Genomic DNA, 115343 nt, shown 5'->3' on the forward strand with positions numbered 1-115343 from the left:
GCGGACCCGGTATACCATCCAGGCAGTCATGTTCCCGCTGATCTGCATTCAGTTTGTCCGGACCCTGTTGTTTCCCAATCCGGTGGATGTATTTCTCCTGTTTGCCTTATTCTTGTTTTATCTGGGCTTCTTATTTAAGGTTTATTAACAAAAGAGCCACCTGGCCGTTGATGGCCGGATGGCTCTTTGCTTTGTGCCGGGAGGTCAGCCTCAGACCGGAATAAGGAGAGTTTTGCCTTCGGCAATCTCCGCATCCTGAAGCCGGTTATACAGCTGGATTTCCTTGGGGTTCAGCCCGTAACGGGTGGCGATGTCCTCCAGAGTCTCCTCCTTCTGGACAATGCACACCTTCAATTGACGGACCCGGCGTTCTTCCTCCTGACTCCGGGAGAACAGCCTTTTCCACTCCAGCGCATCCGTACGCGGTGTTGGAGACACTTCCTCCTCCACCTGGGGCACAGCCCGGTAGTCATGCGGACTGGTATGTATCAGCGACTGCAGATGATACGATGTGTCGGTGGAGGGAGCTTTGCTGGTGAAGGCGATCTTCACCTCTTTTTTGTCCTCCTGGGGAGCGGCTTCAGCAGGCTCCTCCATGGCAGGCAGCTGCGTGGGGACCTCGTTATATGGAACGTTCTCCACTGCGCCTGGCATCCATTCGGGAGTCTCCACATTTTCGGACGGGTCAAAATAAACCTCTACCTCTTCGTTATCCTCTACGGCAGCTTCTGCCGCCGGCTCCGCCACAGGCTCTTCCGCACGGTGCTCCTCTACCTTCCGCTGCTGGAAGGGGGTCCATGCATAAGCCGGCATCTGCACAATTTCCTCCTCCGCATACACCAAGGCCGGCTCTGCAGCGGCAGGCGGGGCAAGCTCAGGCAGCTCGGGAGCGCTGTGCCGGGGGACCTCGTGGACGAAGATGGTCTCTTCCTCCTCATCCCATGCCGAATCGGGAAGAGACAGCATTTCAATGCCCTGGAGGGTAAGCACCCCTGTCACATTCAGACTGCGCGGTGATAAGATGTCCACATCGAAGTTATCGATGTTCACGGATACCTGGCTGACATCCTGGATCCGGTTCAGCGGCAGCGTAATTTCCACAGGGATGAGATGCTCCAGCGTCCGCCGCGCCTCCCCCTCTGTTCCTTCATAGAGTCCCGTCAGATACAAATGCCCCTTAAGGAGGGCTTGCTCCTCCTCCGTATACACCTGTATATGGGGTACCAGCTCCACCTCGTCCAATTCTTTGACTGCTGCGGTGTCCTCGGATAGATGCACACGTTCATAGATATCAAATCTGAGTCCGGATTGCTGCTCTGCCACAGTTATATCCTCCCTTCTTGAATACCAGGAATGCTTGTTCAAAACAAGCCCTCTCTTCAATATATGGGAGGATTCCGCCCGCCATGCCATCTTTTTCGCGTCAGGGAGCAGTCCCTGCCAGCAGCTTGCTCCACAGCAACGCCATATCCTCGGGCATAGCCACCTCTAACAGCATGGGCTCCCCTGACCACGGATGGGCAAATTCCAGCTTGTAGCCGTGAAGCGCCTGCCTCGAGAAAAGCTTCACCGAACCCCCGTACATTGCGTCCCCTACCAAAGGGGCTCCGGCAAACTGCAGATGCACCCGGATCTGGTGGGTCCTTCCCGTTTCCAGCTCCAGCTCCACCAATACAGCCTCCTTGGCCTGCTCCACGGTACGGTACCGGGTGCGGGCAGGCGCGCCGCTAGTGGACACCCGCCTCCGTTGGGAATGATGACGGTCCTTGCCGATGGGCTGGTCAATGATCCCCGCAGGCGGCGTGAGCCGTCCTTGGGCGATCGCCTGGTAGGTCCGGCGGATAGCCTTCTCACGCATGGCGTGATCCAGCACCTGCTGGGCAAAGTCATTCTTGGCGTACAGCACCAGACCCGTGGTATCGTTGTCCAGCCGGTGGATATGCCGGAGCTTGCAAAATTGCCCGGTGGTTTCATAATAATAGGCCACGGCATGGTCCAGGGTCCCTCCTTGCCCCGGCTGGGACGGATGCACAGGCATTCCCGCAGGCTTCATAGCCACCAGGCAAAAATCGTCCTCATGGACAATTTGCACATCCGTATATTCACCCTCGAGCTGCGCCGTTTCCCTTGGAAACAGCCGGAGCCGGAGCTTGCCCGCCTGCCGCTCCATCCCACCGTCCCGCTCCAGCTTCTGCAGGAATGCAGCAGGAATACCGGAGGCGGCCGAAAGGTTTGCCAGCTGCTCTTCATGGGAGAGCTCCATACGGCCTGATGGCAGCTCCAGCCATTCCCCTTTGCGCCGATAATCTGTCATTTCGTTCACCTTCTATATGGGACATGCCCATATTTTACGCCAACAGAATTCTGGCGTCCATGTCTTATCGGGGCGCAGGTTCCATGATATAATCCACCTAGGAGTAAAGTCTGATAGACTTATGAGACTTACTGCCTACCAGCTAAAGGAGCGAAAAGTGATGCCGAAACGATCGAAATCCGTGGCGCTGGCCCTCGGGATTATCATGTTCATGATGCCTGCCGGTCCCTGGACCCAAACCGCCCTGGCCGAAGCTTCCCCCAGTGTTGTAGTGGACGGCTCCATATCGACATGGGGCAAGGAAACCATCATGCGCGACGGAATCTATTATTTGCCCATGCGGAGCTTTTTTGAACAGCAGGATTATAGAGTATCTTGGAATTCCTCCGCGGGCCGAATTATTGTGGAAAAACAGGGTCTTCACCGGCTGGAGCTGACAGCGGGAGATCCGTACATCGTTCTGGACGGCCAAAGCTTCCGGATCGATCCGCCTCCCGTATTGATCGACGGCAGCGTATACATAGCAATGGAAGGCTACAGCATCCCGGAGCTAATGGGCTACGGGATTGAAACCAACCGCTACCGGGGCAAGCTCTACCTTTCCACCTCCCTGTGGGATCAGATCAGGACCGCCTTAAACACCGGAAGCTACAGGCTGGAGGGGGTATATGGCGGCGTTTCCGGCGCAAACCGGGATGCCAAGCTCTATCTGGGAGACGAGCTGGTTTATGAAGGCCAGTGGTCCGGTGGCGGAATGAACGGTGCGGGCATTCTTTACCGTAACGGGAAGGTCATCTACAAGGGCGGCTTATCGAACAATTTGCCTGACGGCCCCGGTACCTTTTATGACATCGGAAACGAACGGTATGAAGGGCTGTTTAAGCACGGGCGGCCCAATGGCAAAGGAAAGCTGTATACAGGCGATACGCTTTTTTATGAAGGGGATTGGAAAGAAGGCCGGATGTCCGGCAACGGCAAGCTGTACGGCGCGGAAGGGAAAGCCCTCTTCGAAGGAACCTTTGACGGCGGGCTCCGTTACGGCTACGGGGTGTTGTTTGATAAGGACGGCAAGAAGGTGTATGAAGGCAACTGGGTCAAGGACCAGCGCTACGGCTACGGCAAATCCTTCAGTCAGGATGGAAAGGTGCTGTATGCGGGCAATTGGCTGGAGGACCACGAAAACGGGAAAGGTCAACTCCGCCGCTTCGGCAAGATTAAGCTGTACCAGCTTGACGGCGTAACCGCTATTTCTGAGGAGGAGGTGGAGGTCGCTTATGTATCCGATGTGGAATACCGGAACGGCATTCTGTTTAAGCAAACGGAATCCGATCTGGTGTACCGCGGCGAATTTAATGAGGCGGGTGAGCTCCACGGCGAAGGGGAAGCAGGACGGATAGTGGGAACTGTTTCGTCCAGTGCCGGAGTGTTGAATAAATGGGAGCCGCTGTACAAAGGGCAATTCAAGAACGGACAGATGACGGGCACCGGAGCCTTGTACACCGGCAATGGGACGAAGGAATACGACGGGCAGTTAAGCGGCGGTGTCCGGGACGGCAACGGCCTTTCGTTTATGGCTAACGGACAAATGCAATATTACGGTCCGTGGGTGAACGGCATCAGGAGCGGCAAGGGCTGGGTTTATGGCTATGGCACGCCTGACTCTTCCGTAGCCAACACCAGCTTTACCCTGACGGAAGCGGAATTCAGCCAGGGCTCGCAGATTTCCTCCGGCAATGTATATCAGGTCTATACGGATGTGAAAAACGGCGTAGGCAAAAGCAAAGGCACCCAATATTGGCTTTATGACGCGGACAAAAAGGAAGACCTGACCGTTTTTAGCTCGTACGGAAACAAGGGACGGCTGGTCTATGAAGGGGATATGCAAAACGGGCTGCGCCATGGCTATGGGGAGGAAAAGCTCACCAACGGCACGTATAAAGGAAATTTCGCCTATAACAAATGGCATGGCAGCGGTGTGCTGGAGACGGTAAACGACTATGTTCACGTCAAATATGAAGGGATCTTCGAGAACGGGCGCAAAACCGGCAGCGGAAAGCTCTACGTTAATAAGATTCTTGTGTACGAAGGCCAATTCCTGAATGATGACCGTTCCGGATACGGCATCAGCTATTACGACAACGGCAAAAAGGAATACGAGGGCAGCTTCGCCTACAACAACCGGCATGGCATCGGCACACTCTATGATTACCTGGGCAATGTAATTTATAAGGGAGAATTCCGCGACGGCCTGACCTTAACCCAATATAAGGAACGGTATCAGTGACAAAGCCATGAAAAACGTAAGTTTCCTGGAGTCCGGAGGAATCCCAGGAAGCGGCATCCTATTATCATCCCGTTCGATTTATGCTAAAATGATAGAGTTATGTTAACTTACTAGAACGGGAGAGACATCCTTTGAACAAACCACAAAAAGCCTTAAGCCGTGCCATGGCCCAAATGCGGAGCTGGAGCTGGCTGAAGCGGACTTATGCTGCTATATTTGCAATTGGCTTTATGATATCGAGCTTTTTGTTTTTGACACCTACGGGGGAGGCATCCCGGGAATGGATGGCGCAGACGGTTATCACTACCCAGCACCGATCCTGGGCCTGGATGTTCGTCGGCGGGGAGAAGCGGGACCGTATGGTGGCCCAGCTTCACCTGGACCGTGAGCTTATGGGCACCGAACGCCAGAATTTCGGCATGATTAATGTCGGGAACGGCCACAAAACGGTGAAGCGGTCGGCTGAAGAGCTGATCAAGGTGGAGGATATTTCCGCCCCTCTGTGGAAAGGCAAAAAAATGTACGTGTATGACCCCCGCGCTATCCGCGTGGTGGTGCCGTCCAAAAGCGGCGAAGGCGAACGTATCTCCTCCATGGTGGAGCGGACCGGCGCTTATGCAGGCATTAACGGCGGCGGCTTTGTGGATCCCGACGGTCTGGGCAACGGTTTTGCCCCCATCGGCTTTATTATTTCGGGCGGGGAGATTCTGTATACGGACCAGGACGGCAGCATTGCCCAGCACGTAGTAGGCTTCACCAAAGAAGGTGTACTTGTTGTCGGCAAATATACCATTGACCAGCTCCTGGAGATGGGAATTTCCGAGGCGGTTATGTTTTACCCGCGGGTCATTGCCAACGGCAAGGGCCTGATAACCTCCGGTGACGGCGGCTGGGGCCGCGGCCCGCGGACGGCCATCGGCCAGAAGGAGGACGGCACCGTGGTGATTATGGTCATCGACGGCCGCCAGACCCACAGTGTGGGTGCCACCTTGAAGGAACTCCAGGATTTGATGCTGGAGGAGGGTGTGGTGAATGCCGGGTTCCTGGATGGCGGCGCCTCCTCGGAGCTGGTTACCCATACGGACGGGCTGATTACCAAACCCTCCAGCCGTTACGGAGAACGCCGTCTTCCTTCGGCCTTGCTGGTATTCGGCAATCCAGATGAATATGTGCCCAACAACCCGTGGGACGGGGTAACGAATATTGATCCGGGCGGCGCTTATGACCACCCGGACTTCCTGAAGGAGCAGGCGGAGAACAAGAACAAGCCCAAACCCTCCGTCTCCCCTTCCGCTTCAACCTCGGCAACGCCGAAGCCTGATAAAAGCACGGAGCCCAGCTCCTCGGCATCCGGTAAACCGGCTTCGCCGAATACCTCCGGCTCGCCCGGAGCCGGCAGCCCTTCCGGCGGCACACCCGCAGGCGGCGGAAGCGGCACTCCTACTGCTCCGGCTAATTCTGCCGGAGCAGGCACGGGCGGCACCGCAAGCCCCGGCGCCAGTGCAGGCGCGGGAGCAGGCGGTACCACCGCCACGCCCGGAACGGGCGCCAGTGCGACGCCGAAGCCGTCCTCTTCGGCGGGAGCCGGGGCAGGGGCGTCGGTGCAGCCTTCTGTGAAGGCGAACTCCACCGCGTCCCCCGGTGATGTGAAGCTGCCCGGCGCTTCCGCTGGGCAGCAAAGCGATGCCGCCGGCGTCGCGAAGCCTACGGCGCCGACAGCCACCACAGGCGGCGCCGGCACGGGCGCAGCCGGCAGCGGCGGTTCCCCGGCGGCAGCAGCCAATGCCGGGAACGGCGGTTAACAGCAACACCCCCATTCTCCTGCAGCAGCAGAGGATGGGGGTGTTTGTTGTTATGTGTGTGCGGCCTCTTGCATCTTCAAACTTTGTGTCCTATAGGGACGCGCGTGTAGGAACGTTACTCCCAACCTCTTCCGAAATGCAAATGTGCATCTATTTGGTAAACAAACCTTCAATTTTACGGTCTATCCTGCAAAAGTGCAGTTATTTCCGTCAGATGGGAGCAAGCTGCCCCACGCGGCGGAAAATAGATGCATTTTTGCATTTGGGGTGCTTGGAGAGGTGCAATTCCAGCAGAATAGATGCACTTTTGCAGGATAAGGTTGGTGGAAGTTCGAAAAGCATTTGTGGGCGCTAAACAACAATTTTAGCGAATTGCATGTTCAACCTTTACTTTAGGGCGTGTCTGAAAACTTGTTGAAGGCATCTTTCATCGCCTTTTCGTCCCTTACTGCGTTATTTCACGTCCCGTCCGTTAGACGCGGGAACGCCACGCCTACTATCCCCTTTGTAATCAGCTCTCCACTCGTTCCCTCTCCCCTTCCTCCCACACCCGTATGGTATAATGTCATCACGTGCTTATATGCTGTCTGCCGGGAGGCCAACAATATCATGAACAATATAGGGGAGTTTGAGTTCCAGACGTACCCTCCACATGCCTTAATGGATTTGAAGTTTTATTATTGCGGAACGGAAAACTGTGTGCCCGGCCACTCGGTGGGACCGATGCTTAGGGACTACTATAAGATTCACTATATCCACAGCGGAACGGGGATTTACTCCACAGGCGGCCAGACTTATAAGCTGGAGGCCGGACAAGGGTTTCTGGTGTTTCCGGAGGAGCTCTCCTACTATTGCGCGGACAAGGAGGAGCCCTGGACGTATTCCTGGGTAGCGTTCAACGGCCTGCAGGTGGAGCAGATTCTGAAGCAGTCCGCGCTGTCTGTAACTTGTCCCGTGTTCGATATAGCCCATCATGACGAGTATATCCGCAGCTGCTTCATCGAGATGTTCAAAGCCGACGAACCCGGCTTTAACCGGGAGCTGCGCCTTCAGGGAGCCCTCTATTCCTTTCTGGCCGCTATTCTGAGCCCGGACCGGAGCAGCCGCAGCCGGGAGGATATGCAGGCCCACTATATCAGCCGCGTCATCTCCCTCATCCAGCAAAACTACGCCACCCACGTGCATATTGAGACCATCGCCCAAACCCTGGGCCTAAACCGCAAGTACCTGTCCAAGATGTTCAAGCAGGAGATGGGCATTACGCCTCAGCAGTACCTCATCCAGTTCCGGATGAACCGGGCCTGCGAGCTGCTGCAGAATCCGATCCTCACCGTCGGGGAGGTTGCCTCCAGTGTCGGGTACGCGGATCAGCTGCTTTTCTCCAAGATCTTCAAACGCACAATGGCGGTATCCCCAAGGGAATACCGCCAGAGCAGATTGGCGGAGCTAAGCCCCGCCGCTTATTAGCACGAAAATGAGGGTATTAGCTGCTCCCCTCTGAGTTTTCAGACACACCCTAACCCAACGCGCGTTCCAGCGCTTTTCCTTGAGCTTCAATGGTCTCCTCAATATCCTCGTCCGTATGGGCGGTGGAGACGAACATCCCCTCAAACTGCGAAGGCGCCAGGCTCACGCCCAAATCCAGCATAGCCGCAAAATACCGCCGGAACAGCTCCAGATCGGAGGTTCGTGCTGTTTCGAAGTTGACCACCGGCTCACGGGTAAAAAACGGACAAACCATGGAGCCGACCCGGTTGATGGTCACGGGCGCTCCCAGACGGGCCGCATTCTCCGTAAAGCCTGCCTCCAGCCGGGCTGCCTTCCGGTCCAGCTCGGCATATACCTCTGGCGTCAATAAAGACAGGGTGGTATAGCCTGCCGTCATGGCCAGCGGATTGCCCGACAGTGTGCCTGCCTGGTAGATAGGGCCGGAGGGAGCCATCCGCTCCACAATCTCCCGTTTGCCGCCATAAGCGCCAACAGGTAGCCCTCCGCCGATGACCTTGCCCATACAGGTGATATCCGGAGTGACGCCATAGAGCCCTTGTGCGCTATGGTAGCCCACCCGGAAGCCCGTCATCACCTCATCGAAAATCAGCAGACTGCCGTTTGTTTCCGTCAGCTCCCGGAGCCCTTCCAAGAAACCGGGCGCCGGTGGAACCACACCCATATTCCCGGCAATCGGCTCCACAATAACAGCGGCAATCTCCGACCCAAACTGTGCGAAGGCAAGCTTGGCCGCTTCCAGATCGTTATACGGCACGGCAATGGTATTGGCCGCTACACTCTTGGGCACACCCGGACTGTCCGGCAGACCCAGCGTGGCGACGCCGGAACCGGCCTTAATGAGGAGCGAGTCCCCGTGGCCGTGGTAGCTGCCCTCAAACTTCAGAATCTTGTCCCGTCCCGTGTAGCCCCGGGCCAGCCGCAGGGCGCTCATGGTAGCCTCCGTACCGCTGTTTACCATCCGCACGATGTCCACAGAAGGCATACGCTCCGCTACCAGCTCGGCCATCCGTACCTCCAGCTCCGTCGGCGCGCCGAAGCTGGTGCCTCTTTCCGCGGCAGCCTTGATGGCTTCGATGACCTGGGGATGGGCATGTCCAAGAATCAGCGGTCCCCAGGAGCAGATATAGTCGATGAAGCTGTTGCCGTCAATATCATAAATCCGGGAGCCAGCCGCCCGATCCACAAACACGGGGGTCAGCCCAACCGATTTGTAGGCCCGAACGGGGCTGTTTACGCCCCCTGGGATCACCTGACGCGCCTTTTCGAAGGCTGCTTTGGATTTCTCGTCAATTCTTGCCCGCTGCATAATCAACCTCTCCCTTTGCCGCCGCTGTTCCGGCTTCCCCCCGGCGGATTACCTCGTCCTCCCAGGCATCCATTTCCGGAGTGAAATAGGAAACGCGGGTTTTCTTGTACTCCTTGGTAGAATACAGCGTAATCCGCTGGGTAATGCCTGTCTCATCCTCAATCGCCTGCAGAATGGACTCGCATTCGTCCACGGACCGCCCGTGCACCATCGTAAATATATTGTATGGCCAATCCTCGTACACCGGCCGCAGGTAACAGTGGCTGACCGCCTTGAACTCGGCCATCCGGTACCCGACCTCGTCGGTCCGTTCCGGCGGCACCATCCACACGCCCATCCCGTTAGCCGTATAACCCGCCTTCCGGTGGTTCAGCACAGCAGAGTAGCGGCGCATTTGTTTTTTGTCCACAAAAGCCTTGGCGCCCTCCAGAAGCTCCTGCACCGTCACTCCCGCATTGACAGCCCACTGGTCAAAGGGGCGGGGCACAACAGGCAGATCCTTCTGCAGCTCCCGGATCATCCGGATATCCCGCTCCGTGACCACACGGGAGGCCTGACTGCGGTCCTCCTCGCGGTATTGGGGGGCGGCTTTGGTTTTGGTCAGGTCCTGCTTGCCGGACATGTCCAGGTTGACACCGATTTTGAAAAGCTTCAGAGTCGGCAGCATCCGGATGGCCTCCACCCCGGCCTGCTCACCCAGGATGCGTACGGTTTCCTCCAGCCCCAGTCTGGAATTGGGGGGTACGGCAAGGGTGAACCACAAATTAAAGCTGTGGTTACGCTTGTAATTGTGCGTAACCCCGGGATGACGGTTAATGATGGCAGCCGCTTCATCCAGACGCTCCGGAGCGATGCGCGCCGCCACCAGGCTGGAGGAATAACCTAAGGTCCGTGTATCGAAGATAGCGGAAATCTGCCGGATGGTGCCTTCCTTAAGCGCCCCGATGCGGGTCATGACTTCCTCTTCCGTCAAACCCGCCCGTTCCCCGATGGCCTGGAAGGGACGCTCCACCAAATCGATGCCTTCCTGCAAAATATTCAAAATCGCAGCATCCAACTCGTCAATATTGCGTGGTGACATGTCCACCCCTCCTATCTGGAAATAACTGCTCGGTGCTAATTTCTTGGCAGCTCCATAAGCCACCTTGCCACATCCTTGGCGAAATAGGTCAGGATCACATCGGCTCCGGCCCGTTTCATACCGGTCAGCATCTCCAGCACCACCGACTTTTCGTCGATCCAGCCCTGTGCGGAGGCAGCCTTCACCATGGAATATTCACCGCTGACATTATAGGCTACTACCGGCAGATCAAAGCTTTCCTTCAACAGCCGGATCACATCCATATACGCCAGCGCCGGCTTCACCATCAGGAAATCTGCGCCCTCCACCACGTCGGACTCCGCTTCCCGCAAGGCTTCCCGGACATTGGCCGGGTCCATCTGATAGGTCCGCCGGTCTCCGAATTGGGGGGCGGAATGGGCGGCCTCCCGGAAGGGGCCGTAGAAGGCTGAGGCATACTTGACGGCGTAGGACATCACCGGCACATGCCGGAAGCCCGCTTCATCAAGGCCTGTCCGGATCGCATGGACGAAGCCGTCCATCATATTGGACGGAGCAATGATGTCCGCTCCCGCCTGGGCCTGGGAAACAGCCGTTGCCACCAGAAACTCCAGGCTGGCGTCATTATCCACCTCCGCCTGGCCCAGCACCTCATTATGATGAACCACGCCGCAATGCCCGTGGCTGGTAAACTGGCACAGGCACGTATCCGCAATCACCAGAAGCTGCGGGTGGCGCTGCTTAATATAACGGGTGGCTTCCTGCACAATCCCGTGTTCATGGTAGGCTCCTGAGCCGCATTCATCCTTGTGCTCCGGCACCCCGAACAGCAGAATGCCCTGAATGCCCAGCTCCACAATCTCATCCAGCTCACTAGTCAGCATATCCAACGACAGATGATATACACCTGGCATGGAAGGGATTTCCTCGCGGATGCCGGTTCCCGGAACAGCGAACAGCGGATAAATCAGATCATGTACCGAAAGCGCATGCTCGCGCACAAGATTGCGGATAGCCGTATTGCCGCGCAGCCGGCGGTGGCGGATCAAGGGAAAGCTCATCATGCAAGACTCCTTTTTTATATGAAATGAGGTCTACAGTCGGGAGAGAGTGTCCACCAACGAATCGATGGTTGCTTCGGCAGCCATCGCATCCACACGCAGGCCAAACTTGCGGACGGTATCCGCCGTCAGCGGGCCGATGCATACGATAGCGGATTTGGCGAGTAAGGCGGCAGGTTCAGCAACACCCGCTTTACGCAGAATAGTGAAGAGATTATCCACCGTGGAGGAGCTGGTGAAGGTAATCACATGGATGTCCCCGCTGCGGAGCTGCTCCAGCACCTCATCGGACCGGTCATCCTCCAACACGGTTTCATACACATCCACCTCTGTCACGCCTAACCCCAATTCCTTCAGCTTCACAGGCAAATAATCCCGGGCAATATCCGATCGTGGCAAAAGTGCCTTTTGGCCCGGAGCCAGCTGGGGCAGGATAGCGTCCAAAAGCCCCTCCCCCTGGAATTTAGCCGGAAGGCGTTCCGCCATAATTCCCCGTTCCGCCAGCAATTCCGCGGTTTTGGGACCCACTGCCGCCACCTTGGCTGTATGCATAGTGCGAATGTCCACACCCAGCTGCTGCAGCCGCCGGAAAAAGTAGCTGACCCCATTGGGGCTGGTGAACAGCACCCAATCGTAATCCCCCAGCCGGCCTAGCGCCTCATCCAGCGCGGCCCGGACCTCCGGGGCCTCCGGCTCCTGCAGGCGGATCACCGGAAATTCCACCGCCTCGCCGCCCAGCTCGTCGATTTGCTCTGCCAACGCGCTGGATTGGCTGCGGGCCCGGGTGACCAGTACCCGTTTGCCGAACAGAGGCTTTTTCTCATACCAGCTCAAGGTTTCCCGGAGCTTTACTACCTCGCCGACAATAATGATGGCAGGGGACTGAAAATCTGCTTCCCTGGCCTGCTCCACAATGGTAGCGAGGGTGCCGGTCAGAGTCTGCTGCTCCGGCCGGGTTCCCCATCGGATCAGCGCCACCGGAGTTTCCGCGGCACGTCCGTTTGTAACAAGTGACTCGCATATGTAAGGAAGATTGGCAATGCCCATCAGGAAAATGCTGGTGCCGGTGGCGGTGGCAAGCTTCTTCCAATCATGGCTGCTTTCCGTCTTCACCGGATCCTCATGCCCGGTTATAATCGCCAGTGACGAGGTATAGTCCCGGTGTGTGACGGGGATACCCGCATAAGCCGGGACCGCGATAGCCGAGGTAATGCCGGGCACAATCTCGAAGGGCACTCTCTCCGCGGCCAGCAGCTCCGCTTCCTCCCCCACCCGGCCGAAAATACTGGGGTCTCCCCCTTTAAGCCGGGCTACGGTTTTGCCGCTCAGGGCCAAATCCGCAAGCAGGCGGTTAATCTCCTCCTGGCGCAGGGTATGACGGTCCGGGAGCTTGCCCACGTAGATCTTCTCGGCCCCCGGCTTCATATAACGCAAAAGACGGGGGTTGGCAAGCCGGTCATATACCACTGTGTCCGCCTTGGCGATACATTCCGCACCGCGGACGGTAATCAGCTTGGGATCTCCAGGTCCGGCCCCGATAAGGTACACGGTACCCTTGCGGTTCAAAGGCTGTTGTTCCTTATTCATGCGCTTCACTCCTCACCTTCGCCAGGATCCGGTCGGCTCCCCGGCTGATCAATGTCCCGGCTAACCGGCTGCCCATTGCTTCGGGATCATGTCCCGTAAGGGTATCCCTCAGCAGAACGCTGCCATCCGGTTCCCCCACCATGCCGGTAAGGGAAAGCTGGCCATCGGGAAGAAAGACAGCATAAGCCCCAATAGGCACCTGGCAGCCTCCCTGCAGTGTATCCAAAAAGCTGCGTTCCGCCGCCACCGCCCGGCGGGTCTCCTCATGGGTAACCGCAGCCAGCAGCTCCAGGATAATGGCATCCGCGCTGCGGCATTCAATGGCCAATGCGCCTTGGCCGACGGCAGGCAGACACAGCTCCGGCTCCAGATATTCCGTGACCCGGTTTTGCCAGCCCATCCGGTGCAGACCCGCTGCAGCCAGAATGACCGCATCCATCTCTCCGGTATCCAGCCTGCGCAGCCGGGAATCGATGTTGCCGCGAAGCACCTCCATAACCAGATCGGGCCGGGCCGCCTTCAGCTGGCATGCCCGCCGCAGGCTGGAGGTTCCTACACGCGCCCCATTGGGCAAGGCTTCGAAGCCACCGCCGCTCCGGGTGATGAGGCAGTCCCTGGGGTCCTCACGAGGGGGCACCCCACCGATGACCAACCCTTCGGGGAGCTCTGCCGGCATGTCCTTCATGCTATGTATAGCCAGATCAATCTCTTCCTCCAGAAGAGCATGTTCGATTTCCTTGACAAACAGGCCTTTACCGCCAACCTTGGACAAGGAAACATCCAAAATCCGGTCACCCTTGGTCACAATTTTCTTCAGCTCAAACTCGGCCTCCACCCCGGTCCTGCGAGCCGCTTCCCGCAGCAGCTCCACCACCTGTCCGCTTTGGGTCAGCGCCAAGGCGCTCTGCCGGGTACCGATTACAATTTTGCGCATGCTTCTCCTCCGTGGGGAGAAACCGGTCCGGACGGAGGACAACCATCCATCTGGCTCATCACGCGGCTTCTCCATTCTTCAAATTCACCGTTTTTGATTTTCTCCAGCACATTCTCCTGCAGAACCGAACGGTACAGCTCCTGCCTCGCCCGGGTATCCTGCACCAGCTCCTGGGTACGCAGGCGGAATTCGCTTAAGAAATCGAGGTAAATCTCATACTCCTCACCGAAGCAGGCCTCAATCTGCCGTCTTACGGAAGCGGCAACGGACGGACTGGCGCCCAGAGTGGAGACGGCAATGACCAGCTTCCCCCTGCGTACAACAGAGGGGACAATAAAGTCCCCCAGCTCCGGCCGTTCCACCATATTGACGGCGCGGTTATGGCGGCGCGCCAGCTCCAGCACCGCGTCGTTGACGCCCGCATCATCAGTGGCGGCAACAACCAGGTACATCCCTTCCTGGTCCCCGGGCACATACGCCCGTTCCACCGCTTCCAGCACACCCTCTTCCGCCCATTGTCTAATGGCTCCGGTTATTCTGGGGCTGACTACCCTTACCCTCGCCCTCGCCTCCATAAGCGAGGCAATCCGCCGCTCCGCAACCGGGCCCCCTCCTACAACCAGGCAGGGCTTGTCCTCCAGCCGCAGCAGCACGGGGAAATATCCTTCCATGCCGGCTCACATCCACATCCCATGATGAAAATCCTATCAGGAAAAGCCCCATAATGGCAAAAGAAACGGGTCCGCCTCACGAACCCGCCATTGCTTCCGTCCCGTTGCGTGCCAGCAGGGCCGGCAACCCACCCAGCTCCTGGCCGCTCTTGCCCGCCATCCGCCCGGCAATCGTGCCGGAGGGGGCCTCGTTCTCCTCTTGCTCCGCCAAAATCCCTTCCAGGGCGAACAGCTCCGTAAACATCCCCAGCGCCTCTTCCCCGTAACGGCCTCCGGCCATATCCTTCACCCGGAGAATCGGATCGCGCATCATCTGGTTGACAATGCTCTTGGCCAGCTTGCGGATCACCTTCTGCTCCCGTTCATCGAGACCGGGCAGCTTCTTCATCATACTTTCCATTGTCTCTTCGTAGATCCGGTTGGACTTCTCCTGGAGCGCCTGGATTACGGGAGTGACCTTCAGGGTCTTCATCCACTGCTGGAAGTGCGCAGCCTCCCGCTCAATCTCTGCCGTCAGCTTGTCCGCTTCCCGGCGCCGCCCGTCCAGATTGGACTCCACCAATGATTCCAAATCATCGATATCAAAGAGGTGCACACCCGGCAGCTCCCCGATAGCCGGGTCCAGGTTGCGGGGAACGGCAATGTCCACCATAAACAGCGGGCGGTTGGCTTCACGGCTTTGCAGTGTCTGGCGGACCTGCTCCTGGTCCAGAACGAACTCCTGGGAGCCGGAGGAGCTGATGACAATGTCCGCCTCCGGCAGCAGCTCTAGCAGCTGCCCATAAGGATGGGCGGTTCCCTGGAAGCGGGAAGCCAGCTGCATGGCATTCTGAAGTGTACGGTTTACCACCATCAAACCGTTGACGCCCGCCCCCTGGAGATGCTTGGCCGTCAGCTCACTCATTTTACCGGCGCCGATGATCAGCGCATTCTTATGCTCCAGCCCGTGCAGGATCCGCTTGCCCAGTTCCACCGCAGCATAGCTGACCGAAACCGGATTTTCACCGATAGAGGTTTCTGCATGGGCCCGTTTAGCGAAGGTCACCGCCTGTTTAAATAAGGTATTGAAGAGTGTTCCTGTGGCCCCTTCCCGTTGGGACATAAGGAACGCGTCCTTTACCTGGCCAAGAATCTGCGTTTCCCCAATGATCATGGAATCCAATCCGGACGCTACCCGGAACAGATGCTCCACAGCCAGATTATCTTCATATACGTACAGATAGGGCTCGAATTCGCTCCGCGGAACCTGGAACCACTGCTCCAGGAAGCTCCGGAGGAAAAGCCCCGATTTATATTTGCGGTCTACAGCCGCGTACACTTCAGTACGGTTACAGGTGCCCACGATGACACATTCCAGCACACTTTTGGTACCCTTAAGAACCTCCAGCGCATCGGGAAGCCGGTCAGGCGCAAAGGTGAATTTCTCCCGGATTTCAACAGGAGCTGTTCTATGATTAAGTCCCACCGTCACAATGTGCACATGTACACCCGCCTTCTCTTTGTCTGTAGATCTTCCTCTATATGTTATTGCAAGATTAACGCTTTGTTCAAATTATATCATACTTATTAGAATGATTCTTAAATAACTGTGTCCAAATCTTGAACAGGCTTACAGCCAGCGTTTACCATTTAGCTTGCCTTTCCAAGTTTGGAATCATCCGTCCAATGTTTATTTTAATTTCTTTTTTACCGTTTCTGCAAGCTCTGCATTCATTTTCTTCAACTCGCTGCCCGCGGCATCCGAAACACTGGAACTGCCGTCCATCAGCCTTCCGTATGCCGCCACCAGCTTGCCGCAAAGCGGGGCGGCTTGCTTCAATAGCTCAGCCTCCTCCTTCGCAAGGGGCCTCGCGCCTCCTATCTGCACTCTCGTAATCCATTGCATCAAAGTTTCCAGTCCCTCCAGCTTCGCCGGTACGCTGCCATGAACGGCCGTGCTTAACCGTTCATGGGCATAAGCCGCCGAGAACAGCGCCCGCCTCCACTCCTCCAGCTCCGCTGTGCCCGACGGGGCGCTTTTTTGAGCGATAGCGCTGCCCATCATTTCCATCTGGAACAATGCGACCTGATACAGTAAAACCACCGCCTCCTCCTTCTCCCGTTTGGCTGACCGCCAATCGGCCAGCTGCCACAGGGGCATAGCTGCAAACAGCACAAACAGCATAACGGCAAGCCAGAAGCCGGACCACCTTCTTCTCATCCCACTCTCTCCTTCCCATTCCCGATAGCCTGTATCTATTCTATGGCCCAAAAATGGGAAAAAGAGCAGGAAGCTCGAGGCTTCTTGCTCTTTAGACATTGCTCTATTTCCTCAAGGTGCTTTAGGCGCTTTAGGCGCTTCTTCCACTTGCTCCGCCGGCAGACCCGCCTTCTCGCGGATGATCTCCCAGAGCTCCTCCCGGCCTTTGCCGGTTTCCGAGGAGAACACCACGAAGGAATCCCGCGGATCAAAACCAAGCTTGTCCTTGATGATTTTGGCATGTTTGGGCCAATGGCCCTTGGAAATCTTGTCCGCTTTGGTGCCGACTACACAAACGGTCAAGCCGATATGCTTGGACCATTCGTACATGGCAATATCATCTGCGGTAGGGGGATGGCGCAAGTCAATGAGGTGGACCAGGAGCTTCAGTTCATCCCGCCCTGTTAGATAACCTTCAATAAACTTGCCCCATTCCTCACGTCTGGTTTTGGACACCTTGGCATAGCCGTAACCCGGAAGATCCACAAAGTATAACAGATCATTAATGCGGTAATAGTTCAGGGTTTGGGTTTTGCCGGGCTGGGAGCTTGTCCGGGCCAGGTTCTTCCGGTTGATCAACCGGTTGATCAGGGAGCTTTTGCCGACATTGGAGCGCCCTGCCAGAGCAACCTCCGGCAGAGCGTCAAGAGGATATTGCGCGGGGCTAACCGCGCTGATAATAAATTCCGCGTTCATAATCTTCAAAGGATTCAACCTCTCCAACTTGCTTTTATCCGGCGCTTCCCCAAAAAAGCCCCGGATTGAATTCCAGTTCTTACATCACGTTTGGGGAATAAGTTGTACAAGAGCATGCTTCAAAACTTCATCCATATGCCCCACGGGAATAAAGGTCATGGCTTCCCGGATGCTCTCGGGTATTTCCTCCAGATCCTTCTCATTGTCCTTGGGCATCAGGACGGTCCGGATTCCGGCCCGGTGGGCGGCAAGGGACTTCTCCTTCAGCCCGCCGATGGGCAGCACCCGGCCGCGGAGGGTGATCTCCCCGGTCATGGCCACATGGCGGGAAACCGGCACATCCGTTAAAGCAGAGATCAATGCGGTTGCCATGGTGATGCCTGCGGAAGGTCCGTCCTTCGGAATAGCCCCTTCCGGAATGTGGATATGAACATCATTTTTCTCGTGAAAATCGGCCGGGATGTTCAATTCAGTCACTCGGGACCGGGTATAGCTGAAGGCCGCCTGTGCCGACTCCTTCATCACATCGCCCAGCTTGCCGGTCAGCGTCAGCTTGCCTGTGCCGGGCATCACCGTCACTTCAATAACCAGCGTATCCCCGCCAACCTCTGTCCAGGCCAAGCCAGTGACGGCTCCCACCTGGTCCTTCTCTTCGGCCATACCGTAGCGGAATTTGGCCGGACCCAGGTATTCCTTCAGAAGCTCCCCGGTCATAATCACTTTCTTCTCCGGGTCCTTCACAATCTCCTTGGCGGCTTTCCGGCAGAGGCTTGCCACCTGCTGCTCCAGATTCCGCACTCCGGCCTCCCGGGTGTATTCCCGGACCACCTGCAGGAGCGTATCCTCGCCTGCTTGCAGCTGCTCCTCCTCCAGGCCATGCTCCCGCTTTTGCTTGGGCAGGAGATACCGTTCAGCGATTTTCAGCTTCTCAATTTCTGTGTAGCCCGGAATGTACAGCATTTCCATCCGGTCCAAGAGGGGCCGGGGAATATTATGCGCGGCATTGGCCGTGGTAATGAACATCACCTTGGACAGGTCAAAGGGCAGCTCTATAAAATGATCGCTGAAGGTGTTGTTCTGCTCCGGGTCCAGCACCTCCAACAAAGCGGACGCAGGATCACCGCGGAAGTCCATGGCCATCTTGTCGATTTCGTCCAGGAGCACCACCGGATTCATCGTGCCGGCGGTTTTCATGCCTTGGATGATCCGTCCCGGCATGGCTCCCACATAGGTTCTGCGGTGGCCGCGGATTTCGGCCTCATCCCGGACGCCGCCCAGGGAAAGCCGGATAAACTGCCGTCCCAGGGACCGGGCGATGGAGCGGGCAATGGATGTTTTACCGACACCCGGGGGCCCTACCAGACAAAGGATAGGCCCCTTGAGGCGCTTCACCAGCTTCTGCACCGCCAGATACTCCAGTACCCGTTCCTTGGGTTTCTCCAGACCGTAATGATCCTCGTTCAGAATCTCTTCCGCACGGTTAATATCCAGATCATCCTCGGTCAGCTTGCCCCAGGGAAGGCCCAAGAGCCAATCGATGTAGTTGCGGATAACACCGCCCTCCGCTGAGGAGGCAGGCATTTTCTCCAGGCGGTCGATCTCCTTCTCCACCTTCTCCTGGACCTTCTCCGGCAGCTCCTTGCCCTCCAGCTGGCTGCGCAGCTCCTCCACCTCGCCGGCCCGGCCTTCCTTCTCGCCCAGCTCCTTCTGGATGGCCTTCATCTGCTCCCGGAGATAGTATTCCTTCTGGGTTTTCTCCATCTGCTTCTTGACCCGCTGGTTGATCTTCCGCTCCAGCTCCAGAACCTCACGCTCATTGTTCAGGAAATCCAGCAGCTTCTCCAGGCGCTGACGCACATCCAGCGTTTCCAGGATATCCTGCTTATCCTTGATTTTAAGAGAAAGATGACTGCAGATCACATCCGCCAGCCTGCCCGGCTCATCAATGTCAGATACAGCCGCCAGCGTCTCCGGCGTAACCTTCTTGGACAGATTGATGTAATGCTCAAACTGGCCCAACACGGAGCGCATCAGCGCATCGATTTCAGGGTCCTCCACCGGCTTCTCATGCCATTCCCGGACGGCCACCTCATAGAATTCGTCGTTGTTGACAAACTCCATAATCTCGGCGCGGTTAACCCCCTCCACCAGCACCCGGATGGTGCCGTTGGGCAGCTTCAGCATCTGGCGCACGCGGGAAACGGTGCCCACGCGGTATATATCTTCTTTCGTCGGTTCCTCGATATTCATTTCGGACTGGGAGCACAGAAGAATCAGACTGTCCTCCACCATGGCCTTTTCCAGTGCTTTGACGGATTTCTCCCGGCCCACGTCCAGATGCAGCACCATGCTGGGATAAACAAGCAGCCCGCGCAAAGGCAAAAGGGGAATCTTGCGATACTTCCCTTTATTGGCATTCGGCACCATTGCATGACACCTCCATTTGGTCAAAACAACAAACTCGTGACCCCATTGTATCAAATGTTATTTTAAAACACCAATTCCGCGGCACTCCCCTACTCCCTCCTCTTATCATACCCAAAAGAAGACATTCCCCCAATAATGTCCGGCACACAAGATCTCCGCAAAAAAACCGGACCCGCCGCAAAGGTTCTGCGACAGCAATCCGGTTCCGGGTTTGGTAGACATCCATATGTTGCGTTATTCCTTCGGTCCTGCATGAAAAAAGGGTGGCGGAGCCGCGGTGAGTATATCCGCTGTAAGCACCGACGGGGCCGGGGCAGGCTCCTGGAATCGGATCCCCAGGGATTCCTGCAGCACCTCCTGGATGGTGTCCACCGGCACCACCTTCAGCACTTGAAGGCTGGCGAAGGTATCCTGGTAGTTTTCCTTCGGCACCAGAACCTTCACGGCACCGGCCTGGAAGGCGGCCTCTACCTTCGCCACAACGCCCCCCACCGGCTTGACGCGTCCATGGATGCTGACCTCTCCGGTCATGGCCAAACGGTTGTCCACCGGAATCTGGGTCAGCGCCGACGTAATGGCAGTCGCCATGGAAACCCCCGCCGACGGACCGTCAATGGGTATACCGCCGGGGAAGTTAATATGAAGATCGAAATCGTGGGGACGGAAGCCCAGGCTGCGCAGCAGGGTCAGCACATTTTCCACGGAGCCCCTGGCCATACTCTTGCGCCGCAGGGTTCTGGAGCCGCCGCCGATATCCTCCTCATCCACAACACCGGTGATGGTGAAGGTGCCTTTGCCCGCAGGAGCAGGAATAGCCGTCACTTCAATTTCCAGCAGAGTGCCGAGATTGGGGCCGTATACCGCCAAACCGTTAACAAACCCCACCTTGGGCTCTGCCGGCACCTTACGCTCCGGCCGGGGCGGAATCTGGCTGCTGTTCACCACCCACTCCACATCTGCCGGTGTCACCTCGCTGCGGTTATCCGTCATGGCCAGCCCTGCTGCCAATTGAATCACGTTTACCGCTTCACGGCCGTTGGTAGCGTACTTCTTAATAACCTCCACCGCCTGCGGATTCTCCGCATAGCCGATTTTCTTCAACGCGCCGGAAGCAATCTGGCCAATCTCATCCGGCAGGAGCGGGCGGAAGAAGATTTCCATACAGCGGGAGCGGATGGCAGGCGGAATCTCCTGGGGCGTTCTTGTGGTGGCTCCCACCAGCCGGAAGTCCGCGGGAAGGCCATTTTGGAAAATATCATGGATATATCCCGGAATGCCGTTGTCCTCCGAATTATAATAGGCGGACTCCAGGAATACCTTCCGGTCCTCCAGCACTTTAAGCAGCTTATTCATTTGGGTGGGGTGAAGCTCCCCGATTTCATCGATGAACAGAATGCCCCCGTGGGCTTTCGTGACGGCTCCCGGCTTGGGCTGTGGAATACCCGCAACACCCATAGCCCCCGCTCCCTGATAGATGGGATCATGGACGGAGCCGATCAGCGGGTCGGCAATCCCCCGTTCGTCAAAACGGGCGGTGGTGGCGTCAATCTCCGTAAACTTGGCATCATTGCGGAAGGGAGAGGACTGGTTTTTCTTGGCCTCCTCCAGTACCACACGGGCAGCGGCGGTTTTGCCCACACCCGGGGGTCCGTAGATGATCACATGCTGGGGATTCGGGCCGCACAACGCCGCCTTCAGCGCCTTCAAGCCCTCCTTTTGCCCCACAATATCGGATAAGGACGACGGTCTTGTCTTTTCCGAAAGAGGCTTGGTCAGGGAAATGGAGCGCAGCTTCCTGAGCTTATCCAGCTCCTTCTTGGATTCCTTGTCCACCGCCGACCGGTTGCTTTGCTGGCTGCGCAGCAGATTCCAGAAATACAGCCCGATTACCACGGCAAAAAACAGTTGAACAAACATCAATACCAAGCTTAATGTCATTTCCATCCCTCCGATGACTATTGCATATACATGGTAGTATTCCCCTCATTTCCCCCCTTAACCGCATCCTGCGAAGGAATTCCTCCAAAAAATGTATGAAGCCTGTCCGGATGCGGGAGACTATGCGGGGATAGCGCTAAAGGACCGGAAACCATCAGGTGCCCCGGAGATTTCTTGCTAGGAGGAAACCATATGCGCGTTTTTTGGGCGGGAGCTGTGGCAGCAGGGCTTCTGGCAGGCCCGGGCTCAGCCCCGGGGCTTCAACCGGAAGCTGCATCTCCCTCCGCACGCATTGTAATCGATGTTGGACATGGGGGAGTAGACGGCGGAACCACCTACGGCACCATTCTGGAAAAGGACATTAACCTGGCCGTAGGCTTGAAGCTGCTTTCCGTGCTGCAAAGCCGCCACGTGCCAACCAGTATCAACCGCACCAAGGATTACGCCTTAAGCGATGATAATCCGGGCAAAAACGGCGGCCGCCACCGCCGTGATCTGGCCCAGCGGGTGGAGGTCGCTAATAAGCTGAACCCGGCTTTTATGCTGAGCCTGCACGTAAATTGGACCTCCAACCCATCACGCAGCGGCCCTCTGGTGATTTACCGCAAAAATCAGCAAGCCGGCAAACGTTTAGCCCTGCGGCTGCAGCAGGAGCTGAACCGGCTTTACGGCACCGAGACGGAGCCCGTGGCAAGCAAAAGCTATTACGTGCTGACCCATAGCCGGGTCCCTTCCGTTATTGTGGAGATGGGCTTCCTATCCAACAAAAAGGACAGGCAGCTTCTCTTGTCTCCCCAGTTCCAGCAGAAGCTGGCCGATTCCATTGCCAAAGCCTCTATGGATGCATTGAAGGAGGACTTTCCCAGCTCCGCCGGAAGCAAAAAGAACCGCGCCGCTAAATAAACGGCCGGTTCTTCTTTTTTGGGGCGGATGTGCGCCTTAGGGCTGTGTCAGCTTCACCAAATCACGGACCAGGACAAACTCGGCTTTACCGTCCAGCTGCGGAATGATCTTCCTCAGGGCAAAGGCGGTTTTTTTGCCGGGAGGGCCTACATGGCCAATGGCAATTAGACTCTCATGCTTGTCCAGCTTCTTCTTGAACAGCTCCGCCTGCTTCATAATATGCTCCATTGTATATTGGTCATCGAAGAACAGCCCGTTTGCCGCCGTCGGCACTCCCAGCTCGGCCGCCAGCTCTCCAATGACACTTTTGCCGGTGGTACGGCTGTCCAGAAAATACAGCTGCCGTTCCTTGCAGACCTGCAGGATGATACGCATGATCCGCTTATCTGCCGTCACCTTGGAGCCCATATGGTTGTTCATCCCCACTGCATGGGGCACCTCATCCACCGCCGCCTCCACCCGCTTCCGGATTTCCTCGTCGGATAAGTCTGTGGTTATGGCTCCGGGTCCCAGCCAGCTTTTTTTTCCCTTCACCGGCTCCATGGGCATGTGGATGATAACATCCTTACCCCGGCTGTGAGCCAGCTCCGCATCCTCCTTGCTTGTTGGCAAAAAGGGCATCACCGCCACCGTAAACGGAATCGGCAGGTCCAGCATTTCTTGAGTCCCCTGCATTTGGTTGCCGAAGTCGTCAATGACAATCGCCGCTTTTTTGGCAACGGGTGGGGCTTCCGTTCCTTCTCCGCCTGCTTGCGCCGCCGTTAAGCCGGTTTGCGCCCCCACTGTTGTCCATCCTATCCAAAGGGCAAGTGCCGCGGCCATTATTTTAACCCATCGAGCTTTCCACATCCTTGCCATCCTTCCCTTCTGCTTTGATGGTTCGTAGTTGTTATGTGCCGGGAGGGAGGGGGTTATACACTCTGACGTCAAAAACCCCCAGCGCCCGCAGGCCTGGGGGTTCTATATTGGGGAATGTCAGAGTGTTACACGGTGGTCGGCTGCCCGGACTGCCCGGCAGCATGCTGCTTGCGGCCCGGAATTTCACCGGTGCGTTCATATTCTTCTACAATAAGGTCAATTTCCTTTTTCAGTTCGTTCACCAGCTCCGCCTCCGGCACTTTCCGGATCATCTCGCCGTAACGGAACAGCAGTCCTTCACCACGGGCACCGGCAATGCCGATATCGGCCTCCTTCGCTTCCCCGGGACCATTCACCGCACAACCTAACACAGATACCTTAATGGGTACCTTCAGCTTGGAGAGGTATTCCTCCACCTCATTGGCTACCTTGAACAGATCAATATCCAGACGGCCGCAGGTAGGGCAGGAAATCAGCGTAGGCGCGTCGGCAATCAGACCGAACACCTTCAGCAGCTCCCGGGCCACCTTGATTTCCTCCACGGGGTCTGCACTCAAGGAAATCCTCACCGTATTGCCGATGCCCATAGAGAGCAAGGCGCCGATGCCAGCAGAGCTTTTGATGGTGCCGGAGTAAAGGGTACCCGACTCCGTAATACCCAGATGCAGCGGATAAGAGAAGGCGGCAGCGGCCTTCCGGTAGGCTTCGATTGCCATAGGCACATCCGAAGCCTTCAGGGATACGATAATATCCCGGAAATCCAGCTCCTCCAGAATGCCAATATGATAAAGGGCGCTTTCCACCATGGCATCCGCTGTAGGATAGCCGTACTTATCCAGCAAATGGCGCTCCAAGGAGCCGGCGTTTACCCCAATGCGGATGGGGATGCCCTTCTCCTTGCAGGCCTTGACGACAGCCTCCACCTTTTCGCGTTTGCCGATATTGCCGGGATTGATGCGGATCTTGTCCACCCCGTTTTCAATAGCTAACAACGCCAGACGGTAATCGAAGTGGATATCGGCTACAAGCGGAATATGTATCCGTTGTTTGATGGCGGCGATGGCTTCCGCAGCCTCCTTATTATTAACCGTTACCCGTACAATCTGGCAGCCGGCTTCCTCCAGCCGGAGAATCTCGGCTACGGTTGCCTCCACATCTGCCGTTTTGGTTGTGCACATGCTCTGCACCACGACTTCATTGCTGCCGCCGATGGTGAGATTGCCTACGCGAACCGGAACCGTTTGGGTGCGATGAAACATGGGGAATCCTCCTCTGAAATAACATGGTCCTACCTAGAGCAGCTTTATCTATCATAACACGGTTCACCTTAAAAAAGCTTCCGCCGCCCGGGTGCAGTTGCACCTGCCCGGGAGACGGAAGCTTTTACAAAACCGCGTATCCCTTACGCGCTTTCTTCCTTCTTCTTGGAGGACTTCTTGTCGTTGTTGTCCTTGTCCTTGGTTACCAGCTCCGGCACAATCTTCTGCTGGACCACTTCCTTGGTTACGGTGCAGCTAGCTACATCCGTACGGGAAGGAACCTCGAACATAACATCCAGCATTATGCCTTCGATGATGGAGCGCAGGCCGCGGGCGCCGGTGTTGCGTTTAATGGCTTCCTTGGCAATGGCATCCAGGGCGTCGGCTTCGAAGTTCAGCGCGACACTATCCATCTCCAGCATCTTCTGGTACTGCTTCACCAATGCATTCTTCGGCTCGGTCAGAATCCGGACCAGAGCAGCTTCATCCAGCGGCTCCAGGGTGGAGATAACCGGCAGACGGCCAACAAACTCGGGGATCAACCCGAACTTCAGGAGATCCTCGGGAAGAACCATGGACAGGTATTCACCCGGCTTCAGGTCTACCTTGTGTCCGTCGGTTCCGAAGCCGATCACCTTTTTGCCGATCCGGCGTTTGATGATGGATTCCAGTCCGTCAAAGGCACCGCCTACAATAAACAGAATGTTGGTGGTGTCAATTTGAATAAATTCCTGGTGCGGGTGCTTCCGTCCGCCTTGGGGAGGAACAGACGCTACCGTACCTTCGAGAATCTTCAGCAAAGCCTGCTGCACACCTTCACCGGATACGTCGCGGGTAATGGACGGATTCTCGGATTTGCGGGCTACCTTATCAATTTCATCAATGTAGATAATGCCGCGTTCGGCTTTTTCCACATCATAGTCTGCAGCTTGAATCAGCTTCAGCAGGATGTTCTCCACATCCTCACCCACGTAGCCGGCTTCCGTAAGGGAAGTGGCGTCAGCAATGGCGAAGGGGACGTTGAGAATCTTGGCCAGGGTTTGAGCCAGCAGAGTTTTACCGCTGCCTGTAGGCCCAAGCATCAGAATGTTGGACTTTTGCAGTTCCACATCCTCCAGCTTATTCTGGGAGTTAATCCGCTTGTAGTGATTGTAAACCGCTACGGACATGGATTTTTTGGCTTGTTCCTGACCGATGACGTACTGATCGAGAATCCCGCGGATATCCTTGGGCTTCGGAACGTCCTTCAGATCCAGCTCTTCCTCATGGCCGAGCTCTTCCTCGACAATCTCGGTGCACAGCTCAATGCATTCATCGCATATATAGACGCCCGGACCGGCTACCAGCTTGCGCACCTGGTCCTGGGACTTGCCGCAGAAGGAGCATTTCAACTGACCCTTTTCATCATTAAACTTAAACATTCCATTCCTCCTCCTTTACGGTTCGAGAGAGATTTAACAGGCTAGTGATCCGGTTCAGATGCCTACCTTCAGATCGGTCCGGGTAATCACGTCGTCGATAAGCCCGTATGTCTTAGCTTCTTCGGCGCTCATGAAATTATCCCTGTCCGTGTCCTTTTCAATTTTTTCGTAGGGCTGGCCGGTGTGCTTCACATAAATCTCGTTGAGATTTTTCTTGGTGCGCAGAATCCAATCGGCATGAATCTTCATGTCGGAGGCCTGACCGCGGATGCCGCCTAACGGCTGGTGGATCATCACTTCGCTGTTAGGCAAGGCAAACCGTTTGCCCTTCGCCCCGCCGGTAAGCAACAAAGACCCCATGCTGGCCGCCATACCGAGGCAAATGGTGGAAACATCATTCTTAATAAACTGCATGGTATCATATATTCCCAATCCGGCCGTCACGGAACCGCCGGGGGAATTGATGTACATAAAAATATCCTTGTCGGGGTCTTGGGCGTTCAGAAACAAAAGCTGAGCAATAACGGTATTGGCCACGTCATCGTCAATCTCGCTGCCGAGGAAAATAATCCGGTCCTTCAACAGACGCGAGTAAATATCGTAGGATCTTTCGCCGCGGGCTTCCTGCTCCACTACCATAGGTATCATCGTCATCTCGGCCACCCCTTTACATAAACATACCCTTATTTTGAACCATTGTATCATGTTTGCGAATCAATGTCATTTTTTCGGATTCCAAAACCGGTAAACCCTTTTCAACAATGTGAAACAAAAAGGCACGTATGGAAACGTGCCTTGCTGATGCTTCATTTAAGTTTACGCTACAGTAGCTTCGGTCTTGCTATTGTCAACCAAATATTGTACGGTTTTGCGGGTAACCAGGTCACTCTTCAGAGACTCCAGGTTGCCGTTGGCAGTCAGGATGGCACGCAGCTCGTCCACTTCACGCTGGTATTGCTTGGCCAGGTTGGAAAGCTCCTCTTCCAGCTCTTCATCGGAGGCTTCGATGCCTTCTGCTTGGGCAACAGCTTCCAGAACCAGGGATTGAAGCACGCGCTTCTCAGCGTCGCTCTTCATTTGTTCCTTCAGAGCTTCTTCGTCTTGACCGGAGAATTGGAAGTACATTTCCAGGTTCATGCCTTGCATTTTCAAGCGGTTTTCGAAGTCGCCGAGCATACGCTCTACTTCATCACGGATCATAGCTTCCGGAATTTCTACCTCAGCAGCAGCGGATACCTTCTCCACAACGGCGTTTTCGAGGTCACGCTTGCCGGATTGCTCCTTGCGCTCAGCAATACGCTTGGAGATGTCCTGCTTGTACTCTTCCAGGGTATCGAACTCACTGACATCCTTGGCGAACTCATCATCCAATACAGGAAGATTCTTGCGTTTGATGTCATGCAGCTTAATTTTGAATACAACCGGCTTGCCCTTCAGCTCTTCGGACTGGTAGTTTTCCGGGAAGGTTACATCGATGTCCTTCTCTTCGCCCTTAGCCAGACCAACCAGCTGCTCTTCGAAACCGGGGATGAAGCTGCCGGAGCCGATCTCCAGGGAGTACTTCTCCGCTTTGCCGCCGTCAAACGGCACACCTTCGGAGAATCCTTCGAAGTCGATTACAACGGTATCACCGTTCTCTACTGCGCCCTCTTCCACAACCACCAGCTCAGCATGGCGTTGTTGAAGCTGCTTCAGCTCGTTCTCGATATCTTCTTCGGTCACTTCGGTTGATTGGGCCGGTACTTCGATGCCCTTGTAATCGCCCAATTGCACTTCCGGCTTTACAGTCACCTTGGCGGTGAACTTCAGCACTTGGCCCTTGCCTACTTGCTCAATGTCAATCTCCGGACGGTCAACAGGAGTAATGCCGGCTTCGGCAACAGCTTCCATGTACGCTTCCGGGAGGAGAATATCAAGAGCATCCTGATACAGGCTCTCTACGCCGAAACGCTTCTCGAACATGCTGCGCGGTACTTTGCCCTTGCGGAAACCAGGCACGGTAACCTTGGTTACCACTTTCTTAAATGCTTTATCCAAAGCTGCGTCAACGCGGTCGGCCGCAACCTCGACAGTAAGAACCCCCAGGTTCTTCTCTATTTTTTCCCAATTCGCTGTCATGATATGCTTTTCCCCTCCAACAAAATTCCCTTTTGGCAAATTTCCCTAACAATATAACCATTTTATTATATCATAAACCTTCCTGATTTCAAGGATAAGCCGCCAGCTGCTAGGTAATAGACGGAAAAACCGCCTTGGCAAAGTCCCGGAAAACCCGCAGCGCACGCTCCCATCTGACTTCCAAGGCTTCCGTTATCCCATAAATATCCTTGATTTCTTCCATGGATGCACTGCCCTGGGAGGTCAGCAGCAGCATATAATGGAAGGCTGCTGCCCACGCATCCCGGGCCTCCGGCTTCTCCGCCAAAATTTCGATATAGACCGGCGTCCCGAAGGCATAAGCAACAAACTCCGACCATGTCTCCTCGGCAAAGGCCTCCAGCGGAAAACCGCTGTTCATATCGGAACGGATCACCCGTTGGAAAATTTCCTTCAAGGCCCTCGGGTAATCCTCACTGCCTGCCGGCACATCGGAGATATCCACCACATACAATTTGCCGCCGCGTTTGATTTTGATGGAGCCACTTTCCCCCCGGGCCTTCAGAATCTGCAGCGTCCGGAACTGAAGGATTGGCGGCAAGGGCTGGCTTTCTAGCCATTTGCGCAGCACATCCCGAAGCCGGGGATGCTGCAGATATCGGAGCTGCTCTAAGGCTAGCACTTGCTTGTCCCAGGAATCCGGCCGCTCGAATACCGCCAAGAGCTTCTCCACATACTCCGGCTCACGTTCCGCCTTTTCCTTCATATGTATGTAAAACAATTCATCCTCCGTCAGATCCTGCTCCTGGCCCTCCGGAGGCGGGGGCATATGCAATTCCGGGATCATCGTCTGCATCCACTCCAGAAGCGACTGCCATTCGTCCCTGGCCTTCAGGTCCGAGGTGTCGCAGCTTAAGAGAAACTGCAGCATCTCCATGGTTTCCCGGTACCGCTCAAACTCCAGCAGCCGGGTTAATTCCTGCTGGTAATAGCCTATGGTTTGCGGAAGCAAATAAATTTTTTCCTGATTGTTGGCGGCCATAGGCAACCCTCCTCCAAAAGCATTCTTCTATGTAACAAGTCTCATTGATTTTACCCTTCTGGAGAGTCATTATAACAATTTCTTCCGCAACCTGGTAGGCGAAGCGTTTCCAGTCTTTTTGCCGTACAGGAAATTCTCCTTATTTTTTCTAATGAAACCGTTGCACTTTCCCCCATGTATATGCTATTATAACAACTGTTCCCCTTTTCATGCGGGTGTAGTTCAATGGCAGAACGCCAGCTTCCCAAGCTTGAGGCGAGGGTTCGATTCCCTTCACCCGCTTACCGAAAAAGCCTTGTATATCAAGGCTTTTTTCTTTTTATAGATTTCTACTTTTGGGGGCAAAATAACGAACGCAAAAAAGCCCTCGCCAGCCACAAGCCAGCGGGGGCTAATGCCAAGGAAACTGTTCCTGGCCTCACAACAACCTCCTTCTGCGGGGGTTGTTGTTTTATTATTCGGTTACCTCATATTCATTTACTTCAAAAGTAAGGATCTTATCGAAGATGATGTAGTCCTTTCGGTTCTTGAAAGGACCTTTGTTGTTGTCGTGCTTATCGATGGCATAGCTGCCGGGACCTCTCCCGGAGTCACGCTGATCATACCAGTTCAAAAAAGATTGAATTTCGTTCATGGGTAAGTCGTATTCTTTTTCAATTCCGTTTACTAATGTAATGGTTAGAATTTCCTGATTCCCGATCCCTGGTGTTGGATTAGGTGTAACTGTTGGAGTGGGGGTTATTGTTGGCGTAGGCGTCGGTGTTGCTATCGGTGCAAATCCGATACATAGCTGTTTGCCTATTGTTCCCCTCTGAATGTTGTGATAGGTTGATAGTGTCTGGCCTGAGAACGTATCTATTATTCAGGAGGAAACAATGAGAGGGAAAATCGAACATCCACGAATTCATGTCGAGGCATTATCGGATGAACTGATACCGTTTTTGGAGCTTGAGGATGAGCTTCACGACCGCCTCATTGAAAATAGAACCATAGAAAATCTGGAAGCCGACAAGCGTTCCTTTGACCGGATGGTGTTTCGAAATGTGACGGTCACCAGCTCAGCCTTGGAACAAGCCGAATTCACGGATATCATCTTCGAGAATTGCGACTTCTCTAATGTAAATTTCTCGGGTTCCCTTGTCCATCGGACGGAATTCAGGAAATGTAAGATAATCGGTGCCGATTTCTCTAGCAGCATCCTGCAAAACGTCGAATTAACAGACTGTATAGGAGATTACATTAATTTCCGCTATGCAAAATTCAAGCATGTCCGGTTTGAGGACTGCTCACTGATTGGCTCGGACTTCTACGCTGCCGCTTTACATCATTTTTTTCTTATTCAATGCAATATTAACCAGATTGTTCTGGCAGGGACAAAGCTTAAGGGGATCGACCTGAGCCAATGCCAATTTCATTCGCTGACCGTCAATCTGGAGGATCTGGAGGGTTGCACGATTGCCGCCGATCAAGCCCCCGCCTTCGCCAAGCTGCTGGGGTTGAATATCATATAGCTGTCTTTTATGGGGCAGGAAATCATTCCCTATTTGTCGAATACAGGAGTGAATACAACATAACCGGGGAGTGATTGGAATGGCAGGATTATTGGGTGGGTTATTGGGCAATTTTTCAGAGGTTTCGATTGAGGATCTGAAGAAGCAATACGGCATGTATCTGATGGAGAACGAAGAAATCCGAACGGGCTTTAAGCTGGTCAGAGACTCGTTTCTCATGACGGATGAGCGGATCATTCTGGTGGACCATCAGGGGGTGACAGGCAAAAAAACCCGGGTGGCTTCCATTGAGCTGAATTCCATCTTCGAAGTGACCATGGAAACGGCGGGAACAGGATTTGACGACAGCGAGCTGACCATCCATTACATCACATCGCCCTATTACAAAGCCAATGATGCCAAAACTGCCGCTTACAAATTCGAATTCGGCAAGAAGTTTAACCTGCAGCCCATTTATGTCGCATTGGTCACCATCGCCTCCCAGAACAAAAAGAAGCTGAACGGATAAAGGCTGCAACAGAAGTGGCAGGCGTGAGCAGCCGGGGGCTCTCGCGCCTGACCGAAGTGGGGTTACCGGTGCGTGGAGGCTTCGAGGAAACGGCCGTTTCATTGCTTCATATAATATTTGCTTTTCAGGAAAATCTCAAGGGCTTGGGTCCTGCCTTTGACGCCCATCTTTTCATACATCTTGCGGATCCAGTTGTCCACGGAACGTTTGCTCATATGGATCTGTTCGGCGATTTGCTCGATGGTATATCCGCTTAGAATGTATCGCATCAGAGCCACTTCATTATTGCTCAGCTCCACATCCACCACTTCCTCCTGGCCCAGCAGCCCAGCCTGCCAATCGGATGCCCGGGGAATTACGGCGAATCCGTCAAGCACACTGGACACGGCATGAACGATGGTGTGCTGGGAATTTTCCTTGGACAGGATTCCATCAACCTTCGCCATGAGCAATTGGGGAACCATCGAAGACACATCAATGGAGCTGAAAATTACCACTTTCACGGAAGGCCAGCACGTGGATACCCGCTCGGCTACATCTCTTCCCGTCATGTCGGGCAGCTTATAATCCAATAAGATCAGATCCGGTTGTGATGCAGCGATGATCTCCAGACCCTGTTCTCCGTTTCGGGCTAAAGCATCCACCTTCACATCCAGCTCCTGCTCCAGCAGCTCTTTAGTGGCGTGCGCCATAAGCGGATGATCATCGATTATCACGACGCTATGCATCACAATCTCTCCTCTCTTTGCACAATCATGCAATGCCATGCAACTATTTTGCGTACTTTCGCCATAACTATATCATAAATTTTGGAATCCACGATATAACAGAATTCGATATGGAATTCTGTTATTGACAAATTTATCAACATATGATAAACACCACCTAAAATGTGCACGGAGCCATTTCAGGTGGTGTTTTCGATTGCATGTTTAACCTTCGCATATCCGGCACGGGAGCAGACAACCTTTTTGGTGGAGCCGGCGAAGCAAAAGAGCTGGCTGTATCCATCTTTTTCAAAATGGCTGAAATGGTTGATGTTAACCATTACGCCGCTGTCCACGCGGATAAAACCAAATGGGGCAAACAGAATTTCTAATGATTCAAGCGAACCCGTAATCTTGGATATATATTCCTCTTTGGCGGTTTGCATAATAATTTTGGGGACCTTCTTTTGATAAGCCAAAGATATGTATTGCACCTTGTTCAACGAGATAACAGCGTCCAAGTGTGTCAGCGTTGTGCAGGGAATATTCAGATCCAACATAAGCGGCTATTTCTTTCCTGCCTTCGGGGGTATGGGTTTGTCACCAAGAGGATATTTTTCCGTAATCGTAAAAATGGACGCTAGCACACTCAGCACTAAGGATGCATACTTGGCAACCGCTCTCCTCATGCATCTTCACCTCCTTTGTGGAAATAATGTCAAGCATTGCGCCGCAAAGCCCAAAAAAAGGGGAGGATATAGTAGGATCATGTTAAGTGTCATCATCATCCCGAACATCATTTTCACCGGAATAGATGCGCTGGAGCGGAGGAATAAAACAACAATGAAAAGCGGGGTGAGGATGATCATCCACAGGGGGCTTATAGGAATAGCGGAGACTGCGAAGACAAACAGGGATGTAGCCAGAGTGCATAAAGTCATAGATTTGAGGTGGCAGCCCTTCAGCATAATTCTGCAAATAACGAATGTAGCCAGCATTACAGCGGTGGAAAATAAGGAATCCGTCGTATAGCCAAGCAGCAGGATAAAGCCCGTTGTCAGCAGGTTATTAAGCAGGATGCTGAGGGTCGGACTCATTCTTTCCAGGTCATCGGTTTCCTCCGGGTTGGACCGTTTGATCCAACCCGCAGTTTTGAAGGCCACATAATCAATGGGGTCCGTCATATGGCATCCTGCTTCCGGGCAATGTACAGCAAAAACAGCAAGGCAATAAACTCAAGCACCATGATGGCATTGATTCCGAAGGTACCATAATTGATGGCCACATACACGGTAAAAAAGATACATACCACCGCTACGCAGCTGATGATCAGATTCATTTTCTCCTTGGGCGTAAATCTTCTTTTGCTGTCGTGGGGCGGGACGGACACAAAGGAAAAGCCCAGATTGAACTTGTACAGCAGAAAAGCCAACAGCGCGGCAAGCACCTGAACGGATATCTGCATGAAATATACGCCAGCAGACGTAGGGGTGGAAAAATCAAGCTCAATGTGGAACAGGGCAAACAGGTTATAGGTGATGTAAGCGATCTCGGAATAAAGGAATGAGCCGATCACCGATAACGTCAGGGCATAGTAAAAATTGACCTTCAGCAGAACCCTCATCAATACCAAAATAATGATGTTCTGCAGGATCAGGTCCACCTCAGGCACTCCGAATACAATTCTCGACAGATAGGATTCCAGCGAACACAAAAACGCAATAATCAGGGTTTCCCGGGCATACTGCCGCAGCGGCCACCGGAACACCTTAAAAATCAGCGTCATTAAAAGAAAAATATCCACAGTACCCAAAAGCAAATAAATGATCACATTCATAATATTGTCGTCACCTGTCGTCACCTTATGATGTATTTTATGACCAGATATTTCGACATATAGAAAGGAAACTCCTGCTTGTTTTTTGCCAAAACAACAAAAAAGCCCGCTGTCCCCTGCTGGGAGACACCGGAGCCTTTTTATGAACGATAATTACTTCACTTGAACCTTGCCTTCAGCGCCGTTCAGCGCTTCGATCTTTCTGTGGGAGTCGCAGGTTGCCAGGCCATCCAGGACAATGCTGTCCGAACGGTTGCCGGTAGCAACCAGAAAGCGGTCATCAGACTCGGAGCCGCAGCCGCTCATCCGGGTAATGCGGACATCGTTACATTGGTGCAGCTTAACCATCGGGCCTTCCTTGACTTGGATGTCCACATCAGTCAGAGCCAGGTTGGTGGCATTGGTGCATTCCACGCCTCTGTCGGCAATAGCCTTGTAGCGGGTCAGAGTCAGACCCTCCATCGGCACTTCCACCAGTCCCTTGATCAGGAACGCTACTTCTGCGCCGGTGCAGACGATGTCTTCCATATGCAGATTGCGGAAAACCGGAGTTTCATCCGTAATCGGATGTTTGTCCTCGGACAGGGTGCCGGAGCCTTCCTTGCCTTCATAGAACATGGAGAAGGAGATGGCTTCGCCGTCGATGTTGATCATCCGGATGTTCTTCATCAGAATATCCTCTACTACACCGCCGCGGCCGCGGGCCGTCTTGAAGCGGATCCCGATATCGGTCCCCATAAACGTACAGTCGGAAACCTCTACGCAGCGTACCCCGCCGGACATTTCGCTGCCGACTACGAAGCCGCCGTGACCATGGTACACGATGCAGTTGCGGATAATGATATATTCGCTGGGGATGCCTCTTTCCCGGCCTTCCTTGTCCTTGCCGGACTTCATGCAGATAGCGTCGTCCCCTACGTCAAAGGTACAGTTTTCAACCAGGGCATAGCGGCAGGATTCCAGATCCAGGCCGTCGCCGTTTTGACCGTACCACGGGTTGCGGATGGTCAGATTGCGCAGTGTAACATGCTCGGAAGCCCAAGGATGCACGTTCCAGGCCGGGGAATTCTGGAAGGTAGGCCCGTCCAGCAAAAGACGCTTGCAGCGGCGCAGGCTGAGCAGATTCGGACGCAGATAATCTCTGGCCGGCTCGAATGCCTTGGGATCCTTCACACCTTCACTGATCAGACGGTCAACCAGCTTGGCGCCGTTCAACCCTTGCTCAGTCGGCCACCAGCTGTCTCCATCCACCACACCGGTTTTGGTTAGCTTATTCCATTGAAGCTCTGTAAGCTTCCACTTCTTCACATAACGCCATGCGTCACCGCCGCCGTCGAATACGCCCGGTCCGGTAATCGCGATATCCTCCAGCCCTTCCCCGTCCAAAGGCGAGGTGCAGCGCACTGTTTCCCAGCCCTCGTAAGTGGAGAGAATCAGCGGATAGTCGTCAAAATTAGTGCTGAACATGACGGTTGCACCGGCCTGGGCATGAAGCTCCAGCCGGCTGGCCAAAATGATGGGGCCAGTCAGCCACAAGCCTGCAGGGATAATGACCTTACCGCCTCCGGCTTCCGTACAAGCGGCAATCGCTTTGCGGAAAGCCTCGGTGTTGTTAGTCACTCCGTCTCCAACCGCACCAAAATCAGTAATAGTAAAGCTGTTGGACGGTATATTCGGCAATTCGATTTCCGGCATAGTCCAGTTTCGTGTATTCGTTTCCTTAGTTATGTTCGTCATTTCCTTCACCTCGCCAATATCTTATCATATAATTATAAATTTTCGTTGATTTTTGTTGACTAATTCATTAAAAGTTATACTTTCTTGATCTCGCATCCTAAAAACTGCATTCTCATGCTGCCGTTGACACTTAAGGCTTAGCATGTCCACCGTCTCTGCGCTTAAGTCCGGTTCCCGCGACAAAATCCGGCTTGGGTGGTAAGATGACCCTACCCGGGTATACTGAGTGGACAGAGTATACATGATTACTGCGGACAGGAGAAGCTGCTATGGCACCCGTTATTATTGTAGAAGGAAAAAACGACAAGAGCCGTCTCAGGCGGCTTTTGAATGACGAGGTGCTCATTCTGTGCACCTTCGGAACCCCCAGCTCCGAGAAGCTGGCCGAGCTGTGCAAACGCGCCGCGGGCCGGGAGGTTTACATCTTCACGGATAACGACAGCTCCGGCAAGAAAATCCGCTGGCTGGTCAACGAGGAGTTCCCCGATGCGGTGCAGATTTATACACGGAGGGGATACGCCGGAGTGGAGGGCTCCCCGGACGAATATCTGATCCAGCAATTAGAAAAGGCGGGGCTGGAGGACTACATCCTTTACCCGCCTGCAGAGCCTCTTTAAGGGATAAAACGGAGGCAGTAGATCACGATGGTGACAGTAATGATGCTGAATACGGTGGAAGCAAAAACCGCCTGTCCGGCAAATTCCGGTTCATTGTCGAATTCTACGGAGAGCAGGACACTGGACAGGGAAGTAGGTACGGCACAGGACAAAACCAGCGCCTGAGCCAGAAGCCCCTCCAGCCCCATGGCCATGACAATGCCAAAACCGATCAGCGGACCGGCAATCAGCCGCAGGGCGTTGGAAATCAGCACATCCCACAACTGGTCGATTCTCCAGTGCATTTGGGCCAGTTGAACCCCCAGCGTCAAGAGAGATAAAGCCACATAACCATTGGAGATATACGTAATGGGCTCATATATCGGCTTGGGTACCGGAATCTGAAACCCGTTCATAATTAAGGCTACAGGAATGACATAGATGGCGGGCATGCCCAGAATGGTTTTCATAATTTCTCGGGTATTGCTTTTATGGGCATTCACAGCGTAAACACCATAGGTATGCGGCAGCACACTCTGAAACACCATAACGATCAATTGAACCGACATGGTAAAGGGATTGCCGGCGAATACCAACTGGTTCAAGGGAATAGCGTAATTGGCACTATTGTAAAAAAGCACGCTGTTGCGCATAGCACTTCTCATTCCGCCGCTTAAACCCCTGAGCCGGGCGACGCCGTCCACGATGGCATACAGCACCAGGAGGAAGAAGATGATGAAGCCCACAATCTGGAGTAGGATACCTGCAGACAGCCGGGATTCATACAGCATCTTGAACAGCATAACCGGAGTGAACAGGTAAAAAATCAGCTTCGAGAAGGTGCGGATATCCAGTTTAAATTTACGTTCCATCAACGCGCCGAGGCTGATCATCAAACATAAGGGAATCACGTTATGCGATAAAATATGCCACAAAAACATGGGGTAACAACCTTTCTGCCTTCAAGCAAGGGAGGATTTCCTATTAAAAATACACCAAACGGACTCGATCCGTCCATGTCTTTTCATAAATAAAGGAGGGAATCCCTTAAACGGGTCCCTCCTTATTCGCGTTTATTTGGCTGCGGTATCTATCACCATAATGATAAAGAGAATGGTCAAATAATTAATCGAGTACACGAATACTCCTTTGGACCATTGGATATCGTCCTTGGCCCTAAAGCCGCGGGCGCATAATACCACCCAACCCAATCCCAGGATCAGGGAAGAAACCAGGTAGATCAGCCCCACATAATCGTACGTATAAAGAAGTAGCGAAACCGGCACCAGCGGGATGACATACCGCATCATGCTGATTTTGGTCCGGCGGTTCCCCTTCACTACCGGCAGCAGCGGATAACCGGCGGCGCGGTATTCCTCTTTTCTGCGAATGCCCAACGCCCAGAAGTGGGGGGGCTGCCAGAGAAGCAGGATCAGGAACAGGATCAGTGCGCCTTCATCAATTACGCCCATTACAGCAGTGTACCCGATAACCGGTGGCACCGCACCGGAGATAGCGCCGACGGCGGTGCTCCAGACCGAGGTGCGCTTCAGCCAGGCGGTATACACCCACACATAAACGAAAAACCCCAGAAAACCCAACCAGGCAGTCAATGGATTCACCAAAAAGCCCAAAATATTCAACCCGGCCACAGCCAAAACGATGCCGTATACCAGAACCACCTTCGGCATCATAACACCGGCGGGAAGCCCTCTGTCCTTGGTACGCTCCATCTTGGCATCCATGTCCCGGTCCAGATAATTATTCAGCACACATCCGGCTGCCATAACCAAAGCGGTTCCCACTAAGGTCCACAGCATCAACAGCCAGTCTACCTCCAGCTTGGATGCAATCCAGAAGCCCCCGAAGGTGGTAATCAAATTCGACATCAGAATGCCTGGTTTGGTAACTTGTACGAAATCCCGCCAGCTTAGCTTGCGCGCCGCAGTACCGCCGGCAGTGGAAGCCTCTGCTGTTGCGGAGTCATAGCGGTCTTGCTTCTCTATCGCAGCTTGTTCCACGAAGCAACTTCCTCCCTTATGTCTTTCATTATAATGATTATAATAGCAATGCTCCGACCCTTTGACAACTAAACGGACCAACCAAGTCCAGGCAATTGTCCAGGCATAGGTCCAGTTCTGCTCTTTTTTTCAAGTTTCCTTCATTTCGGGTTTGTCCCCCATGAATGTTCAGACCGGGCATCTGCATAGATTGAACAAGAGGCTGGTTTTTTGCGGCGGAAGGAGTGACGGCATGGCAGTTATCAAAACAAACTCGGAGCAGACCAAGCTTCTGGCCAGACTCATGCGTGCGGAGGCCGAGGGCGAAGGCGAGCTGGGAATGCTGATGGTGGGCAATGTAGGTGTCAACCGGGTTCTGGCCAATTGCCTGGATTTCAAGAACATCCGGGATTTGCAGCAGATGGTTTTCCAGCGTCCGGGCGGGTTTGAGGCAACGGTCAAGGGATACTTTTACCAGAAGGCCCGTGACCGGGACATCCGGCTGGCCGAGCGGGTGATCAGAGGGGAGCAGCAGCATCCGGCCTCCAATTCGCTATGGTTCTTCAGGCCTTCCGGAGGCTGTCCCGCCCAGTGGTATAATCAGCCGAACACTGGCAGGTACAAAGCCCATTGTTTCTTTTCCCCAACAGCTGAGAACTGCCCGGCGGTTTACAGGTAGCTGCAGTTATTCACACTTTTATCCATTAAAGGAGGTTTGTAAGTACAATGATGAACTATCCTTACGGCAAGCCCACCCCTTATCCGTATCCGGGTGCCATGCAGGCCCAAGCGGCAGCGACTCCCCCGTTGTACCCCGCTTCCGGCTCCGTAATCCCCGGTGCACCCACAGCAGCCGCACCAGGCAGCCTTGTTCCCGGACAACTGCCGCTTGAGCAATCCTACATTGAGAATATCCTGCGGCTGAATCTTGGTAAAGTGGCAACCTTGTACATGACCTACGAAAACAACCGGGAATGGAATGCCAAGATCTTCAAGGGCAAGCTGGAAGCCGCCGGCCGGGACCACATCATCATCAGTGACCCGCAAACCGGTATGCGTTTTCTGTTGTTGATGGTGAATCTGGATTATATCACCTTCGATGAGCCGCTGAACTACTATTATCCGCTTCAGCCTGGCCAATCCCAGGCTCCGGCACAGCCGCGGTAAGCATATCGAAACATCAGAATATCAGAAAAAATAACGGGCTTCCGGAAATCCGGTGGGCCCGTTTTTGCTTATTCCTTTATAATGAGGCCGAAGAGCGGAGCCAATAATCCCGCTTGGGAGGCATCAATCACACAGCCCCTCAGATCCTCAGGCTCAGCCGATAAGGACAGGAAATCGCAGTTGCTCAGGTCAATGCCCGAAAGGCTTGTTCCCGACAGAACCGTCTGTTCAAGCTTCATTCCCTCCAGTTGGGTATGCTGCCACGAGGAATGGTAACAGTCCGCATGAGCCATGGAGCTGTTCTTGAGCTGCACATGCCGCCAGTCATTAAAACGGAGAACGGTATAGCCCATATTGCACTCCTCTATCGTCACATCCCGCCAAACCGAATCGGTAAAATTGGTGCCCAACAGCTTGCAATTGCGGAAGGACACACGGTGAAGCGCCCCCTCCTGAAAGTTCGTATTAGATAAATCGCAGTTTTCAAACACTACGTCCAGGAACTCGGTATTTTGCAAGGCCGCTCCGCTGAAGGACACATTGCGGAACAGGACGCCGTCAAACCTTACCTTGCGGGCCTGCCAGTGTCTCAGCTCCATATCCGCAAATTCAGCCGTCTCCACCAGCTGTCCATCCTCCGGCTCAGGGAAACCCTCATCCGCTTTGGTGAGCACTGACGGCAGCGTCGGAGCCGACGGACCGGGAATCTTCTTTTTGGTTGCCACTTTGTTGCCTCCTTGTCTCCTTTGAGGAAAAAAGGACACCCTTGGGCGTCCTGATAATACGTATGTATGTTCTACACTCTTCTAAAATCATTGTAGCAAAATGGGGCGGGTTTGAAAAGATATCCTTAGCTGCCCAGAAAAGCAATCAGCAGGATGCCCGAAAGGACAATAGCCGAGGCGGTTAGTCGTCTGGCTGGAAAACTCTCCTTCAACAACACCAATCCAAGCACTGTACCAAACACAATGCCGATCTCCCGCAAAGGGGCCAGCGAAGCCACTTCAGCTTCACGGATGGCGAAGAGAAACAGCAGATAGGAGCCCGGGGAGAGGATCGCTCCCGAAAGAATCCTGCCCCATCCGGAGGTTAAAATTGGCAGCATCCGCCGACCTTGTCTGATTACCGCCGGTGTCAGCCCCAGCACAAAGCCGATATTCGTCACCTCCAGGATCGCCAGCGGCGAAAGATGCTGCAAATTCCATTTATCCACCAGGGTGTAGCAGGTGATGGTGACGCCCACCCCCAAAGCCATAACCACAGGTTGTGTCCATTTGGGAGAGGCCCCGGCGTTTTCCGGTCCCTGGGATGCATCAGGAGGGCGGCTGCCTTTTCCCATCACGGCAAAACCCGCCAGCATCAGCACAATTCCCGCCCATCCCCACAGGGTGAGGCGCTCCCCCAAGAAACAAACCCCCGCCAGCGGAATCAGCAGGGTGGGGGTTCCCCGCATCACCGGGTACACCTGGGAAAGGTCCCCCCGCCTGTAGGTATGCGATAACAGCCAGGCATAAAAGGCCTGCAAAGCTGCGGAGCAGACAAGCATCCCCAGTGCTGCGGGAGAGAGGACTGCCCGGCTCATCTCACCTGCCAGGAGGGGCAGTAAGAGGATGGTGGACGGCATAAAAATACACCATAAATAAACAGCCTTATCCGTACTGCTTTTGGTGAGCAAATTCCACACCGCATGGGCCAGTCCGGAGCATATTACCAGGATTAGGGAGAATGACACGGAGATCCACATCCTTTTATTCGCATTGTTTTCAACTAAACACAACTACACACCATTAAATACATACAAACACACATTTTACTCCAAAAAAACCTGACCGACGGCATACCGACGCCGATCAAGCCGCAACCCTCATTCATGCGCAGACTGTTATCTGCAGATTACTTCGATCCCCTTGCTCTTGAAAGACTCCGCGAACTCCGGCTCAACAGCGGAATCCGTAATCAGGCATTCCACCTCATCCGCTCCGCAAACCTTCAACAGAGACACGGCGCCGAGCTTGCTGCTGTCAGCCAGGGCAATGGTCCGTTTGGCGTTTTGCAGCATCACCTTCTTCACCTGCACCTCGCCGATGCCGTAGTCCGTCAATCCCTCCTCCAGGGTGGCCCCGCTGATGCTCATGAAGAACAGATCCGCATGAAACATGGCGGTAAACTGCTCCGCCAGCTCGCCGATCATGCTTTGCTCCTCATTGTGGAGCACGCCGCCGGGAAGAATAATCCGGTACCCTGGCACATCCGACAGCTCCTGGGCAATGGCCAGGGAGTTGGTAATCACCGTAAGCCGGGTGATCTGGTTCTTCAGCAGCCGGGCCAAATGGTGATTGGTCGTGCTGGCATCCATGGCAATGGACATCCCCTCGTTTACGAAACGGGCGGCAATGCGGGCTACCTCCCGCTTTTCCTCCACATACGCCCCTTCGCGCATGTTGAGCGGCAGCTCCTTGGTGTAATCCAGCCGGGACAGGACCGCTCCTCCATGCACCCGTCGCAGGCGGCCCGCCTTCTCCAGATGCTCCAGATCCCGGCGGACCGTCTCGAAGGAAACGTTGAACCGCTCCATCAATTCGGAGGCTTTAATGGCCTTCTCCTCTTGAAGCCTCTCCAGAATCGCCTGATGCCGCTGCTGGGCAAACATATCCATTCCCCTTTCCGTGTGCTGGTAATGTCCATATTCTACCACAGCGCAGCCTGGGCGATCGACATGGATAGCTCAATTGCTCCCTTTTCAAGCACCTGCTTCCGCATGAGACAGTCTGAAGAGGCTCAGCCTGTTGGATGGGCTATCCGGGGGGCTATCCGGGGAGATGCCCGGAGGGCTGTCAGAGCAGATGCCCGGGGGGCTGTCAGAGCAGATGTCCGGGGGGCTGTCAGAGCAGATGCCCGGGGGGCTGCCCGGGGTTTATCCTGCAAAAGTGCAGTTATTTCTCACTACAGTGCCACATTTGCTCTCCTATCCTGCAAAAGTGCATCTATTTTGGGCTGAAACCTTCAGACGGGTACAATCCGCAGGAAATACATGCACTTTTGCATTTGGGCTCCCCCGTGAAGCGGATAACCGACAAAATAAATGCACTTTTGCATTATGAATGCATAGACGGGGAGGCAAATACCGGCTTTACGGTTACCTCTTTACAGTCACCTCTTTCACATTACTCTTTACGGTCACCCAAACAGAGGCGCCTCTCCGTTCCAGGTCAGCACCATCCGGCCAAGGGGCGACTCCTCCACCGTAAGCCGGCCGTCTTCCCCAAGCTCTGCCCGGATCATTCCCTCCGGCAGACACACGGCCCGGCCTGCCGCTTCATCATAATGAAAGAAGTGGAGGAACACCGTTACTCCTTCGCCCTCCACCCTGCGGACAAGCGTATGCCGATTTCTCCCTGCAGGATTGCCGGGCGTAATGGCACTGAGCAGAGCCGAAGGACGGGAGCACCAGCCATACTGAGTCAGCATGCCCCGGTCCGCCGCCCACACCAGAGGCCGGGCCGCCCCCCGCTCCAGGCAGAGACGGCGGGGATCCCGGAACAGAACCGGATCCAGACGGCAAAACCCTTCTTCCGTAGGCCCGCCCAGCAAATCCGGGTCCCCCTCCAGCATACCGTCCACATGCAGCAGAAAATCCGCCTGCCGGGGGTCAGGCAGCAGCACTCTTACGGCGTCCACCACCCAGTTGTCCCGGACCAGACAGGTTCTGGCCAGCTCTACCCCCTGATAGGACGGCTCATGCCACGGCCGCAGCTCTGCAGGAAGCACGATGCGGTCCTTAAACAGGTAATCCTCCCGCTTCCAGTCCACAGCCGCACAAACCCAGGAGCCCCAAGTTTCCAGACCAAAACCCAACCGCCTGCCGTCCGCAGGGGGCTGATCCATCCCGTTCACCGCCACCGTATTATGGGAAAAGGTATGCTTAAACCAGCCGTAATGCAAGGGCATGGCATAAGGAACGGTTCCGGCATCCTCCAAAAGAGGAATGCCGCAGGCCGACAGGGATATATTCAGCTGGTCCATATGGTCATGCTCACCGCCGAAGGGGCCATGCTTCACCGTCAGATGCAGCCCGGCCGCTCCTGGCAGCCGGGTCAGACCCGAGCCTGCCGAGGACTGGGGCTGCTCTACCAACAGGCGCAGCTCCTCCATGGCCTCACCCGCTTCCTCCGCCAGATTCATGCCAAAGCATAGGGCAAATACCGAATCCCGCTCCACCGGCCGGTAACCCGGCAGGGAAAGCCCCGGCCCCGCCCCCTTGCGCCCGTAAGCCGTCTGCAGATAGGCCCGGTAGCGGGCGTCCCCGAACCAGGACAGCCCCAGCTCGTAATACGGCGCATACGTGCCGATATTCACCTTGCTGGTGGCGTCATGGCGGCGGAGAAAGGAGCCGTCCGGCTGGATAAACCGCAAGGGAAAGTCCAGCATCCGGCGGATAGGCTCCAGCCTCCGGACAGCCCACGGCGTATTCTCCACCGCCCAGCCATATTGGAGAATGGGATGCAGAGCGTAGAAGTGGTAATGGACCACCCCTTCATACCACAGGCCATCCTCCAGAACTCCCCGCCGAAGCTGGTCCAACAGCCCGTATTCCCCCTCCAGTCCCGCACGGTGAAGCTCCTCATCTCCCAACAAAAAGCCCAGCAGGGAAATAGCGGAGGTAATCAGCACCGCATGATTATGGATCTGGGCTTCCTTGCGGGCAATGAGGAAATCCGCACATGGCTGCAAAAGTCCCCGGCAGATAGCCTCCTCCTCACCTGCCTCAAACGAGCTGCGGACCATCTGAAACGCCAGCCCCAGCTCCAATATCCAGTGGGCTTCATCCAGAGTCTGGGCAAACAGCTTGCCCGGACCGTTGTAAGGAATATCCCCGTGGATCTCCCAGCCCGCATAATACCGGGCATAATCCAGCAGGATATCCCGCACCCGCCGGATATAATCTTCCCGGCTGTCCAATCTGCCGCACAAGGCCATGTGGAAGGCCCCGATACCCAGAGAATGATGGGCCAGCCCGATCCAGCAGGCATCGTAGCGCTGTCCCGTGTACACCCGGCCGCATACGGTGCAGCGGTGCTCCTGGGGCCGGCTCCAGTCAAAGGCCAGCCTGGCCGCATCCTCCCGGCAGTGGTAATAGTGGCCCCACTCTCCCCGGTCTCCGGCAGACATGCGGAAATGAACGGCAAACGCCTCCGCGGCTTTCCCGCGCAAACGCTCCAGGGCGGGAGCGAATTCCGGCAGCCGGGCATTGACACAAGCCCTCTCCAGAAGCCCGGTATGCGTTTGTTCCCGATTCATGCTTTATCCTCCTCCCCTAAAGCGGGAAGGCTTCCCAGCTCGGGCCGATCCTGGAGAACTACCGCCGCCTTCTCCGTATGATGCAGCTCCAGCACGGTCAGCTCATTCCAGCCTTGCCGCAGAAGCGGCCCCGGCAGATACAGGGTCTCTTGCGGCCCTGCCGACCAGTACCGGCCCAGATTAAAGCCGTTCACCCAAACCACCCCCTTGGTCCAACCCGCCAGCCGGACGAAGGTGTCGCAACAGACCTCCGCGTGAAAACCTCCCCGGTAAAAGGCAGGCCGGTCCCCTTGAAGAGCCGCAGATGCGGATGCAGATTCAGCCGTCCTGTCTCCTTCTTCGCAAGCCCCAAAAGGCAGCTTCTCCACCGAATCCAGAGGAAGAGGATATATGGTCCAGCCGAACTGGAACTGGTTATTCAGCCTTACCCCTTCGGTGATCCCCTTACGGTCCATCAGCTTAGGGCCATAATTTACCCGCCCCATATTCTCCGCCAGAATCCGCAGCCTTGCCCCCTCTGGCGGCACTGTCACCGCCAGCGGCCGGGGATCCCAACGCTCCACCGTGCCGATAAACCGTTCATCCACAAACACCAGCGCCCGGTCATGCACCTCTTGCAGATGCAGCAGCTCCTCCGTGCGCGGACCCGTCAGTTGGGTTTCATACAGAATAAAGCCGTAGCCCTGACCCAGGTCCTCCATCGGCTCCGGCGCTGTCCGGAATACCGGAGCGGACAGCTGCCCGGCCACATCCAGCAAGTCCAGCCGCTCCGTCAGCTCCACCACCCCGTAAGCGCATGTAGCCGCAGGGGCAGGCATCGCCACCGGGGCCGGACCAAAGTGCTTCTCCAGCACCTGCTTCACCGCATGATACTTGGACGTATACTCCCCGCTTTCCGAAAGAGGCGCGTCATAGTCGTAGCTGGTGACAGTGGCTTCATACTTGGCGTCATAGTTGGCGCCATTATAAAATCCGAAGTTGGTCCCCCCGTGGAACATATAAAAATTCACCGATGCCCCCAGCGCAAGCATCCGGTCCAGCACCTCCGCCGTATCTCCGGCCTCCCGGGTGTGATGAGGAGTCAGCCAATGGTCGAACCAACCGTTCCAATATTCCATACATACAAGCGGGTCCTCAGGCCGGTATTGGCGGAAGGTGCGGAAGGCCTCCTCCGGCCGGGAGCCGAAGTTCACCGTCGCAAGCGTCCCCGGCAGGGTTCCCCCTTGCAGCATGCCGTTCTCCGGACCGTCCGACGTAAACAGAAGCACATCCACGCCGCGGCGGATAAGCCCCTGGCGCAGATAATCCAGATAAGCCGTGTCATTGCCGTAGCTGCCGTATTCATTCTCCACCTGCACCGCCAGCACCGGTCCGCCCCGGGTGGACAAAAGAGGCAGCAGCTCCGGGATCAGCGCGTCATAATAGGCGTCCACCTTGGACAGGTACAGAGGGTCCATACACCGCAGGCGCAGGCCGGGATAACCCAGCAGCCAGGCAGGCATTCCGCCGAATTCCCATTCGGCGCAGATATACGGGCTCGGGCGGAGGATCACATGAAGCCCCAGCTCACCGGCCAGCCGCACAAAACCCGTCACATCCGCCAGACCGCTGAAGCAGAACTGGCCTTCCTTGGGCTCATGGAGATTCCACGGAATATAGGTCTCTACCGTGTTGAAGCCGCATGCCCGGAGCTTCAGCAGCCGGTCCCGCCAATACTCCGGCACCACGCGGAAATAATGGATAGCTCCGGATATAATCCGGAGGGGCTCTCCTCCCCAAAAAAACCGGCCGTCGGCCGTTTTTAGCATATTCATAACAATCCGTTTCCTCCTGTCTTCGCACAATCAAACGATCCGATTATCCGACGATCCGACTTTCAGACGCCCCCTACTCTCCCTTGCGGTATTGGCCGGGGGTAATGCCCTCGTAGCGCTTGAACACCCGGATGAAGGTATTGCTGTTGGTGAAACCCACCTTCTCCGTAATATCGTTAATGGTTGCGTTGGTTTCCGTAAGCAGCCGCTTGGCCAGCCGCACCCGCTGGTGATTGACATAATCAATGAAGGTCTCCCCCGTCTGCTCCTTGAAGAAGCGGGACAGGTACGGGCCGTTGAGATTAAACTCCAGGGACAGGGCGCCCAGGCTCAGGTTCATGTCGGCCAGATGCTCCTCGATATATTCCAGCACCTGCTCCTTCAAGCCCGTATTGTGGCTGCGCTTCCGGGCGTCAATAAAGTCGCATACCGTCCGAAGGAACTGGTAGATCATATTCTCCATGTCGGCAAAGGTTTCCCCGCCCAGCAGCCGGCTGATCAGCTCGCTTTTTTCCTGGGCCAGCCCGTCATCATGGGGCTCCATATGCTCGGTGGCCTTCAGCATGGTGCCGATGAGCTCGAACATCAGCAGCTTGCCGGACTGAAAGGACAGAATGCCTCCGGACAGATTGGTGGAGATCAGCGTGCTCACCGCCATCATGGCCTCCTCATATTGGCCGGTTTTAATATGGTTGATGAGCTGCCGCTCCATATCCAGCGGGTAAAACAGCTCGTTTTTGGAGATGCGGATGCGCTCATAGGGAATAATCAGGCTTTGGCCGATGACGAATTTATAGGACAACGCCTCCAGGGCCTCTTCATAACATTGGGGAATGCTGGTTTGGGACGAATGGATATTGCTCACCCCGATGGTCAGCTGGATCAGGAACTTGTTCTGGATAATCTCCTGGGCCTCCTTCGCCTTGTCCAGAAGACCCGCCAGCGCCTCCGGTCCCTCCCCGTCCAAATTCACCAGAAAGGCGGCCATGCCGTCGACTTCCGCAGAATATACCGTATGCTGCTGGGCCAGCAGCTCCTCGGAGATATTGCTGACAATCAAATGGACAAACTGCAGACGGCTTTCCTCATCCATCTCCTGGTCGGGATGAAACAGCCCCTGATAGGATCCGATATGAAACAGCAGCACCGCAAAATGGCTCCCGGCAAACCGGTACCCGAAGGATTCCAGAGTTTGGGCCAGGGCTACCCCCCGCTCCACTCTGCCTTTAAGCAGCCGGGCGAGAAAATGCTTGCTCAACGCTTCATTCTGCTGCCTGATGGTCTTCTCCGCCACGTCCAGATTTTGCTGATGCTCGGACATAAACCGGTCCAGCAGGCTAAATTCATTTTTGATCTCATGAAGATTGGCCTTCACCCGGGGAGATACCGTATCCACCATCCGCCGGATGGGCAGATAGTTGCGCCGGGTCAGCCAAAAGGACAAGCAGCCGCCGATCAAGAGAGACAGCGCCATGGACACATAGATCCAGTTCTGCAGCTGGCTGACCTTGGCGGAATAAATCTTCGTGGGCACAATGGAGACATACTTCCAGTCATGCTCCTCCGAAGCTACATAAGAGATGGTGTTTTGCTTGTCTACCACCGTCCCCAGGTCGCCCTCCAGCCCCTGGAAATCCATCCCGGAAGCCGGAATTTGTTCTCCCACCCACATAACAGGGCGGCCTTGGGCGTCTACAATGGCCACACTTCCCGATTGGGCCAGTTGAATGCTGGAGATGGCCGACTTGAGGCTGTCCGTATTCAGAAGCACCACCAGGGTGGCGGGAGCCTGGTTCATTTCCTGCAGGGGCAGGGACTGGATGTAGGACAGATCCCCTGCAGCCATACTTTCCATCACGCCGGGATAATTCTTCTCCATAAGAGCCCGCCATTCCGCCTCCGTCATCTCCTTGCCGCTATAAAAATTCCGGTACAGAATATCCGCTTCCGCCATGGAGGAGGTGCTGACACCCAGCTTCGGCTGCTTCAGATAAATATAGAAGTCCATAATATCCCCGTTGGAGGCCGCGTAGGTTTGCAGCGTGGGGATCAGATCCAAGGTCTCCAGCTTAAACGCGGGGGAGCCGTAGTCCTTTTTTTCCAAATAACGGAGCACCTTGGGCTCCAGCGAAAGCTGCAGGCCCATTTTTTTCATATTCCGCACCTGGGCGTCCATGGACTGCTTCACTTGAATCAGCAGCGCCTCGTTGGAGCGGATCACCTCCGAATTGAGCAGATGCTGGGAGCGCAGGAGCACCGCCAAGGTAATCATAATGGGAATGCACAGGATCACCAGACTGGAGCCAAGCCAGAATAAGAATATGCTGCGTTTCAACCCGGTTGCCCCCTTCTGTCTCAAGCTCGGAGTATTCCATAACTTAACATGGTTCTTATCCTGATTTTATTATACTTCAACATCGACAGAATCCGATAAAAATCAGCTGCCTACTCCTTAACTGCTCCCACCATTACCCCTTTGACGAAATACTTCTGCAAAAAGGGATACACCAGCAGAATCGGCACTGTTGCTACCATAATGGTGGCATATTTGATGCTTAGCCCAATCGCCTGGGAGTCGGCCACCGACACCTCCGTCATCATGGAGTCCGTACTGTTCATCACCAGAATTTCCCGCAAAATCAGCTGGAGGGGGAACAAACTTCTGTCCCGCATAAAGAGCATGGCGTTAAACCAGGCGTTCCAGTGGGCCACTCCGTAATACAGGATCATCACGGCGATTACCGGCATGGACAGGGGGAGCACGATCTGCGCGAGAATGCGGAATTCTCCGGCTCCGTCGATCCGGGCGGATTCAATCAGACTCTCCGGCAGCGCCTCCATGGAGGTGCGCATGATGATCAGATTCCACGTGCTGATGGCAACAGGTATGGTCAGGGCCAGATAGCTGTTGCCCATATGCAGGGCGTTGTTGATGAGCAGATAGGTGGGAATCAGACCGCCGCTGAAATACATGGTAAACACAATAGCCACCATAATGTACTTGCGAAGAACAAATCTGCGGGACAGGGAATACGCCCCCAGGGTGGTGAAAAAGAGATTAATCAGGGTGCCGAAAACCAGTACAATCAGAGTGTTCATGTACCCTGTCCCGATATTAGGATTGATAAGCACCGCCTTAAAGGCGGCCCAGTTGAAGCCCAGGGGCCGGAGCAGCAGTCCGGAATGCTGGATCAGCCGGTTAGAATCGCTGATGGAGGCCACCGCTACATAATAGAAGGGATAGAGGGTGGCAATCATCAGAAGAATCATCAATATGCCGTTGACAATATCAAAAGTCCGTTCGGACGCGTTTGGTTTCATGTTGTCCTCCTGTTCGTGCGAGCTCTACCACAGCCGGTTGCCGGAGAAGCGGCGGGATATACTGTTGGCGCTGATCAAAAGCACAAAGTTGATGGCGGACTGGAACAGCCCCACGGCGGTGGTATAGCTGTAATCATTCCCTTGGGCCAGCCCCATCCGGTACACGAAGGAGGAGATGACATCCCCTGTTTCATAGGTGTTGGGGTTATAGAGCAGAATGACCTTTTCGAAGCCCACATCCATTAATCCGCCGATCCGCAAAATAAGCAGAATCATAATGGTAGGCACCAGCCCCGGCAGGGTGATGCTCCAGATCTGCCGGAACCGGCCTGCGCCGTCCACCCGCGCCGCTTCATACAGGTCCGGGTTGATGCCGGAGAGCGCCGCCAGATAAATAATGGAGGCCCAGCCTACCTCCTGCCAGACGGAGGAGGTGACGAAGATGGTGCGAAAATTGACGGGATTGTTTAAGAGCGAGCCGCTTTCCCCGCCAAAAAACTCAAGGATGGATTGGATGACACCGCCGCGGTTGGTAAAATCGATAATCAGGCCGCAGATGACTACCAGCGAAATAAAGTGGGGCAAATACGATACGGTCTGCACCAGGGATTTGAACCATTTTGCCCTGATTTCATTTAAGAGCAGAGCCAGGAGAATAGGTGCGGGAAAACCGAAGATCAGGTTATAGAAGCTGATGAGAAAGGTGTTGCGCAGCACGCGGCCAAAATAATAGCTGCCGAAGAAGTTCCGGAAATGCTCCAGCCCCACCCATTCGCTGGCCCAGATGCCTTTGGCCACACTATAATCCTTAAAGGCGATAACAGCACCATACATGGGCAGATATTTGAAGATGAAAAAATACAGTACCACGGGCAGCACCATCAGGTAGATGGCCCGGTTCTTGCTTATGTCCCTCATAAGATGTCGCATGGCTTGCATGGAAAACCACTTCCTTATCCGATGGTTCACAGGAAAAGGGGAGGGATGCCCACCCCTCCCCTGCCTGCTTTTAGCGTTTGTTGTACCGGTCCACAGCAGCCTGCTGGATTTCGATAGCGCGGTCAATGTTCATTTTCTTCAGCTGCTCCAATACCTTGGCGTAATTCTCCACCTTTTCCACACCCATAATGGTCCGGGTCAGGGCTTCGTTCAGGTAGGTGTTCACCTCAGTCATGATTTTGGCCAGTTCCTTGGACTCGTCGGTGGTCAGGCTGATAGGCGGCATCAGCACGGAATAGGCATTATTGACGTACTTGGCAAACAGCTTGACGGCATCCTTCTGCTGCTGGAGCTGGTAATACTGGTCGTTGTAGCGGTCATCGTCGATGCCGGAGAAGGAGTAGTTGGCGATAAAATATTTGGCCATGGCTTGGCCCAACGGCAGGTTGTCCGGATTCTTCAGGATCAGGTCCGTATACTTGGGCTGCCCGTTCACCATGGTGTAGGTTTGACCCTCCACCCCGAAGTTCTTCAGAAGCGATCCTTCCTTGCCATACAGATAATCCAGCGCCTTGACGGTTTCCTCCGGATGTTTGTTGGACTTGGTGATCACGGTGCCCACATTGTCATATTCCCAGGTCGCCTGGACAAATTTGGGCTCTTCCCCCTTGTTCAGCACGGGATACTGCACGCCCACCAAATTGGCCTTGGGCTGCTCCTTCTGAAGCGCCGGCAGGAGACTGCCCATGGTGCCGCCGATATAACCGAAGAAGGCGCCGGCTTTGCCTGAGGAAACCTTGGAATCCATGGTTTTGGAATCATTGGAGGCAAAGTCCGGATCAATCAGCCCCTCCTTGTACCAGCGCTGCATGGTTTCCAGATAATCCTTGAAGGCCGGCTGGTAAGGACCGAAGGCGACCTTGCCGTTGTTCATGTAGAAGCTGTTGGATACCCCGTACGCCCCGGCGAAGTCGTATTGGGCGATGGCATAGTTTTTGTTGGAGGTAAAGGGAATAGCGTTTTTCTTTTCCTTAAAAGCCTTCAGAACAGTTTCCCATTCGGCGATGGTTTCCGGGGCCTGGAGGCCCAACTCCTCCAGCCAGTCCTTGCGGAGCATCATGCCGCTGAAGGTTTTGTACTGGCCGTTTTCCCCGACTCTCAGGTGGGGCATGGTGTAGATGTCGCCGTTGTCGGATTTGATTTGTTTGGCCACCTGGGGATTCTCCTCCAGAATCTTCTTCAGGTTAGGCGCGTATTTGTCAATAAGGTCATTCAGCTTGATAATGAGGCCGTCGTTGTACATTTTGGCGGTGCTGCCCTGTACGTTGGCCCAGTTCCACAGCATGGCGTCCGGCAGGTTGTTAGAGGCGATCATCACCCCGTACTGCTGAACCACATCAGGCGTCGTGGTGCCGGAGGGATGCTGGAAGGCCCACTTGACATTGGTTTTTTTCTCCCACTCTCCCACCATAGGCAGCTCGCTCAGACTTTTGATGACAGCCAGGGCATTCGGGTTCAGCGGGGTCCAGAAGGTCAGCTTCGCCTTCTCCACAGCGGCTTGGGAGGCGCCGGGGCTTCCGGCTGCGGGAGAAGCGGTGCTTCCGCCGCCTGAGCTTCCGCAGGCTGCCGTTAAGGACAAGGTTAGAACAGAAGCGGTAATGGGTAACCAAGATTTTTTCATCCGTATTTCACTCCCCAGATTGATTGGTGCCGCTTGTTGTTTCATGTAGATCGGAACCCCTGACGCAAATCCGGAGTGTCCGGCGGCTTGATGTCCTGACTATACGATGCGGAATCCGTTTTCGTATATCGGCGATTCATTCCCGGTCCGTTTTTCTTTGCAAAGGGGAATCATCATTTTTTGCGCGGATGGCGTGCAGATGACATTGGAGACATTGCTGGGCCTTAGGGCACCGCCATGCCGGGCCTTGGACATCGTCTTTTTTTAAGTCTTCGTCAGTTGATCGCCTTTTATTGACGGCGTCGTGCGGCTGTGTTTACACTGACGTTGACAAGTGCAACCAGATACACGCACTAAAACATAAATCCACATGAGAGAAGGAAGATGCACGTGGCAAAAACGCTTCATTTCAACAAGGAAGGCCAGTTCACCATTGCCCAGTTTACGGATATCCATTGGAAGGACGGAGGCGTAAAGGATTTGCTGTCCCGGGCTCTGATGGAGCGGGTGCTGCACGACGAAAAACCGGATCTGGCGGTATTCACAGGTGATGTGATTTATACGGGCCATGTATCCGATGGAGAAGCCGTGTGCACCGACCCGGTGAAGGCACTTCTGGAGGCTGTGGAAACGGTGGAGTCCCTGGGCATTCCCTGGGCGTACACCTTCGGCAATCATGATGCGGAGCCCGAGTCTCCGGCGACCAAGGAGGATCTCTTGCAGGCCATATTGGGCACGAAGCATACGGTGACTCCCCCTGCCTCCGCCCCAGGCCCCGGCACCTATAAGCTTGAGGTGTTGGGTGCGGACAATCAGGCTGCCGCGGTTTTGTTCCTGCTGGATTCCGGCAACCGTTCCGCGCTGCCCGGTGTGCCGGGTTACGCCTGGGTCAGCCGCAGCCAGATCCGCTGGTTTGAGCAAGAGTCCCTGGCTCTGCCGCGGCGGGTCGACGGCAAGTCCGTTCCCGCCTGCGCCTTCTTCCATATCCCGCTGCCGGAGTACCGGGAGATGTGGGAGACGCAAATCTGCTATGGGCACCGCCAGGAGGCAGTCTGCTGCCCGCCGGTGAATTCAGGCCTGTTCGCCGCCATGGCGGAGCAGGGTCATGTATTGGGCGTATTCGTAGGCCACGATCACGTCAACGACTATTGGGGCGAGCTGCATGGCATCCGGCTCTGTTATGGCCGGGCCAGCGGGCACAACACCTACGGACGGGAAGGTTTCCCCCGCGGGGCCAGAATGATCCGGCTGTATGAGGGAGAGCGGCGCTTCGATACCTGGCTCAGGCTGGAGGACGGAACCCGGGTATCCGAGCAGCCCCGGCATGAACCGGCGAGGCTGGCTGACTAACTGGCAAGGATTAGGGCCAGATGGATGTATACGGACCCGGTGCAGGGAGCGGGGGTGAGGTGGTGTAGACCGCAGGCGCTTGATGCGGGGTGGTGCAGGTATAGGCAGCGGGCGCTTGATGCGGGGCGGTAAGCTGGCGGGCGGTGTAACGGAACTCTGCTACTCTTAAACGCCGAAAATCGGCTAAAAGGAATTCTTACGGAACTGAGAAGCTCCTACAAGGCTAAATCTGCTTCTATGAAGCTGAGTTTTGCCTCTAACAGTCGCTCAGTTCCGTTGCGCGGCCGTCCGCACTGATTTTCGGCCGCTAAGCGCTTCCCAGTTCCGTTAGTGCAGCGGGCAAACCCCAAATAAGCCCATTACCGCCCGAAGCTGCAGATGGGATCGGCACGCTCCCAATGCCTCGTCCCCCCGATGAAACACAGCCAAAGCCTTTTCCCTCCTGCTGCTGAACCCCTGGCCCCAGGTTGCCGTTTCCGCCCCATGCTCCGCAAAAAAGAAGGCATCCTCCCCCTAGGAAGATGCCTTCTTTTTTAGCTGCGCTTCATTATAAACTTCCGCAGCAGCCTTTACCGTTGGCCCGAAGCAGCAGCTGCAGCAGCCGCTTCGGCTCCCCTATCCTTGTACTGCAGCTCATACAGCTTGTAATAATACCCCTGCTTCGCCAGCAGCTCGAAGTGGTTGCCCTTCTCCCGAACCTTGCCCTTATGCATGACAATAATTTGGTCCGCATGCTGGATGGTGGACAGCCGGTGGGCAACGATCAGTGTGGTGCGCCCCTTCGAGATGGTGTACAGCGCATCCTGCACCGCCAGCTCCGTCTCCGTATCAATATTGGAGGTCGCTTCGTCCAGAATCAGAATCTGCGGCCGGAAAGCGATTGACCTGGCGAAGGACAACAGCTGGCGCTCACCCAGGGAGAGGGTAACCCCCCGTTCACCCAGCATGGTGCCATACCCTTGAGGCAGCCTGGAGATCCATTCGTCCATATTCACCATGGCGGCTGCTTCCCGGACCTGCCGGTCGGTAATGCTCTCATTATTCAGCCGGATATTATGGGCAATATCCCCGGTGAACAGGAACACATCCTGCTGCACCACGCTGATAGTCCGGCGCAGATCCGCCACGGGAATCTCCCGGATATCCACACCATCCAGCTTGATTGACCCCTTCTGGATGTCGTAGAAGCGGTTGATCAGTTGGATAATCGAACTTTTGCCCGCTCCGGTAGCACCCACGAAGGCTACGGTTTGGCCAGGGGCAATGGTGAAGCTCACATCCTTCAGCACCCACTCCTCGCCGGTATAGGCAAACCACACATTTTCGAACCGGATTTCCCCGTGCACTGCCGCGGGCAGCGGCTGCGGCTTCTCCGCATCCACAATGGCCGGCTCCTCGTTCAGCATATCCACAATCCGTTCGGCGCCAACCATGGCCGTCTGGATCTGATTATACTTTTCCGCAAGACTCTGCAGGGGCTGGAAGAACTGCCGGATGTAATGAGTGAAGGCGTAAACCACACCGAAGGTAATGCCGCCCTCCAGTACCTTGGCCCCGCCATACCAGAGCAGAAGCGCGATGGAGACATTGCCCAGGAACCCGATCACCGGCTGGAAAATAGAGTTGACCACCGTCCCCTTCATACCCGCCCGGTAATAAGCGGTATTGAGACCGTCAAACTGCTCCCGCTGCCGGTCCTCCCGGATAAACAGCTGGGTGATGCGGATGCCGGAGAGGTTCTCGGCCAGGAAGGAATTCAGCCGGGACAGGATCAACCGGCTCTGCCGTTGGGCCTCCCGGACCAGCCTCCGGTAATAGAAGGTGATGACCGCCAGAAACGGCAGCACCGCAAAGGCAATCAGCGACAGCTTCACAGACAGCTGCAGCATAATGGCCAGGATGCCGACAATGACGATCACGTCTTTGACGAGATTCACCAGCACCTGGGAGTACAGCTGGTTCAGCGACTCCGTATCTTGGGTAACCCGCACCACCAAACGCCCCACCGGATTCCGGTCAAAAAAGGACATGGACATCCGTGACAGATGGTTAAACAGCTGCTGCCGGATGTTGAAGATAATGTGCTGCCCGGTGTACTGGAGCTGGTTGCTCTGCCAATAATTCAGCAGCGCGCCTCCTGCTACCACCACAAGAAACAAAACCCCCAGCTTCAGGAAGCCGCTGTAATCTCCCGCCCGGAAATCCTTCAGGGCTCCGCTGGTCAGCACTTCGGCCTCGTACGTCCCCCGGTCGGTCACCAGCTTGGCGCCTTCCGTCCCGGCAGCGGCAGCGGTCTCCAGCTTGCCGGCATTTTCCTCCTCGGTCAGCCAGCCGCGGACCAGAAGCGAGGAGCCCGACGCATCCACAATCTGCGCCTTTTCCACACCGCCCTCCGCCTGTTGGGCTGCCGCGGCCTCCGAACCGGCGTTGATCCGCACGTAGATGCGGTCTCCGCTTTCAATAATATCTCCCCACCGGGACAGCTCCTCCCGCGCATCGGGTGCATTGGCGCTGGCGGCCAGCATGGGTTTGGATAATCCGCCGATATGGTCGTCAATGGCAATCTTCAGCAGATAAGGCCGGGCTAAATCCGCCACTACAATCAGAAAAGCAAGGAACAAACAAAACAAAAGCGATTTCCAATACGGCAGGGCGTACGCGGCCATCCGCTTTAGCAGCTGGCTGTCCTTGATGCCAACCTTCTCTTTTTCCTGATGAATGCTGCTCACAGCGCCAATCCCCCCTTGAGCTTCATACCCGGCTTCTGCTGCTCTACGCATTCCTCCGCCGGCAACCCCTCTGCGGCTTCATCCAGCTGCTGCTTGCGGTACAGATCGGCATAGATGCCGTTTTTGGCAAGCAGGCTTTCGTGGCTGCCCCGCTCGGCAATCACACCCTCCTCCAGCACAATAATCTGGTCGGCGTGACGGACCGACGAAATCCGGTGCCCGATAATAATGGTGGTCCGGTCATTCATCACCGAATGGAGACCCTCCAGAATCAGATCCTCCGTCACCGTATCCACCGCAGACAAACTGTCATCAAAGATCAGAATGGAAGGTTTCTTGATCACCGCCCGGGCAATGCTGACCCGCTGGCGCTGGCCGCCGGACAGGGAAACACCCCGTTCTCCCAGAGTGGTTTCGAACTGTTCGGGAAACTCGATAATATTGTCGTACACCTGCGCCAGCCGAGCCGCCTCCAGCACATCCTCCTCGGAATGGGGACAAGGGTCGAAGGCGATATTCTCCCTGATGGTGGACGAAAACAGGAACGGATCCTGGGGAACGATCCCCACCTGGCCACGAAGGGTTTTTAAGGGAATTTCATGGATATCATGCCCGTCGATAAAAACCGTTCCTTTGGGCGGATTATACATACGGACCAGAAGATGAACCAGTGTGCTTTTGCCGCTGCCTACCCGCCCTACAATAGCAAGGCTGGTTCCTTTGGGAACAGACAGGCTGATGTTCCGGAGAGCTGGCTCAGGCGCTTCGGGATAAAAGAAGGTCAAATTCTTGATATCCACCCGGCCGTCCAGCTGCTCGATGCTCTCCACCGCCTCCGTGTCATCCACCACATCCGGCTCCGTCATGAAGATCGCCAGCAGCCGATCCTCCGAGGCTCTGCCGCGCTGGAGTTGATTGACTACCTTGCCCAGGTTCTCCACAGGGCCCATCAGCAAAGACAAGTACGTATTAAAGGCAACGAAGCTGCCCAGGGTAATCGTGCCGTTCAAAACCAACACGCCCCCAAAGACGACAGAGATAAGGAAGCTCAACCCCACCACCCCGGAGCTTAAGGCACCGAACAGAGAGTTGGACCGGGCGAACTGCCGGTTTTTCTCCACCGCATCCTGATTGTCACGGGTAAAAAAGTCCACCTCCGCCTTCTCCTGCACATACGCCTTCACCACCCGGATGCCTGCCACAAATTCCTGTACCCGGCTGGTGAGTGTGGCCACCGCCTCCTGCACCTCTGTGGATTGCCGCTGAATCCGCTTGTTAAAGGTATAAGCAAGAACACTGAGCATGGGCAGGGGCAGCATCGTAAACAAGGTCAGCCACGGGTCAACCGTGATCACCATGGCCGTCACCGTAGCCGTAATCAGCACCGCGGCTTCCATCACCATGAATGCACCGCCCATGGTCACCTCTCGGATCACCCCCACGTCGCTGATGGCATGGGACATCAGGTCCCCGATCCGCTGGTTATTGAAGTACTGGGCCGACAGACGCTCCCAATGGGCGAACAACTTGCTGCGGACCTCCATCTCCAGCACCCGGGCCAACCGGAATATGTACGTTCTGCTAACAGAACGAAAAAAAGCGACTCCGAAGCCTGCCGCCATAACCAGCAGCGCATACCGGACCGCTTGGTGGTAGGTAAGCTCGTGACCCTTCAGCTTGTCTGTGAATTGTCCCATGTATTCGGGAATCAAAAGCTGCAGCAAACAAGAAATGGACAATAATGCAAAACCAAAAAAATAGGGTCTTCGTTTATTGACAAAGTATTCTCGAAAAATAGTGGCCTTTTGCACGGAAATTCCTCCTGTCAGCGGGGTCATGTATTAGGTTACACTGAAAACCCGACCCAAGACCATGGATTTCCTTGCCTGAAAACATGGACAATCGCGCTATTTCTGTCACACAGTTAAGAACGTACCCACACAACTTTAAGAGTTCAAAGTCATAACTTTTTTTATTTGTGTGGCAACAAGCTGCTTTTTACTAGGCAAATATTCCTTATAACACCAGGTCTTTTCCACTTGCTGAGGCAGCTGCACTAACCACATCTCTTTGGCCCGTTCTCTTAAGATTAGAAGGTCTTCAATGTGCAAAATACCCGCAGCGCCAAAATGGCTGCGGGTACACCGGCTTGCCTGTCTGCTACAGCTTCACATGCTGACCGGCGGGAATCTTCACTGCACTGCCCTCGGCAGTGATCCAGAAATCCGTTGCTGTCGGGTTGTATACCCGGGTTTGGTCCACCGAGAACCGCAGGCTCTTCAGAGCCTTGACGTAGTCCAGCACCTCAATATTGGTGGCATACCAGAGCTCCGGGCGATTGCCGATCATGGCGCAGAACTTCTCCATATCCTCCCAGTTATTATTGTTTTCGAATTCAAAACTGTGTCCCCACAGGTAAAACAGCTGTATCCGGGAATGACGCGACGTAAGCTCGATAAATTCCTGCCCGTTGGCCAGCAGGTAGATCGGAATCATTCCGGGGCTGAACAGCATGGCAAAGGTGATAAAGAGCGTGATGGGCTTCCGACCCAAAAGCCGTTTTTTGGAAAGCGAATATGCCCCCATGGTTGTAAAGGCCAAATCCACCACCGTACCCACCACTGTATAGAACAACGTATTGGCGTAGGCAATCCAAATCCCCTCGTAATGGATAACCTTTTTATAGAATTCCTGATTCAGTCCTGAAGGCCATAGCCATACCTTCCCCTGCGAAACTATACAGGGTGGCAAAAGCAAGCAGCGATAAAAACAAATAGTTGAATACGTTAAATATCTATTCCCAGTTGGATAACTTATTCATGTGCCCCACCTACCATAACGAAGTCTCCAAAACCTTCTGCGATACCTTGACGCCGTGTAAATGAACATTATCCCGGATCCCATGGACGAAAACCTTTAAAAAGTAAGGCAACCAATCCACCTGGACTGGCTGCCTATTCGTGTTTTCACCATCTTCTCCTAATTCACTCTAAGGAAACAGCTTCTTCACTGAACGGGTCGACGGTAACAACAATTCGCCCATAACTAGTCATAGGCGGCAGCCCGTTGTTTGTCACAGAAAGCACAATATGAATGGTCTGGGGAGTATCCACCTGCGGTGCCGTGAACATCACCTGCTGCTCGCAGCCGCTCTCCAGAACCAGAGTGCCGCGGTAGGAGCCAGGCTCCTGGTACACGGCCCAACTGTAGCTGAGTCCGTTGCCATCCGGGTCTATAGAGCCAGCTGCGCTTATCATCACCCTTTCACCGGGACTCACCGTGCGCCGCAAAGGTCCACTCACCGAGACGACAGGCTCATGGTTCGCCTCTTCCGGGGACTTGACACACCAATCCATCCTCGCTTGGAAGGAACGCTGGTAAGCCGGCCGCCACCGGTATACGCTTGCCCATAATGCCGAATCCGAATGCTCCTCTACCAGATTCTCTACTGCATCGAAATAATGGCAGGGTGAGCCATTCGGGGCTGTCTGGAAGCGTCCTCCCCAGCCGCCGTATTCTGGATGCTCTGAATCACCCAGTCCATTCGGGATAAGGTACAGAAAGGTCGGCGTATCCCCCTCCTTGATCCCGTGTACCTTGCTTCCATATACATCGCCACCTTGATAGATCGGATACGCCTCTCCAAGTGGACCGTGCTGCTTGGTAATATTACCCTCCAACCATTCTGCCGTAACCAGGGAAACATCGCCTCCCTTATACATTCCCCGATAGTTTCGGTAACTTGTAATATAGAACAAATCCGGGTGCTGCTCTCGAATCCACGCGCCGATGCCGTATTGATCTGAAATGGAGTAGATGCGCAGCTTTGACACTATCCTCGCCAGCTGTTCCGGGTTGTTTCGGTTTCCAGCTCTCCATAAAGCCTGCGCCAGGTCAGTTGTGCCGCCCCAGACGAGAATCCATAGCGGCCTCTGGTCATCCTTCTGCGCCGCGGCAATAATCCACTCCGATGCCTCCGTATCATGGCCTTCTCCGACAAACTCTCGGCCGTCATGCGGGTTGCCTGCCTTCACCACACGCAGCAGCTCCTCCTTGCGGGGAAATGCCGGATCATGAAGCGATAGATTGCCATGCACTTGGCCATAGTGCTCCAATATTTCACGGATGTACTCCGGCTTCCGGCCATTCCAGTGATTCGTATGGGTAGCGATAAGCCCCTCGATATCAAATTCATTCGCATACATCAGGAAACGCACAAGTGATTGGCCGTCATCCGGTTCTTTGAAGCCCCCTGTCACGCTGCTGATGTCCGTCAGTACGATAACACGTGATTTTACCTTATCCATGAATGGCATTTTTTCACCACCCTATCATTAGAAATGTGTTGCTCTGTCCATCATCATTTTCAGATCCTGCATGGGGGACATCCATACTTTTCTTGGAACAGCCGGATAAAATGGGGTGCCGCAAACCAGTGGTTCATTTCTTTCGATCCCGACAGGCTTGCCAGTACGTACTTAGAGTAAACAAATTGTGGAAGAATAGCAACGATCAACGTGAACACATTAAAACCCCAAAGTCGGTTCGAAAATTTTTCTTCGCCAAGTATCTATTTCATCGAAAAAATGGTTCATTTTTAGGGTACAGGGCAATGCTAGAAGGGTTCAAATCCACCTATTTGTTTACATGATTTTCGCCATACTGCTGCAACCACTCTCACCATTCAGACTGTGTATGCCATATACGTTCATGTGATCCCACCCATGCCCTCGGAAGCAGTTGGAGTAATAAGCGGCTCCTTCTTAAATGTTTTTCCTTGTTCTAATTGGAAGTTAACAATTTTATCATAATACCCACACAAATTTGTGACTTCTGCCGATTTATTTTGAATGGTTATTTGTTACACTAGAACATATCAAGAATTATTCTAATGGAGGTTATGCCAGTTCATGGATACCGGAACACATCTTGTCTTCGGTCTTGGCCTTGCCGGTCTGGCCCATATTGATCCTGTCGTCGCCCAAAACTCCACTGTCGCATTCGCCGTTTTGTTGGGAACCGTACTCGGGCAGCAGGCTCCTGACCTGGACACCCTGTTTCGTTTGAAGGGAAATGCCATATACATCCGCCAGCACCGCGGAACGTCCCATTCGATTCCGGTGCTGCTCCTATGGGCCCTGCTGATCACCGCCGCCATCGGCTTGGTTATTCCAGGCCTGCCGCTCCTGCATGTGGGGTTGTGGACGCTGTTAGCCGTTGTGGTCCATGTGGCCACCGATTTGTTCAACACGTATGGAACCCAAGCCGTCAAACCGTTCTCACGAAAATGGATATCGTGGAACATCATCCATATTTTTGATCCGTTTATCTTCGTCTCCCATCTGACCGCCATTTTCCTGTGGGCCTTCAAGCTGGCGGAGCCGCAAACCATATTTCCCGTTTTGTACAGTCTCATTATCCTGTATTACATCTGGAGGACCCTGCACCACTTCTTCCTCGAGCGAAGTCTGCACATCAAAGACAAGGATTATATGCCCGGAGACCGCTACTATCTCATTCCGACCATCAACTTGTACGCTTGGAATGTGATGAAGCAGCATGCGGACGGCTCTTACACCATCGGCGAATTGAAGCAAAAACGTCTGATCTGGCTGGATACGGCTCAATGCGCCTGCCACCCTGCCGTGGATGCCTCCAAGTCCCATCCGGATGTGGCCGCCTTCCTGTATTTTTCGTCCTTTGCCTGTGCCGAGCTGAAGGAGCATGAATGGGGCTATGAGGTCCGTTGGGCCGATGTCCGGTACCGCCACCGCAAGCAGTATCCCTTTGTAGCCGCGGTGCTGCTTGACCGGGATATGAACCCCATTGATTCCTATGTGGGCTGGCTTTCCGAATCCCGGCTGTACAAGAAGCTGCGTCTGGATACCCCCTGATTTCATTCAAATAAACCCGGAACCTGCGAGCGTAAGCTGTTCGCCGGTCCGGGTTTTTTGCTTCCTTTTTATAAATTTATGTTATAATCATTCTAATAAACAAAGCAAAAGCAGCTCCCCACTAAAGGAGAGCTGCCCGCTTATTTCGGTTAAGCATCTTCAAAGCGCTTTGCGCTTAATTAAAACTTACCTGCAAGAGATTGCTCAGCGATTTGTACCAAACGACGGGTGATGTGGCCGCCGATTGCGCCAGTATCGCGCGTAGCCATGAATCCATAGTAACCGTCTTGAGGAATTTGGATGCCCAACTCTTGGGCTACCTCATATTTCAGCTGATCCAAAGCTTGGCTTGCTTGAGGAACCACCAGAGTGTTGCTGTTGCGAGATTGTCCAGTACCCATTGCGTAAGCACTCCTTTCAATCTGGTTATCTTAGTTGGATTAGCAAGCTCTCTTTCAAGCTTGCAAACTTATTATGGCAGCGTTAGCCGGACAATATTCATGAAAGCTCAACATTTTTTTAGGGCGTGTCCTGATAACTCCAAGCGGGTTATCGGACACGCCCTGGGATGGGGAAACTCCCGGCACTACGGTTCATCACGCTTTCAATACGAGGGGGAGAAGAGATGCCGCGGTGGATGGCTCTGTTGTTCGCGAGTATCGGAATCTTACTTCTGGTGGGTGTCAGCTTCTTTATCAGTCTGCGCAATCCGTGGGGGGTTGTCCTATGCGGTGTGGCGGCTTTCCTGTGGATCGGCTTCGGCTTCGGGATGAAGGCGAAGATGAGACGGAAGCAGGAGGCGCTGGGCAGGCAATCTTAAAGACATCTTAGCCCGGACAGTCCTAGCCTGAACACTTCAGCACTACCAAAAGACCCGTTGAAGCCTTGAGGGCTCCAGCGGGTCTTTTTGATTTATTGCACATATCCTTTAAGGAAGCAGGAAGCCCATCTTCTCCTTGACCGCATTGACCATCGGTGCTGCTTTGGCTGACGCCTTCTCTGCACCGGAGCGGAGAATGGCAGGAATCTCGCCGCTTTCCCGGATGGCCTTGTAGCGCTCCTGCATAGGCGCCAGCGCCGCTACTACCACATCGGCCAAATCCTTCTTGAAGGCGCCATACCCCTGGCTCTCATAACGTGCTTCCACGTCCTTCAGCGTGAGACCCGAGCATTGGGTGTAAATGCTCATCAGGTTGGAAACCTCAGGCTTTTCCGCCGGATCAAACCGCACCTCGCGGCCGGAGTCCGTAACCGCACGGGAAAGCTTCTTGCGGATTTCATCCGGAGTATCCAGGAGGGCAATATAACTGCCCGGGTTGGGATTGCTCTTGCTCATCTTTTTTGAAGCATCGTCCAAGGACATAATCCGTGCCCCTACCTGGGGAATGTACGGATCCGGCACCATGAAGGTTTGTCCATACCGTTGGTTAAACCGTTGGGCCAAATCCCGGGTCAGCTCCAGATGCTGCTTCTGGTCCTCGCCTACCGGCACCAGATCGGCATTGTACAGAAGAATGTCCGCCGCCATAAGGGACGGATACACGAACAACCCCGCTCCTACCGAATCCTTGCCTGCCGCCTTGTCCTTAAACTGGGTCATCCGCTCCAGCTCGCCCATATAGGTCAGGGTGGTCATCAGCCACCCCAGCTCGGCATGCTCCTTCACATGCGACTGCATGAAGATGGCCGCCTTATTCGGATCAATGCCGGCTGCCACATACAGCGCCACGATCATTTCCGTCTGTTCACGGAGCGCCGCGGGATCCTGGGGAACGGTAACGGCATGGAGATCCACGCCCATAAAGAAGCAATTATAATCCTCCTGCAGCGCCACGTAGTTCTTAATGGCCCCGATGTAATTGCCGATGGTCAGCTTGCCGCTGGGTTGAATGCCGGAAAGCACAGTTTTCATGGGAATTGCCCCTCCTCATATTCACTTGAATAACGCTTTTTTTCAACACAAAAAGGCCTGCCGCCGCAAGGGACGAAAGACCGTGGTGCCACCCTCATTCGTTTGCCCGGGCCGTACGGCCGGATACAAACCTTTGAACGTTCCGCTAACGGGGAACAGCCGGCTGGGGCTCTCCCGGCTTGCGGGAGAAGCAGTCTGCTCAAGGACCCATTCGTCTGGCGCGCTCCACCGGTTTCCAGCAACCACCGGCTCTCTGAAGAAGCGAAATCCGACTACTTTTTCCTCTCATCGCATCCAGTATGCGTATGCCTCTGAATGAACCCTATTTTATACTGTGCCGCCGCATAAAGTCAATCACCGCCTGCATAGGCTTAAACAAGCCCTTAAGCCTGTCTCAAGGAGGTAACCTGCCATGCAAGCCGCATTTCTGCGCTGGGCACCACCGGCCATGGGCCTGGGCAGCTGCATTCTGTTAATTCTGATTGCGGCCACCAGACCACTGCCTGACTGGTCAATCCTGCTGCCGGTCTTAACCGGTCCCTTCGGCACCATTTTTCTCGGCATCATCCTCGACGCCCTGCCTTTTATGCTGATGGGGGTGATTCTTTCCTCCATCCTTCATCTGGCCGTGTCCGAGCATGTGATTCGCCGGCTGATCCCGAAGAATCCCATTCTCGGCATTGTGTTCGCCTGTTCCCTCGGACTCCTGTTTCCCGTATGCGAATGCGGCATGGTGCCCATTGTCCGCCGGCTGATGAATAAGGGGATGCCCGTCTATATGGCAGCTGTGTTTTTGCTGGCGGGTCCGGTGTTGAATCCCGTCGCGTTTGCCTCTACCCTCATGGCCTTCGGTTCCATACCCGAAATGGCTTATGCCCGGATGGGGCTTGCCTTTGCTGTTGCAGCCTTCACGGGGCTTTGTTTGTACCGCTATGCCGTGCGTTCTCCCCTCCGCCATTCTCTGGCCGGGCAGCGCGGGGAGCATGTCCATACCCACAGAAGCTTTTTGGAGGGAATACTGCGGCACGGGTCCGATGAATTTTTTGAGATGGGCAAATATCTGATCCTGGGGGCCGGGGCCACGGCTCTGATGCAAATCTTGGTCAGCCCCTCCAGCCTGTCCTCCATCGGCCACAGCGGGATGACCGCCCATCTTTTTATGGCGGGGCTGGCGTATGCCCTGTCCCTTTGTTCCTCGTCCGATGCCTTTGTAGCTGCCTCCTTTGTGCCCGCCTTTTCCAAAAGCTCGCTGCTGACCTTTCTGGTGTTAGGCCCCATGATCGATTTCAAAGGCACCCTGATGCTCCTCTCCGTGTTTAAGGTACGCTTCGTGCTGATCCTGTCGCTGATTGCCGGAGCCGCCATTATCGGCGGTGCGGTGGGACTGGGATGGCTCATTCCCGGATTTTCATAAAGGAGGACCCATGAACAGAACCGATCTGGCCCGCGCTGTTCATTACGGCTGCCGTACGGCCATTCTGGCCGGCTTCGCCACATACATCCTGCTTCTGGTCCGCCATGGCGGTTTAGGGGAAAAGGTGGAGCCGGGAATGACCGTTATCGTGAAGCTTTCGGCTATAGGGCTGTATGCCTTGGCTGTCTGCCAGCTGTTTATGCTGGTGGAATCCGCCTGGGGAGGCTATGGCCGCCAGGAAGAGGATTGCGGCTGTGAGGAGAGTCCCCCGGCCGGTGTGGGAGCCTGGTTGAAATATGGCATCTTCCTGATACCTCTGGCCATCGGGATGCTGCAGCTGTGGAGGCTCTGAAACCGGCGGCAACCACGCAGGAACAAATTGGAAATTGATTTGCATGCATGATTTTCCCCTCCGCGACCATACTAGCATCAAACGGAGGTGATAATAATGGGTGCAGGACAAAGTCGTTCCAGCAATACACTCGTAGTGCCTCAAGCCAGCAAAGCATTGGATCAAATGAAATACGAGGTAGCGCAAGAACTGGGCATTCAAATTCCTCAAGACGGATACTACGGCTTCATGGCTACTCGTGACACAGGCGCCATCGGTGGTCATATTACCCGCAAGCTCGTGCAAATAGCCGAGCAACAACTCTCCGGCAACGCCCGCTAATCGGACTTCTGCCGCAGCAGTACAAAGAAAAGAAGGGCCGGGATCACTCCCGGTCCTTCTTTTTTTGCGGGTCACTGGTTGTGGTATGCCCCTATCAGGCACCCCAAAACCAGGTCCTTCGCCTCATGCTATCGGTTCCTTCCTAAAGTGACTCCAACGGGTGACAGATCAAACGCCTTATCTGGAGAACGGCGTAAATTCCTCACTGCCCAATTCAAGCAGCTTGGAAACGGGAATGCCCGTTTTGGCGTGCGCATCCATAACGGTGCTCTGCGGATGGCTTCTTACGTAGTCCCGCAGCTTCATGTACATCCGGTCATGAGAAGTTTGGCACTCGCTGCAATAGTCGCTTTTCCCTCTTAAGAACAATATTCCGCAATGCTTGCAGTTCGCAAGTGTCATCCCTTTTCACCCCGCTATCCCTAAATTCCGTCAAACATGAAAAACCTTGATACTACAAGGTTAGCCCATATTCAACAGGCGCGGAAGTGTGGAAAGAACTAACGGAAAGAACTACTTACCCGAAGAAACAGGGAATGAAACGAATCACTTTTCAGTAAGCTCCAAAAATTCCTCAATGTCCTTCAGGGACAACTCAATAGCCTGCAGCCAGAATTCCGGCTTGCTCAGGTCTACATTCAGATGTTTGGCTGCCAGATTCTCCACGCTCATGCTGCCGGTGTCTCGCAGGAGGTCCACATACCGCTCGCCGAACTCCTCGCCCTCTTCCTGCGCCCTGGCATAAATGCCTGAGCTGAAGAGGAACCCGAAGGTGTAGGGGAAATTGTAGAAAGGAACATCGGTAATATAGAAGTGAAGCTTGGACGCCCAAAAATGCGGGTGGTATTCCGACAGCATTCCGCAATAAGCCTCCTTCTGCGCCTCCAGCATTAGTTCGTTTAAGCGCTCCACGGATACAAGCCCGCTTTTCCGCTCTTCATAAAAGCGCGTTTCAAAGATAAACCGGGCATGGATATTCATCATAAACGCCACAGTGTTCTGGATCTTCTGCTCCAGCAGGGCAATCTTCTCTTCCTTGTCTTCCGCCAGCTTCAGCGCCGCATCACTGACGATCATCTCGGCAAAGGTCGAGGCGGTTTCGGCCACGTTCATGGCATATTCCTGGGCCAGCGCAGGCATATCGTTCATCACATGCTGGTGGTACGCATGGCCCAGTTCATGGGCAAGGGTGGAAACATTGTCCATCGTACCGCTGTAGGTCATGAAAATCCGGGTTTCCTGCTTCAACGGGAAGGACGTGCAGAAGCCTCCCGGGCGTTTGCCGGGACGGTCCTCGCCCTCAATCCAGCCTTCCTCCAGAGCGGTCCGGGCAAATTCGGCCATCTTCGGGCTGAAGCGTCCGAATTGCTCCACAATCAGCTTGGCGCCTTCATCATAGGAGATATGTTTAGCGGTTTCTCCCAGAGGTGCAGGGACATCATGCCAGGCCAACCGGTCCAGCCCGAGGATCTGCGCCTTCCGCTCCAGATAACGCTTCACCGGCTCCTTGCTGCGGGAAACGGCATCCCACATGGCGTCCAGAGTTTCCGGCTTCATCCGGCACACGGACAGAGGCTCCTTCAGAATGGAATTCCAACCGCGGTGGCGGTACAGCTGCAGCCGGAAGCCGCCGAGACGGTTCAGGGCGTCTGCGCAATAATCCGCCTTCTCCCCCCAAGCTTCCTCCCACTTGCGGAACAGCTCCGCCCGAACCTTGCGGTCACCGGTATGCAGCTTGTTAAAGGCTTGTCCGGCGGATAGCTTCAGGTCCTTGCCATCCTCCTGATGCTGGATGGAGAAGTGGCTGACAACGGTATCATACATGCTGCTCCAGCCATGATAACCGTCCACAGCCAGATCGGCAGCCAAGGCCTCCTGCTCCGGCGGAAGCTTCTCCCGCGCGGCGGTTCTCCGCTCATCCAGATTGAAGGCGATGTGATCCCATTCCGGAATCCCCTTCAGCTCGGCCCATACATCATCCTCGATCCCCTTCAGAATCCGGTCCAGCTGGGTCAGCGCCGATTGGTAAGCGGCCAGTTGGGTTTTGATGCGGCCGTCCAGCTGCAGCGCTTTTTTGTCGGAGGTGTTGGCCGCAGCCAAACAGCCTACAAAGGATTCCGATTCCCGGACGCGGAACAGAATGGTTTGCATCAGCGAGACAGCTTCCATCAGCCCCCATGCGCCATCCTTGCTGGCAGGCGGCTCTCCGCCCTTCAGCTTGCGGGCCAGCTCGGCCACCAATTGGTCGGTTTCCTCCACGAATGCGCCGAACTCGGAGGAGGCGCTGCCTCCTTCAAAAATGCGGTCCATATTCCAGACTTGCGGCAATGCCATTTTCATCGTATGTACACCTTTCCTTCGGTTAAAATAGTGTAAAGCTGCAATACCTTCATTAAACCACAATCCCGCCCTCAATGCGAAGCAGATCCTGGGTAAAAATGGGTTATACCCAACCTTTCCGCCTCATTCCAATCCGGTTGAATCCGGCGGATTCGGGTATGGTAATGGTAAGAGGGCAATACTCACGCGAATGCCGGAGCATTATGGAAAAACTTGCGGCTTTGTCACCTCTTATGCTTAAATGAAAGCAACTCTTTGTGTCTGCTGGACCGACACAGTTTAATTCTTCCAAAATGGGATGGTGAGAGAGATGCCGGATAAAAGCGCAAAAGCGACGCGCATTGCCGTAATCGGCACTGGCGCCGTAGGCTCCACAACTGCGTACACCCTGCTGTTGCATAAGCGGATGTCCGAGTTGGTGCTGATCGATGTGAACAAGGACAAAGCCCGCGGCGACGCCTTGGACATGAACCACGGCCTTCCCTTTGTGGGTAATGTGCGGGTGTGGGCAGGGGATTACGAGGACTGCCGAGAAGCCGACATCATCGTGGTAACGGCCGGAGCCGCGCAGAAGCCCGGGGAAACCCGCCAGGACCTTCTGAAGCGCAACGTGAAAATCTTCGAAAGCATAATTGAAAATGTCACGAAATACAATACAACGGGCATTCTTTTGATCGCCACCAATCCGGTGGATGTCCTTTCTTACTTCTCCTGGAAAAAATCCGGCTGGCCCGCTAACCGGGTTATCGGCTCGGGCACGCTCTTGGACAGCGCCCGCTTCCGTTATCTCATCGCCGAAGAGCTGAATATCGACCCCCGCAGCGTCCATGCCCATATTATCGGCGAGCATGGAGACTCCGAGCTTCCGGTCTGGAGCCGGGCCAATGTGGCGGGCCTCCAGGTGGATATTCCCCGTGCAAGGCAGGAGGAGATCTTCCAGAATACCCGGGATGCCGCCTACGAAATCATCAGCGCCAAAGGCGCCACCTTCTATGCCATCGCCTTGGCACTGGACCGGATTTGCGCGGCGATTCTCCGCAACGAGCAGTCCGTATTGACGGTATCCACCCTGATCTCCGGGCATTATGATCTGGAGGAGGTTTACCTGGGGGTACCTTGTATTGTGGACCACAGCGGCGTCCGGGAGATTCTTGACCTGGAGCTGAGTGCGGAGGAGCAGGAGCTTCTCCGGAAATCAGCCCGTACGTTGAAGAGCCACATCGATGAAATCTCCGTGGGGAAGGATGCGGATGCTCCGTGAAGCCCTTGCAAATATCGCCTGAAACCGCAGTAAAGCTTTCCCAAATGCTGAAGGTGCCGCTGGAGCATCTGATGCATATGCCCCAGCATATTCTATTGCAGAAGCTGGCCGAGCTGGCCAAGCAGCAGGACCAGGAGGCGGACGGCACTGCCTCCGCGGCTCCGGAACCGGAAGTGCCGCCGCAATGATTCCTTTTTCCCATACATGGCCCTACGAAACCCTCCGCCAGGATGTCTATGTGGACAGCTGCCCCTTCTGCAGCGCGGAGCGGGTCATTCTCCCCCTGAAGGTCAAGGATCTGCTGCCGATCCATGAGGGCCGCAAGCGGCTGCTGGTGTTTCCCTGCTGCCACGGCTCCTTCACTGTTGTGGATACGGACCGCGACTATTTACTGGCTGACCGAAAGCTACGGTAAAGCCGATCAACAAAAACAGCCTGCCGCCCCTTTTTGCGAAGGGATGCGTCAGGCTGTTTGTTTTATGTGTGTGTACGGCGGCGCATTACTTGCCGTTCTGCATTTCCTCTGGCAGCTCCATACGTGCGTTCAGCATATCCTCGCGGGTGACTACCCACTGCTCCCGGCTGGCCCGGATCATGGCCGAGTCCATGATGCTCTTGTCGTTGATGACCCTGGAGAACCATCTGACCGCCTCGTGGTAATTGCCCAAGCGCCTGTTCAACTCCCCGATGAGGTACATGAGACGGGCGTTGTTGATATCCTTTTCCGTTTCGTAAACCTGTATATATGAATCCAGCGCGAATTGGACGAAACGCCGTTCCTGCTCCACATCCTTCTTTTCCCGGTAGAGCCATGCAATATGGTGCAAAAGACCCGATATGAGCCTGACCTTCTCTTCCTTAATTTGTGCGCACAAAAGAGCCAGCTTGTAGGACTGCAGCGCATCCTCCCATGTACGTTCCCCGCCGTAATCCCTTACAACCCAGTTGATCCGCACCCGGTTTTCGAACTCCTCCCGCTGTGCCGGAGTCAGCTTGTCGCTGAAGCTTTCGGTGGTGGCGAAGCCGCATTGGGGACATACCCGAACCACGTAATATTCAGGATTGGTTACTTTATACAGAATGTTAAAATCCGTTTCCGTACCCGCCGATTTCTTGAAGCTTGGCCGGACTCTGGAGGTCATGAACACATGCCCGCAGCAGATGCAGGATACCTTAATTTGAAAAAGAGGACTTACACCTTCCATTCCGTTACGTTCCCCCTTGCTGACAAATTTGCAGCATTCTTGAATTACTTTTGAATATTGTACCATAATCCCGTCCAAATCGCCTCTGCCTTCGGACATGTCTTTTGTTGATCTTTCATAAACATAAAGTATCCTGTACATGCTTGGAGGCTTTGTATGCGCCGTTTCATTCCGTTGAATCCCCTGGTTGCAGCCGCTCTGTTCATTGTCCCGTTTCTGGCCATGCTGCTGGCTTACCCCAATGAGGTGATCGGCGCCTCCATGCGGGGCATCCTGATCTGGTGGGATGTGCTGTTTCCATCCCTTTTCCCGTTTCTGGTGCTGGCGGAGCTAATGCTGGGCTTCGGTATCGTTCATTTTTTCGGGTCGCTGCTGGACCCGCTGATGCGCCCCTTATTCCGGGTCCCCGGTATCGGCGGTTTTGTGATGACCATGGGTTTTGCCTCAGGTTATCCCATGACAGCCAAGCTTACGGCCAAGCTGTGGGAGGATAAGCTGATTAACCGGGAGGAGGGTGAACGCCTGGTATCCTTCGCCACCACCTCCGATCCCATTTTTCTCATTGGCGCCGTGTCCGTGGGTTTTTTCCACGATGCCCGTCTGGCGCTGGTGCTGGGTGCCGCCCATTACGGGACAGCGATTCTGCTGGGGCTCCTGATGCGGTTCCACAGCGGAGGCCGGATGTCTCCGCCTGCACAGGTCCAAGGCAAGGGACGGCTTTTAGCCCGCTCCTTCCGGGCGATGCACGAAGCACGGCTGATGGACGGACGGCCCTTCGGGATGATGCTTCAGCAGGCGATTCACGCCGCCATCCAGCTGATCTTCGTTATCGGCGGCCTGGTGGTGTTTGCCTCCACCATTCTGGAGGTGCTTACCATCGCACAGGTGCTCCGGTTTATCCAGGATACCTTCGGCAGCCTGCTGGGGCTGGCGGGTGTCCCCCGGGAGCTGTCCCAATCGCTGGTGGACGGGAGCTTCGAGGTTACCCTGGGGGCCAAAGCGGCAGGCGGTGCCTCCGCTTCCATCCCGCTGGTGTATAAGGCAGCCTGTGGCGCCTTTGTCCTGGCCTGGGCAGGCTTGTCGGTCCATGCCCAGATTATCAGCCTGCTGCATAAGACCGATCTCCGCTACGGGCCGTTTCTTCTGGCCAGGCTGGCCCACGGTCTCCTCTCCTTCGCCGCCGTTCTGTTCCTATGGAACTGGCTTAAGCCTGAGCCGGCTCCCGCCCTGGCCCGGCTTGGGTCACCCGGCGGCGTCCGCTGGCTGGAGCCCGGCCCCTTGCCTGGCTTGGTGTGGCAAACCGGCTACGCCATCGCGGGTGTGCTGCTTGTGTATCTGCTGGCCGTCCGTTTTGTAAGGCGCCGTTCCGGCTGAAGCGGCAATGATCCTCTTAAAGAAGAAATTTCCTCCACCCCTGTGGTAAAATGGAGAAAGCTTCCGTTTGACCAAACCAAAGAGAGGTGGCAATCATGACCCAATATTCCGCTCTGTTGCCCGAACGCTTATCCCGTCTGGAGGAACTCGCCTACAACTTATGGTTCAGCTGGAATGAAGAAGCTCTGGAGCTCTTCCGCTCCATTCATCCAGTGAAATGGGAGACGGTTTACCACAGCCCCGTTCGGATGCTGCTCGAAACATCTCCAGAGGATTGGGCCAGATTGGCCAGTGACGAGGCGTTTATCGACCTCTACGAAAAAGCAATCGCCTCCTGGGATGCCTATACCGGGCGTAAGGCCTGGTTCCAGGAAACCTATCCCCAGCATATTGGCCGGCACATTGCATACTTCTCCGCGGAATTCGGCTTCCATGAGTCCCTGCCTATCTATTCAGGCGGCCTGGGTGTGCTCGCCGGGGACCACTGCAAATCCGCCAGTGATTTGGGACTTCCCCTGGTGGCGGTGGGCCTTCTTTACAAACGCGGCTATTTCAACCAAAAAATCGATCACCAAGGCACGCAAATTTCCGAGCAGGTTACCTATGACTTCAACAAATTGGCGGTACGTCCGGCCATCCGGAATAACGAGGAGGTCCATGTTTTCGTGGAGCTGCCCGGCCGGGCTGTACGGCTGAAGGTTTGGGAGGTCCGGGTTGGCAACGTTCCCGTGTATCTCTTGGATGCGGATGTAGACGGCAACAGCTATGATGACCGTTCCCTCACCGCCCAGCTTTACGGGGGAAATCAGGATACCCGGATCCAGCAGGAAATCATTTTGGGTATGGGCGGGATTCTGGCCCTCCGCGCTTTGGAGCTTTATCCATATGTCTACCATATTAATGAAGGCCACGCCGCCTTCCTGTCCTTAGAACGCATCCGGGAGCATATCCGGGGCGGGTTACCCTTCTCTGCAGCATTGGAGATGGTAAGGGCCAGCACGATTTTTACCACCCATACACCGGTTCCCGCGGGACATGATGCATTCCCTGTGGGGATGTTCGAGCATTATCTGGGTGAGCTGCTTTATTCCTTAAACGCGGATCGGCAGGCCATTGTCGAGCTGGGATTGGACCGCAGCAAAAATGTGTTCAACATGACCTATCTGGCCATGAACACCGCCACTATGCGCAATGGTGTAAGCGAGCTGCACGGCGCTGTTTCCCGGGATATGTTCAAGGGTTTCCACGGCAATCTGAACGCCTCGGAAATTCCCATCGGACATGTGACCAACGGGGTTCACCTGCGCACCTGGATGGCCCGGGAGTGGAAGGAGCTCTTGGACCGTTATCTGCCGGAGAACTGGCGGACTCACCAAAGCGGCCGGGAACAATGGGCAGCCCTGGCGGATGCACCGGAGGAAACCCTGTGGGATATCCGGCAGCGCCTGAAGGAGCGTCTCATCCTGTATGCCAAAACCAACGTAGAGGAGCAGCGGCGGCGCAATGGCCAGCCCGATGACAGCGGAAGTGTCTTTTTACGCCCGGATGTGCTGACCATCGGCTTTGCCCGGCGCTTCGCCACCTACAAGCGGGCGACGCTGATCTTCCGGGACCAGGAGCGGCTGGACCGTCTGGTGAATGATCCTGAACGGCCCGTGCAGTTTATCTTCGCCGGGAAGGCTCACCCCGCGGATATTCCCGGGCAGAAGCTGCTCCGCGATATTTATCAGCTGTCCCAGACGGACCGCTTCCGCGGCAAGATTGTGCTGCTGGAGAATTACGATATGAATATGGCCCGCTACCTGGTCCAAGGGGTGGATGTATGGCTTAACAACCCCAAACGGCCTTATGAGGCCAGCGGCACCAGCGGCGAAAAAGCGGCCTTGAACGGTGTACTGAATTTCAGCGTGCTGGATGGCTGGTGGCAGGAAGGGTACGATGGGGAAAACGGCTGGTCCATCGACGCTGATAATAGGGCGGACGAGGAGACTCAGGAGAAGGAGAACCAGGAGTCGCTGTACAGCGTGCTGGAGAAGAAAATTGTGCCTCTGTACTATAACCGGGAGGAGCAGGCTGCGGTTCCAGTCCAATGGGTTAAGCGGATGGTCCATTCCATCGAAACCCTGGCGCCCCAGTACAATACGGACCGGATGGTGCAGGACTACACCAATCTGTACTACACCAAAATTATGGACCGTTCGCTGCATTTCAGCACGGATAATTACGCGGCAGCCACCCGGATGGCCGATTACAAACGGTTTATCCGCACCAAGTGGTGGGCGGTGAAAATCGTCGGCGTTGAGGATCCTTATCCGCCGGTCAGCTTTGCCGAGTCTCTGGACAAACGCCTGTTGAAAACCATCGGTGTGATCGTCCATCTGGGCGAAATCTGGTATAAGGACGTAGCGGTGGAGGCCTTGTATTGGGAGGAGCAGGCGAACGGCGCATGGGTTCCGGTGGTGGTGCCCTTCTCCCTGTTTGGGGAAGCTGTTTCCCCTGGCACCTACAAGTTCGAAGGCCGGCTCCCGGCGCATCTGCGCCACGGGCCGCACTTCCAGCTTCGGGTGCGTCCCATCAGCCCGGACTTCGCCCATGATTTCGAAATGAACGAGGTAACGATGCTGTAGACGGCGGTGCTGCTGATGTAAAGCAGGCTGAGGGTAGAACTGCTAACCACGGCCGTCTGGTGGAGCTGCTTAAACGGATGTCTCTGATGAATCATCGTCAGAGCATCCGTTTTTTTTGTGTGGGCATGGGGGGATCGCTGAAGGCGGATGGAAAGCTGACTGGTAAGCGAGTTAGTGGTGGGGATTGCTAGCACTTTCACATTCTCAGTCCGTACCGGAATGTAACGGAACTGAGCGACGCTTAGACGGCGGATTCGGGCATTTTTGAATTTTAACGGAACTCAGCGACCGTTAGCCTTCGCCAAGTTACCAATTTTGTCTCGAATCCCCTCCTAAGGCACTTTAAATTCCGTTAGCGCCTGCATCTGACCAATTTTGCCCGTTAAGAGCTGCTGAGTTCCATTACACCATCATATCGTTATGAGGCAGACGGTTAGCAAGTTCTCCAGTCACAACGGCAAACTATTGGAGGAGGTCATTTTCAACGGAACTGCATTGCTTGGCGGAGGCAAAAAGTTTATGATGAGGGTAGTTTACGGCTTTGGCCGGCGGCAAAACCCTGGCTTATGCTTACGATGCTGGTTTTCCTGGCGGTAAGTCCAAGCTTATGCTTACGATGCTGGTTTTGCCCGATAGCAAACCCAAGCCGATGCTTACGATGCTGGTTTTGCCTTGAGGCAAAGCTCTTAGGAGGTACTGTTTTGAATTACTTTGTTGTCAACCGGGGCGATGAGGAGTCATGCAAGCTCGTGAAGGAGTTTCATCTTCTGGCGGCCGCCCATGGCATGACCGAAAGCCGCTGCGAGCCAAATTTTGTGGTGTCCATCGGCGGTGACGGGACCATGCTGCAGGCATTCCACCAATTCCGCGGAAATCTGGCTACAGCCTCCTTTGTGGGAATTCATACGGGACATCTGGGTTTTTTTGCCGACTGGATGCCCGGCGAAATCAGCCAGCTGATCACCCTGATGAATGCCCCTCCCCAAGCAAGCAAGCTCCGGCTGGTCACCTATCCGCTGGTGGAAGTGGAGGTCGTCAAGGCTGCGGGGGAAGCGCATTCCTTCATGGCCCTCAATGAGTTCACCATCAAAGGAATCGACTCTACGCTGGTTGCCCAACTGAACATAAATGACGAGCCGTTCGAAACCTTCCGCGGGGACGGCATCTGCATCTCCACCCCCTGCGGCAGCACCGCCTACAACAAAAGCCTTGGCGGCGCCATCCTGCACCCTTCCCTGGAGGCCCTGCAAATCGCTGAAATTTCCTCCATCAACAACCGGGTGTACAGGACCCTGGGCTCCTCCATGATCCTGCCCAAGCATCATCATTGCGATATTTACCCGAAATCGGAGGGGCGGTTTCTGATTACTCTGGACCATCTGTCATTTCAGGAGAACCAGGTTACCTCCATCCGGTGCCAGGTGTCCAAGGAAACCATTCGCTTTGCCCGCTTCCGTCCCTTCCCCTTCTGGAGCCGGGTCCGGGAGGCCTTTATCGGGCATGATTTCAACTAGGATCGCCGAGATTCTGCAATCACAGCGGCCATAAACGGGTTTTCCTACTACTATTCGGACTGAGGAGCCGCTATTCTCCCTAAACAGCCGGTTATGGAGCTCTTACGGACACACGGTACGCTATTGGCTTCACTAACAGCCTAACCGACGGTTATTGCCCCATTAACGGCTGGCAGGTCCGTTAGAATAATAAAACAGCGAGTTCCCGTCAAATAGCGGCCCCTAAGTCCGTTACCTTCTGCTGACCAGCACCCATCCGGATAGGCAGCACGCCTAAACCAAAAAAAGCCCAAGACTCCGAAGGCAGCCGCCTTCTGTCTTGGGCTTCGACACATTTCCCGGGCAATTACGTCACGGAAAATATTTTAAATCTTCATAATCATCCGTTATACCAGGGGCTCAGCCCGCCCCTTTTCCCGTTCACGGTCCCGGTCATTCCGTTTCTCCCGGTCCTTCTCACGGTTGCGTTGCTGCTCGCCGCCTCCGCCGCTGCCGCCACCGCCGGATTTATTCCGCGGAGGATGCTGCTTCGCCTTTTCACCCTGATTCTGCTGCCCCTGCTGCTTCCGCTCGCCGGCATGCTGGTCACGGTTGGGGCGGTTCTGCTGCTCCCGTTGACGGGAATCCTGCTGGGATTCCCGGCGGCGGCCGTCCTGCTCCCGCTGCCTGCCGCCTTCGCCCTCGCGGCCGCTGTTCTCCCGCTCGCCGCGGGGTTTACCGCCGCCGAACTCCCGTTGGCGGCTTCCATCGCCTTCACCCCGGGGTTTGCCACCGCCCCCGTGGTCACGGTTATTGCGCGGACCATCCTGGCCGCGGCGGCTGTCGGGACTCTTTTGCCCGCTGCGGAAATCCCGCTCCCCGTCCCGTCGTCCTCCGCCTTCTTGGTTAGCGGACCTGCGCGCGCCATCGCCCACAGCGTGGACCGTGGCAGTGGACTTCTCCTGCCCTCCGCGCTGCCGGGCTTCAGCAGGCTCCTGCTGCTTGCGCTGGTATTGATGCCGGGGCTTCAGCTCATACTCCCGCGGACGCTCCGCCTCATACGGCTTTTCCCCATCCCCTTCGGAATCGTCGCCGTCCTCACGGCCTTCGGCATTTTTGCGGGAGGCCAGCTTTTCGATAATAAAGTAGGCGCATCCAAAATTGCAGTATTCATTCAAATAGTCATGGAGCAGCGTAATGGACGCATCCTTGCTCCCCTTGTTGTTAGGTTCCTTGAAGAACCCCTTCAGCCGGAGCTGATTGTAGCCCCAATCCCCCACTATAAAATCATACCGGTCCAGCACCTCGCTGTACCTGTCCCGAAAAACCTCATAGTTCCATCCGTTCTTATGGTCCAAGACCACTGAATAGGTATTGCCCCCGATATGATACAAGACCGCTGCCTCCTTCACCATCTCTTGCTATACGCTATGTCAAACACACCGGAAACCCCATGATGCGGCCCCGCTGTGCACGAATATGTCAACCAGCCTTCCGAAAGGCGGACTTTTCTTATTATAACACGAAAAGGAATTTTCCACCTGCATCAGATTTGGGCCGCCAAAATCCTGCCTGCAACACATCCGGTCCAACAGACATGACACCGAATGTATGCTAAAATAGAAATCTGAACCTGTTTTATTTACAGATCATACCGCAATCACACGCCGGCTTCCTTCAAAGGAGCCGTTATTCGAACGGAGGGAATCGAAAGTGGAAAAAGCTTTGTCAATCGAGGAAAAGAACGCCCTGCTTGGCGATATCCTGCGTGGTATGGGACGCATTCTGGTGGCTTTTTCCGGCGGGGTGGACAGCACGTTTCTGCTGAAGAGAGCCCAGCAGGAAATCGGAGACCAGGTGCTGGCGGTAACCGCCGCTTCCGAAACCTTCCCCAGCCGTGAATTCGATGCAGCCGTGGCACTGGCGGAAGAGATGGGTGTGCGTCTCATCAAAACCGAGGTGAAGGAATTCGAGAATGAGAAATTCGTCGCCAATAATCCGGACCGGTGCTACCACTGCAAAACGGGACTGTTTACCCATCTGCAGCAGCTGGCCAAGGATCAGGGCTACAGCTATATTGTGGACGGCTCCAACATGGATGATCTGGGAGACTACCGTCCCGGCCTCCAGGCCAAAAATGAACGCGGCGTCCGCAGCCCCCTGCAGGAAGCCGGCATGACCAAGGCGGACATCCGCCAGCTTTCCAAGGAGCTGGGGCTGACTACCTGGAATAAACCCTCCTTCGCCTGCCTGTCCTCCCGGATTCCGTACGGGACCAAAATCGAGCGCTACAAAATCGATCAGCTGGATGTGGCGGAGGCTTATCTGGCCGAGCTGGGCTTCTATCAGGTCAGAGTGCGGCATCATGATAAAATCGCCCGTATTGAAGTGCTCCCGGAGGAAATCATGAAGGTTATGGAGCATAAGGAGGCCATCCATCAAAAGCTGACCTCCCTGGGCTTCTCCTATGTTACGCTGGATCTGGCGGGATACCGGACCGGCAGCATGAACGAGGTGCTGGCTCCGTCCCTGAAGCAGCAAAGAAAGGAAGTCGCCAAGTAATGGATATTGATCAGTTGCTGAAGCTGGTCCATACCGGGGATTTGAATCCGGAGGAGGCCAAGGTCCACATCAAGGAGCTGCTGAAGGCTAAGGAGCCGGACGGCACGGCGGACATGGGCTTCGCCCGGCTGGATGTGCACCGGGAACGCCGGACCGGGTTTCCCGAGGTTATTTTCGGTCAAGGCAAAACACCGGAGCAGCTCCGGGCCATTTTCCTGAAGCTAATGGAGCATGTGGACCGGGTGCTGGCCACCCGGGTTACCCCGGAGCAAGCGGAGCTGGTGCTGCAGGATGTGCCTGCCGCCCGTTATGATCCGGTAAGCCGCACCATCTCCTGGCGCCAAAAGCCCTTCGTCCCCTCCAAAAACGGTTACGTGGCCGTGGCCTGTGCAGGCACCTCGGATCTTCCCGTAGCGGAGGAAGCCGCCATCACCGCCGAAATGCTGGGCAGCCGGGTGGAGCGCATCTACGACGTGGGCGTGGCAGGGATTCATCGCCTGTTCGAGCGGATCAGCATCCTTCGTGAAGCTGATGCCATTGTGGTGGCGGCAGGGATGGAGGGAGCTTTGGCCAGTGTGGTGGGCGGTTTGGTATCCAAGCCGATTATCGCCGTCCCCACCAGCATCGGCTACGGCGCCAGCCTGAATGGGATTGCCGCCATGCTGGCGATGCTTAATTCCTGCGCCCCGGGTGTCACCGTGGTAAATATCGACAACGGCTTTGGCGCAGGTTACGCAGCCGGAGTTATCCAACAAAATCTGGAGAAGAAGGCGAAATCACCTTTATGAAAATCGTGTATCTGGATTGCTTTTCGGGCATTGCCGGGGACATGACCCTGGCGGCCCTGGTGGATGCAGGCGCGGATAAGGATTATGTGGAGCAGGAGCTGGCCAAGCTGCCGGTGGACCCCTTTTCCCTCCGTTGGTCCCGGGTGACCAAACGGGGCGTCTCCGCCCTGAAGCTGGACGTGCTCCTGGACGAGGCCAACCCGCCCAAGCAGCACCGCCATTACAAGGAAATTGTAGAAATGATCGTCCGGGCCGGCTTCAGCGAAAAAGCTACCGCTCTGGCACTCTCCATTTTCGAGAAAATTGCCGTAGCGGAGGCCAAAATCCATGATGTGCCGGTGGAGCGTGTACACTTCCATGAAGTAGGCGCCATCGACTCCATTGTGGACGTAATCGGGGTTGCGCTGGCTCTGGATTCTCTGGAGGCGGATAAAATCATCAGCTCCCCGGTCCCCTTAGGCTCGGGCTCCATCCGCATCGACCATGGCCTTTACCCAGTGCCGGCTCCGGCCACCCTGGAGATGATGCGGGGCATCCCCGTTGCCGAAAGCCGCCTGCGAATGGAGCTGACGACACCTACAGGCGCAGGCATCATCGCGGGAGCAGCCACCGGCTTCCTCATGTCCCTGCCGTCCATGATCGTGGACAGCATCGGCTATGGAGCCGGTACCCGGGACCTGGCGGATCAGCCCAATGTGCTGCGTGTAGTGATTGGTCATACGGAGCCGTATCTGGACAAGTGGCATACCCAGCATGAGCTGCATCATGTGGAGCATGTCCACGAGCATGCCCATCACCATCACCACCATGACGACTCCCATGAGCATGTCCACCACCATCACCACGGGGACGATCATGAGCATGGACACGGGCATCATCACCATCACGGCGATGATCATCACGGACATACGCATGCCCATGATGAAGAGCATACCCATGATCACCATCACAGTGGTCATCCCCACTCCCATCCCCATGCGCATGAACAGGAGACCATGAGCGGAGAAGCTGCCTGCGATACCAAGCACTAAACTGCCATCCGGCAGCCCAAATACAAAAAAAGTGAATGTATCTTCCGAAGAGGCCGATTGTACCGGTCGCCGCGGGACATCCATTCACTTTTTTTGTGGACTTTCGTCAAACCAGCGGTCCCGCCGCGCTCCGGTAACGGCTTCTCACCTCTTCGTATACTTCCTTCAGGGGTACCTTGTGGAGCCGCGCGGCCTCCTCGCATTCCCGGAACTCGGGGGCGAACTGCACCACTTTCCCCTGGTGGTACCCCACCTTCACCGTCATGGGTCCGAAGCAGGTCTCCACCCGGAAGAACTCCCGGCCAAGACGGTGGCATTCCGCCCGTATGTACCGCAGCCCCAGTGTGGTGGTTTCCGCAAAAATCACCTGCTCCATTGCGGCGATGCCTTCTTCGCCTACCAGCACATTCAGCATGATGCCGGGCCTGCCCTTTTTCATAATAATTGGAATCCAGTACACATCATTGGCTCCCGCAGCCAGCAGAAGATCCGTTATGTAAGAGGTAAATTCCGGATTCATGTCATCCAGATTGGCCTGAATGACCACCATTCCTCCGTCGGTGTGCTCTTGTCTGTGCGAATGCTCCAAGGCCGGTCCCTCCCATCAGGATAAAATTCGACTCCCTTAAACATGCTAAGTATAGCACACACACATGGAGTACATGCCAAATTGGCTTAAACCAGGAGCGGGAGGACGATCATATGGGACGGCGGCACCGATACGGCGGTCTCGCGGCAGCAGCGGCCTTCGTCTGGCTGGCCGGGGCAGGGCTTGCAGCTGCGGAACCGGCAGGGGCAGATGCGGAGGTTTCAGCTCCCCAGGCCGCTGCAGCGGCCGATCAGGCCTATGGGGAACGCAAGGCCCTGTTTGAGGAAACCAGCACCATTACAGGCATCAGGTGGTTTGATTTGGCCGCGGCCGATCAATATGAACGCACCATGAACTTTGTGAAGAAGCGCACACCGGGCGACGGACTGGTGGCCGTTTATTTCTCACCGGAGGACTGGGCGGGGTTGGCTAATCCGGACCGGACGGATACCAGTCCGTTAGGGATTGCGGCATTCGGCGGCAAAGGTCTGGACGGAAACGGGGATGGGCGGGCGGACCGGAACAGCGATCTGGACAGGCTGGCAGCCTTCGCGCGGCAGATTACCAAATTCGGGACGGATGAGGAAAACTTCCGGATCGGGTTATGGGAATATTACCAGAATAACCGGGCGGTCGAACGGATTCTCCAGTTTTCCAAAATTTATGCCGCCTACGGTACCCTGGATTTGTTTACCCACGCATTTCCTCTCCCGCTGGGGGCGGATTATTCGTACCGGGATACCTGGGGCGCCAGCCGCGGGTGGGGAGGCGACCGGATTCATGAGGGAACCGACCTCTTCGCCCACCATGGTGTTCCAGTCCGCAGCACCTGCTACGGAATTATTGAGGTCATGGGCTGGAATCCCTTCGGCGGATGGAGAGTAGGTATCCGGGATCTGAATAATGTGTATCATTATTACGCCCACCTCTCCGGCTTCAGCAAGGAGGTCAAAACCGGCGATGTGGTCAAGCCTGCACAGGTGATCGGCTGGGTGGGAAGCTCCGGCTACGGCAAACCCGGCACCTCCGGGAAATTCCCTCCGCATCTGCATTTTGGCCTGTACCGGGATAACGGCTTGGCCGAATGGTCCTTCGACCCTTATTCCCACCTCAAAAAATGGGAGCGGGAGGAACGGGCCGCAGGCCGCAAAAAGAAATAAAAAAAGCCGGGGGATCGCTCCTCCGGCCTTGCTGTTTATTAGTAGCTCTTAGCGGCAACGTACTTGCTGCTGTCCTTGGCGAAGGCGGCGCTTCCGCTGCCTGCATCCACGGTGGTATCTACAGTTACCCATGCCCCGTTCAGAAGCACTTCGTTCCAGGCGTGGTATACGTTGACATATTCCGATGTGCCCATCATCAGCTTGGTGGGTACCCCGACGCTGCGGGTCATGGCGGCAAAAAGGGAGGAATAGTCGTAGCAGATGCCTGTCCCGTCCACCAATACTTGGCTCAGGTTAGGAATGTACCCGGTAGCAACATTGGCAGCCAGCTCATAATCATAGGTTACAGAACCGATAATATAGTCATAAATGGCCTTGACCTTGGCTTCGTCTGTGTTCAAGCCTGCAGTCAATTCCTTCGCCTTTGCTACAACATCGGTAGCCGCAGCCCAGTTTACATTTTGGGTCGAATTCAGGTAAACGGCATTGGCATCGGCCAGCACAACATCTTTGGTTGCCGAGTATACACTCTTGTACTTGTTGCCGGTGGTATTCTCCAGTACGGCAATTTTGTAGGTTCCATCGCCCAGTTGAAGCGGGAAGCTTTCTTCGGTTCCGTTATTCTTCAAGTCATAGGTGTAGCTTGTCCCGTCCTTGGTAACCATGACCTTGACCCGGGCACCGGAATCCGCTTGGTATTGGACGCCGATGGATCCGGCTGAGAGCTTGCTGTCATTCAACCAGGATGCGGCAGATGCGGCGGATGCATATGCGAAAAGCATACTTGCTGCGACAATAGACGTGATGAACTTCCGCATACAAAAAACCTCCTTCGGGAGCTGGCTGCCATTCTTCTGACGAAGGGAAGGCCCTTTAGCTTTGCGTCCCTGCTTTTCAGCAGGTTTGCCGTTATCGGTGTAGGCTTGGGTGATGCCTTAAAAATGAAAAAAGCCAATTGCATTCGGTAGCTGGCTGCCATCCTTCTTGGGAAGGGAAGACCCTGTAGCTTTGCGTCCCAGCCTTTCGGCAGGTTTGCCATTTATCGTGTATTGCCTTTGGTTTTAATCTATCAGAAATTCGACATTTTTTCAATAGAGTTGTAGAAAAATATGCTAGTACCTATAGCCTGTCCTTCACAGGAAAGACATTTTTTTTGAATGACAAAAAAGCTGCCGGAATCTCTGTCCGGCAGCTTTCTTTGGCCTGTGATTTGGGTTACTTCTTCAAACGGAATCTCCGCAGGGAAACTCCCGCAACCAGCAGGCCTATTCCTGCCAATTGCCACAGCAATCTCCGCTCCTCGCCGGTTTTGGGTAAGGTGGCTATCTCCGGCGCAGGGGTCAAGCCTCCCAAGGGGACCTCCTCCACATCGATTTCGATAAGCAGGTCTTCCCCGTTGCCATCCTTGTCCACGATATTGACTGTAAAGGAATCCTTCCCGGTATATCCAGGATCAGGCGTATACAGCCAGCTGCCGGTATCGTCCACGCTCAATGTGCCATGCCCCGGGGGTTTGGCAATATCCACCTTTCCTCCCTCCGGTACCGGTACGGAGCCTCCCTTAGGCGTGTCCTGATCCGTAATTTCGGTCAAGGGTGTCGGAGTAGGGGACGGCGTCAGCGTTGGTTTCGGTGTTCCAGGCTCCGGTGTAACACTGGGAGACGGGCTGGCCGAAGCCTCTGTGGTGGCTTGAGGCGTCGGGGTGGCCGTCACTGCAGGCGTCGGGCTGGCGCTGGGGCTGACAGTGGGACTGGGAGTCGGGGTGCTTGGTTCCTCCCCTGACCCGCCTGAATTCCCATCAGGTGTCGGCGTCGGCGTTGCTGTCGGTGTCGGCGTTGCCGTTGGTGTTGCTGTCGGCGTTGCTGTCGATGTCGGCGTCGGTGTTGCTGTCGGCGTTGCTGTCGGTGTTGCCGTTGGTGTTGCCGTTGGTGTTGCCGTTGGTGTTGCCGTCGGTGTTGCCGTTGGTGTTGCCGTCGGTGTTGCCGTCGGTGTTGCCGTCGGTGTTGCCGTCGGTGTTGCCGTTGGCGTAGCCGTCGGTGTTGCCGTTGGCGTAGGTGTTGGCGTCACAGACGGAAGCTTCTCATTGGTCAGCACCGTGGTAACCGCGGCGGTATTGATGGTGATATTGTGGGACGCCGTGTCCAAACGGTAGCCAACCGGCGCCTTAACCTCCTTCAGCACGTAGCTGCCCCCGTACAACCGGGTAAATACAATTTCGCCCTGAGCATCCGTCTTCCCGCTGGCCACATAAATCTCGCCTGAACCGGATTTGCGGTACAGATCGAATTCCGCGCCGGCAAGCCGCACATTGGAATCCGCCGCATCCTTTTTCACAACAGTAAGATTGGCATTGGTGATGCCGCCGCTTCCGGTCCCTTCCCCGGAGGAAAATTTAACCACAACATTCGTGGTATTGCTGGTTTTGGTGCTGGTCACATTGGTGCCGGACAACAGGGCGGTATTCGACACCGTTTCATTGTTATTGGCAATGACCAGACTTTGATATTCCAGAATATAGGGTTTGGTGATGGTATTCAGGAAGATCAGCTCAAATACAGGCTTGCCATCCTTGTCCTGGCTGTAATTAAGGGTGTAATCCGTCCCCTTCTGCAAAAGAGTGGCCCCTTTGGTCACATTAACCTTGGTGGGATCGGAAGAATTCTGGCTGACCACCGTGTTGTACACCTTGAAGGAATCCTGTACAAACATCTGGTTGGCTGATCCCGTATCCGTAATAACGGCATTTTCGATGGTGGATTGGTTCCGGTTAATATGGATGGTCCAATTGATCCGGTCCCCGCTTTGGGCTCCCGACTTGGTGACATATTCATTGGTATAGGGAATGTTCACCGATGCAGTCAGATTTTCCGACTTGGGTACCGCCCCGTCGTACAGGTTAGCGGTATCCGACGCATTGGTATCCACCAGCACGTTCTCCAGGCTTGTTTTGTAAACCAGGTAATAGCCCTTGGTAATCGGTTGGTCAAATGCCACTGTCAGCGTATTTCCGTTGGCAGCATCAGGAAGAGTAACCGTGAACCCGCTAGTGATCTCGGCACCTTTGGTTGTATTGCCATCCGGTGCAATGGTCATGGCGTAGACCTTAACCGATTGGCCAATAAGCTTCTGGGGCGCTTCGATCACATCCTTGACCACCGCATTCTGGAGCGTCCACAGGTTGTAGTTGAAGCCAACCTCCCAGTTTAGCTCCTTCTTCACGGCATTGTAGCTTCCGTTTTTGAAGCCGTTGTTTTTGGTGTACGCATTGGGGTCAAAAGGCTGGGAAACCGCCTGCTCATGGGGAGTGCTGTTCTCCGTCCAAGCCACATGGGCGGCGTTGGGGAATATTTTGCCCCCGGCAGTTTGGTTAGCCAGATCGAAGCCCGTGTTGTAGGTGATGGTGCAAGGACCTGTCAGGTCCACCGTAAATAGAAGCACAAATCCGTTGGCGTAATCGCCGTCCTTGGGAGCCAACGTGAAATCCGTTCCTTTGGCCAGGGTCTTATTATTATTTCCCTTGACCCCCAGGCTGCCTTCATCAAAGGACAGGCCCTGCAGGGAGAAGGTATCCGTCACCACAGCGTTTTGCATGGTGTAGTAGCTGCCGTCCGGCTTTTTGTCGTTGTTCACAGTAATTTTCCAGCCGACGGTTTTGGCGTTATAGTCCCTTGTGGTGATGCTTTTGGTCAAAATGCTGGACTCCAGCTTTTTGGAGGCTGTTTTTTCGGTTCCGTTAAAATAGACTGTATTGGTAACCGTTTGGCTGCTGTCCGTGTCGCTGTCCGCATACACCCGGCCGCTTGCTTTGGTCTTGTAGACGATGTTATACGCTTTGTCGATGGAGCCGATGAAGGTTACCCGAAACCCGGCTTGTCCGGGACGGGCGGGGTCGCTCAGGGGGCCCGTTACCGTATAATCCGTTCCTGCGGTCAGCGCGGTTCCCTGCTTAGGCCCTGTGCCGTTGGCATTGGGGAAGGTTACCGGGTATACCTTAACCGTGGACACATCCAGCGTTTGGTTGGCGCTGAACCAATCCTCCACCTGTGTTCCCGCTGAGGTCCGTTCATCATAGTTGACCTTCAACGTCCATTCCACACTCTGGTCATTCTGGCTGTAAGTTCCGGCAGACTTATCCAGCTGCGCGCCCCGGGCAGGCTTCACGGTAGCTGTGGCGCTTTTGGGCAGGGACGGTCCTGTGCCTGTCAGAGTCGCCTTATTTTCAAAGGAGGTTTTGGTGAAATCCGTTATTGGTGTAGTAAAAGTAATCCGGTAAGCCGAGTCAATGGGATTCAAGAATGCGATATTGGCCGTTCTCAAGGCGGTATCGTAGCTATAGGAGTAATAAACTCCCTCCGTTACGGTCTCCCCCAGAGTGCCGGCGGTGCCGCCCATGGTGACATTCAGCTTATTGACCTTAACATCCTGGGGCGCCCCTAATCCTGCAGGGATCACATCCGCTACCGCTGCGCCGGCAATCGAGGCCATGGAGGTATTCACATCCACGGTCCAGCTGATGTCCTTGGCGTTGTAGCCCTGCACCTCGCCCTTCTTGGCGATCAAAGCTCCACCCTTAGGCTGGAAAACGAGACTCACCGTCTCCATAACGCCGTTGATAGGCAGCTTAATCTCTTGAACCGACTGTTCGGTAACGGCATATTCCTTGAATTCCGTCTTAAAGGCCAGCATGCCGTGCACCCCGTAATTTTGCTCGATGTAATCATTGAAGGTCATAACAACCTTATGATTGCTCTGATACGCGGTAAAGGTGCCTACATTGCCGTCCACATCCGGCATTTTCAATTGGCCGGTCACATCATTGTAGAGCTTGAAGGCATCCGGCAGATCAAACGTGAAGGTATCACCGGCCTTGTAGCCATGGTCATCGGGAAGCTCCCAATTATAGTTCAGAATGACCTTGGACTGCTGCTTGTACACCGTTCCGGTAACCGGCTCGGTATATTGATCATCATTGTAGACCGCCATGGTGGCCGTGGTCAGAATATTCATTTGATTGCTTATTTCTGCAGCCGCTTGGGCTACATAAGCCGTCATGCCGTAAAGAACCTGGGCGCTTAAAAGAACGGCTGTCATGAACATGCCGATCCTTTTTTTCCACAATCTGGAGCGGTGATGACTTGCAAAGCGGGACTTTCTCACTGTAAGGACCTCCATTCAAAGAAGAAGTATAATGGACAAGCATTATTTATCCATCATAGCTCTCTTATCTGAACAGATTCTGAACAGAGAATAATCCTAATGTAGTCCCGTCATATAGGCGCATCAATCCGCTTTGGCCTGGACAATCAGCCGGTGGGTGGCGTTGACCACAGGATCGCAGGTGATGAGCGTCAGCACCTTATCCGTTTTGCTCCCCCGTAAGACCGACACATCCGTCGGCTCCACCAGAAAGGTTTTGAACACCGTGTATACGGTGCGCTCCCCTTTTTGATCCACGACAATCTGGTCGCCCTCTCCCAGCTCATCCAGCCGGTTGAACAGCCGGCCCTTGGTCAACGCCCTGTGGGCGGCAATGGCGGCGTTACCTGTTTGGCCCAGGGGGGTGGTTTCCACCATATGGCCTGCGGCCAGCTTCATGTTCTCCTCCGTTGCCCCTTCCAGTACCGGCAGCTTCAGATTGATCTTCTCGATGGTCAAAATGGCAATGGCCGGTTTGGGCGTAGGGGTTGGTTTAGGCGGGGCTGTGGCTGCTTCCGCTGGGGGGGATGCCGTGGATGAGGCGGCATCCGCGGGAAGCGCCGCTTCGGCGGACGGCTCTTCGCCAGGCAGTGCCTGTGCCTCCCGCTGCATCAGCTGGGATAACTCCCGGTAGGCCGCCTCCCGTGCCGCTTCCGCCGCGGGGTCCTCCGCTTGGTACAGCTGCCGCTCCATCTCGCCGAGCAGCCGGTCCTGCCGCCAGTCATAATACCACTCCCGCGCATAGGGGAACAGCATCACCAGCAGGCCGGCGAATATGAGAACATAGGATAATTTTTTTGTCATGTGGTTGTCTCCTCTCCGTCAGGCTCCTATCTCCACTATAACGGTTTCTCCCAACGGTTACATCTCCAGGCGGGGAAAAGTTGCACGGGTGCAGGATGTGTGCGCTGGGGAAGGGAGTTTGCGGGGGGCGGGGTGTGCGGCAGGAGGGGGCTAACGGAACTCAGAGTACCTTAGAACCTCAAAATCGGATGATTCCGCCGCTAACGGAACTCAGAGCAGCTTAGAGGGGGTTGCAGACACATTAACGGGGTATGTTCGGCGGCTAAGAGCTCCTCAGTTCCGCTAGAAATTCAAAACCCGGTTTTTGTGCGGCTAAGAGTCTCTCAGTTCCGTAACGGTGGCAACAAGGCACAAACGAGGCTCCACACACTCAACTAACCAGTCTTTGCAATTATTCGAATTATCCCTCTTCCACCAGTTTTATTCGGAGCACCATACACCTATTGTTCTTCTCGGCGTTTACAACCAACTTTGGTTGGGCATCTCCCATCGCTCATTTCGGCGCTTTTCCACCAACTTTGATTTGGCTTCTCCTTCACTGCTCCTTATCGACGCCCCATTATTCGCTACCCCCGAGGTTTCTGTGCTAACACCATCGCTGCTTGTTGCGGCTAACGGACACCAGCGCTCTTATTTACCTGGTTGGGCTCGATTTGGATTTCTAACGGACCCAGCGGCAGTTATTCCTTGATTTTGATGTCTCCTCGGCCCCGTTTCCTTCAAATAGAGGCGCTGGGGTCCGTTAGATTTTAGAATGGTGTGTTTTGGGGCAAATAGCGTCTCTCATGTCCGTTAGCTCAGGGGGCGCGGCGCCGCCAGGGGCGGCAAGACATGAAGGAGTCGCTTTGCTGCTGCAAAAAGGCTCCTTTGTGCTTGGCGGTGTCGTCCCGTTGGAGCCCTCTCCACCGCGCAGAAACTGCTTCGCACGGGTGGTCGCGCCAGAGGCCTGTCGGCGAGGGGGTATCCGAAGCGGTGGGCGGACAAAGCAAAAACCGCCGGAAAAACTCCCGGCGGTTCCACAGCCTTATATCGACCAGCAACGTTCTGCTGCTCCATGCTTACTCCTTGCTATAGCTTGCGGCGCCGTCTGTGCACCAGCAGACCCAGGCAAAGCAGTCCGAAGCCGGTGAGCTCCCAGACCAGTCTGCTGTCTTCACCGGTAACCGGCAGACTGCCTGCCGTATTGCCGCCTGTTCCCGGCCCACCCAGCGGAGACTCATCGTCTCCCAGGATCACCTCGTCCCCGCCACCGGAACCATTGCCCGGACTGGTGCTGGGAGTAGGAGCAGGTGAGCCGCTTACGGCCGGCGTCGGTGTCGGAGCCGGGCTGGAGGTTGCTCCAGGTGTCGGAGTTGGTCCGCCCAGAGGTGGTGTTCCATCATCAATGTCCGTCTCCGTACCAGGCGATCCTGACGGAGTCGGCGTCGGAGAAGGTGTTCCGCCGGTGCCCGATGTAGGCTCCGACGTAGGCTCGCTAGTCGGTTCACTTGTCGGCTCCGACGTTGGTGTCGGAGTCGGCGTCACTGTCGGCGTCGGTGTTGCCGTCGATGTCGGTGTTGGTGTCGGTGTCACTGTCGGCGTAGGCGTCGGTGTTGCCGTTGCAGTAGGTGTCGGAGTCGGCGTTACCGTCGGCGTTGGGGTTGGACCTCCATTACCCTTCACTGGAATGGTATGGGTATCGCTTCCCCGGACTGTTTCCTCCGGCTTGGCGGTCACCGTATTCACCAGCTCGCTGCCCGCCATGTCCGCGCTTGATACGATATAGTCATACTCGAAGCTGCGGTTTTCCCCCGGCTCCAGCTTCGGAATAACCGGAAGGTTCGCCACCTTGGTATCCGTCAGCTTCACCTGATGAAGCGTAATGGAGCCGGTGTTGGTTACGGTCACCCTGTACTTGACCGCACTTCCCGCCTGCGTGACTACCGCAGCATCTCCGGTTTTTTCCACGCGGATAGCGGCAACGGGAAGCTCTGCTGCAGCCATCAGCGGCTCCGCAGCCTCATTATAGTAGACGGTGGCCTCGTTGTTCAGCGCCGTACCGTCCGCATCCGCCGCGGCAACCGTGTATTGCCCCTCCAGCCGGATGGTCTTGCCCGGATCGAGGCTGCGCACGGTCACATAGGGCTCCGCCACAGTCCCGTCATTGCTGATTGCACTGATAAATTCCGGATGGATATGGCCATTGCCGTTCAAAGCGGCTTCCTGGCCGTCATAGACCAGCTTGGTAAAGACAAAGCCGCTTTGCCCCCGGTCCAGCCGGTCGGCCAGCTTGATGTTATGCAGCACTACGGACGAAGTATTGGTGAAGGTAATGGCATATTTCACCACATTGCCTTCCGTTGCGTATGTCTTCCCTGCCGGCGCATCCGCCGCACTGCCCTGCTCTACGCCGGTTATTTCCTTCGTGAGCTTCGCGCTGGGATAACCCGGCCGGTCTGCTTCCACCAGCCCCAAATCTATGGTCCGGTTTTTCTCCGCCTCACCCAGGGTAATCCAATCCGTCCGGTAATGAGTGAGCCCTTCGGAAGAGGACCGCTTCGTTGTCAGATTGGAATCATTGCCGTTGGTGTGTGTCGGGTCAAGCCCTTCCGCATTGGCCAAGGTCAATGCGTATTCATTGGGAACCAGGAACTCCACCCGGTATTTGCCCGAATCCAGTCCCTGGAACAGGTAATAACCCGGATTGCCGCTGCTGTCATAACCTGTTTTGCTGGATTTGAAGGGCATCTCGTCGCCATCCCGGTACAAATTCACCGTAATGCCGTTGATCCCGGATTTCTGCGGATCGCCGTCAAACCGTTCGTTCTGCAGTCCGTTTCGGTCACTGTCAAACCAGACAAAGTCGCCGATCTCGCCCAACGGCAGATGTGCATCCGAGGGGTCGATGATAAAGCCGACCTTATTGGGTGCAGTGGGAAGCATCTTCAGGCCGTTATTGATTTCCTGGGCTTGGATGGCAAAGGAGTTCCAGGCGATTTTGCCCTTGGGCGCACCAACCGGGGCATCCATCTTCCAATCCAGCACAATGTAATCTCCGGCCTTCAGACCCGGGCCGCCGTCGCTGCCGGTAATGTTGCTGATCTCGAAATACAGGGACCGGATATCCGACAGATCGCTTCGGGTAAAATCCGCTTGAGGGACCCAGCCGGTTTTGCCGCCGGAGGCGTTGGTGAAATTGACCACCTTATCCTGGTCCGTGGATTTGCTGTAGAAGGTGTTCAGGTTGAACTGAACCGTTTTGCTTCCGGTGGCCTCGGATGACGTAAAGGTCTTCATCCCGGAGGGGGGCACCTCCGCCAGATTGGGCCGCCATTGGGAGCCGCGGGGACTAAGTCCCGTACCCGATACCCGAAGCGCCGCGTCGCCCACATAGGGAAGAATATCCAGCACATCGATTTTGCCCAGACGGGTGTTGCCGCTGTTGCGGATGACCACCTTGTAGTCGGCTGTGCCTCCCTCGAAGCTCACGCTGTAGCGCGGGAACTCTGTATAGGGCGGCGTTACCGGCGTATCCACGGGAAGCACCGGAACAGCAGGGGCTCCCACGTAGGAGGGGTTGTCGCTGGCCACAAATACCGGATCCAGATCTCCCCTGTTCCACTTGGTGGACTGAACCAGCGCCACCTTCACAATCGGAACCAGCGCCTGGTCATGCACATAAAATCCGTAATTGCTGGCGGAGGGCAGATTGGGATTAGCAATGGCTCCGTGCACCTGCTCCCAACGCTCCCGGTCATTCGGACCGCCCTGCACCGGACCATCCAGGTCGGGATCGCCGTTATACCAGAACGTAGCCGGTTGGGCCGTGGTAATAAAGACATCATTGGCATACCCCGCGCTGTTCTGCTCGGTGCCGGCTTTGACCTTGGCGGTATAGGTCAGCTGGAAGCTTTCGCCCGGATTCAGCTTTACCGGTTCATCCCAATACCACTTCACAAGGGTTCTGCCCGCATAAGCCGAGGACGCAGGAGCGGGAGGCAGAATCTCCAGCTTGGGCTTCGCCAGCCCTGCCGGGGCGCCTACCAGCTTGTAGGATTGGGCCAGGGCAGCTGCCGGATCGGCAATCAGCGGGTCGGTGTAATATTCGAATTCTGCAGGTAACACATCATAGATAACCGGATTATGATAAGGGCCGGTGGCCTTCAGATCATTGCCTACCTTAATAGTAAAAGGCACGTGATTCAGAGGCCCGTAAGTCATATTGGTGGCAAAGGTTTTGTCAACTGTCAGCCATGGTTTGGGCTCGTTGATCTTGAAGCTGGCGCTGGCGGTTTTCTGTTCTCCCTTAAGCACTGTGCCGGGGTTCACCGGATCCAGCAGCTTATAATCCAGCAAAGCATGGTTAATCACGGTTGTGCCGTGGACGATGGGAGCCGAGGTTTTGGGGTTGCGTTCCCGCACCTTGCCCTCCAGGGTGATGGGGGCGATGGTTTTTCCGGCATCCAGCTTAGCGAAGGTCCACTTCAAGCCGGTGAGATATTCCTCTCCCGTCAAACGGATGGGGCTGCCCACACCGGGGCCGATAGAGATTGCCCTCGCCGCACCGTTAGGATTGATGCCTGTGGCAGGCTTCCATACCCCGGGTGCCGCACTGGTTTCGAATTCAAGGGTGCTCAAGCCCGCAGGCACTGTAACGGAGGTGAGATCCATTTCCGCAGGCACACGGTCCACCAGCACCACATCGGTCAAGGCGCTGTTGGCGTTCTGCACCACATTGGCAATGCCGCTGATGGTGTAGGTTTGCCATTGGCCGGGATAGCGGAAATCGTATTGCACGGACTTGGACAAGGAAGGAGCCGCAGCTACCGGAGGGCCGAATTTGGCCGTAACCGAGCTGGTGGTGCCGCCAACCGTACCGTTACCGGTCACGCTGTAGGTGGCAAGGGTGACAGTGTTGACCTGATCAACAGGAGAATATACCGCATAGCCGTAATAATCCGGGAAGTTCACCTGAATCGTATCCTCGAAGGTCTGGCCTGCGTTTAAGCTGTATACACTCCACGTCACCGTGTTGGCTGCTTCATCGTACACACGGGTGCTGCCTCCGGGAGCCGCATTGGGAAAGGTAACCTTTACATCCGGCGGCAGAGTCCAGGGCAATTGGTCCACCAGCTGGATATCATTCAGGGTGCCGGAGCCATTGGTGCCTGCCGTACCTTTGATTCCCACCTTATATGTAACGGGTCCGCCGATAATCGGAACGGAAGGATCATAGCCTGTAAACTGGGTTTTGAAGGTTTCCCACCGGCTATAGGTTGCCTCCACAGGAGTAGGAGACGGGGTGGGTGTTGGGGTGGAAGGGTTGGGATCCGCCTTGATAATAACAGATGCGCTTGCTTCTGTACGGTGTCCCGGCTCGGTCAAATCCGTGGCCACCACCGTATTGACTGCCGTTACCGGGGAGGCCTTGCCTGTAGGCCGTACCTTCACCTTGAACTGGTGGACGGCACTGGAGCCGGATTCCAGCCGGAAGGAATAGCTGGGGCCCACGTAGGTCGTAAGCGTCTGTCCGTTTGTGGTCCAGCCGGGGGGCGGTGAAATCAGCTGGAGCTCGGGCGGCAGAACATCCTGAATTTTGATGTCCTTGCCAACGGCGGTGGGACTGTCGGCCTGGAAGGAGATGGTGTAATAAAACTCCTCACCAACCTGGACCTCCGTTTTATCCGCCGTTTTGAACATGCTGAAGCCCTCAATGGGCTCCGCCGCCTCTGCAAAGCTGAAGCCGGAGAAGGGCTGCAGCAGCATCTGGAGCAGCATCATGCAGATCAGTGTTAAGGAAACCCGGCTGATTCGTTCTGATTTTCGTTTCTGTCTCAAGCTAGTATTCACTCCTTTCTAATAGTAACAACAATATGCATTTATGTACAAAAAAAGGCACTAGGAACAGAAATATTCCATATGCCAAAGAAGAAGAACCTGCTATTTAATTCTAACACAATATGTATCATTGCGAAACAATTTTTGCTCCAAAATGTCGCAAATTTTTAATCATGCTCTGATTTACCCATTCTGCCTGCTCATGATTAATCCCATGCCCCGTGTCCGGCAAAATTTCGTATGGAATCCCCAGCGCCTCCAAAACCTGCCCGCAGCCTGGAAAATATGCGATCTTGTCCTTATCCCCTACCAGGAACAGAGCTCTCCCGGAGAAAATGGCGCCCTCCTCCGCCGTGAATCGCTTCTGAGGATGTTTGGTCATGGCCATCTTGTTGAAGTGGCGGAGAAGCTGGCCGTAGTGGCGCATGATCAGCTCATTTTCTGTAAATACAGAAGCGTTGGAGCCGGACAGCTTCAACAGCAGCCTCCTGGTATTCTTCTCCGTGGGAAACAACGCCTCCGGCAAAAAAACCGTCATGGAGCGGAGAGGATGGCTCTTCACACTTTGCAGCGAAGGAAGACCCGCCATGCCGACAATCCCCTTGATCCTCCCGGGCCATGCAACCATGAGGATCTGAACCAAGAGACAGCCCATGGAAACACCGGCCGCATAAGCCTGCTCCACTCCCAGACCGTCCAGCAGCTCCCCGAACCACAGCTTGTGGTCCATGCCCTGCCGCTTGTAGCGTTCATTGGGGCGGCTTTTGCCCGGTCCCCCGATGGTATCCACGGCGATGAGATGGAAGTGCTCCGCCAGCGCCTTGGCATTGTACACCCACATCAGGGCCGAATTATCCCCGACACCGTGAAACAAAAGCAACGGCGGCAGGTCGCGGCTGCCCGCCCGGATAATATGGGTCGTTCCGAAGGAGGTCTCCAGATCTTCCTCCTCCACCTCCACACCCCATTGCGTCACCAGCCCGTTGTAGGATTCCCATACCTGCTGCCGTCCCGCTTCCGATTTAAATATCTTCATTCCTCAGCCACGCCCCCTTCGGCTCCCATTGACTCCATCGCCCGGCTTAAGGCCGGTCTCCACCGCGCCTCCGGCACTCCCAGTCCACCGAAGCAAAAGGCCGCCACCTCTCTGGCCGCTTCCGCCATGCCGCTGTCCTCACGCTGGGAGAAGGATTGGTGACCCGTAACTCCCGCACCAATCATCCGGGTAAACTGGAACAGATTGGCCACATAGACCGTCCAGAAGCAGTTGGCGGCAAACACCGGATCAACCTGGCGGATCTCCCCCTGCTCCACACCCTTCCTGATTGCAGCGGCAATCGCCTCCAGATGAACCGCGGACCGTTTCATCCCCTCCTGCCACTGGTCCGGGCCGAATACCGCGTGGGCGTCAAAGGGCAGCCGCATGGAAAACTGGATCACCCGGGGATCACTCCCCGCCAGCCCGAACATCCGCCATGTATATGCAGCCAGCCACTCCACCGGACCGAGTCCGGCGCATTCCGAAGCAAACCGGTGATGGAACGCCATAGCCTTGTCCATCACTTCCTCGAACATGGCCCGGAACAGCTCCCGCTTGGTTTTGAAGTAATAATACATCAACCCCTTGGCCAACCCGGCCTCCGCAGCCACAATATCCATATCCGTACCGTTATACCCCAAACGCACATATACGCTTAAAGCCGCATCCAGAATTTCCTGCTTCCGTGCCTGGCGCACCTGCTCATTCTGCTCTTTTTTCCGCGGTGACATAGGACGCTCCCTTCCGATTCAATCTTTGACTTAATTTTAAGTCAATTATAGAAGCGGCAGCAACAGCTGTCAATGCCTACTGTCATCCTAGCTGCGAATCCAAAAAAACAGGCCAAACCAGGTATCACTTGGTTTGGCCAGCGTCCATAGGGCTCTTTTTCTGAAAGGCCCGCTGTTCTCTGAATATCTGGTAAATATCCTCCGTCATAATCAAATCGTCCCTGTTGTTGGCATAAAAGCTGCGGTACCACTCATCCACATGCCTCCCGTCCGCTTTCTCCCACATCGCCTCCGCCTCCCGGCGGGCTTCAAGGGTAGAATAATCCGGGGTCAGAATCGCCTTCATCCAGATATCCCCGTCCACACTGGCATGTCTGGTGGTTTGATCCAGAATAGCCTGGATCTCCTGGGGAGGCTGCGGCAGCTGCTCCGCATGGGTGGGGCCGGCCACCTCCAGATCGAAGTTCACATAGTCCGAGTTCCGATCAAACATTTGTTTTACATAACGCTGCAGCGGCTCCTTGTCATCCAGCTTCTCCTTGCTGTAATAACAGCCTCCCGAAAGAGTCGGAGAGGTCAGCATGCCGAAATCCCCGGCGCCGAAATTAAACTCCTTGCGCAATTTATCCATATCCGTTACCTTGGGGCAGCCGCCGGGCTGGGTTTGGCTGTGGATTCCCTCGAAGCCGAAATACATGGTCTTCATAAATTCCTCCGATGAGGCAAAATCCACATATCTCATCACCGCCTCCGGATTCTGGGTTTGGGCATTGACGACTGCGGTCATCTGGATCGGGTTGACGAAGATGGGATTGAATTGCCCTACCGGCGTGACCGGATAAGGAATCACATCAATTTGGGCGTCCGGCACATTTTTTTTGAGAGGCAGATAGAAATCCGTATAGAAGGCGAACGGGACATTGAACTGGTCCAGATAAATGCCGATTTTACCATTCAGAAAATCCTGCTTGGCCCTGTAACCGTTTTTGTCGTTCCAAAACTCCCGGTCTGCCAGACCCTCGTCATAGATGCGCTTCTTAAAGGCGGTTACCGCCTCGATATTATCCCAGCCGTGGACCAGGTCCCCGTTACGGTTCACATAATCCGGATAGGTGACTCCGAACATCTCATTGAGAATCGCCCCGGAGTTGCCGGACAGGGCAATCCCGTAGGTATCCCGTTTGCCGTTGGCATCCGGATCCAGCTCCGTGAAGGCTTTGGCCGCCAGATACAGCTCCTCCGTCGTCCGCGGAATGTCCAAATGCAGCTTCTCCAGCCAATCGGTGCGGATAAACAATCCCCGCATGGGAATGGTTTCGTTGATCCGGCCAAACTGGTACAGCCTGCCGTCCTTCCCGGTTCCCTTCTTCCGCAGGATGGGATGCCGCTTCAGAATTTCCTTGTAGGTGGTGCTGTATTGCTCAATCATATCGTCGATGGGACGAAGCAGCTTTTGGTCGATGAAGGTATTTTTGATTTGCGGGGCATATTCCAGAATCAGATCCGGCGCCTCCCCCGCGGCAAATAAGGCATTCAGCTTTTGCTCGGATTGATTCCGGGTCACAGGGATAAAACGCACATTCACCGGACCTGCTTCATTGATCCAGCGGGTGATTTTGTTGTTGGTGACGGAGCCTTCGCTGGAGGGAACATTGGCCCGGTCATAGGCGGTAACGGTAATCTTCGGTTTAACTGCCGCCTTGCGGGAATCCCGGCCCATCCCTCCGCAGGATGCCGTCCCTGCCACTAGCAAGCAGACTGCAGCGGCCACCGCCACTCCGTAATAGACCCGGCGACGCTTCGAGTATCGTTTATCCAATCCGTTCCCTCCCTTCATCTCACGCATACCCCAACCGCTCTGCTTACATCTGATGCCGCTTCCGGTATTCCTTCGGGGTCAATCCGCTGAACTGCTTGAACAGCTTGGCAAAATAATTCGGCAAATCATACCCGACGCTCCCGGCAACCTCCGTCACATTCAACCCCGTGTTGGCCAGAAGCTGCTTGGCCTTCTCCATCCGCAGCTCAATCAGGAAGGTGACGAAGCTGCGGCCGGTTTCCTTCTTAAACAGATGGCTGAAATAAGCAGAGCTCAAATGGGCTTGGAGAGCCACATCCGTCAGGGTCAGCTGCTCGGCATAGTGCTCCTCCATGTAGCGGACGGCGGCGGCGATGGAGCTTCCTCCGTATTTCTGCTGCCATTCCGATAAAGCCGCGAGGAAACGCCCCGTCTCCTCGGCCAGCCACTCCCGGAGCTCCGGTAATCCTCCGCATTCATGGAGCAGCCCGATCCGGGCTGTGACGGAGCGGGGCTCATACTCCGCTTCCAAGTGGCGCCGGGCGGTTTCGTGCAGGGCAAAGGCCAAGGATAACGCCTCCATCTTCCATTCATCCCTGCGGGAGCCGCACACCTCCCCGGTCAATTGCTCCAAACAGCTCTTTACCCCTTCCGTCTCCCCGTTGCGGATCAAGGAGGTTAGCTGGGCGGAAATCATCTGCTGCCTGATTCTGCTGGCGGTCCCGTCCGGAAGAGGCAGCCCCTCCCGTGCCCCCTCAGGCGAAGAAGCGCCGCCTTCCTTCTCACCGCTGCTCCGGACGCCAAACAACTCCTCATAGAGATCGGGAAGCTGGTTTAGCGTGCTCACGGTAACAGCTTCCTGAGACTCCACCCGTAAACCAAGGAAGCTCAGCACACTTTCGGCTATGGCGGTGCGCAGCAGCTGCTCATGCCGGCTATCCATATGCTGTGCGAACAGGGCGAACCGGCCTGTCTCAATAATAAGCAGATCTCCCGATGTCCCGTAAACCTCCGCCAATTCACCGATGATGTTCAGCACAGCAAACTGCAAAAGCGGCATATCCTTCTTCAGATACTGCTTATGAACGGGAAAATAATCGGCAATCCGCAGCAGGATCAGCTTGCTCCCGGCAATCTCCCGCTCCAGGGCAGCCGCCACATCAGGACGGCAGGGCAGCCGCAGAAACAGCTCCCGCAGAGCATTCTCCTTGCGGCGGCTCTGTTCCCTCTGCTCCCGGCGGCGCTGCTCCAGCTTTTCGGCCACCACAGCCTCCGCCTTGTCCAGCACCAGACAAATATCCTGCTTGCTGCAGGGCTTCACCAGAAGATCCAAAGCCCCGCTCCGCAGCGCAGACTGGGCATACTGGAAATCCTGGTAGCCTGTAATCACAATCACGGCCACGTCAGGATGACTTGCTTTCACCCGTTTCAGCAGCTCCAGACCGTCCATCAAGGGCATCCGGATGTCTGTAATAATCAGATCCGGTCGCAGCTGCTCCACAAGCTGCTCCGCCTCTTCCCCGTTCTCGGCTTCGCCGCATACCTCCCAGCCCGTCCCCAAGCCACCGATCATCTTGGCCAGTCCCTTGCGGAACATGGGCTCATCCTCCACCAGCAGAATCCGCATCCTGCTCACCTTCCTTCTTTTCCGGCTCCGTTAGAAAAGGCAGCCTCAGACTCATCCGCGTCCCTTGCAGGAGGGGATGAATTTCAAGCCCGTACGCGCCGCCGTGCACCAAATAAATCCGTCTGATCACATTGCGGATGCCAATGCTTTCCCGTTCCCTGCTTTCATTATGGCAGGTCTGCTCAGCCAGCAGCCGGCGCACCATCCCCGCCGGTATCCCGCAGCCGTTATCCTCAATATCAATCCGCAGGTCCCCGCCCTCCCGGTAAGCGCGGATGGACAGCCGCTTCTCTCCCGTCATATCGCGGAAAGCATGGATGAACACATTCTCCACCAGGGGCTGCAGCAGCAGCCTTTGCATGCCTCCCTCCTCCAGTCCTGCCTCCAGTCCGATATGCACATGAAGATCGCTTCCGTAGCGGGCCTCCTGAATTGTAATATAGTTGCGTATCTGGGCCAGCTCCTCCTGCAAGGTGCTGGGTGTGGTCACCGGCTCCAACGAATATTTCAGCAGGTCCGACAGGCTGGTGACCAGAGAAGCCGTTTCCTCGTCATCGTAGAGCAGGATGATTTTCCAGTAGATCGTATTTAACGTGTTATGCAAAAAATGAGGGTTTAGCTGGGCCTGCAGCGCCTTCAGCTCCGCTTCCTTCTCGCTGAGCTTGCTGACGTACACCTCCTGGATCAGTGTATCGATATTGGACATCATCCGGTTGAAGCTGTCCGTCAGGAAGCCGAATTCATCGGCGGAGGCCTTGGGGATGGCCACCTGCAGATTCCCCTCCCGCACCCGGTGCATAGCCTTCACCAGCACCTGCAGAGGCTTGAGCATTTTCCCGCCCAGGAATGAAACGCTTGCCGTCATCAGCAGAATGCTGATAAACCCGGATATGAGCGCCAGCTTGTAGACATTGCGGCTTTTCTTCTGGATTTCCGACAGGGAGACACCGCTGAGCAGCTTAAACGCCCGGGGCTCGTACACACTGGTAACGGCCAGATAATCGGTGGTGCTGTTGCTTTGGATGAAGGTGCCCTCCCCCTCCTCCAGCTCCGGGCGGAAGACCGGGGAACCGGGTGGCTCCCTGCTGTACAAAAGACGGTTATACTGATCGTAAAGATAGGCCCCCATGGCTTGATCGGTAAGCAGCGGATCCAGGGATTCCCCGAAGAAGGCTTCGTCGATAATTAGAATGACCGTGCCGTACAAGGTATGCTGCTTGGTGGATTTCAGCTTCCTTGCTGCCACCAGGTAGCTTTTTTCCCCTGTGGGCTCCAGCCCGTCCCGAAGCATCAGCCGCTGCCACACGATCTCCGCCGAGGAATTGAGCATGCCCTTTTCCACCTGCTTATAGAATTCCGGGAATTGGGGGGGACGCGATATATTGGATTGGCTGTAGTACAAGTTGTTGCCGCGCACGTCCGTAATGTACACCGCCCGGATATGCGTGGTTTCACTCTTGAGGGGAAGCAGCACCTCCGCCAGCTCCCGCTCGAGCAAATAATTGCGGTACGCCGCGCTTTCATGCTCCCGGGCCTCCGCCTGCATATTGAGAATCAGCTGCTCCACATACGGGTGAAAAAAAATAAAATCCGTAATCCGGTAGATGTCCTGAATTTTGTACCCGATCTGCACCATGGTTTGCCCGCTGGTTTTCAGGTACTGGTCGCTCAGTTCCCCTTCGAACAGATTCAAATTAATCCGGTAGGAAATGTAACCGGTTACCATTGAACAGACTGTAATAATCACAGATAAGCTGATAATCAGCTTTACCTTAAAATGCTGCCGGATGTACTGGAGCAAAGGACGCCGTTTTATGATCATGGGAACCTCCGGATAGCAGAAAGCGGAGAAGCTGCTTTAAGCTCCTCCGCCAAATACAGTTATTCATATTGTAGCACCGTCGGCTGCAAACCAAACAGCAAAAATTTAACTGCAAACGGATAAAATCTTACGATCTGTGACAGTGCCTGGGCTGCTCAATCGTTGCGGAGCTCCAAAACGGATGCATATTCCACTGCCGCCTCCGCTTGTACGAGAGCGCATAAGGGGCTTCCATCCGCCGGAAAACGGGGCGGCATGTCCATATAGATGGGGTCTGATGCACGCAGCGGATAAACCATCACCTTGAGCTCCGCGCCGGACAGCCGGTCCGCGAAGCGCCTCAGCCCGATCTCCCAGGTTTCCCCGTTGTAGAACCAGTCTGCGGCTTTTGCCCCGTTGATGAGGAAATCCGCCCGGTCTCCCAGAAAGTCCAGCCTCAGGAAACAATCTTGGACCGCCTCCCCTGCAAACGGGTCAGAGTCCAGCTCCAGGAGGTAGGTTTTGCTCCCGTCAGCAGCCGCTTCCGTCTCACGGACAGTTAGCTTTGGCTGCACCTGCGGGAAGCGGACTTTAAAGTCTGCAAAGGCGGGATGCGCTGCAGCATGGGAGCCAATCTGCGTGAGCTCTGCCGCCCCCTCCGCAACGGTTACGGCTGACGACGGATACAGCGCCATATCGAAGCTGGCGCTCCGCGAGGAAACCTGTGCTGTTCCCTGCCGGATGGATACCCAGTCTCCCCCGCACAATACCAGATGCTCTCCTCCGGCAGCCGACTGCTGCTTCCAGGCGTTAGCGGCATCCAACCGGTTTAGTGTCACCACGTGAACCGTTTCTCCTGCTGCGGTGGTGATTACCGTGATCTGCCGGGTGGCCCCTTCGTTCAAACGGACCGTCCAGGTGTCATTGCCGGAGATGGCTTCTCCGCCCTTATGCGAGATGGAGGCGATGCCCTCCCGGGCGTACCGGTACTCCGGCCGGTTGCCGTCCAGGGCGAAGAAGACATAGACGTCGGGCATTCCGTCACCGCCGACGCGGCATAGAGGCTGCACATTGGCGGTGTGCAGCAATACCTCTGCCCCCAGCCGCATGCGCAGGGGCATAAAGAGAAAGGACTGCCCCGGCAGGTTCACAGCCGGGAAGCGGCAGGTGTCCCCGCCGGGCAGGGACACCGCCAGCTCTAGCCCGTGCTTCGCCGCCATAGGCGCGAAGCGCTGGTAGTTGCCGGCGAAGACATAGCCGGCTCCGTCTTCGCCGATGCGCAGCGAATAGCGCAGCGCATCCGGGTCCTCCGGCGACTGGGACGAGTCCGCCGGGAAGATACAGGCCGTGGCGGCCAGCCCTTGGCCGAAGTCCGCCGCGAACAGCCCCAGCCGCTTCAGATGGCGGTACGCGGCGGAGATCTGCCCATATTCCCGGATGGGCGCCTGGAAGTCATAGGACAGCTCAGGCACGTCGTTGGGGTACCCGGTAGCACGGGATTCCTGCAGCGTGGTCAGCTTGCCCGCCGGATTGGTGCCCCCGTGATACATATAGTACCCCAGCAGATTGGCGCCGGAGGCCAGCTTCGTAAAGGCCAGCGCTTCTGTATCATCCGCTGCCAGCAGAGGCCGCCGGTGGCCGGTTACCTGGATGCCCCCGCCCAGCTCGGCGGTCAGATACGGCTGGGTCCGCACATCGTAGGAATACTCCCCTGGTGACAAGGGCTTCACCAGATCCGTCCCGATATCCGAGTCCAGGAATACCGGGCGGATGAGATATTCCACCGTCGGCTTCAAGGGCTCCACATTCCGGGTCCACGGCGCGTCGGCGTAGCCGCCCAGCACGGGCAGGGTCTCTCCTTCCACCACAACCCCATTCCCCCAGCCGGTGGAGGTGTAGAAGGGGGCCTCCAGCCCCAGCCGGATGGCCAGCTCCTTTAGAGCAAGCATATGCGCTTTGCCCGCTTCGCCGTTCAAACCGCCAGCATGGCCGTACTCATTCTCCAATTGAATGCCAAGCACCGGCCCGCCGTCCTTAAACAGCAGTCCCTGCACCTGGCTGCGGATTTCCGTCCAGAGCCGCTCCACATGCTCCATGTATACGGGATCATTGCTGCGGTGGGCGATATCCTCCGCAACCAGCCAATCCGGGAAGCCGCCATTGCGGACCTCCCCGTGGCACCAGGGGCCAATGCGCAGAAACAAAGGAAGCTTGTACGCAGCACACAGCTCAATAAACCGGCGCAGGTTCCGCTGTCCGCTCCAGTCGAATTCCCCGCGCACTTCCTCATGGTGAATCCAGAATACATACGTGGCAATAAGCGTCACACCGCCGGCGATCATCTTGCGGATAGACTCCTCCCACTGCGCCTCCGGATACCGGCTGTAATGAAATTCCCCCATGATCGGCATCCAGGGAGCCCCGTCCTTCAGCAGATGTTTGCTGTTCACTGCAAACTCCCCCCACGCCGGATGAGCCCCGCCGAAGCCTGCCATCCGCTTTTCCGCCATCCGGGGGAGCGTGTCCACCCCAATATGCTTTTTCATCCCTTGATCCCTGCCTTCCTCATCCTTATTGCCTGTTTGCCCCCAGTATAACATCCCTCCGGAACAACAAGAATGCAGGAAGTAAGGATTCTCATGGAGGATATTTTATTGCTGCTTATGGTTTCCGCTTCACATCCGGTCGTATTCCGCTGCAGCAAGCAGGAACGCCCCTATCCCCTTGTGGTCATCGGTGACGATGGGCTCGCTGATATAGTATGCAAACGAGCCGTCCCGGTAAGGCTGACCGGGATTGTACCCTCCCAGTCCGGCTACTGCGCAGTTGCGGATCAGGTGCACCAGACCGTCCTTACGGGTGATGACGAATTTGTTCAAAATACCGGCATAACCCTTTTCGGCAGACGCCCGGTAGGTTTCGGAGAGAACACCCAGGCGGATCGCCTTGAGCAATGCATACACGATCATGCAGGAAGCCGAAGCCTCCACATAATTGCCTTCCCGCGTCCCTTGGTCCAGAACCTGCCACCATACACCGCTCTCCGGGTCCTGAACCTTCAACAGAGCATCCGCCAGACCGTTAAAAATAGAGATTATCCCCTGCCGGTCCTTGTGCCCAGCCGGCAAATTATCCAGTACATCCACAACCGCCATGGCATACCAGCCTACAGCCCGTCCCCAGAAGTGTGGGGACAAGCCGGTTTCCGGGTCAGCCCAAGGCTGTTCCCTGCGCTCGTCCCATGCATGGTAATACAAGCCGCTTGCCTCATCCCGCAAGTGCTCCCGGGCCAGCAAAAGCTGATTCGCCACATCGTCGAAAACCTCCGGTTCGCCGAACAGCCGGGCGAATTCCGCATAGAAGGGCGCCCCCATATAAAGGCCGTCCAGCCACATTTGGTGAGGATAAACCGCCTTATGCCAAAACCCGCCCTCGCTGGTCCGCGGATGGGTCCGGAGCTGATCCCGTAATAGATATGCCGCTTCCCTGTATTTCCTAGCGCCGGTTTGGCGGTATAGAAACAGAATCGCCTTGCCGTTATTGATATGATCGATATTATGCTCATGCGGATCATAACCGCGGATGGAGCCGTCCTCTTGCACAAACATGTCCATATTGTCTTGAATGTACCGGAGATACCGGTCATCCCCCGTATTCCCGTAAATTTGCTCCAGCCCCTTATAAACCACACCATCCACATAATGCCACTTGTCCTTCACTCGCGGCATACGTTTAAGCTGGTTTTCGGCCATCCGGACCGACCAGCCCTTAAGCAGCTCCATACCTTTAACCCTCCTTATATCTTCCGCATAAATACTAATAGAGTCTGCGCCCGAAGGGATTTGAGGGCTTCGGCCAATTCTTGTCCGGACTGCACACTGTCTTCTTCAGCATCCCGTTCCCCAGCATGGCGTAGTCCCCGTTGTCCCTGCACCAACGAATCAGCTCTGTCCGCATCGTCTCTATGATGCTGCGGATGCCGGGTTCCCCGCTTTTGGCCAAATTGTCCATTTCTGCAGGATCAAGCATCTGGTCATACAGCTCCTCCACACCGCCAAGCTGGTGATAGATGTACTTGTAACGCAGCGAGGCGACCATATACTGCTGGTTCGGATCATCGCCACATTGCCCGATGTAATAGCTCCTGACTGCCTTATCCTTCATTAACACCGGCGTCAAATCAATACCGTCAACCGGAACCTCCAGCGGTGCTCCAGCAAGAGAAAGCAGGGTTGGCATCAGATCCTGAAGCCCAACCAGCTGCCTGGATACTCTTCCCGCCGGAAGCTTCGCAGGATAACTGATCATAAGCGGTATGCGGATAGAGCCGTTATAGAAGTTTTTCTTGAAGTACAGCCCGAAGTCCCCCAGCATCTCTCCATGGTCAGCCGTATACACAACGATGGTGTTCTCCCGAAGGCCGTTGGTCTCAAGAAAATCAATAACTCTGCCGATTTGCTTGTCTTGATGGGAAATCAGGCCGTAGTAGTAAGCCTTGATCACCTTTTTGGCCTGCGGCGACAGAAGATCCCACATATGGCCGTAATGGGTTTTCACTTCATTGTCAAGGCCCCGATCCTTCAGAATATCAATGCTGCCCGCCGGATCCGGCATATCCCGTGGGTCATACATGCTGTCATAAGGACGGGGCGGATCGAAGGCGGAATGCGGCTTCGGGAAGGAAATCCACATAAAGAACGGAGTTTCTTTGTCCGTCTCCACATGATTGCGCATATGGGCTATTGCCCGGTCAGCCACCCAACTGTCCACATAATGCTCCTGCGGAACCGGACTGGGCGCCGGGTACACATCATTGTTACCCAGCCCATGACCACGGGTATATCCTCCCCAGCCCACGGTATGGAGATAGTCATGGTAATCCTCCAGCCCGGTGATCTGGTTCTTCGGATCATATTTGCTAAGGATTCTGCCGGATTCCGCAAACTCCGTGGTCCGGATGCCATGTGTGGTTCTCTCCTCGCCGGGACCCCGGTAGGGATTATAGTGGAGCTTCCCCATGGAGTAGGTTTCATACCCGCGTTTGCTTAATTCCTCCCCAAGCTTGGGCAGTCCCTCCTTAATCGCTCCCGAATTGTCCTTCACCCCCGTACACTTATGCGGGTAAAGTGCCGTTGTCAGGCTCGCCCTGGCGGGCACACAGATGGGGTCCGGTGTAAAGGAATTTCCGAAATTAATGCCGCTTTCGGCAAGCTTGTCGAGATTCGGTGTATCTACAATTGAATTGCCATTGCATCCCAGGGCGTCATGACGCATCTGGTCGCACATAATGAACACAATATTGGGCTTCTGCAAGCTCTCCCCTCCTTTTGTACACATATCTCTACCTTAAACTTTCGGGGCTTCTATGTTAATGTAGAAATCAATACGGATTTATGTAAAAATCGAAACGGATGTGACGGTCCCACTGTGATACAAGTTGAGCTCAACCGATTGTACCTGCATATTTACTTTATCCTGCGGAGAACAACCGAAGGAGGCTGGAGCGGAAGCCGGAAGCATCTCTCCGGGCATACCCTTTATTGGATCCACGAAGGGGAAGGCACGTTCATTGCCGGGGAAAAACGGGAGGTTACCGCAGGAAGCCTGCTCTATGCCCGCCCGGACATGGAGGTGCAATACCGGTCGAGTGAAAGACGACCACTGGACTTCACCATCATCCGGTTTGAATGTATGACGGTGGAGCCCAAAGAGGACAGCTGGAGCACCAGTCCGGTTGTGCATTTGCCTCTACCCTTCTGTATGCCCGCCGCCAATGTGGACCGGCTGGAGGCAAGCAGGCTGATGGAGCGTATTATCCGCGGCTGGAACCCGTCCGCGGCAGGTGGAGAGGTAGCTTCCAAGGCTGCACTCAGCGAGATGCTTCTGTACGCCGAGAAGCATTTATCCGGCAGGAAGCAAGAATCCCGTTTTACCCTTTTCGAAAGGATCAAGGAAGCCATACAACTCCGGCACACCAGCAGCCTGAGCGTGGAGGAATTGGCCAGAACCTACGGCATCTCACCTGTTTATTTGCGGAAGCTGTTTCATGAATATGAAGGATGTTCGCCGAAGCAATATCTGGAGACGGTCCGGCATGAGAATGCCCTCCGGCTGCTGCTGCACTCCGACCTTTCCCTGCGGATGATCGCCGAGGTATGCGGGTACACAGACGAATTCCATTTCAGCAAGGTGTTCAAAAAAAGAACGGGGCAATCTCCGGCGAGGTACAAAAGAATGTCCGTATAGAAGAAAAATCCCGTTCCAACAAATGAACCGTGACCTGTAGAGGCAATAGCTTGCACTCCTTGAGAGCCACAATTCAAATGTTGCACGGGAAGCTTGTTTACTCTATTTTAACGGTTGTTCATCAAAACCGGCAGCTTGATATGGCTGGGGTACTCCCGGTTATGGTAAATCGTCTGGCGCACGATCAGCGGCTTCTCGTCCGCATACGGATCATTGCCGGTATTGGTGTTGGGGAAAGCCACGAACTTGCTGGAGGAAGTAACTGTAACTCTAATCCGGTGGCCAACCGGGAAGGTATGGGCGATATTTTGCAGGAAAATATCGTATCTCTCCACCTTACCGGGCTCCAGCAGCTGCGGGTGCTCCAAGCCGTAGCGGTATCTGGCTCTGACGATATAGTTGGACAACCGGATGGAGTCGCCGTTGGGATGGACATCGCTCAGGGTCACCACCCAGTCCGTGTCCTTGCCTGTGCTGGCTGCATACAGCACCGCCGACAGCTCGCCCGCCACCGTCAGCTCCTCCGCCAACGGTACGCCGGTATACACCAGAATATCGTTGCGCAGCTCATGCCTGCGCATATTCTCCGGCTCCCGCTCTCCCTTGTCCGCTACCGGATCGGCAGGATTGTAGATATACGTGTCCGTAGGCGAGAACTCCTCCGGCTCCGCCGCCAGCCTGCCGTCCCCCAGGGAGGAGTTGGCCCGGCCGTCCCCGCCCAAATAGAAGGGCGTCACAACTGCCTCCGCCGGAGTCCAGTCTGACGAGGTCCGCCAGCGGTTTTCGCCCACCACATAATAGGAAGCCCGCGGCTCCTGGTCGATGCCGTTGGGAATGTCCTTCAAGAAGCGGTCAAACCAGCGCAGCACCGATACATCATAGTCATAGACCACGGCATCGTTGCCCAAGGCCACGTTGGCCAAGTCCCTTGCCCGGTTGGGGTTATGCTCCCAGGCGCCCAGCCGGATTTTGCGGTGGGGGACATCATGCTCCGTCAGCATCCGCCAGGTCTCCGACACTCCCGGGCTGTCACCGTCATACCACCCGGAGATCACGTACACCGGCGCCTTGACCTGATGGCCCAGCTCGCTGTAGGTGCAGTTTTTCCAGAAGTCATCATAATCCGGATGCTGGCTCCACAGCTCCCAGGGCCCTGACTCCTTGCCGATCATCTGCCTTGGGATATCCCGGATGGGCCGGGCATCCACCGCCGCTTCTGGATTTACAGTTACACCGCCGAAAATGTCAAAATCCGTCCTCGTCCCCACCGACTGAGCCAGGGTCCAGGAGAGAAGCGGCCAGGAGCAGAGAGTTCCGCCCTTGCGGGCCGTATCCGTAAAGGGAGAGCCCACATTCACCTCATCCACCACCGCCAGCAAATTGGGATGCCCGCTGGTGGCGGCGGCTGTCACCACATACCCCAAATAGGAGGCGCCCCACATGCCGACCTTGCTGTTGCTCCAGTCTTGGGCAATGATCCAGTCAATGGTGTCAGAGCCGTCATCCCGCTCGTAGTAGAAGGGCACCAGTTCCCCCTCCGAATCCGCCCGTCCCCGCACATCCTGGTTGACTACGGCGTAGCCCTTATTGGCCCAGCGTTGGAACAGCTCCTTGCGCCCGTTGCGGTCATAGCAGGTCCGCACCAGAATAGTTGGCCACCTTGTCCCGGCCGGAGCTCCCTCCGGCAGGTACACATCCGTAGCCAGCCTGACTTCATCCCGCATGGGCACCATAAATGTCCCCAGGTCGTTGATGCCATATTCCGGCTTGGACAACAGCGGGTCTTCATATACCCGAAGAGGAGTCAGCCTCTCGCACCCTGCCTTGACGATCAGCTCCAGGCCATACCGGTTGGGAGCTGCAAAGGCGACTACCTCCCCGTCCAAGGTGACTACATCCACTGCTGTACCGCCGCGCATGGCCCACACCTGTGAGGTCCGCTCCACACCAGCCGCATCCGCCGCTGTATATTCCATATGCCGCTGATACACCGTACCATGCTCCAGGATAACCTCTTCCCCTGTCCACTCCCCACGGGCATGAGCCTCCAGCTGCTCCCCTATACGGGCCAGCGGTAGAGCATACTTGGCCTGGGGGTCCAATACATGCTCCTGCATTTGCGTCCGCCTGCGGGGATCCACCTTGGCGTGGAGCACTCCTTTTTCCGTAAACCGGATTTTGCCGTTATATATTCCCGCACAATAAAAATGAAAGGTGGTGTGATGCAAATAAGTTGTCATCTGTGCTGCCTCCTATCCCCAAACCTGCTCGAATACACGCAGCCAGTTGCCGCCCATAATCTTGGCAATATCAGTGTCACTGTAACCCCTGGCCACCAGTCCTCTGGTGAAGTTGCCGAAGCGGCCGTAGGTTTCCAGCCCCTTCACCGTTTCGGTGGAGGGGCCGTCCCCTTTGGCAAAACCCAGCCGGGGCGCAATATGCTCCTTGAAGTAGATGAGAGACCATTCCACGTCGCTCATGGGCCAGTCCGTGCCGATGCCGACATAATCCACTCCGGCCAGCCGGACTACGTAATCGATATGATCCAGCACATGATCGAGAGTCGTGTTCGCAGGGTCCCCGTGGACAAACCACGGCATGGCAAAAATCCCCACTACACCTCCGGTTCCGGCCACCGCCAGAATCTCCTCGTCGCTTTTGCAGCGCATATGAGGGTACAGGCGCTCCACTCCCGTATGGGAAGCGATCACGGGTGCAGAGGATACCCGGCAGGCATCCAACGTGGTTTGTTTGCCGCAATGGCCCGTATCCACCACAATCCCCAATTGGTTCAGCCGCTCCACAAACCGGACGCCGTAATTGGACAAACCGCCGTTAGCCGCCTCTGCACAGCCGGAGCCCACAAGATTCTGGTTATTATACGTAAGCTGGAGCACCCGCAGCCCAAACTGGTGCAGCGTCTCCAGCAGCCCCAGGTTCCGGCCCAGCCCATCTGTCTCCTGAGCAGTGACAATCCCGGCTTTCCGGCCGCTCTGTTTGGCCGCCCGGATATCCTCGGCCTTCCTGGCTTTAACGAGCCAGTCCGCTGCAGTGTCAAACTGCAGCTGTACCTGGCCCATGCTGTCCAGAATGGTCTCCATATCATTTAAGTGAAGCTCCCGGTTGCCCGCCGTAATGCCGGACCGGTACCACTCCTCTTTATACTGGGGCAGTTCACCAGCCGCCATCATCTTGACCAGAAGCTTAGCGGGCATATGGCTGTAGACCATAGGCTCGTCCCTGTAAGGCTCGCAAAGCTCCTTCAGCCGTTGAGCCACCGCTTGGGGTATGGCCTTGGGAGACAACGGTCCCTGAAACAGCAGGTCGATGTTGATGTTCTCCTCATGGAGCCGGGCCGCACGCTGTTCTTGCTCCTCCGTCAGCTGAAAGTCATACCGTCCCTCTTGCAATTTTTCCTCCATACCGCCTGCCCCTTCCGTTACCATGGGATGTCCACTCCCTTTTGCCTCAGCACCGCCTGGTTGTATATGTAATGAGCTGCTGCCAGATCCTCAATGGCTAAGCCCAGACTTTTGAAAAGCGTAATCCCGCCGTTATCTGTCCTGCCTTCAATCCTTCCCTCCAGCAGCTCACCCAATTCGCCGACAATATGCGTATCCGGGATAACCCCTTCCTGAAGCGGGATCAGATAGTCCCCTGCTTCGTTCCGGGCGGATTCCATGCGGTCCACAAATAGTCTGGAGGCAGCAACCAGCGCCGAATCCAGCTCCCGGTCAGGCGCACGGCATGCGCCGACAGCGTTAATATGTGCCCCAGCCTTCACCCATTCCCCCCGCAAAACCGGCTCTGTGCTGGCTGTTACGGTACAGATAATATCCGCATTCTCCACCGCTTGCCGGACAGAGTCAGCAGCCGACGCCTCTACTCCCTGCAGGACTGCTGCCTGTTCTTCTATGAATCGTCGGGCTTTGCCGGGTGTACGGCTCCAAACCCGGACCTGCCGGATCGGGCGCACCTGAAGGTTGGCCTCCAGATGGCTGGCCGCTTGCTCCCCTGTGCCGAGAATAGCCAGAACAGCACTGTCCTCCCTGGCCAATGCCCGGGTTGCCACAGCGCTGACCGCCGCTGTACGGACTGCCGTAATGGCCCGTCCGTCCACCACTGCCAACAATGTCCCTGTTTGGGTATCAAACAACGCCACCGCCCCCTGATGGGAGGGGTTTCCGTACACATGGTTATGGGGAAACACGCTGATCAGCTTGGCCCCCGCCACCCCGTTCTTTCGCAGAAACCCTGGCATCAGCCCCAGCAGGTTGGGCTTGTCCAAAGGCACCACCTGCCGCAGGCTCATCTCCGCCCGGCCAGCGGACAAATCCGCCAGAACCTCCTCCATTACCGGAATACACACCTCCATGGTCAGAAGCTCCGCCGCCGTTTTGTAATCGATCACCCGCATATTCCCGCTCCTCTCTTAGGGTGTGTATACACTTAGAATACCGGAACTTCTTTTTCCATCACGTAGTCATCCATAACGTACCCGTTCCCGATATCCGCCACCTGTTCGCGGATCGTCCGGAAGCCCTTTTTCTGATAAACCCCGATGCTCGATTCGTTATGCCGGTTGACCGTCAGCCAGATATGGCTTAACCCCCGTTCCCTGCACAGCTGCTCCAGGAAGACCATGGCTTGGCTGGCATAACCTTTCCCCCTGTTCTCCTTGCTCACATAAAACTTGCTCAGGAACAGCTTACCGTCCTCTTCCTTTACCGAAAGATAACCGGCTATGCCCCCCTCGTCATGCATCACATAATAGTCGTAGCCTTGATTTTCGATCTGGTCTTGAACCGCCTGGGCGGATTGGTATTTCCCGATCATATAATCAATCTGGTCCATGGTAATGATGGAAATGTAGTATTCCCGCCAAATCTCCGCTGCTGTCCGGGCAAGCTCCGTAATGGCCTCCGGGTTGTGCGCCTGTAAACGTACCATATCCATATTATCTTCCGCCTTTCTATAGCTATCTCTTATTCTTGTAAAGAAGAATACCATGAAATCCGCGCCAAGGGTCAGTTAGTTTTAATCAAACTGTACATGGAAGCTCCCGGCCGCACCCTGTTACAATGGGAAAAAGCAAGATGTTAGGAGATGTCCGTATATGGAAAATCTCATAAAGCATATGAACAAAACCTATGCTCTCGATATTGGCCAAATGGAATTGCACCGTGAACTCATCGGGCAGGTTTACATCCTGCAATCCGGGCAGCAGCAGTATGTTCTCAAGCTGCTTCCCCCCCACAAAACGGCAGATGCCCTGCATGCTCTAAACATTCTGGACTTCCTCTTTCAACAGGAATATCCGGTAGTTTCTGTTGTTCGCACACGGGAGCAGATGAGCCACACTCTCCTTCCCGGTGATGGCCGTGTGGCTGCTCTGTTCCATTATGTGGAAGGCGCCGATGCGGACGGGAGCCTGGAGGCAGAAGCTATCGGTGAGCAAACGGCGCGGCTGCACAAGCTGATGGAGAGGTATCCGGGTACACTTCTGCTCAGAACCAAGGCGGAATATATCGATGACTTTATTTCCATCATGAAGCAGAAGGACTGTGAAGCTAGCGCTATCAACGATTTGGTGCATTACGGCAATGAGTTATGGAGTCGCATCACCCTACTTCCAAAAAGCTTCTGCCACGGTGATCTCCATACAGGCAACATGATTAAACAAGACGGGAACTATATTCTTTTGGATTTTGACGATGCATCGGGGGACTACCCGAGTATGGATGCAGCCTATCTTTCGGATGTCACCCATTTCAATCAGTTTCATGCTTCCTTATACGATGCAACCATGAGACAATTCGAGCGTTTCTATAAGGGATACAGCCGGGTCCGTATCTTAAGTGACGGAGAATGTAGTGCCGTTTCCGATTGGATAGCCGTACGACATTACCAGATCACGGCGAGAATCGTGGGCTGTCAGGGGTTAGGGAGTGTCTCCCTTCGTTTTTTCGAGGAACAACACCGCTGGCTGATGGAATGGAGAGAGCTCTGTGTCCGGAGAAACTGAAATAAACCAGGATCGTAACCACTAAAGCCGTTGCTCTGCTGCCCGCGGCAGCAAAACAACGGCTTGTATATGGATCAGGCTTCACCCGATCATGATCTTCTCTTCCGGATACCTGTATTTTTGCTTGTCATTCTTTTGCGCCAGAGCCAGGACAAGCGTAAGCGGCCCCAGCCGGCCGATATACATCACGATGGTAATAATTACTTTCCCCCAAACCGACAGCTCCGGAGTTAGTGCCATGGAAAGCCCCACCGTTCCAAAGGCGGAGACCGCTTCGAATAACAGGTCAAGAAAGTCCCTGTTCAAATTATGCTCCGTGATGGTCAAGAGGAAGGTGGCCGTGATGACCACAATCACCGAAACCACCATTATGGCTAAGGAGCGCAAGATGATACTGTGGGGAACTCTGCGCCCCATTAATTCCGTATCCCGCTGCCCCTTGACGATAGCCACAATGGTCAGAGCCAGCACCATAAAGGTGCTGGTTTTGATACCGCCGCCTGTGGACCCGGGAGATGCCCCAATAAACATCAGGATGATCATAAAAAATTGGGAAGCCGGGAGCATCTGGGCAATGTCAATGGTATTGAAGCCGGCTGTCCGGGTAACCACCCCTTGGAAGTACGATGCCCATATACGCTCTGGCCAGGAAAGTGCACCGAAGGTGTTTGAATTGAATATTTCGATCAGGAAGATCCCGATAAAACCCAGCAGACACAGTACTCCGGAGGTAATGAGCACTAATTTGGAATGCAGGGCCAGGCGCCTCCAGCTGCGTTTCCGGAAAATATCAAGGATAACCGTAAATCCGATTCCCCCGATAATAAAAAGCAAGGTGATAACCAGATTGACCAGCGGGTCCCCGACGTAGCGGCTTAAGTTATCCGACCATAACCCGAAGCCTGCATTGTTGAAGGCGGATATGGAATGAAAAACACCATAATAGGTGGCTCTCTTCAGCCCCAGCTCGGACTCCCAGCGCAACGTCAGCAAGGCGGCGCCGAGCACTTCCACAATAAATGCGATCAGAAAAATGCTAAGAGAAAGCCTCACTACCCCTTGTGTGGATAAGGAATTGGAGGACTCCTGGATCAGCAGCCGCTCCTTTAGCCCGATTTTCTTGCCCATCACAACGGCTATCAGCACGCCGAAGGTCATGAAGCCCAAACCGCCCACCTGAATGAGAAGCATGATGACCATTTGTCCAAACAAGGAGAAGTCTGCACCTGTGTCGACGACGGCCAGACCGGTCACACAGACGGCGGAGGTGGATGTGAACAAGGCGTCCAGCCAAGAAATGTCCCCTCCTGTAGAGGCGATAGGCAAAGACAGC

92 protein-coding genes, 1 tRNA gene, 2 riboswitches and 1 other annotated feature (2 of these 96 running past the window's edge) are annotated in these 115343 nt (G+C 55.3%); of the genes, 30 read left to right on the forward strand and 63 right to left on the reverse strand.

The features are described from left to right. A protein-coding gene (locus ACI1P1_RS09265; protein WP_416216090.1) for a hypothetical protein crosses the window boundary here: on the forward strand, window positions 1-148 show its 3' portion. The gene continues 38 nt to the left of window position 1, outside the view; only the last 148 of its 186 coding nucleotides appear in the window; the start codon falls outside the window, past its left edge; it ends in the stop codon at window positions 146-148. A gap of 62 nt (window positions 149-210) precedes the next feature. On the opposite strand, the gene ACI1P1_RS09270 is transcribed toward ACI1P1_RS09265, so the two are convergent. Further along, the gene (locus ACI1P1_RS09270) at window positions 211-1323 is read right to left on the reverse strand and encodes a LysM peptidoglycan-binding domain-containing protein (RefSeq protein WP_416216091.1); all 1113 of its coding nucleotides are present in this window, start codon (window positions 1321-1323) and stop codon (window positions 211-213) included. Window positions 1324-1423: 100 nt separating this feature from the next. After that, window positions 1424-2314 carry an RluA family pseudouridine synthase gene (locus ACI1P1_RS09275; RefSeq protein WP_416216092.1) on the reverse strand — a complete coding sequence of 297 codons (891 nt, stop codon included), beginning with the start codon at window positions 2312-2314 and terminating at the stop codon, window positions 1424-1426. A 160-nt stretch (window positions 2315-2474) separates the two neighbouring features. On the opposite strand from ACI1P1_RS09275, the gene ACI1P1_RS09280 reads away from it, so the two are divergent. The 3 genes from ACI1P1_RS09280 (at window position 2475) to ACI1P1_RS09290 (ending at window position 7867) form a co-directional block, all read left to right on the forward strand. Beyond that, entirely contained in the window at window positions 2475-4598 is a 2124-nt protein-coding gene (locus ACI1P1_RS09280) for a stalk domain-containing protein (RefSeq protein WP_416216093.1), read from the forward strand. A 131-nt stretch (window positions 4599-4729) separates the two neighbouring features. Beyond that, a complete protein-coding gene (locus tag ACI1P1_RS09285; protein ID WP_416216094.1) occupies window positions 4730-6400 on the forward strand; it encodes a phosphodiester glycosidase family protein in 1671 nt (556 codons plus the stop codon). 609 nt (window positions 6401-7009) lie between these two features. Next, complete coding sequence (locus tag ACI1P1_RS09290) at window positions 7010-7867, forward strand: AraC family transcriptional regulator (RefSeq protein WP_416216095.1); 858 nt, start codon at window positions 7010-7012, stop codon at window positions 7865-7867. Between the two features lie 49 nt (window positions 7868-7916). On the opposite strand, the gene hemL is transcribed toward ACI1P1_RS09290, so the two are convergent. From hemL to lonB, 11 genes are all read right to left on the reverse strand, one after another. Beyond that, complete coding sequence (gene hemL, locus ACI1P1_RS09295; protein ID WP_416216096.1) at window positions 7917-9215, reverse strand: glutamate-1-semialdehyde 2,1-aminomutase; 1299 nt, start codon at window positions 9213-9215, stop codon at window positions 7917-7919. Next, window positions 9196-10296: a siroheme decarboxylase subunit alpha gene (gene ahbA / locus ACI1P1_RS09300; RefSeq protein WP_416216097.1), complete on the reverse strand. Its 1101-nt coding sequence runs from the start codon at window positions 10294-10296 to the stop codon at window positions 9196-9198. Before ahbA ends, hemL begins: the two co-directional genes overlap by 20 nt. A 35-nt stretch (window positions 10297-10331) precedes the next feature. Further along, window positions 10332-11336 carry a porphobilinogen synthase gene (gene hemB, locus ACI1P1_RS09305; RefSeq protein ID WP_416216233.1) on the reverse strand — a complete coding sequence of 335 codons (1005 nt, stop codon included), beginning with the start codon at window positions 11334-11336 and terminating at the stop codon, window positions 10332-10334. 33 nt (window positions 11337-11369) lie between these two features. Then, window positions 11370-12923 (reverse strand): uroporphyrinogen-III C-methyltransferase, encoded by a 1554-nt coding sequence (gene cobA, locus ACI1P1_RS09310; RefSeq protein ID WP_416216098.1) that lies wholly within the window; start codon window positions 12921-12923, stop codon window positions 11370-11372. Next, window positions 12916-13857, reverse strand: a complete 942-nt coding sequence (hemC, locus tag ACI1P1_RS09315) for a hydroxymethylbilane synthase (RefSeq protein WP_416216099.1) — start codon at window positions 13855-13857, stop codon at window positions 12916-12918. The genes cobA and hemC overlap by 8 nt, the downstream gene beginning before the upstream one ends. Then, entirely contained in the window at window positions 13842-14528 is a 687-nt protein-coding gene (locus tag ACI1P1_RS09320; protein WP_416216100.1) for a precorrin-2 dehydrogenase/sirohydrochlorin ferrochelatase family protein, read from the reverse strand. The genes hemC and ACI1P1_RS09320 overlap by 16 nt, the downstream gene beginning before the upstream one ends. A gap of 76 nt (window positions 14529-14604) precedes the next feature. Further along, window positions 14605-16008 (reverse strand): glutamyl-tRNA reductase, encoded by a 1404-nt coding sequence (gene hemA / locus ACI1P1_RS09325; protein ID WP_416216101.1) that lies wholly within the window; start codon window positions 16006-16008, stop codon window positions 14605-14607. 189 nt (window positions 16009-16197) lie between these two features. Beyond that, window positions 16198-16728, reverse strand: a complete 531-nt coding sequence (locus ACI1P1_RS09330; RefSeq protein WP_416216102.1) for a hypothetical protein — start codon at window positions 16726-16728, stop codon at window positions 16198-16200. Between the two features lie 111 nt (window positions 16729-16839). Then, entirely contained in the window at window positions 16840-17472 is a 633-nt protein-coding gene (gene yihA / locus ACI1P1_RS09335) for a ribosome biogenesis GTP-binding protein YihA/YsxC (RefSeq protein WP_416216103.1), read from the reverse strand. 75 nt (window positions 17473-17547) lie between these two features. Continuing rightward, complete coding sequence (gene lon / locus ACI1P1_RS09340; RefSeq protein WP_416216104.1) at window positions 17548-19890, reverse strand: endopeptidase La; 2343 nt, start codon at window positions 19888-19890, stop codon at window positions 17548-17550. A 234-nt stretch (window positions 19891-20124) separates the two neighbouring features. Then, window positions 20125-21828, reverse strand: coding sequence for an ATP-dependent protease LonB (gene lonB / locus ACI1P1_RS09345; RefSeq protein WP_416216105.1), 1704 nt, complete (start codon window positions 21826-21828; stop codon window positions 20125-20127). Between the two features lie 192 nt (window positions 21829-22020). On the opposite strand from lonB, the gene ACI1P1_RS09350 reads away from it, so the two are divergent. Next, complete coding sequence (locus ACI1P1_RS09350) at window positions 22021-22731, forward strand: N-acetylmuramoyl-L-alanine amidase family protein (RefSeq protein WP_416216106.1); 711 nt, start codon at window positions 22021-22023, stop codon at window positions 22729-22731. A gap of 36 nt (window positions 22732-22767) precedes the next feature. On the opposite strand, the gene ACI1P1_RS09355 is transcribed toward ACI1P1_RS09350, so the two are convergent. The 6 genes from ACI1P1_RS09355 to ACI1P1_RS09380 form a co-directional block, all read right to left on the reverse strand. Continuing rightward, a complete protein-coding gene (locus ACI1P1_RS09355; protein ID WP_416216234.1) occupies window positions 22768-23553 on the reverse strand; it encodes a divergent polysaccharide deacetylase family protein in 786 nt (261 codons plus the stop codon). 161 nt (window positions 23554-23714) lie between these two features. Continuing rightward, window positions 23715-24848, reverse strand: a complete 1134-nt coding sequence (ispG, locus tag ACI1P1_RS09360) for a flavodoxin-dependent (E)-4-hydroxy-3-methylbut-2-enyl-diphosphate synthase (protein ID WP_416216107.1) — start codon at window positions 24846-24848, stop codon at window positions 23715-23717. Window positions 24849-24991: 143 nt separating this feature from the next. Next, the gene (gene clpX / locus ACI1P1_RS09365) at window positions 24992-26269 is read right to left on the reverse strand and encodes an ATP-dependent protease ATP-binding subunit ClpX (protein ID WP_416216108.1); all 1278 of its coding nucleotides are present in this window, start codon (window positions 26267-26269) and stop codon (window positions 24992-24994) included. Between the two features lie 54 nt (window positions 26270-26323). Further along, window positions 26324-26923, reverse strand: a complete 600-nt coding sequence (gene clpP, locus ACI1P1_RS09370; RefSeq protein ID WP_416216109.1) for an ATP-dependent Clp endopeptidase proteolytic subunit ClpP — start codon at window positions 26921-26923, stop codon at window positions 26324-26326. 162 nt (window positions 26924-27085) lie between these two features. Beyond that, on the reverse strand, window positions 27086-28387 hold the full coding sequence (gene tig / locus ACI1P1_RS09375) for a trigger factor (RefSeq protein WP_416216110.1): 1302 nt from the start codon (window positions 28385-28387) through the stop codon (window positions 27086-27088). A 109-nt stretch (window positions 28388-28496) separates the two neighbouring features. Then, window positions 28497-29408, reverse strand: coding sequence for a hypothetical protein (locus ACI1P1_RS09380; RefSeq protein ID WP_416216111.1), 912 nt, complete (start codon window positions 29406-29408; stop codon window positions 28497-28499). 211 nt (window positions 29409-29619) lie between these two features. Between ACI1P1_RS09380 and ACI1P1_RS09385 the strand changes: the two genes are divergently transcribed. From ACI1P1_RS09385 to ACI1P1_RS09400, 4 genes are all read left to right on the forward strand, one after another. Further along, window positions 29620-29690: transfer RNA gene (locus ACI1P1_RS09385), tRNA-Gly, on the forward strand. A 112-nt stretch (window positions 29691-29802) separates the two neighbouring features. After that, window positions 29803-30048, forward strand: a complete 246-nt coding sequence (locus ACI1P1_RS09390) for a hypothetical protein (RefSeq protein WP_416216112.1) — start codon at window positions 29803-29805, stop codon at window positions 30046-30048. A gap of 235 nt (window positions 30049-30283) precedes the next feature. Further along, on the forward strand, window positions 30284-30919 hold the full coding sequence (locus tag ACI1P1_RS09395) for a pentapeptide repeat-containing protein (RefSeq protein ID WP_416216113.1): 636 nt from the start codon (window positions 30284-30286) through the stop codon (window positions 30917-30919). A gap of 79 nt (window positions 30920-30998) precedes the next feature. Beyond that, window positions 30999-31427, forward strand: a complete 429-nt coding sequence (locus tag ACI1P1_RS09400; RefSeq protein ID WP_416216114.1) for a PH domain-containing protein — start codon at window positions 30999-31001, stop codon at window positions 31425-31427. A gap of 98 nt (window positions 31428-31525) precedes the next feature. Here ACI1P1_RS09400 and ACI1P1_RS09405 read toward each other — a convergent pair whose 3' ends face one another. The 5 genes from ACI1P1_RS09405 to ACI1P1_RS09425 all read right to left on the reverse strand — a co-directional run bounded on the left by ACI1P1_RS09405 (window position 31526) and on the right by ACI1P1_RS09425 (window position 35708). After that, complete coding sequence (locus ACI1P1_RS09405) at window positions 31526-32155, reverse strand: response regulator transcription factor (protein WP_416216115.1); 630 nt, start codon at window positions 32153-32155, stop codon at window positions 31526-31528. 179 nt (window positions 32156-32334) lie between these two features. Beyond that, window positions 32335-32613: a LytTR family transcriptional regulator DNA-binding domain-containing protein gene (locus ACI1P1_RS09410; protein ID WP_416216235.1), complete on the reverse strand. Its 279-nt coding sequence runs from the start codon at window positions 32611-32613 to the stop codon at window positions 32335-32337. A 216-nt stretch (window positions 32614-32829) separates the two neighbouring features. Next, complete coding sequence (locus tag ACI1P1_RS09415; protein ID WP_416216116.1) at window positions 32830-33318, reverse strand: accessory gene regulator B family protein; 489 nt, start codon at window positions 33316-33318, stop codon at window positions 32830-32832. Further along, a complete protein-coding gene (locus ACI1P1_RS09420; RefSeq protein ID WP_416216117.1) occupies window positions 33315-33971 on the reverse strand; it encodes a hypothetical protein in 657 nt (218 codons plus the stop codon). Before ACI1P1_RS09420 ends, ACI1P1_RS09415 begins: the two co-directional genes overlap by 4 nt. A 153-nt stretch (window positions 33972-34124) precedes the next feature. Continuing rightward, on the reverse strand, window positions 34125-35708 hold the full coding sequence (locus tag ACI1P1_RS09425; protein WP_416216118.1) for a glycoside hydrolase family 28 protein: 1584 nt from the start codon (window positions 35706-35708) through the stop codon (window positions 34125-34127). 269 nt (window positions 35709-35977) lie between these two features. Between ACI1P1_RS09425 and ACI1P1_RS09430 the strand changes: the two genes are divergently transcribed. After that, window positions 35978-36325, forward strand: a complete 348-nt coding sequence (locus ACI1P1_RS09430) for a toprim domain-containing protein (protein ID WP_416216119.1) — start codon at window positions 35978-35980, stop codon at window positions 36323-36325. Here ACI1P1_RS09430 and ACI1P1_RS09435 read toward each other — a convergent pair. Together ACI1P1_RS09435 and cyoE are read right to left on the reverse strand one after the other, a co-directional pair. Beyond that, window positions 36322-37245 (reverse strand): AEC family transporter, encoded by a 924-nt coding sequence (locus tag ACI1P1_RS09435; protein WP_416216120.1) that lies wholly within the window; start codon window positions 37243-37245, stop codon window positions 36322-36324. The two genes, ACI1P1_RS09430 and ACI1P1_RS09435, sit on opposite strands and share 4 nt — an antisense overlap. A 132-nt stretch (window positions 37246-37377) precedes the next feature. Further along, window positions 37378-38325 carry a heme o synthase gene (gene cyoE, locus ACI1P1_RS09440; protein ID WP_416216121.1) on the reverse strand — a complete coding sequence of 316 codons (948 nt, stop codon included), beginning with the start codon at window positions 38323-38325 and terminating at the stop codon, window positions 37378-37380. A gap of 232 nt (window positions 38326-38557) precedes the next feature. On the opposite strand from cyoE, the gene ACI1P1_RS09445 reads away from it, so the two are divergent. Together ACI1P1_RS09445 and gerQ are read left to right on the forward strand one after the other, a co-directional pair. Beyond that, window positions 38558-38983: a cell wall hydrolase gene (locus ACI1P1_RS09445; RefSeq protein ID WP_416216122.1), complete on the forward strand. Its 426-nt coding sequence runs from the start codon at window positions 38558-38560 to the stop codon at window positions 38981-38983. A 47-nt stretch (window positions 38984-39030) separates the two neighbouring features. Beyond that, complete coding sequence (gene gerQ / locus ACI1P1_RS09450) at window positions 39031-39471, forward strand: spore coat protein GerQ (RefSeq protein ID WP_416216123.1); 441 nt, start codon at window positions 39031-39033, stop codon at window positions 39469-39471. 68 nt (window positions 39472-39539) lie between these two features. Here gerQ and ACI1P1_RS09455 read toward each other — a convergent pair whose 3' ends face one another. The 9 genes from ACI1P1_RS09455 to ACI1P1_RS09495 all read right to left on the reverse strand — a co-directional run bounded on the left by ACI1P1_RS09455 (window position 39540) and on the right by ACI1P1_RS09495 (window position 52524). Next, a complete protein-coding gene (locus tag ACI1P1_RS09455) occupies window positions 39540-40196 on the reverse strand; it encodes a pentapeptide repeat-containing protein (RefSeq protein ID WP_416216124.1) in 657 nt (218 codons plus the stop codon). 125 nt (window positions 40197-40321) lie between these two features. Then, complete coding sequence (locus ACI1P1_RS09460; protein ID WP_416216125.1) at window positions 40322-41203, reverse strand: DMT family transporter; 882 nt, start codon at window positions 41201-41203, stop codon at window positions 40322-40324. Between the two features lie 150 nt (window positions 41204-41353). Further along, window positions 41354-42121 (reverse strand): DeoR/GlpR family DNA-binding transcription regulator, encoded by a 768-nt coding sequence (locus ACI1P1_RS09465; protein WP_416216126.1) that lies wholly within the window; start codon window positions 42119-42121, stop codon window positions 41354-41356. 527 nt (window positions 42122-42648) lie between these two features. After that, window positions 42649-44769, reverse strand: a complete 2121-nt coding sequence (locus ACI1P1_RS09470) for a heparinase II/III domain-containing protein (protein WP_416216127.1) — start codon at window positions 44767-44769, stop codon at window positions 42649-42651. Further along, a complete protein-coding gene (locus tag ACI1P1_RS09475; RefSeq protein WP_416216128.1) occupies window positions 44766-46583 on the reverse strand; it encodes a glycoside hydrolase family 35 protein in 1818 nt (605 codons plus the stop codon). The genes ACI1P1_RS09470 and ACI1P1_RS09475 overlap by 4 nt, the downstream gene beginning before the upstream one ends. 73 nt (window positions 46584-46656) lie before the next feature. Then, window positions 46657-48918 (reverse strand): helix-turn-helix domain-containing protein, encoded by a 2262-nt coding sequence (locus ACI1P1_RS09480; RefSeq protein ID WP_416216129.1) that lies wholly within the window; start codon window positions 48916-48918, stop codon window positions 46657-46659. Between the two features lie 110 nt (window positions 48919-49028). Further along, the gene (locus ACI1P1_RS09485) at window positions 49029-49904 is read right to left on the reverse strand and encodes a carbohydrate ABC transporter permease (RefSeq protein WP_416216130.1); all 876 of its coding nucleotides are present in this window, start codon (window positions 49902-49904) and stop codon (window positions 49029-49031) included. A gap of 24 nt (window positions 49905-49928) precedes the next feature. After that, window positions 49929-50843, reverse strand: a complete 915-nt coding sequence (locus tag ACI1P1_RS09490) for an ABC transporter permease (protein WP_416216131.1) — start codon at window positions 50841-50843, stop codon at window positions 49929-49931. A gap of 70 nt (window positions 50844-50913) precedes the next feature. Then, the gene (locus ACI1P1_RS09495; RefSeq protein WP_416216132.1) at window positions 50914-52524 is read right to left on the reverse strand and encodes a type 2 periplasmic-binding domain-containing protein; all 1611 of its coding nucleotides are present in this window, start codon (window positions 52522-52524) and stop codon (window positions 50914-50916) included. A gap of 390 nt (window positions 52525-52914) precedes the next feature. On the opposite strand from ACI1P1_RS09495, the gene ACI1P1_RS09500 reads away from it, so the two are divergent. After that, on the forward strand, window positions 52915-53874 hold the full coding sequence (locus ACI1P1_RS09500; protein WP_416216133.1) for a metallophosphoesterase family protein: 960 nt from the start codon (window positions 52915-52917) through the stop codon (window positions 53872-53874). Between the two features lie 569 nt (window positions 53875-54443). Here ACI1P1_RS09500 and ACI1P1_RS09505 read toward each other — a convergent pair. The 4 genes from ACI1P1_RS09505 to ACI1P1_RS09520 all read right to left on the reverse strand — a co-directional run bounded on the left by ACI1P1_RS09505 (window position 54444) and on the right by ACI1P1_RS09520 (window position 60919). After that, a complete protein-coding gene (locus ACI1P1_RS09505) occupies window positions 54444-56603 on the reverse strand; it encodes an ABC transporter ATP-binding protein (RefSeq protein WP_416216134.1) in 2160 nt (719 codons plus the stop codon). Next, a complete protein-coding gene (locus ACI1P1_RS09510; protein ID WP_416216135.1) occupies window positions 56600-58414 on the reverse strand; it encodes an ABC transporter ATP-binding protein in 1815 nt (604 codons plus the stop codon). Before ACI1P1_RS09510 ends, ACI1P1_RS09505 begins: the two co-directional genes overlap by 4 nt. A gap of 349 nt (window positions 58415-58763) precedes the next feature. Continuing rightward, window positions 58764-59354, reverse strand: coding sequence for an ABC transporter permease family protein (locus ACI1P1_RS09515; RefSeq protein ID WP_416216136.1), 591 nt, complete (start codon window positions 59352-59354; stop codon window positions 58764-58766). A 233-nt stretch (window positions 59355-59587) separates the two neighbouring features. Next, the gene (locus ACI1P1_RS09520; RefSeq protein WP_416216137.1) at window positions 59588-60919 is read right to left on the reverse strand and encodes a DUF1593 domain-containing protein; all 1332 of its coding nucleotides are present in this window, start codon (window positions 60917-60919) and stop codon (window positions 59588-59590) included. Between the two features lie 594 nt (window positions 60920-61513). Between ACI1P1_RS09520 and ACI1P1_RS09525 the strand changes: the two genes are divergently transcribed. After that, window positions 61514-62497, forward strand: a complete 984-nt coding sequence (locus ACI1P1_RS09525; RefSeq protein ID WP_416216138.1) for a metal-dependent hydrolase — start codon at window positions 61514-61516, stop codon at window positions 62495-62497. Window positions 62498-62676: 179 nt separating this feature from the next. Here the strand turns inward: ACI1P1_RS09525 and ACI1P1_RS09530 are convergent, their stop codons facing one another. Then, entirely contained in the window at window positions 62677-62898 is a 222-nt protein-coding gene (locus tag ACI1P1_RS09530; RefSeq protein ID WP_416216139.1) for a small, acid-soluble spore protein, alpha/beta type, read from the reverse strand. A 224-nt stretch (window positions 62899-63122) separates the two neighbouring features. On the opposite strand from ACI1P1_RS09530, the gene ACI1P1_RS09535 reads away from it, so the two are divergent. After that, window positions 63123-63317: a DUF5325 family protein gene (locus ACI1P1_RS09535; RefSeq protein ID WP_416216140.1), complete on the forward strand. Its 195-nt coding sequence runs from the start codon at window positions 63123-63125 to the stop codon at window positions 63315-63317. A 108-nt stretch (window positions 63318-63425) separates the two neighbouring features. On the opposite strand, the gene trpS is transcribed toward ACI1P1_RS09535, so the two are convergent. Further along, on the reverse strand, window positions 63426-64409 hold the full coding sequence (trpS, locus tag ACI1P1_RS09540; protein WP_416216141.1) for a tryptophan--tRNA ligase: 984 nt from the start codon (window positions 64407-64409) through the stop codon (window positions 63426-63428). A gap of 65 nt (window positions 64410-64474) precedes the next feature. Then, window positions 64475-64707 (reverse strand) — a binding site (T-box leader). A 114-nt stretch (window positions 64708-64821) separates the two neighbouring features. Here trpS and ACI1P1_RS09545 point away from each other — a divergent pair. The 3 genes from ACI1P1_RS09545 to ACI1P1_RS09555 all read left to right on the forward strand — a co-directional run bounded on the left by ACI1P1_RS09545 (window position 64822) and on the right by ACI1P1_RS09555 (window position 66496). Continuing rightward, window positions 64822-65823 (forward strand): permease, encoded by a 1002-nt coding sequence (locus tag ACI1P1_RS09545; protein ID WP_416216142.1) that lies wholly within the window; start codon window positions 64822-64824, stop codon window positions 65821-65823. A 10-nt stretch (window positions 65824-65833) separates the two neighbouring features. Beyond that, complete coding sequence (locus tag ACI1P1_RS09550) at window positions 65834-66175, forward strand: DUF1980 domain-containing protein (RefSeq protein WP_416216143.1); 342 nt, start codon at window positions 65834-65836, stop codon at window positions 66173-66175. Window positions 66176-66271: 96 nt separating this feature from the next. After that, window positions 66272-66496 (forward strand): small, acid-soluble spore protein, alpha/beta type, encoded by a 225-nt coding sequence (locus tag ACI1P1_RS09555; protein WP_416216144.1) that lies wholly within the window; start codon window positions 66272-66274, stop codon window positions 66494-66496. 177 nt (window positions 66497-66673) lie between these two features. Here the strand turns inward: ACI1P1_RS09555 and ACI1P1_RS09560 are convergent, their stop codons facing one another. Together ACI1P1_RS09560 and ACI1P1_RS09565 are read right to left on the reverse strand one after the other, a co-directional pair. Beyond that, window positions 66674-66898, reverse strand: a complete 225-nt coding sequence (locus tag ACI1P1_RS09560) for a hypothetical protein (RefSeq protein WP_416216145.1) — start codon at window positions 66896-66898, stop codon at window positions 66674-66676. 144 nt (window positions 66899-67042) lie between these two features. After that, the gene (locus ACI1P1_RS09565) at window positions 67043-68836 is read right to left on the reverse strand and encodes a M3 family oligoendopeptidase (RefSeq protein ID WP_416216146.1); all 1794 of its coding nucleotides are present in this window, start codon (window positions 68834-68836) and stop codon (window positions 67043-67045) included. A gap of 310 nt (window positions 68837-69146) precedes the next feature. Here ACI1P1_RS09565 and ACI1P1_RS09570 point away from each other — a divergent pair, with 310 nt between their 5' ends. From ACI1P1_RS09570 to ACI1P1_RS09580, 3 genes are read left to right on the forward strand one after another with little or no spacing between them, the layout of a single operon-like run. Then, window positions 69147-70097 carry an L-lactate dehydrogenase gene (locus tag ACI1P1_RS09570; protein WP_416216147.1) on the forward strand — a complete coding sequence of 317 codons (951 nt, stop codon included), beginning with the start codon at window positions 69147-69149 and terminating at the stop codon, window positions 70095-70097. Then, window positions 70094-70285 carry a YycC family protein gene (locus ACI1P1_RS09575; protein WP_416216148.1) on the forward strand — a complete coding sequence of 64 codons (192 nt, stop codon included), beginning with the start codon at window positions 70094-70096 and terminating at the stop codon, window positions 70283-70285. The genes ACI1P1_RS09570 and ACI1P1_RS09575 overlap by 4 nt, the downstream gene beginning before the upstream one ends. Next, window positions 70282-70512 carry a hypothetical protein gene (locus ACI1P1_RS09580; RefSeq protein ID WP_416216149.1) on the forward strand — a complete coding sequence of 77 codons (231 nt, stop codon included), beginning with the start codon at window positions 70282-70284 and terminating at the stop codon, window positions 70510-70512. Before ACI1P1_RS09575 ends, ACI1P1_RS09580 begins: the two co-directional genes overlap by 4 nt. An 85-nt stretch (window positions 70513-70597) precedes the next feature. On the opposite strand, the gene ACI1P1_RS09585 is transcribed toward ACI1P1_RS09580, so the two are convergent. Beyond that, window positions 70598-71302 carry a DUF2225 domain-containing protein gene (locus ACI1P1_RS09585; protein ID WP_416216150.1) on the reverse strand — a complete coding sequence of 235 codons (705 nt, stop codon included), beginning with the start codon at window positions 71300-71302 and terminating at the stop codon, window positions 70598-70600. A gap of 156 nt (window positions 71303-71458) precedes the next feature. Here ACI1P1_RS09585 and ylbJ point away from each other — a divergent pair, with 156 nt between their 5' ends. From ylbJ to ACI1P1_RS09600, 3 genes are all read left to right on the forward strand, one after another. After that, the gene (gene ylbJ, locus ACI1P1_RS09590; RefSeq protein ID WP_416216151.1) at window positions 71459-72676 is read left to right on the forward strand and encodes a sporulation integral membrane protein YlbJ; all 1218 of its coding nucleotides are present in this window, start codon (window positions 71459-71461) and stop codon (window positions 72674-72676) included. Window positions 72677-72771: 95 nt separating this feature from the next. Continuing rightward, complete coding sequence (gene glgP, locus ACI1P1_RS09595; protein WP_416216152.1) at window positions 72772-75303, forward strand: alpha-glucan family phosphorylase; 2532 nt, start codon at window positions 72772-72774, stop codon at window positions 75301-75303. Between the two features lie 701 nt (window positions 75304-76004). After that, window positions 76005-76817, forward strand: a complete 813-nt coding sequence (locus ACI1P1_RS09600; RefSeq protein ID WP_416216153.1) for an NAD kinase — start codon at window positions 76005-76007, stop codon at window positions 76815-76817. A 386-nt stretch (window positions 76818-77203) separates the two neighbouring features. Here ACI1P1_RS09600 and ACI1P1_RS09605 read toward each other — a convergent pair whose 3' ends face one another. Beyond that, a complete protein-coding gene (locus ACI1P1_RS09605; RefSeq protein ID WP_416216154.1) occupies window positions 77204-78190 on the reverse strand; it encodes a YutD-like domain-containing protein in 987 nt (328 codons plus the stop codon). Between the two features lie 319 nt (window positions 78191-78509). On the opposite strand from ACI1P1_RS09605, the gene larE reads away from it, so the two are divergent. From larE to larC, 3 genes are read left to right on the forward strand one after another with little or no spacing between them, the layout of a single operon-like run. Beyond that, complete coding sequence (larE, locus tag ACI1P1_RS09610; RefSeq protein ID WP_416216155.1) at window positions 78510-79358, forward strand: ATP-dependent sacrificial sulfur transferase LarE; 849 nt, start codon at window positions 78510-78512, stop codon at window positions 79356-79358. Beyond that, window positions 79358-80146 carry a nickel pincer cofactor biosynthesis protein LarB gene (larB, locus tag ACI1P1_RS09615; protein WP_416216156.1) on the forward strand — a complete coding sequence of 263 codons (789 nt, stop codon included), beginning with the start codon at window positions 79358-79360 and terminating at the stop codon, window positions 80144-80146. Before larE ends, larB begins: the two co-directional genes overlap by 1 nt. Continuing rightward, complete coding sequence (gene larC / locus ACI1P1_RS09620) at window positions 80143-81177, forward strand: nickel pincer cofactor biosynthesis protein LarC (protein WP_416216157.1); 1035 nt, start codon at window positions 80143-80145, stop codon at window positions 81175-81177. Before larB ends, larC begins: the two co-directional genes overlap by 4 nt. A 106-nt stretch (window positions 81178-81283) precedes the next feature. On the opposite strand, the gene larC2 is transcribed toward larC, so the two are convergent. Continuing rightward, window positions 81284-81766, reverse strand: a complete 483-nt coding sequence (gene larC2 / locus ACI1P1_RS09625; protein ID WP_416216158.1) for a nickel pincer cofactor biosynthesis protein LarC2 — start codon at window positions 81764-81766, stop codon at window positions 81284-81286. 113 nt (window positions 81767-81879) lie between these two features. Between larC2 and ACI1P1_RS09630 the strand changes: the two genes are divergently transcribed. Continuing rightward, window positions 81880-82926, forward strand: a complete 1047-nt coding sequence (locus tag ACI1P1_RS09630) for a M23 family metallopeptidase (RefSeq protein ID WP_416216159.1) — start codon at window positions 81880-81882, stop codon at window positions 82924-82926. A gap of 38 nt (window positions 82927-82964) precedes the next feature. Here the strand turns inward: ACI1P1_RS09630 and ACI1P1_RS09635 are convergent, their stop codons facing one another. The 12 genes from ACI1P1_RS09635 to ACI1P1_RS09690 all read right to left on the reverse strand — a co-directional run bounded on the left by ACI1P1_RS09635 (window position 82965) and on the right by ACI1P1_RS09690 (window position 107052). Next, entirely contained in the window at window positions 82965-83744 is a 780-nt protein-coding gene (locus tag ACI1P1_RS09635; protein WP_416216160.1) for a transglutaminase-like domain-containing protein, read from the reverse strand. Between the two features lie 13 nt (window positions 83745-83757). After that, window positions 83758-83844: riboswitch (cyclic di-GMP riboswitch) on the reverse strand. Window positions 83845-83886: 42 nt separating this feature from the next. After that, window positions 83887-83973: riboswitch (cyclic di-GMP riboswitch) on the reverse strand. A gap of 168 nt (window positions 83974-84141) precedes the next feature. After that, on the reverse strand, window positions 84142-88017 hold the full coding sequence (locus ACI1P1_RS09640; RefSeq protein ID WP_416216161.1) for a collagen binding domain-containing protein: 3876 nt from the start codon (window positions 88015-88017) through the stop codon (window positions 84142-84144). A gap of 189 nt (window positions 88018-88206) precedes the next feature. Beyond that, on the reverse strand, window positions 88207-88926 hold the full coding sequence (locus ACI1P1_RS09645; RefSeq protein ID WP_416216162.1) for a class D sortase: 720 nt from the start codon (window positions 88924-88926) through the stop codon (window positions 88207-88209). Between the two features lie 1068 nt (window positions 88927-89994). Further along, a complete protein-coding gene (locus ACI1P1_RS09650) occupies window positions 89995-94743 on the reverse strand; it encodes a DUF7507 domain-containing protein (RefSeq protein WP_416216163.1) in 4749 nt (1582 codons plus the stop codon). A 127-nt stretch (window positions 94744-94870) separates the two neighbouring features. Next, window positions 94871-95779, reverse strand: a complete 909-nt coding sequence (locus ACI1P1_RS09655; protein WP_416216164.1) for an alpha/beta fold hydrolase — start codon at window positions 95777-95779, stop codon at window positions 94871-94873. After that, window positions 95776-96513, reverse strand: a complete 738-nt coding sequence (locus ACI1P1_RS09660) for a TetR/AcrR family transcriptional regulator (RefSeq protein ID WP_416216165.1) — start codon at window positions 96511-96513, stop codon at window positions 95776-95778. The genes ACI1P1_RS09655 and ACI1P1_RS09660 overlap by 4 nt, the downstream gene beginning before the upstream one ends. Before the next feature lie 124 nt (window positions 96514-96637). Next, a complete protein-coding gene (locus ACI1P1_RS09665; protein ID WP_416216166.1) occupies window positions 96638-98332 on the reverse strand; it encodes an extracellular solute-binding protein in 1695 nt (564 codons plus the stop codon). A gap of 43 nt (window positions 98333-98375) precedes the next feature. After that, the gene (locus ACI1P1_RS09670; protein WP_416216167.1) at window positions 98376-99938 is read right to left on the reverse strand and encodes a response regulator transcription factor; all 1563 of its coding nucleotides are present in this window, start codon (window positions 99936-99938) and stop codon (window positions 98376-98378) included. Next, window positions 99913-101760 (reverse strand): sensor histidine kinase, encoded by a 1848-nt coding sequence (locus ACI1P1_RS09675; protein ID WP_416216168.1) that lies wholly within the window; start codon window positions 101758-101760, stop codon window positions 99913-99915. Before ACI1P1_RS09675 ends, ACI1P1_RS09670 begins: the two co-directional genes overlap by 26 nt. Window positions 101761-101915: 155 nt before the next feature. After that, window positions 101916-104285 (reverse strand): beta-galactosidase, encoded by a 2370-nt coding sequence (locus ACI1P1_RS09680; RefSeq protein WP_416216169.1) that lies wholly within the window; start codon window positions 104283-104285, stop codon window positions 101916-101918. Window positions 104286-104414: 129 nt separating this feature from the next. Continuing rightward, a complete protein-coding gene (locus ACI1P1_RS09685; protein ID WP_416216170.1) occupies window positions 104415-105521 on the reverse strand; it encodes a glycoside hydrolase family 88/105 protein in 1107 nt (368 codons plus the stop codon). Window positions 105522-105555: 34 nt separating this feature from the next. After that, entirely contained in the window at window positions 105556-107052 is a 1497-nt protein-coding gene (locus ACI1P1_RS09690; protein ID WP_416216171.1) for a sulfatase family protein, read from the reverse strand. A 114-nt stretch (window positions 107053-107166) separates the two neighbouring features. On the opposite strand from ACI1P1_RS09690, the gene ACI1P1_RS09695 reads away from it, so the two are divergent. Further along, window positions 107167-107985, forward strand: a complete 819-nt coding sequence (locus tag ACI1P1_RS09695) for a helix-turn-helix transcriptional regulator (RefSeq protein ID WP_416216172.1) — start codon at window positions 107167-107169, stop codon at window positions 107983-107985. Window positions 107986-108092: 107 nt separating this feature from the next. Here the strand turns inward: ACI1P1_RS09695 and ACI1P1_RS09700 are convergent, their stop codons facing one another. Genes ACI1P1_RS09700 through ACI1P1_RS09715 form a run of 4 tightly spaced genes read right to left on the reverse strand, consistent with a single transcriptional unit; the run spans window position 108093 to window position 112941 of the window. After that, a complete protein-coding gene (locus ACI1P1_RS09700) occupies window positions 108093-110225 on the reverse strand; it encodes a CocE/NonD family hydrolase (RefSeq protein WP_416216173.1) in 2133 nt (710 codons plus the stop codon). Window positions 110226-110237: 12 nt separating this feature from the next. Then, a complete protein-coding gene (locus ACI1P1_RS09705; RefSeq protein ID WP_416216174.1) occupies window positions 110238-111407 on the reverse strand; it encodes a dipeptidase in 1170 nt (389 codons plus the stop codon). Window positions 111408-111424: 17 nt separating this feature from the next. After that, window positions 111425-112402 carry an ornithine cyclodeaminase family protein gene (locus ACI1P1_RS09710; RefSeq protein WP_416216175.1) on the reverse strand — a complete coding sequence of 326 codons (978 nt, stop codon included), beginning with the start codon at window positions 112400-112402 and terminating at the stop codon, window positions 111425-111427. A gap of 32 nt (window positions 112403-112434) precedes the next feature. Beyond that, window positions 112435-112941: a GNAT family N-acetyltransferase gene (locus ACI1P1_RS09715; RefSeq protein WP_416216176.1), complete on the reverse strand. Its 507-nt coding sequence runs from the start codon at window positions 112939-112941 to the stop codon at window positions 112435-112437. A 160-nt stretch (window positions 112942-113101) separates the two neighbouring features. Here ACI1P1_RS09715 and ACI1P1_RS09720 point away from each other — a divergent pair, with 160 nt between their 5' ends. Further along, entirely contained in the window at window positions 113102-114010 is a 909-nt protein-coding gene (locus tag ACI1P1_RS09720; protein ID WP_416216177.1) for a phosphotransferase, read from the forward strand. Between the two features lie 81 nt (window positions 114011-114091). On the opposite strand, the gene ACI1P1_RS09725 is transcribed toward ACI1P1_RS09720, so the two are convergent. Continuing rightward, window positions 114092-115343: the 3' portion of a TrkH family potassium uptake protein gene (locus ACI1P1_RS09725; protein ID WP_416216178.1), read on the reverse strand. Its footprint extends 107 nt past the window's final position; the window shows 1252 of its 1359 coding nt (coding positions 108-1359); its start codon lies beyond the right edge, outside the window; the stop codon is at window positions 114092-114094.

The sequence above is a fragment of the Paenibacillus mesotrionivorans genome (genome assembly GCF_046098205.1).
In the GTDB taxonomy this organism is placed as follows: Bacteria; Bacillota; Bacilli; order Paenibacillales; family NBRC-103111; genus Paenibacillus_AR; species Paenibacillus_AR mesotrionivorans.

What these genes read in the sequence shown, in the direction of transcription:
- ACI1P1_RS09445 (WP_416216122.1), top strand. Translation starts at nt 38,558, where the DNA reads ATGGCAGTTATCAAAACAAACTCGGAGCAGACCAAGCTTCTGGCCAGA.
- ACI1P1_RS09530 (WP_416216139.1), bottom strand. Translation starts at nt 62,898, where the DNA reads ATGGGTACTGGACAATCTCGCAACAGCAACACTCTGGTGGTTCCTCAA.
- larC (WP_416216157.1), top strand. Translation starts at nt 80,143, where the DNA reads ATGAAAATCGTGTATCTGGATTGCTTTTCGGGCATTGCCGGGGACATG.
- clpX (WP_416216108.1), bottom strand. Translation starts at nt 26,269, where the DNA reads ATGTTTAAGTTTAATGATGAAAAGGGTCAGTTGAAATGCTCCTTCTGC.
- ACI1P1_RS09485 (WP_416216130.1), bottom strand. Translation starts at nt 49,904, where the DNA reads ATGAAACCAAACGCGTCCGAACGGACTTTTGATATTGTCAACGGCATA.
- ACI1P1_RS09640 (WP_416216161.1), bottom strand. Translation starts at nt 88,017, where the DNA reads ATGACAGCCGTTCTTTTAAGCGCCCAGGTTCTTTACGGCATGACGGCT.
- ACI1P1_RS09470 (WP_416216127.1), bottom strand. Translation starts at nt 44,769, where the DNA reads ATGAATCGGGAACAAACGCATACCGGGCTTCTGGAGAGGGCTTGTGTC.
- hemB (WP_416216233.1), bottom strand. Translation starts at nt 11,336, where the DNA reads ATGAGCTTTCCCTTGATCCGCCACCGCCGGCTGCGCGGCAATACGGCT.
- ACI1P1_RS09550 (WP_416216143.1), top strand. Translation starts at nt 65,834, where the DNA reads ATGAACAGAACCGATCTGGCCCGCGCTGTTCATTACGGCTGCCGTACG.
- ACI1P1_RS09565 (WP_416216146.1), bottom strand. Translation starts at nt 68,836, where the DNA reads ATGAAAATGGCATTGCCGCAAGTCTGGAATATGGACCGCATTTTTGAA.
- ACI1P1_RS09630 (WP_416216159.1), top strand. Translation starts at nt 81,880, where the DNA reads ATGGGACGGCGGCACCGATACGGCGGTCTCGCGGCAGCAGCGGCCTTC.
- ACI1P1_RS09525 (WP_416216138.1), top strand. Translation starts at nt 61,514, where the DNA reads ATGGATACCGGAACACATCTTGTCTTCGGTCTTGGCCTTGCCGGTCTG.
- ACI1P1_RS09475 (WP_416216128.1), bottom strand. Translation starts at nt 46,583, where the DNA reads ATGAATATGCTAAAAACGGCCGACGGCCGGTTTTTTTGGGGAGGAGAG.
- ACI1P1_RS09675 (WP_416216168.1), bottom strand. Translation starts at nt 101,760, where the DNA reads ATGATCATAAAACGGCGTCCTTTGCTCCAGTACATCCGGCAGCATTTT.
- gerQ (WP_416216123.1), top strand. Translation starts at nt 39,031, where the DNA reads ATGATGAACTATCCTTACGGCAAGCCCACCCCTTATCCGTATCCGGGT.
- ACI1P1_RS09400 (WP_416216114.1), top strand. Translation starts at nt 30,999, where the DNA reads ATGGCAGGATTATTGGGTGGGTTATTGGGCAATTTTTCAGAGGTTTCG.
- ACI1P1_RS09355 (WP_416216234.1), bottom strand. Translation starts at nt 23,553, where the DNA reads ATGGCCGCGGCACTTGCCCTTTGGATAGGATGGACAACAGTGGGGGCG.
- ACI1P1_RS09685 (WP_416216170.1), bottom strand. Translation starts at nt 105,521, where the DNA reads ATGGAGCTGCTTAAGGGCTGGTCGGTCCGGATGGCCGAAAACCAGCTT.
- ACI1P1_RS09635 (WP_416216160.1), bottom strand. Translation starts at nt 83,744, where the DNA reads ATGCGGAAGTTCATCACGTCTATTGTCGCAGCAAGTATGCTTTTCGCA.
- ACI1P1_RS09350 (WP_416216106.1), top strand. Translation starts at nt 22,021, where the DNA reads ATGCGCGTTTTTTGGGCGGGAGCTGTGGCAGCAGGGCTTCTGGCAGGC.
- ACI1P1_RS09660 (WP_416216165.1), bottom strand. Translation starts at nt 96,513, where the DNA reads ATGTCACCGCGGAAAAAAGAGCAGAATGAGCAGGTGCGCCAGGCACGG.
- clpP (WP_416216109.1), bottom strand. Translation starts at nt 26,923, where the DNA reads ATGACGATGATACCTATGGTAGTGGAGCAGGAAGCCCGCGGCGAAAGA.
- ACI1P1_RS09700 (WP_416216173.1), bottom strand. Translation starts at nt 110,225, where the DNA reads ATGACAACTTATTTGCATCACACCACCTTTCATTTTTATTGTGCGGGA.
- ACI1P1_RS09395 (WP_416216113.1), top strand. Translation starts at nt 30,284, where the DNA reads ATGAGAGGGAAAATCGAACATCCACGAATTCATGTCGAGGCATTATCG.
- ispG (WP_416216107.1), bottom strand. Translation starts at nt 24,848, where the DNA reads ATGTTTCATCGCACCCAAACGGTTCCGGTTCGCGTAGGCAATCTCACC.
- ACI1P1_RS09420 (WP_416216117.1), bottom strand. Translation starts at nt 33,971, where the DNA reads ATGAATGTGATCATTTATTTGCTTTTGGGTACTGTGGATATTTTTCTT.
- ACI1P1_RS09715 (WP_416216176.1), bottom strand. Translation starts at nt 112,941, where the DNA reads ATGGATATGGTACGTTTACAGGCGCACAACCCGGAGGCCATTACGGAG.
- ACI1P1_RS09670 (WP_416216167.1), bottom strand. Translation starts at nt 99,938, where the DNA reads ATGCGGATTCTGCTGGTGGAGGATGAGCCCATGTTCCGCAAGGGACTG.
- cobA (WP_416216098.1), bottom strand. Translation starts at nt 12,923, where the DNA reads ATGAATAAGGAACAACAGCCTTTGAACCGCAAGGGTACCGTGTACCTT.
- ACI1P1_RS09290 (WP_416216095.1), top strand. Translation starts at nt 7,010, where the DNA reads ATGAACAATATAGGGGAGTTTGAGTTCCAGACGTACCCTCCACATGCC.
- ACI1P1_RS09390 (WP_416216112.1), top strand. Translation starts at nt 29,803, where the DNA reads ATGCCAAGGAAACTGTTCCTGGCCTCACAACAACCTCCTTCTGCGGGG.
- ACI1P1_RS09405 (WP_416216115.1), bottom strand. Translation starts at nt 32,155, where the DNA reads ATGCATAGCGTCGTGATAATCGATGATCATCCGCTTATGGCGCACGCC.
- ahbA (WP_416216097.1), bottom strand. Translation starts at nt 10,296, where the DNA reads ATGTCACCACGCAATATTGACGAGTTGGATGCTGCGATTTTGAATATT.
- ACI1P1_RS09275 (WP_416216092.1), bottom strand. Translation starts at nt 2,314, where the DNA reads ATGACAGATTATCGGCGCAAAGGGGAATGGCTGGAGCTGCCATCAGGC.
- ACI1P1_RS09710 (WP_416216175.1), bottom strand. Translation starts at nt 112,402, where the DNA reads ATGCGGGTGATCGATTACAAAACGGCGGCGGAGCTTCTGACCATGGAG.
- ACI1P1_RS09465 (WP_416216126.1), bottom strand. Translation starts at nt 42,121, where the DNA reads ATGTTTGCCCAGCAGCGGCATCAGGCGATTCTGGAGAGGCTTCAAGAG.
- ACI1P1_RS09720 (WP_416216177.1), top strand. Translation starts at nt 113,102, where the DNA reads ATGGAAAATCTCATAAAGCATATGAACAAAACCTATGCTCTCGATATT.
- ACI1P1_RS09545 (WP_416216142.1), top strand. Translation starts at nt 64,822, where the DNA reads ATGCAAGCCGCATTTCTGCGCTGGGCACCACCGGCCATGGGCCTGGGC.
- ACI1P1_RS09560 (WP_416216145.1), bottom strand. Translation starts at nt 66,898, where the DNA reads ATGACACTTGCGAACTGCAAGCATTGCGGAATATTGTTCTTAAGAGGG.
- ACI1P1_RS09280 (WP_416216093.1), top strand. Translation starts at nt 2,475, where the DNA reads ATGCCGAAACGATCGAAATCCGTGGCGCTGGCCCTCGGGATTATCATG.
- ylbJ (WP_416216151.1), top strand. Translation starts at nt 71,459, where the DNA reads ATGCGCCGTTTCATTCCGTTGAATCCCCTGGTTGCAGCCGCTCTGTTC.
- ACI1P1_RS09570 (WP_416216147.1), top strand. Translation starts at nt 69,147, where the DNA reads ATGCCGGATAAAAGCGCAAAAGCGACGCGCATTGCCGTAATCGGCACT.
- ACI1P1_RS09425 (WP_416216118.1), bottom strand. Translation starts at nt 35,708, where the DNA reads ATGACGAACATAACTAAGGAAACGAATACACGAAACTGGACTATGCCG.
- ACI1P1_RS09580 (WP_416216149.1), top strand. Translation starts at nt 70,282, where the DNA reads ATGATTCCTTTTTCCCATACATGGCCCTACGAAACCCTCCGCCAGGAT.
- ACI1P1_RS09430 (WP_416216119.1), top strand. Translation starts at nt 35,978, where the DNA reads ATGGCACCCGTTATTATTGTAGAAGGAAAAAACGACAAGAGCCGTCTC.
- ACI1P1_RS09680 (WP_416216169.1), bottom strand. Translation starts at nt 104,285, where the DNA reads ATGAAAAAGCATATTGGGGTGGACACGCTCCCCCGGATGGCGGAAAAG.
- tig (WP_416216110.1), bottom strand. Translation starts at nt 28,387, where the DNA reads ATGACAGCGAATTGGGAAAAAATAGAGAAGAACCTGGGGGTTCTTACT.
- ACI1P1_RS09380 (WP_416216111.1), bottom strand. Translation starts at nt 29,408, where the DNA reads ATGGCCGCCAACAATCAGGAAAAAATTTATTTGCTTCCGCAAACCATA.
- ACI1P1_RS09415 (WP_416216116.1), bottom strand. Translation starts at nt 33,318, where the DNA reads ATGACGGACCCCATTGATTATGTGGCCTTCAAAACTGCGGGTTGGATC.
- ACI1P1_RS09520 (WP_416216137.1), bottom strand. Translation starts at nt 60,919, where the DNA reads ATGCCATTCATGGATAAGGTAAAATCACGTGTTATCGTACTGACGGAC.
- ACI1P1_RS09320 (WP_416216100.1), bottom strand. Translation starts at nt 14,528, where the DNA reads ATGGAAGGATATTTCCCCGTGCTGCTGCGGCTGGAGGACAAGCCCTGC.
- ACI1P1_RS09495 (WP_416216132.1), bottom strand. Translation starts at nt 52,524, where the DNA reads ATGAAAAAATCTTGGTTACCCATTACCGCTTCTGTTCTAACCTTGTCC.
- ACI1P1_RS09645 (WP_416216162.1), bottom strand. Translation starts at nt 88,926, where the DNA reads ATGACAAAAAAATTATCCTATGTTCTCATATTCGCCGGCCTGCTGGTG.
- ACI1P1_RS09585 (WP_416216150.1), bottom strand. Translation starts at nt 71,302, where the DNA reads ATGGAAGGTGTAAGTCCTCTTTTTCAAATTAAGGTATCCTGCATCTGC.
- hemL (WP_416216096.1), bottom strand. Translation starts at nt 9,215, where the DNA reads ATGCAGCGGGCAAGAATTGACGAGAAATCCAAAGCAGCCTTCGAAAAG.
- ACI1P1_RS09490 (WP_416216131.1), bottom strand. Translation starts at nt 50,843, where the DNA reads ATGCAAGCCATGCGACATCTTATGAGGGACATAAGCAAGAACCGGGCC.
- lon (WP_416216104.1), bottom strand. Translation starts at nt 19,890, where the DNA reads ATGGTGCCGAATGCCAATAAAGGGAAGTATCGCAAGATTCCCCTTTTG.
- lonB (WP_416216105.1), bottom strand. Translation starts at nt 21,828, where the DNA reads ATGACATTAAGCTTGGTATTGATGTTTGTTCAACTGTTTTTTGCCGTG.
- larB (WP_416216156.1), top strand. Translation starts at nt 79,358, where the DNA reads ATGGATATTGATCAGTTGCTGAAGCTGGTCCATACCGGGGATTTGAAT.
- ACI1P1_RS09555 (WP_416216144.1), top strand. Translation starts at nt 66,272, where the DNA reads ATGGGTGCAGGACAAAGTCGTTCCAGCAATACACTCGTAGTGCCTCAA.
- trpS (WP_416216141.1), bottom strand. Translation starts at nt 64,409, where the DNA reads ATGAAAACTGTGCTTTCCGGCATTCAACCCAGCGGCAAGCTGACCATC.
- ACI1P1_RS09435 (WP_416216120.1), bottom strand. Translation starts at nt 37,245, where the DNA reads ATGTTTTTGTGGCATATTTTATCGCATAACGTGATTCCCTTATGTTTG.
- ACI1P1_RS09655 (WP_416216164.1), bottom strand. Translation starts at nt 95,779, where the DNA reads ATGAAGATATTTAAATCGGAAGCGGGACGGCAGCAGGTATGGGAATCC.
- ACI1P1_RS09330 (WP_416216102.1), bottom strand. Translation starts at nt 16,728, where the DNA reads ATGAGAAGAAGGTGGTCCGGCTTCTGGCTTGCCGTTATGCTGTTTGTG.
- ACI1P1_RS09705 (WP_416216174.1), bottom strand. Translation starts at nt 111,407, where the DNA reads ATGGAGGAAAAATTGCAAGAGGGACGGTATGACTTTCAGCTGACGGAG.
- hemC (WP_416216099.1), bottom strand. Translation starts at nt 13,857, where the DNA reads ATGCGCAAAATTGTAATCGGTACCCGGCAGAGCGCCTTGGCGCTGACC.
- ACI1P1_RS09535 (WP_416216140.1), top strand. Translation starts at nt 63,123, where the DNA reads ATGCCGCGGTGGATGGCTCTGTTGTTCGCGAGTATCGGAATCTTACTT.
- glgP (WP_416216152.1), top strand. Translation starts at nt 72,772, where the DNA reads ATGACCCAATATTCCGCTCTGTTGCCCGAACGCTTATCCCGTCTGGAG.